The organism is Neoroseomonas marina (assembly GCF_012927745.1).
Lineage (GTDB): Bacteria > Pseudomonadota > Alphaproteobacteria > Acetobacterales > Acetobacteraceae > Neoroseomonas > Neoroseomonas marina.
Genome location: NZ_JABBKX010000002.1, coordinates 639,495 through 751,022 on the forward strand (window position 1 = coordinate 639,495; position 111,528 = coordinate 751,022).

The window sequence follows — 111,528 nt, forward strand, 5'->3', positions numbered from 1 at the left end:
CGGCGGACGTTCCAGGGATAGGGGGAGGAGCCCTCCAGGATCCCCGTGATGTCGCGGCGGAAGGCCGTGCGGATGCGGAACTGCCCGAGCGGGACGAAGGACACGTCCTCGAGCGCGAGATGCCCGAGTTCCGTCGCCAGCGCCTTCTGCCGGTCCGCATCGGTGGCGAACAACCATGCCTCAGCGAGTTCCTCGGCACGGTCGTTGCGCCACCAGCCGAACCAGCCGCGCAGCCCCTGTCCGCGGACCAGGAAGGACAGCGCGGGATTGGCCCAGGCCGTGGCGCCGCCGGTCGTGTGCAGCATCGACCAGCCGCCCTTGTCGATCGTCTCGCGGTTGTTCCGCCGCTGCACCACGGTGCCCCAGTCGGTCTCGGCGAGTTCGATGTTCATGCCGATGCGCTTCAGCCGGTCGGCGGAGACCTGGCCGAGCGGGCCGATGTCGGGGAAGTCGGTCGGGTTGATGATGACCGCCTTCTGGTCGGCATACCCGGCCTCCCGCAGCGCGGCGCGCGCACGGTCGAGGTCGCCCGGCATCATCGCCGCGCCCTCGTCCCGGTAATAGGGCGTGCCCCGCGGCCAGAGGCTGCGGCAGAGATCCCAATCCTCCCGCGCATCGCCGCGGGAGGCGCGCATGTATTCCTCCTGCGCGACCGACAGACGCACCGCCTTCCTGACGCGCGGATCGTCGAAGGGCGGATGCAGGCAGTTCATGCGCATCACCGCGAGGCGCCCGAGGGGGTCCTTCACCTCCCGCCGCACGTCGCGCGACCGGGCGAGCAGCGGGCCGAGGTCGGGGTGCGGGCGCTCCCACCAGTCCATCTCGCCGTTCTGCAGCGCGGCGGCGGCGGTCGCGGCATCGGGCAGGATGTGCCACTCGATGCGCTGGAAGTTCGCGACCTTGGCACCCGAGGTCCAGGACGGCGCCTCCTGCCGCGGCACGTAGCCGGCGAACTTCTCGTAGACCACCTTGCTGCCGGAATTGTACTCGCCGGCGAGGAAGCGGAAGGGGCCGGAGCCGATCATCTCGGTCACTGCGCGGCCCGGATCGGTGTTGGCCAGGCGCTCGGGCATGATGAAGAGCGTCGAGGAATCGGGCTTGGCGAGCGCGTCGAGCATCAGCGGGAAGCTGCGCTTCAGCCTCACCTGGAAGGTGCGATCGTCGGCGGCGCTCCATTCCTCGGTCACGCGGGCGAGGAGCTGCCCGAAGGGCTCCCGCGCGCACCAGCGCTTGATCGAGGCGATGCAGTCCGCCGAGCGGACCGGCGTGTCGTCATGGAAGCGCAACCCGGGGCGCAGGCGGAACTTCCAGGTGAGCCCGTCGGAGGAGGTCTCGTGCGCCTCGATCATCTGGGGCTTGGGCGCCAGGTGTTCATCCACGCCGTAGAGCGTGTCGTAGACGTAGTAGCCGTGATTGCCGGTGACGGTCGCCGTGGTGAAGATCGGGTCGAGGACGCTGAGATTGGCCTGCGGAATGAAGCGCAGCGTGCTGGCGCGGCTGTTCTGGCCGAGCGCGGGCGCGGCGAGCATCCCCGCGGCGCCGGCAGCGAACAGGGTACGGCGACGGATCATGGGCTTCCTCCTCGGGCGTCGTGGCGCGCCCCTCTCGGGGCAGGCTAGGCCGCGGGGGGAGGAAGGGGAACCCGCGCGTCAGGCGGCGTTGGACGGGTCCGTCATGTCGAAGGTCAGCTCCACCCGCAGGCCGAACGGGTCGGTGAGGAAGAGCTGATGCAACGGGAAGCCGGGCAGGGGCGCCTCGGCATAGGCGATCTTGCGCTCCGCCAGCGTCGCCCGCACCCCGGGCAGGTCCTTCGCGCGGAAGGCGATGTGCTCGAAGGAGGCGCCGTCGGCCGGGCCTTCGGGCGGGCCGACCGTGTCGCGGGAGGCGAGGTGCAGGATCGGTCGCCCGCCGGCGTAGAGCCAATGCCCCGGGAAATCGAAGTTCGGCCGCGGCCCTTCCTGCAGGCCCAGCAGGTCGCGATAGAAGGCCAGAGCGGCCGGCAGGTCCTGCGGACGGCACCGCAGGTTCGCGTGGTCGAGCCCTTCGAGCTGCATCTCGCCCTCCCTCATCGCCGCTTTCCGGTCTAGAGCCAGGGCATGTCAGCCCCGTCGCCCCTCGAGAGCAAGCCGATTCCACCCGCCGAAGGCGCGACCCCCGCGCTCGCACAGTGGTTCGTCGCCAAGGCCGCGCATCCCGACGCGCTGATCTTCTTCCGCATGGGCGACTTCTTCGAGATGCTGTTCGGCGATGCCGAGATCGCGGCCGGCGCGCTCGACATCGCGCTGTCCTACCGGGGCGAGCACCGCGGGGAGAAGGTCGCGCTGTGCGGCGTGCCGGCCCATGCGGTGGAATCCTACCTCGCCAAGCTGATCCGCCAGGGCTTCCGCGTCGCCATCTGCGACCAGACCGAGACGCCCGAGGAGCAGAAGCGCCGCAAGGCGCCGACCATCCGGCGCGAGGTGGTGCGGATCGTCACGCCCGGCACGGTCACCGAGGACTCGCTGCTCGAGGCCTCGCGCCCCGCCTGGCTGCTGGCCCTCGCGCCGGCGGAGGATCGCCTGGGGGCCGCCTGGCTCGACGTCACCACCGGGGCCTTCGGCACCGAGGGCCTGGCCGCGGCGGACCTGCCGGCGCTGCTGGCGCGGCTCGAACCCGCGGAGATCCTCGCGCCCGAGGACCTCGCCCGCAGCCCGGCGCTGCTGATGCTCGCCGAGCGCACCGCCCACGTCTCGCCCCCGCGCGACGGGACACGGCGGCTCGCGGAGGCCTATGGCGTCTCGACGCTGGAAGGCTTCGGCGCCTTCACGCCGGAGGAAGTCGCCGCCGCCGCCATGGCGGTGGACTACGTGCGGCTGACCCAGGCGGGCGCGCTGCCCCGGCTCGCGCCACCGGTGCCATCGGGCGGGCGCGGGGCGCTGCAGATGGACGGCGCGACGCGCCGCAGCCTCGAGATCCTGCGCAGCGAGCGCGGCGACCCGCGCCATTCCCTGCTCGGCGCCGTCAACCGCACCGTGACGGCGGCAGGCGCGCGCGAACTCGCCGCGCGGCTGGCTGCGCCGCTCGCGGAGGCGGCGCCGATCGCGGCGCGGCACGACGCGGTGGACTTCCTGCTGGCGGTGCAAGGCGTGCGCAGCACGTTGCGGGACACGCTGAAAGGCGCGCCGGACATGGCGCGCGCGCTGGCGCGGTTGTCGCTGGACCGCTTCGCCCCGCGCGATCTCGGCGCCATCCGGGACGGCCTGGCGCGGGCGGAGGGGATGGCGGCCGCGCTCGATGCCGTCGTGGCCGCGCCGCCGGTTCCGCCGTTGGTCGCCGCCGCGCGCGCCGCGCTGGTGCCTGCGGACGGTCCGCGCGCCGAACTGGCCCGCGCCCTGGCCGATCCGCTGCCGGCGCGGCTCGAGGACGGCGGCCTGGTGGCCGCAGGGTATGACGGCGAACTCGATGCGTTGCGCCGCCTGCGCGACGGCGCGCGCGAGGCCATCGCCGCGCTGCAGATGGACCTGGCCCAGGCCTGGGGCGTCGCGAGCCTCAAGATCCGCCATCACCAGCAGTTCGGTTTCCTGGCCGAGGTGCCGGCCGCGGCCGGGGAGAAGCTGCTGCGCGAGGGTGCGAAGGACGGCCCCCACGCGCCGGTGCACCGCCAGACCATGGCCAATGCCATGCGCTTCACCTGCACCGCGCTCGCCGAACTGGATCGCCGTGTGGCCGAGGCCGGCGAGCAGGCGGCGAAGCGGGAGCGCATGGTCGCGCAGCATCTGCGCCGGCTGTGCCTTGCGGCTGCGCCGGCGATCGCGGCGGCGGCGGCGGCGATGGCGGAGCTCGACGTCCATGCCGCGGCGGCCGAACTGGCCGCGGACGGCACCTGGTGCCGCCCGGATGTGACCGACCGGGCGGATTTCGCCGTGGTGGCGGGGCGTCATCCGGTGGTGGAGGCGGCGCTCGCCCGGGCGCGGGGACCGGCCTTCGTGCCGAACGACTGCGACCTCTCGGCCGGGCGGCGGCTCTGCCTGCTCACCGGCCCGAACATGGCCGGCAAGTCGACCTTCCTGCGGCAGAACGCGCTGCTGGTGATCCTTGCCCAGGCCGGGCTGTTCGTGCCCGCCGAACGCGCCCGGCTGGGGCTGACCGACCGGCTGTTCTCCCGCGTCGGTGCGGCGGACGACATCGCCGGCGGCCGGTCCACCTTCATGGTCGAGATGGCCGAGACCGCCGCGATCCTGAACCAGGCGACGTCGCGCTCCCTCGTCGTGCTGGACGAGGTCGGGCGCGGCACCGCGACCTGGGACGGGCTCGCGATCGCGTGGTCGGTGCTGGAGGCGCTGCACGACCGGATCCGCTGCCGCACCATCTTCGCCACCCATTTCCACGAGTTGACCGCCCTGGCCGGCAAGCTCCCGGACCTCGCCCCCGCTCACATGCAGGTGCGCGAATGGCGCGGCGAGGTGGTCTTCGAACATCGGGTCGGCCCCGGGGCGGCCGAGAAATCCTGGGGCGTGCACGTCGCCCGCCTGGCCGGCGTGCCAAGGCCCGTGCTCACCCGCGCGCAGGAGGTGCTGAAGGCGCTGGAAGCCCGGGCGCGCGGACTCGATCCGCTGTCGGACGAATTGCCCCTGTTCGCGCGGCCCGCGGCCCCGCCGCCGGCCGAGGCGCCCGCCGCCAACCCGGCGCTTGCCGCGCTGGCGGAGATCGACGCGGACTCGCTCAGCCCGCGAGAGGCCCTGGATGCGATCTACCGGCTGAAATCGTTGCTGGGGCCTGTCCCTCCCGGCGCGGAATAGATAGTCTACGGATCGATGACATCCCTGGACGACGCCGGCCCGAACGCTGGATCCGCCGAGGGTCCGGCCCCCCGGCCGGGTCCCGTGGCGGGGGAACCCCCTGTCGTCTTCGCCTCGCTGATCGCCGACCTGATGCCCGACGGCCGGCCGGTGCCGCGCGACGAAGCCGTGACGCTGCTGCGCCGCCATCTCGGCCGCATCCAGAACCGCGTCCAGCAGGCCTTCGAGGCGCACGACATCTCGGGCCTCGCCGCCGCGCGCTGGCTCGCCGCCATGACCGACACGGTGATGGTCGGCATCCACGCCTACACCGAGGCCACCATCCCGCCCGCCCCGGGCGACAAGCCCTGGGCGCTGGTCGCGACCGGCGGCTACGGGCGCGGCGTGCTCGCCCCCTTTTCGGACATCGACCTGCTGTTCCTGACCGATGCGGCGATGAGCCCGCGCGGCAAGCAGTCGGTCGAGTTCATGCTCTACCTGCTGTGGGACCTCGGGCTGAAGGTCGGGCACGCGACGCGGTCGCGCCACGATTGCCTGGTGGACGCCAGGGGCGACGCGACGGTGCTGACCGCGCTGCTCGATGCGCGGCACATCGCGGGCGAGGCCGGCATCTTCGAACGCTTCGCCGAGGCCTTCCGCAAGGCGCGCGCCGAATGGGGGCTCAAGCCCTTCCTCGCCGCCAAGCGCGCGGAACGCCACCAGCGCCACCTGCGCTACGGCGAGAGCCCCTTCCTCGTCGAACCGCATGTGAAGGAAGGCCGCGGCGGGCTGCGCGACCTGCAGACGCTCTACTGGCTGGCGCGCTACGCCTTCAACGTGCAGCGCATGCCCGAGCTGGTCGGCGCGCACACGCCGGGCGGCGGCCTGCTGCTGCCCGAGGAAGCGCGCGCCATCAAGCGCGCCTGGGACTTCTTCTGGACCGTCCGCTTCCACCTGCACCTGGTGACCGGCCGCGCCGAGGAACGCCTGACCTTCGACCTGCAGCCCGTCGTCGGCGCCCGCATGGGCTACACGCGCCACGGCCTGCAGGACGGGGTCGAGCGCTTCATGAAGCACTTCTTCCTCAACGTCCGGGAAGTCGCGCGCTTCACCCGCATCCTGGAACCGGCGATCGAGCGCGCCTCGCTCGGTCCGCCCGCGGTGGTGCCGGCCTCGGACAAGGCGCTGACGGAAGCAGGCTTCGCGCTTGCCGACGGCAAGATCATCGCGGCCCCGGGCCACGACTTCACCATCGACCCGGTGCTGATGTTGCGGATCTTCCGCATGGCGCGGGACCGCGGGCTCGACATCCATCCGCTCGCCTTCCGCGCCATCGTCCGCCATGCGCGCCACGTCGCAAGGCTGCGCGGGGAGAAAGAGGCGAGCGCCGAGTTCCTCGACCTGCTCTCGGGCCGCGATCCGGCCACCTGGCTCAGATTGCTGAACGAGGCGGGGCTGATCTCCCGCCTGCTGCCGGACTGGCAGCGCATCGTCGGGCTGATGCAGTTCGACACCTACCACGTCTACACGGTCGACGAGCACACGATCGAGGCGGTGGGCGTGCTCGCGGCGCTCGAGCGCAACGAGCTCGGCGAGGTCGCCCCGGTCGCCTCGGAACTGATCGGGCAGCTGCAATCCCGCCGCGCGCTCTATGTCGCGGTGCTGCTGCACGACATCGCCAAGGGACGCGGCGGCGACCATTCCGAGATCGGCGCGCAGCTCGCCCAGCAGATCTGCCCGCTGCTCGGCCTGACGCCGGAGGAGACCGAGACCGTCTCCTGGCTCGTGCTGCATCACCTGCTGATCAGCCAGACCGCCTTCAAGCGCGACATCGAGGACCCCAAGACCATCCTCGACATCGCCGAGGTGGTGCAGTCGCCCGAACGGCTCCGCCTGCTGCTGGTGCTGACGGTTGCCGACATGCGCGCCGTCGGGCCGAAGGTGTGGAACAACTGGAAGGCGACGCTGCTGCGCGAGCTCTACTGGCGCGTGGCCGAAGTGCTCGCCGGTGGGCTCTCGGTGCCCGAGCGCGACGTGCGCGTCGCCCGCGCCAAGGAAGCCGCGGCACTGCTGCTCGCCGACCGGCCCAAGGCCGAGGTCGATGCCTTCCTCGAGCTCGGATACCCCGGCTACTGGCTGTCCTTCGACCCCGAGACCCATGCCCGCCACGCGGCCATGATCCAGGAGGCGAAGGAGGAGAAGGCGCCGCTCACCGTCCGCACGCGCGTCCTCGACAGCCGGGCGGTGACCGAGGTGACGGTCTACTGCACCGACCATCCGGGGCTGTTCAGCAAGATCGCGGGCGCGCTCGCGGTCGCCGGCGCGTCGATCGTCGATGCGCGCATCCACACCATGACCGACGGCATGGCGCTCGACACCTTCTGGGTGCAGGACGCGCAGGGCGGGGCCTTCGAGGCGCCGCACCGCCTCGCGCGGCTGTCCGTGCTGATCGAGCAGGCCCTGTCGGGCCGGCTGCGCCTGCGCGATGAGATCCGCAAGCTGAAGCGCGAACCCGCGCGGCTGCGCGCCGTGACCGTCCCGCCGCGCGTCGTGATCGACAACCACGCCTCCAACACCCACACCGTCATCGAGGTGAACGGGCGCGACCGGCCGGGCCTGCTGCACGACGTCACCGCGGCGATCAGCGACCAGGGGCTGCAGATCGCCTCGGCGCACATCACCACCTATGGCGTGCGCGCGGTCGACGTCTTCTACGTGAAGGACGTCTTCGGCCTGAAGGTGGAGAACGAGCGCAAGCTGTCCGGGCTGCGCAAGGCGCTGGAAAAGGCCCTGGAGACGGCGGAAGCCCAGGGCGGCGGCGGGGCCGGCGGCCGGATCGTGGCGGCCGACAAGGCCTAGCCCAGCAGCCGCCCGATCACCCGCGCGGTGTAGTCCACCACCGGGATCACCTTGCCGTAGTTGATGCGAGTCGGGCCGATCACCCCGATCGCGCCGACGATGCGTTCCTGCGCGTTGCGGAAGGGGGCGACCACCATCGACAGGCCGGCGCTGTCGAACAGCCCGCTCTCGGCGCCGATGAAGATCTGCACGCCCTCGCCGCGCTGCGCGAGGTCGAGCAGCCGCAGCATCGTCTCCTGCTGCTCAAGCCGTTCGAACAGGCGCTTGATCTCACCGACCCGCGCGGCCTGGTCGATGGTCTCGAGCAGCCGGGCCTGGCCGCGCACGATCAGCGACCCGCCCTGGGCGCCCGACCAGGTGGCGAGCCCTGCCTCGATCACTTGCTGTGTCAGGGCATCGAGTGCCGTGCGGTTCGCCGCGATCTCCCCGGCGATGATGCCGCGCGCATCCTCGATCGTGCGGCCCGCGAGCCGCGCATTGAGGTAGTTCGACGCCTGTTGCAGCGCCGATGGCGGCAGGCCGGCGGGGACCTCGATGACGCGGTTCTCGACCTGGCCGTCGTCATGGACCAGCACCACCAGCGCCCGGCCGGGGCCGAGCGCGACGAACTCGATATGCCGCAGTGCGCCTTCGGCGGTGGGGGCCACCACGAGGCCCGCCGCCCCCGCGAGGCCCGAGAGCATCTGCCCCGCCTCGCCGAGCGTTTCCTGCAACGAACGGCCGGAGGCGGCGCAGCGGGCGGAGATCGCGTCCCGCTCCTCCTCCCCCAGCGCGCCGAATTCCAGCAGGCCGTCGACGAACAGCCGCAGCCCGCGTTCCGTCGGCAGCCGCCCGGCCGAGGTGTGCGGGGCGTAGAGCAGCCCGGCATCCTCGAGGTCGGCCATGGCGTTGCGGATGGTCGCCGGCGAGAGCCCCAGCGGCAGCCGCCGCGACAGGGTGCGCGACCCGACCGGTTCGCCCGTCTCGACATAGGTTTCCACCAGCTCGCGCAGGATCACCGCGCTGCGGTTGTCGAGACCCGAGAGACTGAGGCCAGGCAGCAGCCCCTCGGACTTTGCGGTGGGACCCATCTTCATTGCCTGGGATGAAGGTATGGACGCCCCCGGCCCGGGTCAACGGCGGGGTGCATGGCGGGCCCCGCCGGTGTAGACACCGGCCCTCCCAGGCTTCCAGGACCCTGCCCATGCGCCCCTCCGGCCGCGCCGCCGACGCCCTCCGCACCGTCAGCCTCGAACCGGGCTTCGCCCGCCATGCCGAGGGCTCCTGCCTCATCCGCATGGGCCAGACCGAGGTGCTCTGCACCGCCTCGGTCGAAGGCAAGGTGCCGCCCTTCCTGCGCGGCCAGGGCCAGGGCTGGGTCACGGCCGAGTACGGCATGCTGCCGCGCGCCACCCACACCCGCGGCGACCGTGAGGCCGCGCGCGGCAAGCAGTCGGGCCGCACCCAGGAAATCCAGCGCCTGATCGGCCGGTCGCTGCGCGCCGTCACCGACATGAAGGCGATGGGCGAGATGTCCGTGCTGATCGACTGCGACGTGCTGACGGCGGATGGCGGTACGCGCTGCGCCTCGATCACCGGCGCCTGGGTCGCCCTGCATCTGGCGTTCGAGCATTGCCGGCGGATGAACATCCTCACCTGCAATCCCCTGAAGGACCAGGTCGCGGCGGTGTCCTGTGGGGTTTGGCAGGGCACGCCGGTGCTCGACCTCGACTACGCGGAGGACAGCAAGGCCGACGCGGACGCGAACTTCGTGCTGACCGGGGCGGGCGGGATCGTCGAGGTGCAGGGCACCGCCGAGGGCGCGCCGTTCACGGAAGCCGACCTCAACGCGCTGCTGGGGCTCGCGAAGACCGGGACGGCCGCGCTGTTCCAGAAGCAGCGGGACGCGGTGGGGTTGTGATGTCGGGGGGAGAAGGGAACGTCTCCCCCGAAACCCCCCTCAACCTTCTTCGGGACATGGGACGAGCCGCATGACGCAAGGGCACCGCAAACTGGCGCGCGGGGAACGCATCGTCATCGCGACCCACAACAAGGGGAAGCTGCGGGAAGTGGCGGCGCTGCTCGCGCCCTTCGGCATCGAGACGGTGAGCGCGGGCGAACTCGGCCTGCCCGAACCCGACGAGACCGACGACTCCTTCATCGGCAACGCCACCATCAAGGCGACCGCCGCGGCGCGCGCGACGAAGCTGCCGGCGCTCGCCGACGATTCCGGCTTCTCGGTCGCCGCGCTGGCCGGCGCGCCGGGCGTGCGCACCGCCGACTGGGCGATGCAGCCGGACGGGTCGCGCGACTACGCCGACGCCATGCGCAAGGTGATGGAAGCCGCGCAGGATTTCGAGGACCGCACGGCCTGGTTCTCCTGCGCCCTGGTCCTCGCCTGGCCCGACGGGCATGTGGAGGCCTTCGAGGGCCGCGCCCCGGGCCATTGGGTCTGGCCGCCGCGCGGCACGCATGGGTTCGGCTACGATCCGATGTTCGTCCCCGACCGCCGCGAGGACACCTTCGGCGAGATGGACCCCGCGGAGAAGCACCGCATCAGCCACCGTGCGAAGGCGTTCGGGTTGCTGTCGGCGGCGTGCCTGCCCGCGCTCGGCTGAGGTCACGGTTCCCAAAGGCCTTTCGGCCGATGGGCGCCCACGGAGGTTGCAACGCAACCTCCGTGGGATCCCGTGGTGGGGTGGTCCGGAGGGGCGACGCCCCTCCGCCCCGTCACGGCCCCGGCTTCTTCATCCGCTCCTCCTCCGGCTTCCGCCGCCGCGCCCGCGGCGCGAGCGGTGCGGCCGGGATGACCGGGGGCGGTGCGGCCTGCAGCCCGCGCCGCACCAGGCTGGCCCAGGCTTCCTCCGGCGTGTCGACGATCTCGAACAGCGAGAGGTCCTTCGCGTCGATCATCCCTTCCTCGACGAGGAAGGGGAAGTTCACCGCGTTCTCCCAGTAGCGCCGGCCGAACAGGACGATCGGCCGCGGCGTCGCCTTGCTGGTCTGCACCAGGGTCAGCAGCTCGAACAGCTCGTCGAAGGTGCCGAAGCCGCCGGGGAAGACCGCCAGCGCGTTGGCGCGCATCGCCAGGTGCATCTTGCGCATCGCGAAGTAGTGGAAGCGGAAGGTCAGCGCGGGCGTGGACCAGGCGTTGGGGTTCTGCTCGTGCGGCAGGGTGATGTTGAAGCCGATCGACGGCGCGCCGGATTCCGCCGCGCCGCGGTTCGCGGCTTCCATCACGCCAGGCCCGCCGCCGGTCGCGATGACGTTGTCGCGCGGCGCGCCGGTGACGGCGAGAGCGCCCCCGCGCAGCGAGACGATGCGCGCGAAGGCGCGCGCGTCCTCGTACATCCGGGTGCGTTCCACGGCCTGCTTCGCCGCGCGCTTCTCGGCGGCGGTCTTCGCCGCGGCGGTCATCGCCTCGGCCTGCTCGGGGCTCGGCACGCGTGCGGACCCGAAGACGACGACCGTCGAGCGCACGCCCCAGTCGCGCAGCGCATATTCGGCCTTCGCGTATTCCATGCCGAAGCGGAAGGGCCGCATCTCGTCGCGCAGCAGGAAGTCCGGGTCCTCGACGGCGAGGAGGTAGGAGCGGGAGCGCTTCTGGGCGCCGTTGTCGGGCATGGCGTTCTCGTTTCGTGTGACGGACGATTCCGGCTTGTGGGGCTGCCGGGCGGTGGCCCATCGTATCCGAAGGTCGCCGTCGCGATGAACGGCGCCGGGGAAGGAATCATCCATGAAGCGAATCGCTGCGGCGCTTGGCGCCGCACTGCTCCTGGCCGCGCCTGCGGCGATGGCCCAGGGGCGCGGCGATCCGAACGCGCTGCGCATCAAGACCTTCGGGGATCTGCGGTCGATCGACCCCTTCATCAGCCCCGAATACATGGCCCGCAACCACGGCTACATGGTCTACGACACGCTCTTCGCGCTGGATTCCCGGTTGCAGGTGCGCCCGCAGATGGTGGAACGCTTCACCACCAGCGAGGACGGCCGCACCTGGACCTTCACGCTGCGCGAGGGCCTGAACTTCCACGACGGCGCGCCCGTGACGACCGAGGACGTGATCGCCTCGCTGCGCCGCTGGGCGGTGCGCGACGGGCTTGGGCAGCAACTCGTCGGGCTCGCCACCGCGATGGAGCCGGTCGATGCCAGGACCTTCCGCATCGCGCTGCGCGAACCTTTCGGGATGATGCTGCAGGCGTTGTCGAAGCCCTCGGGCCAGCCGCCCTTCATCATGCCCGCGCGCGTCGCGGCGACGCCGCCGGCGACGCCGATTTCGGATCCCACCGGGTCCGGCCCCTTCACCCTGCGGCGGGAGGATTGGCGCGTCGGCGACCGCGTCACCTATCGCCGCAACGCCGCCTATGTGCCCCGCAACGAGGCACCGGACGGCCTGGCCGGCGGCAAGCGTGCCGGCATCGAGCGCGTCGAGTGGGTCTACCTGCCGGATGCGCAGACCGCGCTGAACGCGCTCGTCACCGGCGAGCTCGACATTTTCGAGGAACTGCCGCCCGACCTGTTTCCGGTCGTCCAGCGGAACCGCGCGCTGCGGATCGGGCCGCAGGACAGCGTCGGCGTGCAGGCGATCTTCCGCATGAACCAGGCGGTGCCCCCCTTCGACAATCCGCGCCTGCGCCAGGCGATGCGGCTGCTCGTCGACCCCGCGCACGCCATGCCGGCCTACATGACCGACCCGGCGCTGTGGCGCGACTGCCGGTCCTTCTACACCTGCACCTCGCCCTACCGGACCGAGACCGGCTGGGTCACCCCGAACCTGGATGCGGCGCGGCGCGCGGTGGCCGAGAGCGGGTATGACGGCACGCCGGTCGTCATCCTCGACGCGCAGGATTCCACGATCAGCCACACCTTCGCGCTGGTCTCGGCGGACCTGCTGCGGCGGGTGGGCATGACCGTGGACGTGCAGGCCATGGACTGGGCGACGCTGATCCAGCGGCGCCTGTCCCGCAACCCGGCGAACCAGGGCGGCTGGGGGCTGTTCGTCTCGGCGCCCACCGGCCTCGATGGCATGGACCCGTCGGGCCACAACGCCATGCGGTCGGCCTGCGAACGCACCGCGCTGCCCGGCTGGCCCTGCGATGCGGAGATGGAACGCCTGCGCGACGCCTTCATCGCCGCGCGCAACGATGCCCAGCGGATGGAAGCGGCGGAGGCCTATCACCGCCGCGCCACCGAGACGGTGCCCTATGTGCCGCTCGGCCAGTTCGCGCTGGTGCGCGGCTATTCGGCGCGGCTGCGGGGGATTCTCGATGCGCCCGTGCCGGTCTACTGGAACATCTCCAAGGCTGCGGAGTAGGGACGCCATGAAGGATTCATCGCGGGCGAAGCTCGCCCAGGTTTCGACCGCCACGCTCACGACGGTGCTGTTCAAGCGGGGCTTCCGCAACGTCTTCCTTTCGCTGCAGCCGCTCGACCCGGATGCGCCCACCATGGTCGGCCCGGCCTATACGCTGCGCACGATCCCGGCGCGCGAGGACCTCGATCACCTCGAGGTCTTCAAGGATCCCGAGCATCCGCAGCGCAAGGGCGTGGAGGAATGCCCGCCCGGCGCCGTCTTCGTCATCGACAGCCGCGGCGACGCGCGCGCGGCGAGCGCGGGCGGCATCCTCATCACCCGGCTGAAGGCGCGCGGTGTGGCGGGCGCGGTCACCGACGGCGGCTTCCGCGACAGCCCCGAGATCGCGCAGATGGGCTGGCCGGCCTATCACGCGCAGCCCTCGGCGCCGACCAACCTGATCCACCACCATTGCGTGGACCTCAACGTGCCCGTGGCCTGCGCCGGCGTCGGCGTGCATCCCGGTGACATCATGGTGGGCGACGGAGAGGGGGTGGTCTGCATCCCCGCCCATATCGCCGACGATGTCGCCGACGAGGCCTTCGAGCAGACGGTCTTCGAGGATTTCGTCCAGGAGCGCGTCGCCGCCGGGCACACGATCCGGGGCCTGTACCCCATGACCGACCCCGCCAACCGGCCGCTGTTCGAGGCCTGGCGGAAGGAAAAGGGGCGCTGAACGGGGCGCGGCATGCCCGCCCCCGCACGCCAGCGCGCGCGGGACGCTCAACGCGGCGGATGCGTCCGCGCGGGCGCGGGATCGCTCCGCCCGGTTCCCGCGTCGGCATGATCGCGCGCCACGAGCTCGCCGCGATCCCGGCGCTGGCCCAGCAGCCCGGCGCCGCCGTGGCGGACCGGGTGGACACCCTGCTCCGCCTCCCCGCGACGCCTTGATCTCAGGCGAGGGCGAGCGTCAGGAAACGGTTCTCGGCGCTTGCCGCGTAGTCGCCGAAGGGGCCGCAGGGCGTGAAGCCTTCGGCCAGGTACATCGCGACCGCGGGCTGGAAATAGGCGCTGGTCCCGGTCTCGAGGCTGACCCGCGTCATGCCCGCCCTGCGCGCCTCCTCGACCAGGTGCCGCAGCATCGCGCGCCCCACGCCGCGCCGGCGCGCCGCCTCGGCCGTGTGCATCGACTTCACCTCGCCATGGTCGGGCGCCATGCGCTTCAGCGCGCCGGTCGCCAGCACCTCGTCGCCGTCCCAGGCGGTGAAGAAGCGGATCCCCGGCACCCGCAGGCCCGACAGGTCGAGCGCGAAGGCGAAGCCCTCCGCCGTCGCCGCCCGGGCCTTGGCGAGGTGGATGCCGAGCAGCGCCTGCACGCGCGGATCGTCGAGCCCGCCCTCGGTGATCGTCACCGTCACAGGTGGCGTCCCCGTTCGAGGATCTCGAGCGTGTATTCGCGGTAGGTCATGCCGAGTTCCTCGGCGCGTTCAAGGCGGCGCAGCGCAATTTCCGGCGGGGCCTTCCAGGCCTTCCTGCGTGCGCGGCGCCAGCACCAGAGCCGCCAGCCGGCGGGGTCGTCGTCCTCGTCCTCGAGGGGCGGGCCACCATTGTGGCCGGGCGGGGCGGGCATGGTCATGGGCGGCAGTATCCACTATCTTGGATGCATGTCCATTATGATGGATGACCACGCGACCGCGCCGCTCGACCTGCTGATCGCCCGGCGCCTGCGCCGGGAGCGGGAGGCCCGCGGCTGGTCGATCGCGGACCTCGCCGCCGCCTCGGGCGTCTCGCGCGCCATGATCAGCAAGATCGAGCGGGCCGAGGCAAGCCCGACCGCGGCCCTGCTGGGGCGTCTGTCCGGCGCGCTGCGGATGACGATCTCGACCCTGCTCGCCCGTGCCGAGGCCGATGCGGGTCCGCAGCGCATCGCCCGCACCGCGGACCAGGCGCTATGGACCGACCCGGCGACGGGCTACCTCCGCCGCGCCGTCTCGCCCCCCGGCGCCGAGCCGGAACTGGTCGAGGTGGAACTGCCGCCCGGCGCGCGCGTCGCCTATCCCGGCACCTCCTTCGCCTTCCTGCGGGGGCAGGTGGTGCGCGTGCTCGCGGGCCGGCTGGCGGTGGAGGAAGGGACCGAGGAAGCGCTGCTCGAACCCGGCGACTGCCTCGCTTTCGACCTGGAGGCACCGAAGGGCCATGCCTTCCGCAACCCCTCGGCGGACGAGCCCTGCCGCTACCTGGTGGCGCTGTCGCGGCGCTGATTCCGTGGCGCCGCGGCAGCGCCGATGGCAGGCTTCCCGGCAAGAATCAGGGAGGACACCATGCCATTCGTGACCGGCCGCCGGGCGCTGCCCGCGCTCGGCCTCGCCGCCGCCGGCATCGCCCGCGCCCAGCAAGCCTGGAACCCGACGCGCCCCGTGACCATCGTCGTGCCCTTCCCGCCGGGCGGATCGACCGACGTCACGGCGCGGCTGGTCGCCGAACGCATGGCGCCGCTGCTCGGTCAGAACGTGGTGATCGACAACAAGCCCGGCGCGCAGACGGTGATCGGCGCCGAAGCGGTCGCCCGCGCCGCGCCGGACGGGCACACGCTGCTGATGTCGTCCGGCACCACGCTGACCATCAACCCGCTGATCGGGCGCAACCTGCCCTACCGGCCATCCGACTTCGCGCCGGTCGTGCATGTCGCGACGCTACCCTTCTGCATCGCGGTGAAGCCCGGCATCCCCGACACGCTCGAAGGCTTCGTCGCCCATGTGCGCGCCAATCCCGGCAAGGTGACCTGGGGACACAACGGGCGGGGGTCGTTCAACCACATCGCCGGCGCGCTGATCCAGGAGAGGCTGCAGCTCGACTGGCAGGATGTCGGCTACCGCGGCGACGCCAACCAGATGAACGACCTGCTGGCCGGCACCATCGATTCCATCCTGGTGGGCGGGGCGACGGGGCTGCAGGTGGAACGCTCGGGCCGTGCGAAGATCATCGGCTGGACCGGGGAGACACGGCTGCCGAACCTGCCGAACCAGCCGACCTTCAACGAACGCTGGCCGGGCCTGGTGGCGGTGACCTGGTTCGGGCTGCTGGCCCCGGCGCACACGCCGCCCGCGGCGATCGCGCGGCTGAACGCGGCCGGTGCCGCGGCAAGTGCGGACGCGACGGTGCGCGAACGGCTGCTGAACGAGGGGATCGTCGCCACGAGCGGCAGCCCGGCCGATTTCCAGGCCTTCCTGAACCGGGAGGCGGAGCGCTGGGGCCCGCTGCTGCGGCGGCTGAACATCGAGTTGTGACAGCCCAGAAACGGCAACGCCGCCCGGCGCCAGCATCCTGGCGGGGCGGCGATCCGTGCGAGGGCTGGCGGGGCGACGCGCGCCGCCCCGGTTGCCGTCAGCGGCGCAGGTTGAGGCGCCCGATCAGCGTCTCGTAACGCTTCTGGCTCTTGCGCTTCAGGTAGTCCAGCAGGCCACGGCGCTGGCCGACCAGCACGAGCAGGCCACGGCGCGAATGGAAGTCCTTCGCGTGGGTCTTGAGGTGCTCGGTCAGGTTGGAGATGCGTTCGGAGAGGATCGCGACCTGGACCTCGGGGCTGCCCGTGTCGTTCGGGCCGGTCGCATAGTCCTTGATGAGCGCCTGGCGGCGCTCCGCAGTGATCGACATCGTCCTATTCCTTGTGGGTAGAGGTTCAGGAACCGCCCTGGCCCAGCCACCGCTCCGGCTTCAGCAAGCCGTCCTCGAAGCGGGCGAGACCCATCAGGCGCCCCCCCGCCATCGCCCTGGCCAGGCCCCCATCGGGGTTGGCCTCGCGCGGAACCCGGCCCATCAGCTCGACCAGCGGGATGGGCTGGCCGAAGGACAGGCGGGCGGTCTCGGCCTCGGTGAGGGCCAGCGCCGGGATGTCGGCCAGCGCGGTCGTCACCGGAAGCAGAAGATCCGGGGAAGGGGGCGGGGTATCGCCGGAAACCGCGATCCTGTCCAGCGGAACCGCATCCTTCTCGAGGAAGGGGCCGACCCGCATCCGGCGCAGGGCTGCGATATGCCCCACCGTGCCACAGGCCTTGGCGATATCCCGGGCGAGCGAGCGCATGTAGACGCCCTTGCCGCTCTCGACGAAGAAGATGGCGGTATCGGCGTCCGGGCGCTCGATCAGCTCGAAGCGGTCGACGCGGGCCGGGCGGGCGGCGAGTTCCACCTGTTCCCCCGCGCGGGCGAGGTCATAGGCGCGCTCGCCGGCCACCTTGATGGCCGAGAAGATCGGCGGCACCTGCATGATGTCGCCGATGAAGGCCGGAAGGGCAGCGCGGATCTGCTCGTCGGTCGGGCGTGCGTCGCTGGTGGCGATGACGTTGCCGTCGGCGTCGTCGGAATCGCGTGCCTCACCCATCTTGAGCGTGAAGCGGTACTGCTTCGTGCCGTCCATGACATAGGGCACGGTCTTGGTCGCGGCGCCGAAGGCGATGGGCAGCACCCCGGTCGCCAGCGGGTCGAGCGTGCCGCCATGCCCGCATTTCTGCGCCTGGAAGGCGCGCTTGCAGATGGCGACGACGTCGGTCGACCCGATGCCCGTCGGCTTGTCGATGATCAGCCAGCCGTCGATCGGCCGGCCTTTCGGCTTGCGGTGGCGTTGGCGCTGCTGGGCCATGAAGCGTTCCGTAGTCTGGTCGGTGCCGGCGGCGAGAGGATCGCCCGGTCAGCGAAGGAGGCTGCAGGTGGAGGAGGAGGATCCGGAATACCCGCTCTGGGGCCGCATCCTGATCGCCGCGACGGTGCTGGGGCTGGGCGCCATGGCCGGCGGGCTGATCGCGGAAAGCTGGATGGGCGCGCTGTGGGGCACGATCCTCGCCGCGCCCGTCGCGCTGCTGGGGTTTGCCGCCCCCGCTGCCCTGGGCTGGGTCATGGCCGTGATCCAGGTGTTCAGCTGCGCCTCCTGATCATTGCGGCACGGGGCGCGGACGGCCGGTCTCGTCCAGGGCGACGAAGGTGAAGGTCGCCTCGGTCACGCGGGCGTCGTCCTCGGCGGTGCGGTCGCGGCGCCAGGCCTCGACATGCACGCGGATCGAGCTGCGGCCGACCGAGAGCAGCGTGCCGTAGAGGCTGACCTCGTCGCCCACGCGCACCGGCAGGTGGAAGGTCATCGCCTCGACCGCGACGGTCGCGACGCGGCCACGCGCGCGGCGCAGCGCGACCGAGGCGCCGGCCTGATCCATATGCGCCATCAGCCAGCCGCCGAAGATGTCCCCGGCGGGATTGGCGTCGGCCGGCATGGCGATGACGCGGATCTGCGGCGCGCCTTCGGGCAGGGTCGCGCTCACTCCTCGCCGTCCTTCTTCGGCGCGAGGTCGCGCTGCACCTCGGGACGATGCATCACCTCGTTGATGTGCATGGCGTAGTTCAGCGCGGTGTCGGGCTGGAAATGCAGGTCCGGGGCGAATTTCAGCCGCACGGCATGCGCCACTTCCCGCCGCAGGAACGGCGAGACGCGCTTGAGCGCGGCGAGCTGTTCCTTCGTCAGGTCCTTGCCCAGTGCCGAGACGAAGGCCGTCATATGCTTGAGGTCGGGGGAGGCGCGGACCTCGGTGACCGTGACGTGCACGCCGTGCAGGTCGGGGTCGCGGAATTCCTCGCGCGTGAAGACCGCGGACAGCGCGTGGCGTACTTCCTCGGCGACGCGGAGCTGCCGCTGGGAGGGGCCTTCGGCCTGGCCGCGGTGGTGTTGCTTGCTCATCGGGAACCTACCCGTTCAACTCGGGCGCAACCTGCGGCGCGGCGGAGCCGCGACGGGAGCGCAAAGCGCGACCGCGCCCAGACCGCCCCTGCGGCAGTGCACGGCGCGCAAGTCGAGGCCGCGGATGCGGCCCGCCCGGCGCCGGAGGCGAACGAAACCGTCCCGGCGGCTTACGCCGCCGCGACGGTTTCAACCTCGTAGCACTCGATCTGGTCACCCACGCGGATGTCGTCGTAGTTCGCGAAGGACATGCCGCATTCGAGGCCGTTGTTGACCTCGCGCACATCGTCCTTGAAGCGGCGCAGGGTCGACAGCTCGCCCTGGTGGATGACGACGCCGTCGCGCAGCAGGCGCACGCCCGCGCCGCGCTTGACCACGCCTTCCGTCACGCGGCAGCCCGCCACCTTGCCGATCTTCTTGACCTCGAAGACCTGCAGGATCTGCGCGTAGCCGAGGAACTTCTCGCGCTGCACCGGGGCAAGCTTGCCCTTGTAGAGCTTCTCGATGTCGTCGGCGACTTCGTAGATGATCGAGTAGTAGCGGATGTCCACGCCTTCCTTCGCCGCCAGGTCGCGCGCCTGGGACGTCGCGCGGACGTTGAAGGCGACGATGACGGCATCCGAGGCCTTGGCGAGCTGGATGTCGGATTCGGTGATCTGACCCACCGCGCTGTGCAGCACGCGGACCTTCACCTCGTCGTTGCCGAGCTTGCCGAGGGTGACGCCGATCGCCTCGGCGGAGCCCTGCACGTCGGCCTTCACGACGACGGCGACTTCCTTCTGCTCGCCCGCCTGGATGCGGGCCAGCATGTCGGTCAGGTTGCCGCGGCCGGCGCCGGCCGCCGCCGCCGCCTTGTCGCGCGCCCGGCGCTGGCGGAACTCGGAGACCTCGCGGGCGCGGGCCTCGTTCTCGACGGCGATGAAGTTGTCGCCGGCCGCCGGCACGCCGGACAGGCCGAGGATCTCGACCGGCAGCGAGGGCGGGGCGTCCTTCAGCTGGCGGCCCTTGTCGTCGAGCATGGCGCGCACGCGGCCCCATTCGGCGCCGGCCACCACGATGTCGCCCTGCCGCAGCGTGCCCTTCTGGACCAGCACGGTGGCCACGGGGCCCCGGCCGCGATCGAGCTTGGACTCGATGACGGTGCCTTCCGCCGCGCGGTTGGGGTTCGCCTTGAGGTCGAGCACTTCCGCCTGCAGCGAGATCGCCTCGAGCAGCTTGTCGAGGTTGATGCGCTGCGTCGCGGAGACCTCGATCTCCTGCGTGTCGCCGCCAAGGGATTCCACCACGATCTCGTGCTGCAGCAGTTCCTGCTTCACGCGCTCGGGCTTCACGCCGGGCTTGTCGATCTTGTTCACCGCGACGATCAGCGGCACGCCGGCCGCCTTGGCGTGGCGGATGGCCTCGATCGTCTGGGGCATGACGCCGTCATCGGCCGCGACCACCAGCACGACCATGTCCGTCACGGACGCGCCGCGGGCGCGCATGGCGGTGAACGCCTCGTGGCCCGGCGTGTCGATGAAGGTCACCTTGGACCCGTCGGGCACGGTGATCTGGTAGGCGCCGATGTGCTGCGTGATGCCGCCGGCCTCGTGGGCCGCGACATCGGTCTTGCGCAGGGCGTCGAGCAGGCTGGTCTTGCCGTGGTCGACATGGCCCATGATGGTCACGACCGGCGGGCGCGGCTGCAGGTCGGTGTCGGTATCCTCCGCACCTTCCAGGCCGATCTCGACGTCGGACTCGCTCACGCGCTTCACGCGGTGACCGAATTCCTGGACCACCAGCTCGGCGGTATCGGCGTCGATCGACTGCGTCAGGGTCGCCATCACGCCCATGCGGAACAGCGCCTTCACCACCTCGCCGCCACGGGCGGCCATGCGGTTGGCGAGTTCCTGGACGGTGATCGCTTCCGGCACCACGACGTCGCGCACGACGCGCTCGGCACCCGAACGCAGGCGCGCGAGCTCCTGCTGCCGCCGCTCGCGGTCACGCGCGCGGCGCAGCGAGGCGATGGAGCGGCTGCGCTCGTCCTCGCCCTCGATCGCGGCCTGGACGTCGATGCGGCCTTCGCGGCGACGGTCCGGCGACGGGGTCGCCTTCTTGACCGGCACCGGCATCGGCCGGCGGCCAGGCGCGCCGGGCGGGCCGCCGGGGCGGCGGACCATCGGGCGACGCGCGCCGTCTTCCTCTTCCTCCGCCGGGCGGGCCTTGAGCGTCAGGCGCTCGGCCGGGGCGGTGGCATCGGGCTTGCGGGCGGCCGGCGCGGCGGCCGCACCCGCGGGGCGACCGCCCTGCTTCGCGGCGGCGGCGGTCACGACCGATGCCGCCTCGGCGGATTTGCGGGCCTCGGCCTCGACCTTGGCGCGCGCGGCGGCCTCGGCGGCGTTGCGGGCCTCCTCCTCGGCGCGGCGGGCAGCCTCCTCGGCGGCGCGGCGTTCCTCTTCCGCCTTGCGGGCGGCTTCCTCGGCGGCGGAACGCACCATCAGGGCCTGGCGCTCGCGCTCCTCGCGCTGGCGCTGGGCCTCGAGGCGGCGGTTCTCTTCCAGCACGCGCTGGCGGACCGCGATCTCGGCCTGGGTCAGCGGACGGCCCGCGACAGGTCCGCGCGCGGCGGGCCCCTGGGCCTGGCCCGAGGGGCGCGGCTGCTGGCCGGACGGCGCGTTGCCGCCCGAAGTCGCGCCCGGGGCCGGGCGCGCGCCGGTGGCGGGCCCGCCGGGTTTCGCCGGGGGGGCGACGACGCGCTTCTTCACCACCTCGACCTGCACGGTCTTGGTGCGGCCGTGGCTGAACGACTGGCGCACGCTGCCAGCATCCACGGTCTTGCCGAGTTCGAGTCGTCCGCCGGGCCGAAGGCTCAGCCTGCTCTTGCCCGCGTCCTGCTCGTTCTGGTCGCTCATTCGCCGATCCGAACCCGATCCCAAACAACACAACGACAGGGCCGTGCCCAGCGCACGACCCTCAAATCCCACGCTCCGGCCGAGTGACGGCGATGCCCGCCAGCCTCTCCGCCTCGACCCGGATGGCTTCCGCCAGCCGGCCGGGCGCCACCACCACATGCACCGCGTGGTCGCGCCCGAAGACCACGCCGAGTTCCGCCGCGGTCAGGGGCGAAACCGCCGGAAGGTGCCGCCCGCCGAAGCGTTCGCGCTCCGCCGGGCTCCCATCCGAAGCCTGAACCAACAGTCCAGCGCGACCGGCCTGCAGCCATTCGCGCGCGGCCTGCCACCCCGAAACCGCCTGGCCCGCCCGCCGGGCCAAGCCCAGAAGGTCGCGGATGCGGGCGCGAAGACCGTCCTCGATCCGCGCACGAAGGTCGGAGGGAAGCGTCACGGGCCCGCGCGCGGCCCGATTGAAGGCCCCGCGGCTCACCGCGCCTTCTAGCACATCGCCCCGCGCGCTCAACCACATTCCCCGGCCCGGCAGTTTCCCTGCCAGATCCGGCACCAGCACCCGCTCCGGCCCGAGGACGAAACGGATCATCCGTTCCTTCGGGCCGACCTCGCGGGTGGCGATGCAGCGACGGAGGGGGCCGGTCTCCGGCGCCTCCTCCTCATCCGCCGGGTCGTGATCAGGCGTTGCCGTCACCCGTGCCCTCTTCCTCGTCGCCGAACCAGCCGGCGCGACGACGCGCCTCCATGACGATGGCGTTGGCGGTTTCCTCGTCCACCACCTCGGCGCCGAGGATCTCCATCAGCTCGTCGCCGGCGAGGTCGGCCAGGTCCTCGAGCGTCTTCACGCCCTTCTCGCCCAGCGCGACCATCATGGCGGGGCTGAAGCCGCCGATCTCGGCGAGTTCGTCCACCACGCCCATCTCGCGGCGCTTCTCGTCCAGCTCGCCGTCCCGCTTCTCGAGGAAGGTCTGGGCGCGACGCTTGAGCTCGGCGGCGACGCTCTCGTCGAAGCCCTCGATCCCGGCGAGTTCCTCGTCCTCGACCTGGACGACGTCCTCGATGGTGCCGAAGCCTTCCTGCACCAGCAGGCCGGCGATGACGTCGTCGACGTCCAGCGCTTCGACGAACAGGCCCGTGCGCTTGCGGAATTCCTCCTGCCGGCGCTCGGATTCCTCGGCCTCGGTGAGGATGTCGATGTCGTAGCGGGTCAGCTGCGATGCGAGGCGCACGTTCTGGCCGCGGCGGCCGATCGCCAGCGACAGCTGGTCATCGGGGACCACCACCTCGCAGCGCTTGCCGTCCTCGTCGAGCACGACCTTGGAGACTTCCGCCGGCGCCAGCGCATTCACGATGAAGGTCGCGAAGTCGGGGGACCAGGGGATGATGTCGATCTTCTCGCCCTGCAGTTCGGCGACCACCGCCTGCACGCGCGACCCGCGCATGCCGACGCAGGCGCCGACCGGGTCGATGGAGCTGTCGCGGCTGATCACGGCCATCTTGGCGCGCGAACCCGGGTCGCGGGCGACCGCCTTGATCTCGATGATGCCGTCGTAGATCTCGGGCACTTCCTGGGCGAACAGCTTCGCGAGGAAGCCGGGATGCGTGCGGGAGAGGAAGATCTGCGGCCCGCGCGGCTCCTCGCGCACGTCGTAGATGTAGGCGCGGACGCGGTCGCCGTTGCGGAAGGCCTCGCGCGGGATGGTCTCGTCGCGGCGCAGCAAGGCCTCGGCGCGGCCGAGGTCGACCATCAGGTTGCCGTACTCGGTGCGCTTGACGATGCCGTTGATGATCTCGCCCACGCGGTCCTTGTATTCGTGGAACTGCTTGGACCGTTCGACCTCGCGCACGCGCTGGACGATCACCTGCTTGGCGGTCTGCGCGGCGATGCGGCCGAAGTCGATCGGCGGCAGCGGGTCGACGATGAACTCGCCCACCTGGATGCCGGGCTTGATCTTCTGGGCGATGCGGACCGGGATCTGCGTCGCCTCGTTCTCGACCGGCTCGGCCTCGACCACCTCGGTCCAGCGGGAGAGCTTCACCTCGCCGTTCTTGCGGTCGATGACGGCGCGGATGTCCTTCTCATGGCCGTACTTGGCGCGGCCGGCCTTCTGGATGGCCTGCTCCATCGCCTCGAGCACCTCGTCGCGCTCGATCATCTTCTCGCGCGCGACGGCGTCGGCGACCTGGAGCAATTCGGGGCGGGCGATGGCGACGTCGATGGCCATGGTGCCTATCCTCTCAGTTGGGCGTCTGGGGTGCCGCGGTGGCGGCGATCAGTTCGTCGGTCAGGACCAGCTTGGCCTTGCGGATGTTGTCGCGGCGGAAGGCCACCTCGGTCCCGTCGTCGAGGCGCATCCGCGCGACCTCGGCATCCGCGCCGAGCGCGATGCCCCGATAGCGCTTGCGGCCGTCCTGCGGGATGGCGAGTTCGAGCGTCGCGACATGCCCGGCGAAGCGGTTCCAGTCCTTGGCGCGCGTCAGCGGCCGGTCGATGCCGGCCGAGGAGACCTCGAGCGTCCATTCGGACTTGATCGGGTCGGCCACGTCCAGCACGGCGCCGACCGCGTGGCTGATCGCCTCGCAATCGTCGACGGTGAAGATGGCCCCGTCGGCGCGGTCGGCCATGATCTGCACGGTCGGGGTCTCCTTGCCCGAGACCTGTACGCGCACGAGCTCGTAGCCCAGATGCGTCAGGGTGGGCAGGATGGCCTCGGCGATGCGGGCTTCGAGCCCGTCATGCCGCGGCAGGTCGGCGGTGTCGTCCAAGCAACAAAAAAGGCGGCCCCTTGCAAGGCCACCCCCCGTTCGGTCCGGATGAGATGTTGTCCGGTACATGACATTTCGGACTGGAACATGCAAGCGGCCTTGCGCTGTCGTATCGGCGCCCGAAATGATCCGCGCCCGAGGAGGCGTGCCATGGTTCAGAACCCGATGCGTCGGACCCTGGTGGCGGGGGCGCTCGGCACCCTGCCGTTCATCCGGACGGCCGTGGCCCGGACCCGATACGTCTTCGACCAGAATGTCGGCCGGCTCGAATTCATCGCCCGGCATCTCGGCGTCCTCAGCTCCACCGGACATTTCGAGGACTTCGCCGGCGAGTTGCTGATCGACCCGGACCGGCCGCTCACGACCCATGTCGAGGTGACGGTGAAGACCGCGGCGGTCGTGCTGGCCTATCCGGGGGCGGTCGACCTGCTGCGCTCCCCCGCCTTCTTCGACGTGGAGAAGTACCCCGAGGCGACCTTCGACGGGGCGGCGACGGGCGAGGGCACGCTGGCGCGCTTCTTCCTCGCGGGGAACCTGACGATCCGTGGCGTCACCCGGCCGCACCGGATGGAGGCACGGCTGATCGACCGGAAGGTGGATCCGGCGTTGGGGCGGGAGGTCGCGACGTTCTCGGCCGCGGGCGACATGAAGCGCTCCGAGTTCGGCATGACGAGCGACCAGACGGCGATCTCCGACACCATCCGCCTGGCCGTGCGTGTCCGCCTCCTCGTCTGACGGCTGGACCAGGGCGCAGCGCTGGCTGCACTGGATCGTCGCCGCACTCGTCGTCGCCGCCTTCGCGATCGGGCTGGTGATGGTCGCGCTGCCGCTGACCCGGCTGCTCGAGAAGATCATCGCCTACCAGGTGCACAAGACGCTGGGGCTGCTGGTGCCGCCGCTGGTGCTGTGGCGGCTCTGGCTGCGGGCGCGGCGCGGGCGCCCGGCCGAGGATCCCGCGATCGCGCCCTGGCAGCATCGCCTGGCGGCCGCCGGGCACATCGTGCTGTACCTGCTGCTGATCGCGGTGCCGGTGCTCGGCTACCTGTCCGCCAGCACGGCGCCGGGGGAGATCGAGACGACGCTCTTCCTGCTCATCCCCGTGCCGCACCTGCTGCCGGCCGACGAGGCGCTCTACAAGACGATCCGCCCGGTGCACGAGGTCGCGGCGTGGTCGCTCGTGCTGCTCGCCGCGGGGCATGCGGCGGCGGCCCTGCACCATCACCTGAAGGGGCGGCGGGTGCTGCGGGCCATGCTCGGGCGCTAAGCCTCAGGGCGGCAGGCGCAGCGCGGAATCGAAGCGCAGCGTGGTGCCGTTCAGCAGCGGATTGGCGCAGATCGCCAGTACCATTGCGGCGAATTCCTCGGGCTTGCCGAGCCGCGCGGGGAAGGGCGGCAGGGCGCGGATCGCGGCCTGCGCGGCCTCGGGCAGGCCGGCGAGCATCGGCGTCTCGAACAGCCCCGGCGCGATGGTCACGACGCGGATGCCGGACTTCGCGAGCTCGCGGGCCGCCGGCAGCGTCAGCCCCATCACCCCGGCCTTGGAGGCGGCATAGGCGCATTGCCCGACCTGGCCGTCCTCGGCGGCGATGGAGGCGGTGTTGACGATCACCCCGCGCTCATGATCCGGCGCGGTCGGGTCGAGCGCCTGCATCCGCTGCGCGGCGAGGCGCAGCACGTTGAAGGTGCCGACCAGGTTCACCCGCAGCGTCTTCTCGAACAGCGCGAGGTCGTGCGCGCCGCCGCGACCGACGACGCGCGCGGCCGGCGCGATGCCCGCGCAGTTCACCGCGAGGCGCAGCGGGCCGAGGCCCTTCGCGGCTTCCAGCGCGGCCGAGACATCCGTCTCGCTCGTCACGTCGCCGACCACGGGCGTCGCGTCGCAGCGCGCGGCGAGCGCGGCGAGGCCCCCCGCGTTCAGGTCCATCGCGACCACCTGCGCGCCGGCGACGACGAGCGCCTCGGCCGTCGCGGCGCCGAGGCCCGATCCCGCGCCGGTGACCAGCGCGACCGCACCGTTCAGCTGCATGGCACCTCGCTCCTGACGAAGGTCCAGTAATGCGGCGTGCGGCCCTCGCGGATCGCCTTCGCCTCGTAGCGCGTCGGGTGCCAGCCCGCGGGCCGCGTGCCGGTGGCGAGGTCGCGGCGCAGGAAGAAGGTCTGGTCCGCCAGGACCTCCTCCACCCAGCCCTGGTAGGTCGGATCGTCGCTCGCGATGCGCCATTCGGCGCCGGGGCGCAGCGCGCGGGCGACGACCGGCAGCATGGCGGGATGCACGAAGCGCCGCTTGGCGTGCCGTGCCTTCGGCCAGGGGTCGGGGAACATCAGATAGAGCCGGCCGAGCGCGCCCTCGGGCAGCGCCGTCAGCAGGTGGCGGGCATCCTCGGGCCAGAGGCGCAGGCGCTCGGGCACCGGGGCGATGGCTTCCTCGCCCTCCGGCACGATCCGCGTGAGCAGGGAGCAGAGCCCGTTCTCGAACACCTCGGAGGCGATGAGCGCGACGGCGGGATTCGCCTCCGCCAGCGCGAGGGCGTGTTCGCCGCCGCCGAAGCCGACCTCGAGCCACAGATCGGCGGCGCCGGGGAACAGGTTGCGGCACGCTACGGCCTCCGCGACCGTCAGGCGGAAGCGGGGCAGCGCCTCGTTCAGCAGGCGTTCCTGGCGCGGGCGCAGCGGGTGGCCGCGCCGGCGGCCATAGAGGCGGTCGGGGACGCCCTCGGCGAGGGGCGGGCGATCGGGGCCGGTGGCGGTTCCGTGCATCAGGCGCGCTTCACCATCATGAATTTCGGCCAGGCGGTCTGCAGCATGTAGCGGTGGTCGGCCGCGAACCGGTTCACCGCGGACACGACGCCGGGCCAGGAGGAATCGTAGTCGTCGCCGAACAGGATGCCACCCGGCCGCAGCAGGTCATGATAGAGGCGCAGGTCGAGGGAGACCTCCTCCTCCTCATGCCCCGCATCGACATAGATCGCATCCGCGACGATGCCGAGCCGCTTGAGCAGGTGGGCCGCGCCCGTCGTCGTCATCGGCAGCGGGAAGACGTCGTCGATGATGCCGGCGGCCGTCATGTTGCGCAGGAACTGCGGGAACATGTCCGGGTAGCCGTGGCGCAGGTTCAGGCTCTTCCGCAATTCCGGTTCGAGCCAGTGCTCGACATTCGACCCCAGCCAGGTGTCGATGCAGATGAAGCGCGTCGCGAGGCCGAGGCGGCGGGAGACCTGGTGCATGTGCCGCACCGAGGCGCCCTTCCAGGTGCCGACCTCGATGACGAGGCCGGCCCGGGTCTGGTCGAGCACGGTGCGGAAGATGCCGTGCTCGGAGTTCCAGCCCTGCCAGTCGACCGGCAGGGCGGACAGGTCGAAGCCGCCGTAGTCCTTCGTGATCCCGATGGAACGGAAGGCCTCGGCGACGTCCATGGGCTCAGCGGCCGAAGGCGCGCTTGAGCTCCTCCACCAGGTCGGTCTTCTCCCAGGTGAAGGTGCCCTTCTCGGCATCCGGCGTGCGGCCGAAATGGCCGTAGGCGGAGGTCGGGACGTAGATCGGGCGGTTGAGGTGCAGGTGCTCCCGGATGCCGCGCGGGGAGAGGTTCACCAGGCCGTCCACGACCTTGGCGAGCTTCGCCTCGTCGATGTCCTTGCCCGTGCCGTGCAGGTCGAAATAGACCGACAGCGGCTTGGACACGCCGATCGCGTAGGACACCTGGATGGTGCACTTGTCGGCCAGGCCCGCGGCGACGACGTTCTTCGCGACGTAGCGCGCGGCGTAGGCGGCCGAGCGGTCCACCTTCGTCGGGTCCTTGCCCGAGAAGGCGCCGCCGCCGTGCGGGGCCGCGCCGCCATAGGTGTCGACGATGATCTTGCGCCCGGTCAGGCCGCAATCGCCGTCCGGGCCGCCGATCACGAACTGGCCGGTCGGGTTCACGTAGAACTCGTTGTCGGCGCACATCCAGCCCGTGGGCAGGGTGCTCTCGACGATCGGGCGCAGCAGGCGCTTGATCTCCGCCTGCTCCATGCCGTCGACATGCTGCGTCGAGACGACGACCGAGGTCGCGGCGACCGGCTTGCCGTCGATGTACTTGAGCGTGACCTGGGACTTGGCGTCGGGCAGCAGGCCCTTCACCGCGACGTCGCCGTTGCGGCGCATCTCGCTGATCCGGCGCAGGATCATGTGCGCGTAGTACAGCGGCGCGGGCATGAGGTCCGGCGTCTCGGTGCAGGCGTAGCCGAACATGATGCCCTGGTCGCCGGCGCCTTCGTCCTTGTTGCCGGCGGCGTCCACGCCCTGCGCGATGTGCGCGGACTGGGCGTGCAGGTGGCAGGCGATGTCGGCGTGCTGCCAGTGGAAGCCGTCCTGCTCGTAGCCGATGTCATGGATCGCCATGCGGGCGAGATGCATCAGGTACTCGGGCGTGACGGAGCCGGGGCCGCGGACCTCGCCGGCGAGGACGACGCGGTTGGTCGTCACCAGCGTCTCGCAGGCCACGCGCGAATAGGGGTCGGCCGTGAGGAAGGCATCGAGGACCGTATCCGAGATGCGGTCCGCCACCTTGTCGGGGTGGCCTTCCGAGACGGACTCGGAGGTGAACAGGTACTCGCCGGTATCGCGCATGGCTTGGTTCGGCCTCTTGTCGCGGGGAAACGCCGGCGGGGAGCCCCGGCAGGCTGGGCCCGGGGAATCCGGGACGGGGGCGTATCGCAAGGGGGTGTGGCGGGGTCAAGGCGGGGGTTCGGCGGGAGGGCTCTGCCCTCCCGGACCCACCCGCCGAGGGCCGAAAGGCCCTCGGAACCCGTTACCGGGCGCCGGCCCCGAAGGAGAACGCCCTTCCCCGGATGGGCGGAGAATTGGGTTCCGAGGGCCTTTCGGCCCTCGGCGGGGGTTTGGGGGCGGAGCCCCCATTCGGCTACACGCCCCGCGTGATCGCCCCCGACCTTCCTGTCTCCGAGGCCCTGCCGGCCCTGACCGCCGCCCTGCGCGAGGGCTCCAACGCCGTCCTTGTCGCCCCGCCCGGCGCCGGCAAGACGACGCTCGTTCCGCTGGTGCTGAAGGACGAGCCCTGGGCCGAGGGCGGCCGCATCCTGGTGCTGGAACCCCGCCGCGTCGCCGCCCGCGCCGCCGCGCGCCGCATGGCCGAGATGGTCGGCGAGCCGCAGCCCGGCGGCACGGTGGGCCTGGCGACGCGGCTCGACCGCATGGTGTCGGACCGCACGCGGGTCGAGGTGGTGACGGAAGGCCTGCTGGTCCGTCGCCTGCAATCCGATCCGGGCCTCGATGGCGTCGCCGCGGTGCTGTTCGACGAGGCGCATGAGCGCAACCTCGACACCGATCTCGCGCTGGCGCTTTGCCTCGACTTGCAGGCCAATTTGCGCCCGGAACTGCGGCTGCTGGCGATGTCCGCGACGCTGGACGGCGCGGCCTTCGCGGGGCTGCTCGGCGGCTGCCCGGTGATCGAGAGCCTCGGCCGCGCATACCCGGTCGAACTGAAATATCGTGCCCGCGACCTCAAGGAGAGCCGGGAACTGCCCGAGGCCATGGCCGGGGCGATCCGCGAGGCGCTGCGCGAGCATCCCGGCGACGTGCTCGCCTTCCTGCCCGGCTGGGGGGAGATCCGCCGCACCCAGGAAAGACTGTCGGGTGTCGACGCGCTGGTGGTGCCCCTGCATGGCGAACTGCCGCCGGCCGAACAGGACGTCGCGCTGAACCCGGCCCCCGGCGGGCGACGGAAGGTGGTGCTGGCGACCTCGATCGCCGAGACCTCGCTGACCGTGCCCGGGGTGCGGATCGTGGTGGATGGCGGTTTCCGGCGCGCGCCGCGGCTGGACCCGGCGAGCGGATTGTCGCGCCTGATGACGCTGCGCATCGGCAAGGCGGCCGCGGAACAGCGGGCCGGGCGCGCGGGGCGCCAGGCGCCGGGTGTCGCGATCCGGTTGTGGACCGAGGCGCTGCACCGCGGCCTGCCGCTGGCCGACCGGCCGGAGATGCTGGAGGCGGAACTGTCGTCCCTGGTGCTGGACTGCGCGGCCTGGGGGGCGGAGCCGGGGACGCTCGCCTTCCTCGACCCGCCGCCGGCCGGGACGGTGAAGGCGGCGCGCGCCCTGCTGCGGGACCTCGATGCGCTGGACGGCGAGGGGCGGATCACCGAGACGGGGCGGCGCATGGCGCGGCTCGGCACCCATCCGCGGCTGGCGCGGATGCTGATCGCGGCGGGCGATGACGGGGAACGGGCGATGGCCGCCGACCTCGCCGCGCTGCTCGAGGAACGCGACCCGATCCGGGGGCGGGAGGCGCCGTCCGACGTGCACCTGCGGCTCGACCTGCTGCATGGGCGGGACCGGGCGGATGCCGACCACGGGACGATCCACCGCATCCGCCGCGCGGCGGCGCTGCATCGGCGGCGGCTGCGGGTGCATGGGTCGGTGACGCCGGACGGCGATGCGGGCGCCCTGTTGGCCGCAGGCTTCCCCGACCGGATCGCGGCTAAGCGCGGCGCGATGGACGGCGCCTTCCGGCTGGCCTCGGGCCAGGGCGCACGGCTACCGGCGACCGATCCGCTGGCGAAGAAGCCGCTGCTGGCGGTCGCCGACCTCGAATTGCAAGGCATCGAGACCCGCATCCGCATGGCCGCGCCGATCGAGCGCGCCGTGCTGGAGCAGCGCTTCCCCGAGCGCCTGCGCCGCGAGGAGGGCGCGGCCTTCGACGCGCGGGCGGGCGCGGTGGTCGCCCGGCGGCGGCTGATGTTCGGCCCGCTGGTGCTCGAGGAAGCGCCGCTCGCCCATGCCGACCCGGCGGCTGTCGCGGCCGCGCTGGCGGAAGCGGCGGCGGAACGGTCCCTGCGCGACCTGAACTGGACCGACGCCGCCCGCCAGGCCCAGGCGCGCATTGGCTGGATGCGCAAGGTCGAGGGCGAGGCCTGGCCGGACGTTTCGGATGCCACCCTGGCCGCCACCGCCGTAGCATGGCTCGCCCCGCACCTGCACGGCCGGTCGCGGCTGACGGAGCTCGGCGGGCTCGACGTGACGGGACTGCTGCTCGACGCCCTGCCCTGGGAGAAGCGCCGCGCCCTGGACGCCGCCCTGCCCGCGCGGCTCGCCCTGCCCGCCGGCCGGTCGGCGGCGATCGACTATGCGCGGGAGGTCCCGACCCTCGAGGCCCGCGCCCAGCACCTGTTCGGCCTCGCGGGGCTGCCGCCGCTCGCCGGCGGGAAGGTGCCCCTGCAGGTGGCGCTGCTCTCGCCCGCCGGGCGGCCCATCGCGGTCACCGGGGACCTGGCCGGCTTCTGGAAGGGCGCCTGGTCCGAGGTGCGCAAGGAGATGCGCGGCCGTTACCCCCGGCACCCCTGGCCGGAGGACCCGGCCGCGGCTTCCGGTTGAACCCCGCCCCGCGCCATCGCAGATTGCCCGACGTGACCACATTTCGCCCCGACTCGCCCCGCCTGCCCCGCCGCCTGGCCCTGCTCCTGCCGGCCGCCCTCGGCGCCTGCTCCGGCCCGGCCCGCGCGCAGCGGGGGCTGCCCGACTTCGCCGACCTGGCCGAGCGGGTGCTGCCCGCCGTCGTCAGCATCCAGGTGACGAGCCGGGAACAGGCCGCACCGACCGAGCTGCGCGGCACGCCGCTGGACCGCGGCCGGCGCGGCCAACTGGTGCAGGGGGCGGGATCGGGCTTCATCATCGAACCCTCGGGCATCATCGTCACCAACGGCCATGTCGTCGGCAACGCGACGCGCGTGACGGTCACGACGCAGGACGGCACCGAATACCCGGCCCGTGTCGTCGGCGTGGACGAACTCACCGACATCGCGCTGCTGAAGATCACGCCGCGCGGGACCCTGTCGGCCGTCTCGCTGGGGGTCTCGGCCCATCTGCGGGTCGGGCAGTGGGTGCTCGCGGCCGGCAATCCCTTCGGCCTCGGCGGGTCCGTCACCAGCGGGATCATCTCGGCGCGCGGGCGCGACATCGGCGCCGGGCCCTTCGACGACTTCATCCAGACCGATGCGCCGATCAACCCGGGCAATTCCGGCGGGCCGCTGTTCAACATGGCGGGCGAGGTGATCGGCATCAACACGGCGATCTACTCGCCCTCCGGCGCCTCGGCCGGCATCGGCTTCGCGGTGCCCTCCGACCTCGCCAGGCCGGTGGTGGAATCGCTGATCCGGGACGGGCGCGTCGACCGCGGCTGGCTTGGCGTGTCGGTGGCGGATGCCGAGGAACAGGGCCGGCGGCAGCGCGGCGCGCTCATCATGGGCGTCGAGCGCGGCAGCCCCGCCGCCCGTGCCGGGCTGCGCCAGGGCGACCTGGTCACCGCCCTGAACGGACAGCCGATCGCGACGTCCCGCGCGCTGGTGCGCGGGGTGGCGGGCCTGCCGCCGGGGGAAACCGTCCGACTCACGCTCACGCGCGGCGGACGCCAGCAGGACATCGCGGTGCAGATCGGGCGCCGCCCCAACGACAATCAAGGCTGAAACGTCATGCGCATCCTGCTGGTCGAGGACGATGCGGAGGTCGCGCGGTTCGTGCGCAAGGGCCTCCAGGAAGCCGGCCACAATGTCGAGCACGCGGCGAATGGGCGCGACGGGCTGTTCCTCGCGGCGTCGGAGCAGTTCGACATCCTCGTGCTCGACCGCATGCTGCCCGGCGGCGTGGACGGGGTCAGGCTGGTGGAAACCCTGCGCGGCCAGGGCAACCGAACGCCGGTGCTGTTCCTCTCGGCGCTGAGCGCGGTCGACGAACGCGTGAAGGGCCTCAAGGCCGGCGGCGATGACTACCTGGTCAAGCCCTTCGCCTTCGCGGAACTGCTCGCGCGGGTCGAGGCGCTGGGCCGCCGCCCGACGGTGGAAGCGCCGGCGACGAAGCTCAAGATCGCCGACCTCGAGATGGACCTGCTGTCGCGCACCGTCACGCGCGGGGGCAAGCGGCTCGAGATCCAGCCGCGCGAGTTCCGCCTGCTCGAGCACCTGATGCGCCACGCGGGCCAGGTGGTGACGCGCACCATGCTGCTCGAGAAGGTGTGGGACTACCATTTCGACCCGCAGACCAACGTCATCGACGTCCATGTGAGCCGCCTGCGGCAGAAGGTGGACAAGGGCTTCGACAAGCCGCTGATCCACACGGTGCGCAACGCGGGCTACATGATCCGCGCCGAGGGCTGAGGGGGGCGCCATTATCGCCGCGCCCTTTCCCGCGCCGGGCGAACCGGGGACCCTCGAAGCCCTGCTGCGCTTCCTGCGCAGCGCGGGCTTCCGCTTCGCGCTCCGCTTCGCGCTGATCTTCATCGGGGCGACCGCGGTCTTCGCGCTCGTCTTCTGGTACGCGACCGCCGGTTCGCTCGACCGCCAGACCGACGCGGCGCTGCGCACCGATGCGCTCAGCCTCGTGGAGCGTTGGCGCGAGGCCGGTTCGGCGGCCGTCGCCGAAGCCATCGCCGAACGCCTGGCCTCCGACGTGGAAGGCAATTCGATCTACCTGCTGATGAACCCCGAGGGCCGGCGCCTCGCGGGGAACCTCGATCGCTGGCCGCAGGGCGTGCCGGCGGGCACCGACTGGGCGTTCGACACGGTCCAGCGCGACGGCCTCACGACCGAGGCGCGGCTCAACGTCATGGAACTCGGCAACGGCTACCGCCTGGCCGTCGGTCGCGACGTGACGGAAAAGCAGCGCCTGCGCGACCTGCTGGCGGAAGGCATCGCCTGGTCGGCCTTCGCGGCGCTGATCTTCGCGGTCACCGGCGCGGCGGTGCTGCGCCGCGCGCTGGAACAGCGCCTGCTGCCCGCGGCGCAGACGGCGGAGGCGATTGCCGCGGGCGACCTGTCGCACCGCGTCCCGTTATCAGCGCGCAACGATGAGTTCGACCGGCTCGGGCGCAGCATGAACACCATGCTGGATCGCATCGACCGCCTGATGGAGGGGATCCGCGGCGTCTCGGATTCCATTGCCCACGATCTGCGCACCCCGATCGCCCGCGCCCGCGCGAAGCTCGAGGAGGCGGTGGTCGGCCCGGACGACCCCGAGACCCTGCGCGCGGCGATGGAGCGGGGGATCACCGACCTCGACAACATCACCCGCGTCTTCGAGGCCCTGCTGCGCATTGCGGAGGCCGAGGCCGGCGCCCGGCGCGCCGCCTTCGCCCAGACCGACCTCACGCCCGTGCTGGCCGACGTCGCCGAATTCTACGGCGCCGTGGCGGAATCGCGGGGCCAGGTGCTGGAGACGGACCTGCCGCCCGTGCTCGAGACCGTCGGCGACCGCGACCTGCTGGCCCAGGCGGCCGGCAACCTGATCGACAACGCGCTGAAGTTCACGCCGGAGGGCGGCCATGTCCGCCTGACGGCCCGCGCGCTGCCGCGCGAGCGCATCGAGATCGTGGTCGAGGACAGCGGTCCGGGCCTGGCGCCCGAGGACCGTGCGCGTGCCGGGACCCGCTTCTTCCGCGCCGATTCCTCCCGGGCGACGCCGGGATCGGGGCTCGGCCTGTCGCTGGTCCGTGCGGTGGCCCGGCTGCATGGCGGGGATCTGCTGCTCGAGGATGCGCCGCAGGAGCTGCGCGGCTCGCCGGGATTGCGCGCGACGATCCGCCTGGGCTCCGCATGAACGCAAGGTCATGGCTACGCCACCCGGCGGCAGGACGCGCTATGGCAGTCCAGGATCGATGCGCATCCTGTTTGCAGGCCTCGTCATGCTCGGTACGCCGGCCGCGCTGGGCGGGGTCGAACCTCCCGCCCGCATGACGTCGGACAGCAAGGAGTACTGCTCCGAGCTGGCCGTTCGGCTCGCCACGCTGCCGGGATCGCGGGACGAGCCCGCCCGCAGCCTTGCGGCGGACGGCATGCGCCTGTGCGAGACCGGCCATACCCGCACCGGCGTCGCGAAGCTGCGGCGTGCCATCCGGGCGGCGCGCGGCGGGGATTGATCCGCCGGATTGCCCCCTGGCCCGCCCGGGTCTATGCGCCGGCCCCATGAGCGACATCCTCCCCATCCGCCGTGCCCTGCTGTCCGTCTCGGACAAGACGGGACTGATCGACTTCGGCCGTTTCCTGGCAGGCCGGGGAGTCGAGATCCTGTCCACCGGCGGGACCGCCCGCGCCCTGCGGGAGGCCGGCGTGCCGGTGAAGGACGTCTCGGACCACACCGGCTTCCCCGAGATCCTGGACGGGCGGGTGAAGACGCTGGTGCCGCAGGTCCATGGCGGCATCCTCGGCCGGCGCGACCTGGCCGAGCACCTCGCGCAGATGGACAAGCACGCCATCGCGCCGATCGACCTGGTGGCGGTGAACCTCTACCCGTTCGAGGCGACGGTCGCGAAGGGTGCCTCCTTCGAGGATTGCATCGAGAACATCGACATCGGCGGCCCGGCGATGATCCGCTCCGCCGCGAAGAACCACGACGGCGTCGCCGTGCTGACGGAACCGCAGCACTTCGCCGAGGTGCAGGCGGAGATCGAGGCGCAGGGGGGCACGACGCTCGCGACGCGCCGGCGCCTCGCGGCCGCGGCCTATGCGCGTACAGCGGCCTATGACGCGGCGATCTCGGCCTGGTTCGCACGGCAGGAGGGCCAGGACTTCCCGCCGCGGCTGTCGCTGCCGGGCGTGCTGCGCCAGGGCCTGCGCTATGGCGAGAACCCGCACCAGTCCGCCGCCTTCTACGTGGACGCGACCAGCCGGCCCGGCATCGCCACGGCGATGCAGGTGCAGGGCAAGGAGCTGTCCTACAACAACATCAACGACACCGACGCGGCCTTCGAATGCGTGGCGGAGTTCGACCGCCCGGCCATCGCCATCATCAAGCACGCCACCCCCTGCGGCGTCGCGGTGGCCGAGGACCTGGTGACCGCCTGGGACCGCGCCTTCCTGTGCGACCCGGTCTCGCCCTTCGGCGGCATCGTCGCGGCGAACCGCGTGCTGGACGCCGCGGCGGCGGAGAAGATCGCCGCCATCTTCACCGAGGTGGTGATCGCCCCTGACGCGGACGAAGCCGCCCGCGCCATCTTCGCGCGGAAGAAGAACCTGCGCCTGCTGCTGACCGGCGCCATGCCGGACCCGGCGGCGCCGGGGATGACCTTCAAGTCGGTCTCGGGCGGGTTCCTCGCGCAGTCGCGCGATGCCGGCCATGTCGCGGCATCGGATCTGAAGGTGGTGACGCAGCGCGCGCCCTCGGCCGCCGAGCTGCGCGATTTGCTCTTCGCCTTCCGCGTCTGCAAGCACGTGAAGTCGAACGCCATCGTCTATGCGAAGGGCGAGGCGACGGTCGGCATCGGCGGCGGCCAGCCCAACCGCGTCGACAGCGCGCGCATCGCCGGATGGAAGAGCGAGGAGGCGGCCAAGGCCGCGGGCCTGGCGGAACCGCTCGCGCGCGGCAGCGTGGTGGCGTCGGACGCCTTCTTCCCCTTCGCCGACGGCCTCGAGGCCGCGGTGGCCGCGGGCGCGACGGCGGTGATCCAGCCCGGCGGGTCGATGCGCGACGCGGAGGTTATCGCGGCGGCGGACAAGGCGGGGCTGGCAATGGTGTTCACCGGGATGCGGCACTTCCGGCATTGATGGACGGGAGGGGCGCCGCCCCTCCCGCACCCACCCCGCCAAAGGCCGAAAGGCCTTTGGGAACCATCACTTGGTGCCTCCCCGAAGGGGGGCGCGGCAACGGTGGCCAGGGCCCCTCCGGTCGAGGAACGCAGATCATGGACGAACTCGTCGCCGGCTACCGTCGCTTCCGACAGGAAACCTGGCCGCAGCAGCGCGCGCGCTTCGAGGAACTGGCCGCCCGGGGGCAGCGCCCGCACACCATGGTCGTCGCCTGTTCGGACAGCCGCGTCGATCCGCAGATGATCTTCTCCGCCGGCCCCGGCGAGCTGTTCGTCGTGCGCAACGTCGCGAACCTAGTGCCGCCCTACATGCCGGACGCGCTGTTCCACGGCACCAGCGCGGCGGTGGAATTCGCCGTCCGCGTGCTGCAGGTGAAGCGCATCGTGGTGATGGGCCATGCGCTGTGCGGCGGCATCCGCGCGCTGATCGAGGGCACGCCGCCCGAGGCGCGCGACTTCGTCCAGGGCTGGATCAGCATCGCGCAGCGCGCGCGCGAAGTGGCGCTGCGCTGCGATGTTCCCGAGGACCGCCAGGAAGCCGGGGAGCACGAGGCGGTGCGGATCTCGCTCGCGAACCTCATGACCTTCCCCTGGGTGGCCGAGGCGGTGGCCGCAGGGCGGCTTACCCTGCACGGCGCCCATTTCGGCGTCGCGACCGGGCGGCTGGTCCTGGTGCCGGCCGAAGGGCCGGCGAGCGCCGCGGGCTGATCCACGGCGGGCCTCGCCAGCGCGCGGGGCGGGGTGCGAGACTCGGGGCCTCGATTCGGGGGGCCTCATGGCGACGGAAAGCTTCGCGCTGCTCGGCGGCATCGCATTCGTGGCGGTGCTGGTGCTCGTGCTGCTGCTGCGCCGGCCGGCGACGGACCCGGTGCTGGCGCAGCGGCTGACCGACCTGCAATCGGTCCTCGACCGTCAGGGCGAACGCATCGCCGCCCTGCCGGCGGAATTCGAGCGAGGCCTGGCGCGGGAGGCCGCGGCGATCGGGGAGCGCGTCGCAGCCGGCGCCATCGATCAGACGCGGGCGCTGGGCGAGGGCATGACGCGCATCGCCGACCGGCTCGGCGCGCTGGAGACGGCCTTGCTCGAACGGCTGGCGGCTGATGCCCAGGCTGCGCGCGACGCGATGGCGGAGCAGCGCGCGAGCGTCGTGAAGGCGCTGACCGAGCACAAGGACGACACGGCGCTGCTGCGCCGCGACGTCACGCAGGGCATCGCGGAGATCCGCCTCGCCTTCGCCGAGGGGCTGGCGAAGCTGCAGGAGGTGCTGGCCGCCGAGAACACGCGCGCGCGCGACCTTCTGGACGCCCGGCTGAAGGAGCTGCGGGAGGGCAACGAGGCGCGCCTCGCCGAGATCCAGAAGACGGTGAACGAGCAGCTGCAATCGGCCGTCGAGAAGCAGATGAACGAGAGCTTCGCCCGCGTCATCGACCAGTTCGCCGCGGTGCAGAAGGCGATGGGCGACGTGCAGGCGGTCACCACCCAGATCGTCGACATCAAGCGGCTCTTCTCGAATGTGAAGACTCGCGGGGGCTGGGGCGAGGCGCAGGTGCGCGCGCTGCTCGACGACATCCTCCCGCCCGGCTCCTACGAGACGAACAAGAAGCTGTCCGAGGACAGCGCCGAGGCGGTGGAATTCGCCATCCGCATGCCGAACGAGAAGGGGCGCGAGGTCTTCCTCGCCGTCGACGCGAAGTTCCCGACCGAGGACTGGGACCGCCTGGTGATCGCGTCCGACGCCGGCGATGCCGAGGCCGAGAAGGCCGCGCGGCGCGCGCTGGAGCAGCGGGTGCGCGCGGAAGCGGCGAAGATCGCCGCGAAATACATCCGCCCGCCGCTGACGGTGGAATTCGCGGTGCTCTATTTGCCGACCGAGGGACTCTATGCCGAGATCGCGCGCATCCCCGGCGCGATCGAGGAGATCGGCCGGGTGAACCGCGTGATGGTGCTCGGCCCGTCCCTCCTGCCGGCCATGCTGCGGACCATCCAGATGGGCCATGTGACCATCGCGCTCGGCGAGAAGGCGGATCTGGTCCGCGAATTGCTCGGCGCCACCAAGGCCGAGATGGGCAGGATGGACGAGGTGCTGGCCAGGCTCCGCAAGCAGGTGACGGCGGTGGGCAATACCATCGACGCGGCGCAGGTCCGCACGCGGGCGGTGGCGCGCAAGCTGCGCACGGTGGATGCGGTGGACGGATCGCGCGCCGCGGCATTGCTCGAGCTCGAGGCCGAAGCCGAGGAACCGCCCGGCGAAGGGGATGAATCGTGAGCCTGCTCCAGCTCCAATCGGCCGCGGGGCTGCTGCTGCTCTGCGCCCTCGCCTGGGCGCTGGGCGGGTTCCGCCCGGGCGTTAAGGCGCGCGTCATCGTCGCGGGGCTCGGGCTGCAATTGCTGCTCGCCGCCGTGCTGCTCAACGTGCCGCCGGTGCGGGCGAGCTTCTTCCTCCTTGGCGATGCGGTGGATGCCCTGGCGACGGCGACGCGGGCGGGGACATCGCTGGTCTTCGGCTATCTCGGCGGCGGCCCGCTGCCCTTCACCGAGAACCGCCCCGGTTCCTCCTTCATCCTGTTCTTCCAGGCGCTGCCGCTGGTGCTCGTGGTCGGCGCGCTCTCGGCCGTGCTGTTCCACTGGGGCGTGCTGCCGTGGGTGGTTCGGAAGATGGCGGGCGTGCTGACGCGGTTGTTCGGCATCGGCGGCGCCACCGGATTCAGCGTGGCGGCCAACGTCTTCGTCGGCATGGTGGAGGCGCCGCTGATGATCCGCGCCTGGCTCGCGCGCCTCACGCGGTCCGAGATGTTCGTGGTGATGACCGCGGGCCTCGCGACCATCAGCGGCAATACGCTGGTGGTCTACGCGCTGATCATCTCGCCCGTCGTGCCCGATGCGGCGGGGCAACTGCTGACGGCGAGCCTGATCGCAGCTCCCGCCTCGATCCTCGCCGCCGTGCTGATGATGCCGCCGGCGGATGGCGAGGTCGCGACCGACGGCACCACGGGAATCCCCGAGAAGCTCTACGACAGCACCATGGACGCGCTGGTCCAGGGCACCAAGGACGGGCTCGACCTGTTGCTCGGCATCATGGCGGCGCTGATCGTCTTCGTCTCGCTGGTGGCGCTGGTGAACCTGGCGCTGGAGCCGCTCACGGGGCTGACGCTGCAGAAGATCGCGGGCTGGCTGCTCTGGCCGGTCGCCTGGTCGATGGGCGTGCCGGCCAGCGAAGCGGCGACCGTCGCCTCCTCGCTCGGCGTGAAGATGATCATCAACGAGTTCGTGTCCTACCTGGAACTTGCCGCCTCGGGCGGGGCGGGGCTGTCGGAACGCTCGCGGCTGGTGCTGACCTATGCGCTGTGCGGCTTCACCAATCTCGGCTCGGTCGGGATCATGGTGGGCGGCATGACCGCGATGTGCCCGGAACGACGGGCGGACATCGTGAAGCTCGGCCTGCCCTCGCTGATTTCCGGGACCATCGCCTGCTGCATGACCGGGGCGGTGGTCGGGGTGCTGACTCCACCCTGAACGCGGGGCAGGATGCGGGGCCGAAGGAGCCCCGACCCATGACCCACATCGTCCACCGCAACCTCCGCGAAGCCCCGCCGATCGCCGCCTCCGGGCGGGGGATCTGGCTACGCGACGCCTCGGGGCATGAGGTGATCGACGGTTCCGGGGGCGCCGCGGTGGCCTGTCTCGGCCATGGCCACCCGCATGTCGTCGCCGCGATGAAGGCGCAGATCGACCGGCTCTGCTACGCGCACACCGCGCTGTTCACCGCGGAAAGCGCCGAACGGCTGGCCGACATGCTGGTCGGCCACGCGCCGGGTGGGCTGACCCATGCCTATTTCGTGTCGTCCGGATCGGAAGGCATGGAAGCGGCGCTGAAGATCGCCCGGCAATGGGTGATCGAGGCCGGCCAGCCGCAGCGCACGAAGTTCATCGCGCGGCGGCAATCCTACCACGGCAACACGCTCGGCGCGCTGGCGGCCGGCGGCAACGCCATGCGCCGCGCGCCCTATGCGCCGATCCTGTCCGACGCCTTCAGCCACGTCTCGCCCTGCTACCCCTACCGCGACCGGCACGACGGGGAATCCGACGCGGACTACGTTGCGCGCCTCGCGGCGGAACTGGAGGCGGAGTTCCAGCGCCTCGGCCCGCAGAACGTCATCGCCTTCTGCGCCGAGACCATCGTCGGCGCGACGCTCGGCTGCGCGACCGCCCTGCCCGGCTACTTCCCGGCCATGAAGGCGGTGTGCGAGCGCCACGGCGCGCTGCTCATCCTCGATGAGGTGATGTCCGGCATGGGCCGCTCCGGCACGCTGCACGCCTGGGAACAGGAAGGCGTGACGCCGGACATCCAGGTGATCGCGAAGGGTCTGGGCGGCGGCTACCAGCCGATCGGCGGCATCCTGGTCCATGGCCGCGTGATCGAGGCGCTGACGAAGGGATCGGGCACCTTCAAGCACGGCCACACCTACCAGGCGCATCCGGTCGCCTGCGCCGCGGCGCTGGCGGTGCAGGAGGTGATCCGCGACGAGAACCTGCTCGACAACGTGAAGGCCATGGGCGCGCTGCTGGAACAGGGGCTGACCGAGCGCCTCGGCAACCACGCGAAGGTCGGCGACATCCGTGGCCGCGGCCTGTTCTGGGCCGTGGAACTGGTGAAGGACCGCGCCAGCAAGGCGGTCTTCGACCCCGCCCTCGCGGTGAATGAGTGCGTGAAGAAGGAAGCCTTCCAGCGCGGCCTCGCCTGCTACCCGATGGGCGGGACCATCGACGGCAAGCATGGCGACCACGTCATCCTCGCCCCGCCCTATGTCTGCACCGGCGAGGAGATCGGCATGATCGTGGAGCGCTTCGGGGACGCGGTGGACGCCGCCGTGGCCGGTCTGTGAGACACGCCGTGCCGCAATCCTGCCGCCCGCCGGGCGGCATGCTGCCCCTTCCGATCCCCAGCGCCTGACGGGAAGACACACCGTGCCGATCATCAACCGCATCGCCGAATTCCAGCCTGAGCTGACGGCCACGCGCCGCGACATCCACGCCCATCCGGAACTCGGCTTCGAGGAGCACCGGACCTCGGACCTCGTCGCGAAGGCGCTCGAATCCTGGGGGATCGAGGTCCATCGCGGCATCGCCGGCACGGGCCTCGTGGGCGTGCTGCGCAACGGCACCTCCAAGCGGTCCATCGGCTTCCGCGCCGACATGGATTGCCTGCCGATGACCGAGACCAACGATTTCGGCCATCGGTCCACCACCCCGGGGAAGATGCACGCCTGTGGCCATGACGGGCACACCACCATGCTGCTCGGCGCCGCGCGCTACCTGGCGGAGACGAAGAATTTCGACGGCACGGTGAACTTCATCTTCCAGCCGGCCGAGGAAGGCGGCGGCGGCGGCCGCGTGATGGTCGAGGAAGGCCTGTTCGACCGCTTCCCCTGCGATGCCGTCTACGGGATGCACAACTCGCCGGAACTGCCGCTGGGCGAGGCGCGGATCTTCGCCGGACCCGCGCTCGCGGCCGCGGACCGCATCACCATCACCGTGCACGGCAAGGGCGGCCATGCCTCGCGTCCGCAGCAATGCGTCGACCCGGTGCTGGTGGCGTCGCACATCGTCGTTGCGACGCAATCCATCGTCGCGCGGTCGATGGACCCGATCGACACCGCTGTCGTCAGCATCTGCCAGTTCCATGCCGGGGAGGCGTCCAACGTCATCCCCGAGACCGCGGAACTGCGCGGCACCGTCCGCACCTTCAAGCCTGAGGTGCAGGACATGATCGAGCGCCGCCTCGGCGACATCGTCCGTGCCACCGCGGAAGCGCATGGCGCCAAGGCGGAACTGTCGTTCCAGCGCGGCTATCCGCCCACCGTGAACCACGCCGAGCAGGCGGAACGCGCGGCGCTGGCGGCGGTGGCCGTGCTCGGGGAGGCCAAGGTCCACCGCAAGCCGGTGCCGCGGATGGGCGCGGAGGATTTCTCCTACATGCTGCAGGCGCGCCCCGGCTGCTTCATCGGCATCGGCCAGGGCGACGGCGGCCGCCACTCGGTGTCGCTGCACAACCCGCGCTACGACTTCAACGACGAGCTCATTCCCCTCGGCTCGTCGCTCTTCGCCCGGTTGGCGGAACAGGAGATGCCCAAGGGCTGAGGCGATGGAGGGGCATCGCCCCTCCGGTCAGCTTTCGGGGCAGCCCACCACGACCCGCTGCAGGGTGCGCACGCCTTCCAGCGTCTGCGCCCAGCGCGGGTCGGACTGCGGCGGGGTGAGCAGCCGCGCCGCCTCCGCCAGATCGGGGCAGCGCTGGTCATCCGAGCCGCAGGAGACCGAGACGCCGTACATCCGGGCGCTCGCGGCGTAGAAGCGGGCATTGGCGTTGCCGGGCATGTCGCGGCGCAGCGTGTCCGCTTCGGCGCGCAGCAGGTCGTTGCCGGGGCAGGAATTGGCCCGCGGCGTGATGGCGCGGCGGTCGAAGGCGGCGTTCAGCAGTTCCTCGCGCCAGGCGTTGCGCTCGGCCGCCGTGTTGGCGCCGCCGGCGGCGAGCGCCGCCTGGCCGGCCGTCACCGCGCAATCGAGCAGCGTCATCTTGCGGTCCGCGCCGGCCGAGGCCGCTTGGCGGCGGCAGGCGCGGGCGCGCAGCGCCTGGGTTTCGGCGCACGTCTTGTCGGCATCGCCCGTGCAGGTCGGCGCGGGGGCTTCGGTGATCCGGTCCCAGGCGCCCTGGGCGGCGGCCGCGGTCATCTGGGCGAGTTGCTGCGCGGCGGGCGTGGCGGCGGCCTGGGCGGCCTGCCCGGCGGCACCGGCGACCGGCGCTGCGGCCGGCCCTGCCGCCGCGGCGGCGGCTCCGGCGGCTCGACCTGCGGCGGCTCCGGCGACCGAACCGGCGGCGGTGGTCGCCTGCTGGCAGCCGGCGAGGACGGTGAGCGGGAGAAGAAGGGCGGCAATCCGCCAGGGCGTCATGGTGACCGGCACGGGGCGTCTCCTGGTTCGGGTCGCAGGCTAGACCATGCAACCGGGGCGGGAAAACCGGTCACGCACCGGGATCGACGGCAAAGAGCCGATAGCCGCCGAGGGAATCGGGCAACGGGATGGCGCGGAGCCAGGGCGGCGCCTCGCCGCGGCGCAGGCGGGTGACGAAGTCCGCCGCGTTGTCCGTCGGCAGATCCGTGGTGCAGACCGCGATCAGGTCGGCCTGGCGCCGGCGGAGAATGGCGCGGGCCGCGCCGTCATCGGTCGCGGTGAAGGCCCGCAGCACGTCGACGAAGGCGTCGCCGCCGCGATGATAGGGGCCCGAGACGCCGCGGATGCCCGATCGCCAGGCGATTTCGGGGCCGGCGTTCATGTCTTCCATGACCAGGATCGGCGCGTGGTCGGCTGGCGCGACGTGCTGGCGCGCGCCGGCGAGCCAGGCCGCCAGCGCGGTGGCGTCGCAGGCCGACCCGATCGCGGCCGTGCCGCCCGCGCTGCCGATCCGTTCGGCTTCGGCGCGGTCGCGCGTCAGGCGCGGCACCGCGAGGCAGCCGAGGACGAGCACCAGCCCGAGCACCAGGCGCAATGCCGGTTCCCGCGGCCAGGACCGCGCGAGAACCTGCCCCATCACCCCGGCCGCAGCGATCGCCGCCGGCGCGGCGAGGTCGAGCGCGAAGCGCACCGCGGCGAAGGCGGCCGCAATGCCGGCGAGGAGCGTCATGCCCAGCACCAGCCCCGCCGGCCAGGACCCGTCGCGCCGCCAGCCGCGCATGGCCAGCGCGATGGCGAGCAGCCCCAGCACGGGAACGCCGCCCATCAGAAACCCGGCCGTCGCTACGCCGCCGGGTCCGAAGGGCGGCAGGGGCTGCATTTCCGCAATCAGGTCGTGATGCAGCCGCAGCATCTGCGCGATGGCGGCATCCGCATCCTCTGCCACGCGCTGCGGCAGCACCGGGAACACCGCGACGAAGGCGCCGACAGCGGCGGCGCCCGCCGCCACGCCGACCAGCCAGCGCCGCAGCCGCGGTCCGGACGCGACCGGGCGCAGCACCATGAAGGCGCCACTGCACAGCAGCGCGAGGGCGAGGTGCTCGACCGAGACGCGATCGGTCTCCACCGCGAGCCATCCCGACGGCGGACGCTCGACGAGTATGGCGACCAGAAGCATCGCGGCCATGCCCGCGGTCATGCGGACGCCCTGCGTGGCGGCCGGGCGTCCGTCCTCGGCCAGCAGCGCCGCGAGGCCGATCGCGAGCAGCACTGGCAGTGCGACGATCAGCGCCTCCGGGCCCACCCAGACGCCGAAGCCGAAGGCGGCCCCGGCAACCATCGCGACGCCGCCCCGCGCGCCCGGCCGCAGCGCGTGGATCGCCGCCGCGAGGCCGAGCGTCACCGCGAAGAGGATCAACGCGTGATGGTCCGCGCGCCCCGGCGCCGAATAGTTCGCCGCCGCCGGCGACGCCGCCATCATCAGGACCGCATAGAGCGGCGCGCGTTGCCGGTCCCACAGCCCCGCCGCGCCCCAGGCGGCGGCCAGCGTCGCGGCAAGGTGCAGCGGCGGCGACACCAGCCCGCCCGCGAGGAAGATCGCCTGCCGCGGGTCGAGTCCGCCGAGTTGCTCGAGCGCGAGCGCCGGCAGCAGGATCAGGATGTCGAGCGGCCGCGTCCAATGCAGCGACAGCCCCTCGGGTGCCGCGAGCGCCGGCGTGATGGTGTCGAACCAGGCCGCGCCCTGGCGCAGTTCGAGCACGCGCACCACGCGCATATAGGCATCGGGATCGGCGAGGTGCCCCTGCAGGAAGCCCGGGTCCATCGTGACCAGCAGCCCGACATGCACCGCGACCATGACGACGACGGCGAAGATCACGACGGGCAGCACAGAGCCCGGCTCCGGCGCGCGATGATCAGGCTGCATCCATCCCCCGCGGCGCATCCCCGTGCCGGCTTTGGAGTCCGCGCCGTGACCGTGTCAAGCGCGCGGTCTTGCGCCGCCGCGCGGCGGGCGCGAGGGTCGCGACGACACAGCCGCGGAGCGCCCCATGCCACGCCACCAGCTCTTCGTCCGCCTGGGCGAGACCCGCTATCGCGTCGAGCGCCCCTGGGGCGAGGTGCCGAAGGGCCAGGGCGTGCCCTCCGACGTCGCCTGCGACGCGGAAGGGCGCGTCTACGTGCAACTGCGCCAGGACCCGATGGCGGATCCGGAAGCGCCGGCGGTGGTGGTCCTCGCGCCGGATGGCCGGCGCATCGATGCCTGGGGCGGCGCGGAGGTCGCGGACGGGCACATGCTCTCGGTCCATCCCGATGGCCGCGTCTTCGTCGTCGACCGCGACGCGCAGGAGATCATCGTCTTCTCGCGCGACGGCAAGCGCCTGGGCGGGATCGGACGACGCCATTGTCCGGGCGAGCCGTTCAACGCGCCCTGCGACGTCGCCTTCGCGTCGGACGGGACGATCTACGTCGCCGATGGCTACGCCGCGTCCGTCGTGCACCGCTTCAGCGCCCAGGGCACGCCGATGGGCCGCTGGGGACGCGAGGGCAGCGGCCCCGGCGAATTCACCACGCCGCATTCCGTCTGGGTCCTGCCGGACGGGCGCGTGACGGTCGCCGACCGCGAGAACAACCGCGTCCAGGTCTTCACCGCGGACGGGATGTGGCTCGCGGATTGGCGCGGCAACCACAAGCCGATGAGCGTGCATGGCGCGCCGGGTGGCGGGCTCTATGTCACGGACCAGGTGCCGCAACTGTCGCTGCTGGCGCCCGACGGGACGATCGTCGGGCGGTGCCGGCCTGTGCTGAACGGCGCGCACGGCATGTGGCGAGCGCCGGACGGGCGGATCTTCCTCAGCGAGCAGAATCCGTCGCGCCTGACCTGCCTGGTGCCGGTCGAGGGCTGAGCGGGACCGGTGCCGGACTCCGGAAGGGGCACCGCGAAGCGCCTTCCGGAACCGACGCCCGGCGGGCCCGTCAGCGCCCGTCGCCGCCCACCTCGCCCTCATTGGGCCAGAGCGTGCGGCTCACGATCCCGGCGATGACCGCTCCCGCGATCGGCGCCACCCAGAACAGCCAGAGCTGCTCCAGCGCCCAGCCGCCGACGAAGAGCGCGGGCCCCGTGCTGCGCGCGGGGTTCACCGAGGTCTGCGTCACCGGGATGCTGATCAGGTGGATCAGCGTCAGGCACAGGCCGATGGCGATCGGCGCGAAGCCGGCCGGTGCCTTGCCGTGCGTCGCGCCGAGGATGACGATCAGGAAGAAGAAGGTCATCACGACTTCGCAGACGAGCCCGGCCTGCAGCGAGTACCTGCCGATCGAGTGGTCGCCATAGCCGTTGGAGGCGAAGCCGCCGAGCTCGAAGCCCGGCTTGCCCGTCGCGATCAGGTACAGGATTCCCGCCCCGGCGATCGCACCCAGCACCTGCACGACGATGTAGGGCACCGCCTCGCCCGCCTTGAACCGGCCGGCCGCGACGAGGCCGCAGGTCACCGCGGGATTGAGATGGCAGCCCGATACGTGGCCGATCGCATAGGCCATGGTCAGGACGGTCAGGCCGAAGGCGAAGGAGACGCCGAGAAGGCCGATGCCGACGCCGGGAAAGCTGGCGGCGAGGATCGCCGAGCCGCACCCCCCGAGGACAAGCCAGAGCGTGCCGAAGAATTCGGCCGCGAGCCGTGGTGCCATGCGCGGTTCTCCCCTTGTGATGTTCCGCAAAGGGAATCGTTACACCCGGCGCGGGGCGCCCGTCAGAAGAATGTTCTGTGCGCGGGAGCGGTGCTATCGCGCCCGGGGCAGGAAGGGTTCGTCACGGCCCGCCGCGATGGCGTCCCAAGCCCCGCGGACCGGCGCGACGCCGTAGGTCCGTTCCAGGCGGCGCAAGGTGAAATGACCTCGCGCGACGGAGCGGAAATGTTCGAGAAAGGCGAGGTTCACCGTCGCGCCCGCCGCGGCGCCCAGGATCGGCGCCGCCTGGGCGGTGAGCTTGAGCCCGACCGGCCCGATGAAGCGCGATGCCACGGCGGCGACGAAGCCCGGCATGATGGTGCGCCCGACGGCACCCTTCAGCGCCTCGGCCAACGCGAGTCGGACTGCGAAATAGCCGCTCTCCACCGCGTCATCCGAGGGCGAGGTCCCGCCGATCGCGAAGACCTTCATGCATTCCGCCCCCGCCTGCGGTGCGTCGAGATCCTCGCCCTGGTCGGCGGCGACGGCGGCGATCTGGCGCAGCAGGATGGTGGTCGAGACCGGCAGTTCCATCAGCGTGCCGGGCAGGCCGAAGGCCCCGCCCATCGCGCCGGAGGCGGCGGCCAGGCCGCGGTGGAACCAGGATGACGGCACCGGCAGGGGCACGAGGTTCGGCGCCGAGCGCAGCGCCGCCGACATCGCCACGGCGAGCGCGGTGCGCACGGCCCCGTCCACGCTGCCCTGCACGCCCGCCGGCAGGCGCGATCGCAGCGCCTCGACCGGCATTCCGGCCACGGCGGCCAGCCGCGCGGCAAGGGACGGGTTCTCCAGCGCCCGATAGGCCGCCTGAAGGTCGGTCATCGCCTCGGGCGGCAGGGCAGGGGGAAGGGTTGTGAGGCTCATCGGGCCCCCGGCACATGGCGTGCCGCAGGCGCCGGGTCCAGGGCAGCGATCTCTCGTTCCGAGGCGGCGGTGAACCGCGCCAGGCGCTCGGTCACCACCCGCGCGACCGATTCCACCGCGGCGCGGCGCGGGAAGGCGGCGCGCCAGGCGATCCGAATGGTGCGCGAGGCCGGCGCGACGAGCGGCCGGAGAGCGATGCCCGAATCCTGCGCGGCGCCGGCCGCGAGGCCCGGCACCAGCGTCGTGCCGTAGCCCGCGGCGACCATGTTGATCAGGGTGGCAAGGCTCGAGGCACGCAGCGCCCCGCTGACCGGCCCGGCCAGGCCACAGGCGCTGAGCGCCTGATCGCGGAGGCAGTGCCCGTCCGCCAGCACCAGCACGTCGGGCACCAGGTCGGATTCGCGGATCCGGTCCTGTTTCGCCAGCGGATGCTCCGGCGGCAGGGCGGCGAGGAAGGGTTCGGTGAAGAGCGGCCGGGACAGCAGGTCCGTGCCCTCGGGCTCGGTCGCGAGCACCGCCGCGTCCAGTTCATGTGCCCGGAGCTTTTCGAGCAGGGTCGCCGTGATGTCCTCCCAGGGCTCGATCTCGAGTTGCGGCAACGCCTCCCGCAGCGGCGCGAAGACCAGCGGCAGCAGATAGGGGCCGAGGGTGGGGATGATGCCGATGCGCAGCGGGCCGCGCAGCGGGTCCGCCGAGGCCTGGGCGAGCGCCGTCATCGCCTCGGTCTCGGCGACCGCGATGCGGGCGTGCGTCAGCAGCAATTCGCAGATCGGCGTCGGCACCACCTGTTTGCTCGATCGTTCGAAGAGCATGACGCCGAGCGCTTCCTCGAGTTTCCGCAACTGCACCGACAGCGTCGGCTGGCTGACGCGGCAGGCTTCGGCGGCGCGGCCGAAATGGCGGTGCTCGGCGACGGCGAGCATGTAGCGGAGGTCGCGGATGTTCATGGCAGGATCGTCTGGGTTGCTGCGGTGCGGCAGATCCCTGTCGCGGCGCAAGATGGGTCGCCGCATCCGAGGGCAATCGCGAACGATTGGCAATGCCTATCGATGCTTTCGGAACTTGGGTCTTCCGCAATCGTTGAAGGCCTGCCTACGCTTCCGTCCAAGACCGGCCGGGGACGGAAGGGAACGCATGACCAGGCGCTTGGCGACCGTCGGATCAGTGCGCTCGCGGGCCCATCCCCGGGCCGCTTGAGGCAACGCAGTCACGATCGGAGACAGACATGGACGGACAGGGTGGTCAGGGCGCGGGCGTCTGCCCGGTGATGCACGGCAGGCCGACGGCGGCGCGCTTCTCGGTGCGCGCCAACAAGGATTGGTGGCCGAATGCGCTCAACCTGCGGATGCTCAGCCAGCAATCCGCCAAGTCGAACCCGATGGGCGCCGCGTTCAGCTACGCCGCGGCGGTGAAGACGCTCGACGTCGCCGCGCTGAAGAAGGACCTCATCGCGCTGATGACGGTCAGCCAGGATTGGTGGCCGGCGGATTACGGGCATTACGGCCCACTCTTCATCCGCATGTCGTGGCATTCCGCGGGCACCTACCGCACGGCTGACGGCCGCGGCGGCGCCTCGAACGGCGCGCACCGCTTCGCGCCGGAGAATTCCTGGCCCGACAATGCGAACCTCGACAAGGCGCGCCGCCTGCTGTGGCCGATCAAGCAGAAGTACGGCAACGCGATCTCCTGGGCCGACCTGATGGTCCTCGCGGGCACCGTCGCGATGGAATCGATGGGCCTCAAGACCTTCGGCTTCGCCTTCGGCCGCGAGGACATCTGGGAGCCCGAGGAGGACATCTACTGGGGTGCCGAGGACACCTGGCTCGGCGACAAGCGCTACTCGGGCGATCGCCAGCTCGAGAACCCGCTCGCGGCCGTGCAGATGGGCCTCATCTACGTCAATCCGGAAGGGCCGAACGGCAATCCGGACCCGGTCGCCTCGGGCCGCGACATCCGCGAGACCTTCGCGCGCATGGCGATGAACGATGAGGAGACCGTGGCGCTGACCGCCGGCGGCCACACCTTCGGCAAGTGCCATGGCGCCGGCGACGCTTCGCTGGTCGGTCGCGAGCCGGAAGCGGCCCCGATGGAGCAGATGGGCCTCGGCTGGAAGAGCAGCTTCCGCAGCGGCAAGGGCGTGGATGCCATCACGTCGGGCATCGAGGGCGCCTGGACGCCGACGCCGACCACCTGGGACGTCAGCTACTTCGACATGCTGCTGGGCTTCGACTGGGAGCTGACCAAGAGCCCGGCCGGCGCGCATCAGTGGAAGCCGAAGGATCCGGCGGCGCAGACGCTGGTGCCGGACGCCCACGATCCGACGAAGCGCCATCCGCCGATGATGACCACGGCCGACATGGCGATGAAGATGGATCCCGAGTACCGCAAGATCTCGGAGCGCTTCCACAAGAACCCCGACCAGTTCGCCGACGCCTTCGCCCGCGCCTGGTTCAAGCTGACCCATCGCGACATGGGGCCGAAGTCCCGCTACCTCGGTCCGCTCGTGCCGAAGGAGGACCTGATCTGGCAGGACCCGGTTCCGCCGGTGACGCACAAGCTGATCGGCAAGGCGGATGCTAAGGCGCTGAAGGCGCAGATCCTCGCCTCCGGCCTGTCGATCCCGCAGCTCGTGCAGACGGCCTGGGCCTCGGCATCGACCTTCCGCGGCTCGGACCGCCGTGGCGGGGCGAACGGCGCGCGCATCCGCCTCGCGCCGATGAAGGACTGGGCGGTGAACCAGCCCGAGCAGCTGTCGAAGGTGCTCGCGAAGCTCGAGAAGGTGCGCAAGGCGTTCAACGCGTCCCTGGCGGGCGGCAAGCAGGTCTCCCTCGCGGACGTCATCGTCCTGGGCGGCTGCGCGGCGATCGAGGCGGCGGCCAGGGCTGCCGGCCACAAGGTCGAGGTTCCGTTCACGCCGGGCCGCACCGACGCCACCGCGAGCCAGACCGACGCGGCCTCCTTCGCCGTGCTGGAGCCGGAGGCGGACGGTTTCCGCAACTACCGGAAGGCGCGCTACACGGTCTCGGCCGAGGAGCAGCTGGTGGACAAGGCGCAGCTGCTGACGCTGACGGCGCCCGAGATGACGGCGCTGGTCGGCGGCCTGCGCGTGCTGGGCGCCAACCACGCCGGGTCGCCGCACGGCGTCTTCACGCGCCGCCCGGGTCAGCTGACGAACGACTTCTTCGTCAACCTGCTCGACATGGGCACCGACTGGGCGCCGACCGACGAGACGGCGGAGGAATTCCAGGGTCGTGACCACGCGAGCGGTGCCGTGAAGTGGACGGCGACGCGCGTGGACCTGGTGTTCGGGTCGAACTCCCAGCTGCGCGCGCTGGCCGAGGTCTACGGCCAGGCCGACAACCAGGCGAAGTTCGTCGAGGATTTCGTGGCCGCCTGGAACAAGGTCATGATGCTCGACCGCTTCGACGTGAAGTGAGGCGGACGGCCGGGGGAGGGGATCCTCCCCCGGACCGGGACATCGACCCGTCCTTCCTTGGGGGGCTTGCTGCCAGGGAAGGTCGGGGGAGCCTCGGGGGGAGATCTCGCTTCTCCCTTCGCGTTTCGGATGGGGCACAAGACCCCGCCTGGGAGGAACGATGGCCGGCACCGCGGACACCGCGGCGCGAGACGAGCTGCGCCGGGCAGGCCTGGCCGCCGATGGCTGGCTGCCGCGCCTGCTGACGCTCCTCCGCGCTGCCGAGGACACCCACATCGACGCCGCCGGGGCCCGGCGCCTGGCGGCTGACGGCGGCCTGGCGCTCAACCGTGCCGAGATCGCCGACATGCTCGAGGCGCTGGCCGGCGCGGGGCTGCTCGGCCGCGTGCCGAGCCGGATCGGCGGACCGATCTACGACACGGTGCCGCAGCCCCATTCCCACCTGGTGGACGAGGCGACGGAGACCGTGGTGGACCTCGATGTCTCCCCCGAAACGCTGGCCGCGATCGTTGCGCAGGCGATTGCCGACCAGCCCGGCCGGGTGGAGGTGCTGCTGCGAATCCGCGCGCCGGAGGGCGACGATTCCGGCCTGCCACGGCCCCGGCGCGGCCCCGGACGGCCCCGCCTGGCGCCACCGGTGGCGAAGCGGTAGCCGCCGCGCCGGCCGCCCTATATAAGGCGGCGCGCTACGGCGCGCCGAGGCCGCGAATGCGACCCGCGCCAGACCAACCGTCGCCGCCAGTGCGCCGCTGGCAGCGCGAAAGCCTAGCGGCCCGCACGGGCCGCGCCCGGCGTTTGAGGGCAGACAGAGACTCATGAACTGGATTTCCGACTGGGCCCTTCCGAAGATCTCGGGCCTGTTCAAGCGGGAGGTGCCGGAGAACCTCTGGCACAAATGCCCTGCCTGCGAGCAGATGATCTTCCGGCGCGACCTGGAAGCTGCCCTGCATGTCTGCCCCCATTGCGGCCACCACATGCGCATCTCGGCGGTGCGGCGGCTGGAATGCACGCTGGATCCGGGCTTCTCGCGCATCGAGCTGCCCAGGGCGCCGGCCGACCCGCTGCGCTTCCGCGACCAGCGCCGCTACACGGAGCGGCTGAAGGAAGCGCAGGCGAAGTCCGCGATGGACGACGCGGTCGCCGTCGCGCACGGGACCATCGAGGGCCAGCGCGCCGTCGTCGCCGCGATGGAATTCGCCTTCATGGGCGGGTCGATGGGCGCGGGCGTGGGCGAGGCGATCGTCACCGCGGCGAAGCTCGCCGTGCTGCAGGACGCGCCGCTGATCGTCTTCACCGCCTCCGGCGGGGCGCGCATGCAGGAAGGCGCGATCAGCCTGATGCAGATGCCGCGCACCGTCATCGCGACCCGGCTGGTCAAGGAAGCCGGGCTGCCCTTCATCGTCGTGATGTGCGACCCGACCACGGGCGGCGTCACGGCCTCCTTCGCGATGCTCGGCGACATCCATATCGCGGAGCCCGGCGCCCTGATCGGCTTCGCCGGCGCGCGCGTGATCGAGCAGACGGTGCGCGAGAAGCTGCCCGAGGGCTTCCAGCGCGCGGAATACCTGCTGGAGCACGGCATCCTCGACCTGGTGGTCAAGCGCAGCGAGATGCGCGCGACGCTCGCGCGCGTCATCGGCCTGCTGCGCGTGCCGCTGGTCGAGGCCGCGACGGCGCCCGCCGCCGAGGTGCCCGCCCTGCCGGCGCCCGAGGAACCGACGGAACAGCCTGCCCAGGCCTGACGTCGTGTCCCGCGCCGAGGCCATCGTCGAGCGCCTGCACGCGCTCCATCCGAAGCTGATCGATCTCAGCCTCGGGCGTCTGCATCGCGCGCTGGACGCGCTGGGCAACCCCGAGAAGCATCTGCCGCCCGTCGTGCATGTGGCGGGCACCAACGGGAAGGGCTCGACCTGCGCCTTCCTGCGCGGCATCGCCGAAGCGGCGGGGCAGCGCGTGCATGTCTACACCTCCCCGCATCTCGTGCGCTTCCATGAGCGCGTCCGCCTCGCCGGCACGCTGGTGACGGACGAGGCGCTGACCGCGGCGCTCGAGGAAGCGGAGGTCGCGAACAAGGGCGAACCCATCACCGTCTTCGAGATCACCACCGCGGCCGCGCTGCTGTTGTTCAGCCGCGTCCCGGCGGATGTGCTGGTGCTCGAGGTCGGGCTCGGCGGGCGGCTCGACGCGACGAACGTCGTGGATCGCCCGGCGGCCACGGCGATCGCCTCCATCTCGATGGACCACATGGATTTCCTCGGCGACAGCCTGGCCGGCATCGCCGCGGAGAAGGCCGGCATCATCAAGCCGGGCGTGCCCTGCGCGACGGGCGCGCAGGATCCGGTGGCGCTCGAGGCCATCGCCCGCATCGCGGCCGAACGCGGGGCGCCGCTGTTGGTCCGTGGACGGGATTGGACGGCGGAGCTGACGACCGAAGGCCTGCGCTACGGCGACGCGCGCGGCACGCTCGACCTGCCGCCGCCCGGCCTGCCCGGACCGCATCAGGCCGACAACGCCGGCATCGCCATCGCCGCGCTGCGGTCCTGGAATCCGTCCTGGCTGACCGATGTCGCGATCGCCCGCGGCGTCGCGGCCGCGGAATGGCCGGCGCGGCTGCAGCGGCTGAAGGGTGCGTTGGCGAGGGCGCTGCCCGGCGGCTTCGACCTCTGGCTCGACGGCGGGCACAACGCCGGTGCCGGCGTGGCGCTGGCGCAGCACCTTGCGACCTGGCGCGATCGGCCACTGCACCTGGTGGTCGGGATGAAGAAGGGCAAGGCGAGCGAGGAGTTCCTCCGCCCGCTGATCCCCTTCGCGACGACGCTGACCGCGGTTGCGGAGCCGGGGCAGCACCTGGCGATGCCGGTCGAGGACATCGTCGCGGCAAGCGGCGGCGTGGCGCGGCTGGGCCCGACGGTGGCGGCGGCGCTGGCGCGGATCGCAGCGGACGGCGTCCCGGGGCGGGTGCTGATCTGCGGGAGCCTGTACCTCGCGGGCGAGGTCCTGAAGGCAGACGGCGGCTGAGCGTCGGAGGGGGAAGAGAACTTCTCTCCCCCCAACCGGGACCCCCCTCAACCTTCTTTGACGCCTGGGAACTGGCCGTCGCGGCCGGCGCCAAGTATCCAAGGAAGGGAGGGGGCTCGGGGGAGGTTCTCCTCCCCCGCCCTTTCCGCCGTGTTTCCGCATATTGCGTTGCACAAGGACACCAAGGGTGATTTCGCGCGACGCGGCCTCCGGGTCTAAGACGCTGCCGCAATCGCCGCAGCACCCCGAGGACTCATGACCGCTCCCATCGCGCTCTTCGACGTCAAGGCGCAGCAGGCCCTGATCCGCGCCGAGCTCGACCGGCGCATCGCCGCCGTCCTCGATTCCGGCCGTTTCATCAATGGGCCGGAGGTGACGGAGCTCGAGGAGAAGCTCGCCGCCTTCGCCGGCGTCGCGCATGCCGTCGGCGTCTCCTCCGGCACCGACGCGCTGCAGATCGCGATGATGGCCGAAGGCATCGGCCGCGGCGACGCGGTCTTCCTGCCCGCCTTCACCTACACCGCGACGGCCGAGGTCCCGCTCGTGCTCGGCGCGACGCCGGTCTTCGTCGACGTGGATGCCGAGACCTTCAACATCGACATCGCCGACCTCGAGAAGCGGATCGCCGCGGTGAAGAAGGACGGCCGCCTGAAGCCGCGCGCGGTGGTGGGCGTGGACCTGTTCGGCCTGCCCGCCGACTGGCCGGCGATCGAGGCGATCTGCGCGCGGGAGGGGATGTTCGCCCTGGACGACGCGGCGCAGGCCTTCGGCGCGCGGCTGGGCAATCGCCGGCTCGGCGGCTGGGGCGGGGCGGCGGCGCTGTCCTTCTACCCGACCAAGACGCTCGGCGCGTATGGCGACGGCGGCGCGCTGCTGACCAACGATGCGGATCGCGCGGACCTCTTCCGCTCGCTGCGCACGCATGGCGAAGGCAAGACGCGCTACGAGGTCGAGCGCACCGGCATGAATGGCCGGCTCGACACGCTGCAGGCGACGATCCTCTGCGCCAAGATGGGCATCTTCGAGCAGGAGCTCGGGCAGCGCCGCCGCATCGGCGCGGCGTATGACGCGGCTTTCGCCGGCAAGGTCGGCGTGCAGGTGGCGCAGGACGGCGCGGAGAACTGCTACGGGCTCTACACGATCCGCCTGCCGGATGCGGCGGTGCGGGCGCGCGTGCAGCAGGCGCTCTCGGCGCAGCAGATCGGCTCGGGCATCTACTATCCGAAGCCGCTGCACCATCAGCCCGCCTACGCGGCGCACCATGCGGCTGCCGTCGCCGGCGGCCCGGCGCCGCTGCCGGTCAGCGAGGCGCTGTGCCATCAGGTCCTGTCGCTGCCGATGCATCCCTACATGTCGGAAGCCGACGCCGCGCGCGTGGCCGGCGTGGTTCTCGGCGCGCTCTGAGCGGTTTCCAGCACCAGGCATAGGTTTCCACAGGCCTTTCGGCCTGGGACCGGGGGAGCCCGGGAGGGGCGGCGCCCCTCCCGGATCCACCGCACGTTTGAGTTGAATCCCCCCGGGGACGCGCGCAACCTTCCGAATCGTCACGAGGAGGTACCGATGCGTCGCAGGATCCTTCTCGCTGCCGCGGGCGTTGCCGCGGTCCCGGCCATCCGGCCCGCCCGGGCCCAGGATGCGGTGGATGTTTCCCTGGTTCTGGCCGTGGACGTGTCGCGCTCGATCGACGAGGACGAGGCGCGGCTCCAGCGGGAAGGCTATCGGCTTGCCGTCGCCGATCCCGTGGTCGTCGCGGCCATCCGTGGCGGCATGACGGGCTCGATCGGCATCGCCTATGTCGAATGGGCCGGCATCGAGTACCAGCGCACCGTCATCCCCTGGCGGCGCATCGCGAACCAGGCCGATGCCGATGGCTGGGCCGCGGAACTCGCGAGCGCGCCGCGCGTCGCGCTGTCCTGGACCTCGATCTCGGGTGCCATCCGCCACGCCCGCCAGGTCCTGGCCGATTGCCCGTGGGAGGCGACGCGCAAGGTGATCGACGTCTCGGGCGACGGCGTGAACAATTCGGGTCCGCCCGCGGATCGCGAACGCGACGCGGCGGTGGCCGAGGGCATCGTCATCAACGGCCTGCCCATCGTGAACGACCGTCCGACCTTCGGACGCCTGCCGCCGGTGCCGCTCGACGACTACTACCGGGAGAACGTCATCGGCGGCGACGGCTCCTTCATGATCGTCGCCGAGGATTTCGAGAGCTTCGGCGTCGCCGTGAAGCGCAAGCTGATCCGCGAGATCGCGAACCTGCCCGCGGGCCCTATTCCGGCCTGACGGCGCCCTGCTCGACGAGCCGAAGGCAGCCCTGCACCACCGGGGCGCAGGCGGAATTCTGCGACATCGGCAGGTCCGAGGCCGCCGAATACCCGATCCGCGTCACCTTGCCGTCCACCAGCTGGAAGGTGACGCGGCAGGTCGACCCGGCCGACACCGACAGCGACCCGCCGATCACCGGCACCGGCGCGGACACGCCCGAGGCCGGCGGGGAGCGGTCATAGGTCCAGAACTCCCCGCCCGCGGAATTCGCCGTCAGGTTCGGCACGCCGGCGCACAGGCGCAGATCGTCCGCGCGCAGGCCGACCAGGCGTTCCCGCCCGTCCTCGGCCACGGCGGAATCCCGCGCCGAGCATCCGGGCAGCAGCAGGATCGGCAGCAGCAGGACGAGACGGCGGAGCGTCACCCTCACTCCTCGTCCTCGAGCGACAGGCCCAGTTCGTCCAGGCCTTCCTCCAGCATGTCGCCGAGCATGTCGATGCCGAGCAGGTAGTCCGCGGGGTCGCGCACGTTGCGCTCGCGCGCCAGGGTGCGGGCCTCTTCCCAGTCCTCGGCCGAGTAGTCGCCGCGCCCGATCCAGGCGAGCGCGATCAGGGAGGCCTGCTCGTCCTCGTTCAGATCGTTGATGAAGGCGCGCAGCGCGTCCTCATCCATGTTCTCGTCGTCCTCGGCGTCGAGGCCTTCCTCGTCCTCCTCCTCGCGCGCGAGGGCGCCGCTTTCCTCGCCCTCCTGCACTGCGCGGGCGGCGTCCACGATGGCGGCGACGGACTCGAGGCTGATGCCGAGATCGAAGTCCTCGTCCTCGTCCTCGGGTGCGGCCATGGTCTTCACTCCTGGTCTGGTCGGGCGGCAATCAAGCATGGGCGGGCGGGGGCTTGCCACCCCCGGGGCGCCCGATGGGCCGCGGCGCTCCATCTGTTTGAAAAGTCGGGTCCCTCCGCGCCCAAACGGTCCCGATCCGGGGCTGGGACAATCGCGCGGGTGCGATGCTGCCCGTCGGGCGGCGCGGCGAGAGCTTCCTGCGACCGACCGTCAGGCGTCCCAATCGGGGGCAAAGGAGGGATTCACCAGGCGGCGGTCCTTCGGCAGCCGGGCGATGGCCGCGAGGTCCTCGGCATCGAGCCGGATCGCGGCCGCGGCGAGGTTCTCCCGCTGCCCCTCCGGCCGGCCCGATTTCGGGATGGCGACGACCCCGTCCTGCGCCAGCAACCAGGCGAGGGCGATCTGCACCGGGCTGGCCCCGTATTTCGTGGCGATGGCGCGCATCACCGGGTCGTCATTCACCTGCGCCTTCGCGATGGGCGCGTAGGCCGTCAGGGCGAGGCCGTGCCGGCGGCAGAGCGCGGCGAGGCGGTCCTGCCAGAGATAGACATGCGCCTCGACCTGCAGCGCCGCGAGGGGTGCGATGCCGAGTGCGATCGCCCGTTCCAGCAGCCCGGGCGGGAAGTTCGACACGCCGACGGCGCGCGCCAGCCCGTCCTGCTGCAGCTTCGCCAGCGCGCCGAGGGCCGCCGGCAGATCCATGTCGACCGCCGGCCAGTGGATCAGGATCAGGTCCGCATAGCGCATGCCGAGCCGCTTCAGCGATGCCTCGGCCGAGGCGCGCAGCGCTTCGGGGGCGAGTTCCGTCCACCACACCTTGGTGGTGAGGAAGATCTCCCCCCGCCGCACGCCCGAGGCCGCGATGCCGGCGCCGACCGCATCCTCGTTGCCATACATCGCCGCGGTGTCGATGTGCCGGTAGCCGAGGCCGATGGCGGTCTCGACGGCCTGTTGCGCCTCCGCCCCGCGCAGCGTCCAGGTGCCCAGCCCGATGCGCGGGACGCGCAGGCGCGGCGTCTCGAGGATCGGCGCGCTCATCGCTTCGACAGGTCCACCAGGCCCGCGCCGCCGGCCTCGGTGCCGAAGGCGAGGTGCGTGCCGGCATCGTTCCAGGCGAGGGCCGAAACCGCCGAACCGCCCGGCGGGGCAACCGGCACGACGCGGCCCGAGGCGACCTCGGCGATCAGCACCAGCCCGTCGCCGAAGCCCGCGGCCACGACCTCCTGCTGCGGGTGGCAGGCGACCATCGTGCAGAGCACGCCGTCCCCGCCCGCGAGCTCGGTCGGCGCCTTGCCCATCGGCCCGCCGCCGAAGAAGGGCCAGAGCACGACGCAATCCGCCCCGGCGGTCGCGAGCCAGCGCCCCTTGGCGGTGAAGCCCATCGACTTCGTCTTCGACGGATAGCCGGCCATCCGCATGTGCTGGCCATCCGCCAGGCGCCAGCCATGCAGCGTGTTCTCCTGCATGGAGGTCACGACATGCGTCCCGTCCGGGCTGATGAGGACGCCCGTGTGGCTGCCCTTCCATTCGAGCAGCCGGGGCGAACTTTCCTTCGCCGCGACGAACCACAGCGAGGCGCCGTTGTAGTGGGAGGCGGCGAGGCGCTTGCCCTTCGGGTCGAAGGCGATGCCGGTGACCGTGGACGGGTGCGCGAGGGACTTCAACGCCGCCCCCTTGCCGTCGAGCAGGTGCACCGCCTTGCCCACCGCCGCGGCGCGCAGGCCGGATTCATGGCTCGCGACCTGGTCGACCCAGCGGCTGCCGTATGTCGCGACCTCGGTCGCGGTGGCGTCGGGGGCGATGCGCATCAGCCGCCCGTCGTCGCCGCCGGTGATCACCCCGTCCTTGCAGTCCGGCGCGATGGCGAGGCAGGCGCCGTCATGCGCGGCGACACCGGCCCAGTCGCCCTCGATGGCCGCGAGGCGCACGGTGCCGTCGCCCAGCGCGAAGGCGCAGGACCGGCCGCCGCGCCCGAAGGCGGCGCCCACGACCCAGGCGCCAAGATCCTCGGCCCGGCCGCGATGGGAGATGAGGTAGTCGGCGGTTAGGGACGTGCTCATGGGGGCCTGTATGCCGCCATCCGGGACGCGATGCGAGGGGGAGCCTCAGCCCACCGGCAGGCGCACCACGAAGCGCGCGCCCGCCACGCTGCCATCGGCCCGCCGCCGGTTCTCCGCCGTGATGGTCCCGCGCAGCCCCTCGACGATCTGCTTGCTGATGGACAGGCCGAGGCCGGAATGCTGGCCGAAGCGCTCGCCGCGGGGGCGTTCGGAGTAGAAGCGCTCGAAGATGCTCTCGAGCTTCTGCTCGGGGATGCCGGGGCCTTCGTCCTCGATCGCGACCTCGGCGAGGGCGCCCGTCAGGCGCGCCTTCACCCAGACATGGCCCTTCTCCGGGCTGAAGGAGATCGCGTTGCCCAGCAGGTTGCGGAAGACCTGCACGATGCGGCCTTCGACGCCGCGCACCACCATCGGGCCCGGCGGGGCTTCGAGGACGACGATGGCGTCGTCCTCCTTGCGCGTCGCCTGGTGCAGTTCGGATAGCGCCGAGAGGATCGGCGCGATGTCGACCGGGGTGGAGACGGTGCGCGACAGTTCCGCGTCGACGCGGGAGGAGTCGCTGATGTCGCCGATCAGCCGGTCCATCCGCACCGCATCCTCGGCGATGATGTCGAGCAGCCGGTTGCGGCTGTTCGGGTTCTCGACGCGGCGCAGCGTCTCGAGCGCGCTGCGCACGCTGGTCAGCGGGTTGCGCAGTTCATGCGCGACATCGGCGGCGAAGCGTTCGTTGGCATCGATGCGCGCCCAGAGCGCGCGGGCGGAATTCTGCAGGTCGCGCGCCAGCACGCCGATCTCGTCGTCGCGTGCCATCAGGGGCTCGGGCACCGATTCCTCGCGGCCCTCGCCTTCGCGCATGCGTTGCGTGGCGCGCGCGAGGTCGAGCATCGGCGTCGCGATGGTGCGCGCGAGGTAGAAGGACAGCATCACCGTCAGCACCAGCGCGGTGGCGAAGAGCATCAGGACGGAGACGCGGATCTCGAACAGCCGCGTATCCACCTCGCGCGCATCGCGCGTCAGCAGCACGATGCCGATGCTCTGCCCGCCGCGCCGCGCCGGCTCGGCGACCGAGACCAGCAGCCGCCCATCCCCGGTCCGCCGGATGTAGGGCCGCACGCCGCCTTCGAGGGCGAGCCGCAGCTCCTCGCGCCGGTCGGGGCCGAGGTCGGGCTGCCAGTCGAAATCCGGCGCATTCGGGCCGACATCGACCGACACGCCGCTGCCCACCCCGGTGCTGCGCAGCCCCGAGGGCAGCACACCGGAGAGCCGGTCATAGACCTCGCCCACGGTGGTCGAGAGCGCGCCGCGCGGTTCGGGCGGCGGCAGGGGCTCGGTCACGACGGCGCCGCCGGGACCCTCGCGCACGCGGCTGTCGGCGACCATCAGGCCGGTATTGTCGAACAGGCGCGCCTGGGTGTTCGGGGACGGTTCGACCAGGCGGCGCAGCAGCGGCCTGGCGGCCTCCGGCACCAGGATGGCGCGGTCGCCGTCGACCCGCACCGCGGCCTCGGCGATCGCGCCGGCGTAGATCCGCGCCTGGGTCCGCAGCGCCTCGACCTCCGCTGCGAGCAGGCCGTTCTGGTACTGGTCGAGGTAGAGCAGCGCCGCGGCGAGCAGCGCCGGAGGCACCGCGTTGACCAGGAGGATGCGACGCAGCAGCGGCGAGAAGCGCCGCGGGCGCGGTTCGGCCGGCGCCTCCGCGCGCAGCGGCGCGGGACGGCGTGCCGAGCCGTCAGGCATCCGCGCGGGCCGCTGCTGCCGCCGTCATCGTTTCCTCCTGCACCGCCGATCAGGCTTCCTTGTAGCGGTAGCCGATGCCGTAGAGCGTCTCGATCTGGTCGAACTCGCCATCCACCTGGCGGAACTTCTTGCGGATGCGCTTCACGTGGCTGTCGATGGTGCGGTCGTCGACGTAAATGTTCTCGCCATAGGCGGCGTCGATCAGCTGGTCGCGGTTCTTGACCATGCCGGGGCGGATGGCGAGCGCCTTGACCAGCAGGAATTCGGTGACCGTCAGCTGCACCTGGCCGCCCTTCCAGACGCAGGTGTGCTTGGTCTCGTCCAGCACCAGGTCGCCGCGGGAGATGACGCCGCCCGGGGGCGCGCCCGAGCCTTCGGCGCGCGAGGCCTCGTTGCGGCGGAGCAGGGCGCGGATGCGCTCGAGCAGCAGGCGCTGGCTGAAGGGCTTGGTGATGTAGTCGTCGGCGCCGAGGCGCAGGCCCATCAGCTCGTCCACCTCCTCGTCCTTCGACGTCAGGAAGACCACCGGCATGTTGGACCGCTGGCGCAGGCGCTGCAGCAGTTCCATCCCGTCCATGCGCGGCATCTTGATGTCGAGCACGGCGAGGTCCGCCGGGCGCGCCATCAGGCCCTGCAGGGCGCTCTCGCCATCCGTGTAGGTGCGCACGGTGTAGCCCTCCTGCTCGAGCGTCATCTGCACGCTGGTCAGGATGTTGCGGTCGTCATCCACGAGGGCGATGGTCTGGGGCATGTCGGGTTCGGGTTTCCGGGTCCTGGGGATCGCGGTTGCGCCGCGACCGATGTCGTCACAATTTCGCGGCCGATTGTGGCACGAGACGGGCCGAGGGCAGAGATGGCGTCGGAACAGGGGATCCGGGAGGCCCGCGGACTGATTCGCGGCGCGATATCGGCGACGCTGGCCACCGGCGCGGGCGGGCAGCCCTTCGCAAGCCTCGTCACCCCGGCCCCGGCGCCGGACCTGTCCCCGCTGCTGTGGCTGTCGACGCTGTCCGAGCATACGCGCCACCTCGCGGCCGAACCACGTTGCGCCCTGCTGTTCTCCGGCGTCGCCGAGGGGCCCAATCCGCAGACGGCGCCTCGCGTCACTGTGACCGGCCTCGCCGAACGGGTGCCGGAGGGGGACGTCGCGCCGCTCAAGGCCCGGTGGCTGGCCCGCCATCCCTATGCGGCGCTGTATGCGGATTTCGCCGATTTCGGCCTGTGGCGGGTCCGGCTCGGCGGGGCCTTGCACGTCGGCGGTTTTGCCCGCGCGGAACGCATCAAGGCCGCGGAACTGGCCCCCGACTCCGCCGCGGTCGCGGCCATCGCCGCCGCCGAGGCCGACATCGTTGCGCATGTGAATGCGGACCACGCGGATGCGGTCGAGGCGATCGCGAACGGGCTGCTCGGTGCCGGGCCGGGCTCCTGGCGGCTGGTGGCGGTGGATGTGGATGGCTGCGACCTGTCCGAAGGTAACCGAACAGTTCGTCTTGCCTTCTTAGCGCCGTTAAGCGATGCGGACGGTGTGCGTACGGCGCTGATCCGTGCGGCGCGGGAGGGAAGGGCGCGGTTGGCGCCGCCCGGCTAGGGGCGGCCCTGCCGCAATTCTGCCGCCCATGTCGCGGAAATGGCGTTGGTGCACGCCGCCTTGTGACGCTCAGGAGAGCCGTTCCGCATGACTTCCCCTACCACCGCGCTTGCCGGTACCGGCGTTTCCGCCAGCGGCGAGGTCCATGCCAACCTGACCGCCCCCGCCCTGGTCGCGAACGCCCTGCGCCGCGGGGAAGGCCGGCTGTCGGCGGACGGCGCCTTCATCGCGGTGACCGGCCAGCACACCGGCCGGTCCGTCCAGGACAAGTTCGTGGTGGACGAGCCCGCGACGCGCGAGGCCGTCTGGTGGGGCAAGGTCAACCAGCCCCTGCCGGCCGACAAGTTCTCGGGCCTGCTGACGAAGGTCCGCGCCTGGCTCGGCCAGAAGGCGGAACTGTTCACCCAGGACCTGCATGCCGGCGCTGACCCCGCGCACCGCATCCGCGTGCGCCTGGTCACGACGAACGCCTGGCACGCGCTGTTCGCGCGCAACATGTTCATCCGCCCGGCGAAGGCCGACCTTCCGGATTTCGCGGCGGACTGGACCATCCTGCACGCCCCGGAATTCGAGGCCGATCCCGGCGACGACGGCTGCCGCACCGGCACGGTGATCGCGCTGTCGCTCGCGACCCGCACCATCGTCATCGCCGGCACCTCCTACGCGGGCGAGATCAAGAAGAGCATCTTCACCGTCATGAACTGGCTGCTGCCGGAACGTGGCGTGCTGCCGATGCATTGCAGCGCCAATGTCGGTGGCAAGGGCGATGTCGCGCTGTTCTTCGGCCTGTCGGGCACCGGCAAGACGACGCTGTCCTCCGACCCCGAGCGCGCGCTGATCGGCGATGACGAGCATGGCTGGTCGGACACCGGCGTCTTCAACTTCGAAGGCGGCTGCTACGCCAAGGTCATCAAGCTGTCGCAGGACGCCGAGCCGCAGATCTGGGCCGCCTCCCACCGCTTCGGCACCGTGCTCGAGAACGTGGTGGCCGATGCCGACGGCCATCTCGACCTCGATGACAATGCGCTGACCGAGAACACGCGGTCCTGCTACCCGATCCACTACATCCCGAACGTGGTGGAGAAGGGCACGGCCGGCCTGCCGAAGAACGTGGTCATGCTGACGGCCGATGCCTTCGGCGTGCTGCCGCCGATCAGCAAGCTCTCGGCCGCGCAGGCGATGTACCACTTCCTGTCCGGCTACACGGCGCGCGTCGCGGGCACCGAGAAGGGCCTCGGCAAGGAACCGCAGGCGACTTTCTCCACCTGCTTCGGTGCGCCTTTCCTGCCGCGCCATCCGGAGGTCTACGGGCGGATGCTCGCGGACCTGATCGCGAAGCACGGTGCGGATTGCTGGCTGGTCAACACCGGCTGGTCGGGCGGCGCCTACGGCACGGGCTCGCGCATGCCGATCAAGGTGACGCGCGGGCTGCTGCGCGCCGCGCTCGACGGCTCGCTCGCGAAGGTCGAGTTCGTCCAGGATCCCTTCTTCGGCCTGATGATGCCCAAGGCCGTGCCGGGCATTCCGTCCGAACTGCTGAACCCGCGCGAGGCCTGGGCCGACAAGGCCGCCTACGACCGCACCGCCGCGCGGCTCGTCGGGCTGTTCGAGAAGAACTTCGCGACCTTCGCCGGCGCGGTCGGCGATGACGTGAAGGCCGCGGCGATCCGCGCGGCGGCCTGACCATGGCGCGGCACGGGGGGCGCTTCGTCCCCCCGTCCGTCCCGCGCCGCGCGGCGCTGGTCCTGCCGCTCGCGGCGCAGGCGCCCGATCCGGTCGCCGCGGTGATGGCGCGCCTCGCCGCGGTGCGGGAAGTGCGGGCCAGCTTCGTCGAGGACAAGGACCTCCCGGAGCTCGACCGCCCGCTGACCTCGCGGGGCCTCCTGTCCTGGCGGGCACCCGACCGGCTCGAGAAGCGGACGCTCGAACCCGCCCCCGAATTGTTTCTCGTCGAGGGTGACACGCTGACCCTCGAACGCCCCGAGCGCGGCATCCGCGAGACGCTCTCCCTCGATACCGCCCCCGAGATCCGTCCGCTGGTCGAGGCCCTCCGCGCCACGCTGGCGGGCGACCTCGCCACGCTGCGCCGCTACCATGAGGTGACGTTCAGCGGCACGCCACAGCGCTGGCGCCTGCTGCTCGTGCCGCTGTCGGTCCGCGCGCGGGCGGCGGTGCAGCGTATCGTGCTGGAGGGCGAAGAGGGCTTCATGAGCACGGTCGAGACGCAGGGCAGCGACGGCCGCAGCCGCCTGGTGGCGACGCGCCTGCCGTGATGCCCGCGACGGCCGCAAGGGCATGGCCGCGACAGGCCGGCCGGGTGGCGGCCCGAGGGCGCGGCGACGCCGCCCGGGCCGGATGAAGCGCGTCGCGGCCCTGCTGCTCGTCCTCGCTGCGCTGGCCGGCGCCTTCGCGCTGGCCATGCGGGTCGTGGAGGTGCGCGCCGACATCGCCGACTTCCTCCCCGAACCCGCGACGCCCGAGGCCGCCTTCCTGCTGCAGGAACTGCGCAGCGGCGCCGCGACGACGCTGCTGCTCGCGGGCATCGAGGGGGCACCCGCGGCCGACCTCGCCCGCATCTCCCGATCCGTGGCGCGCGCGATGGTGGAATCGGGGGCCTTCAGCCTGGTGGCGAATGGCAGCGCCGTGGTCGGCGACGAGGAAGCCGCCGTGCTCTTCGCCCATCGCTACGCCCTGTCCCCCGCCGCGACGCCGGAGGCCTTCGCCGAGCCGGCGCTGCGCGGTGCGCTCGAGGGTGTCCTGGACGGGCTCCGGTCCTCCGCGGCGCCGCTGGTGCGCCGCTTCGCCTTCGCCGACCCGACCGGCGCCTTCCTCGCCATGCTGCGCGCCTGGGCCGGAGAGGCGCGCGTCGCGACCGAGAACGGCGTCTGGATGGTCGATGGCCGCGCCCTGCTAGTTGCCCAGACCCGCGCCTCGGGCCTCGATACGGAATCCCAGGCCCAGGCGGTCGCGACCATCCGCCAGGCCTATGACGCTGCCGCACCGCCCCCGGGAACCCGGCTCCTGGTCTCCGGCCCCGGCGTCTTCGCGGCCGAGGCGGCCGCGACGGTGCGTGCCGATGTCGCGCTGGTGTCGAAACTATCCCTCGTGCTGGTGGGGGCGTTCCTGCTGTGGCGCTACCGGTCGCCGATGATGCTGGCGGTGGTGGCGCTGCCGCTCTCGGTGGGCACGCTGGCGGCGCTCCTCGTCGTCGGCGCGGTGTTCGGCCATGTGCACGCCGCGGCGATCGGCTTCGGCATCACCATGCTCGGCGTCTGCGACGACTACCCGCTGCTGCTGGTGACCAACCGCGCGCCGGGGGAGTCCCCGCGCGAGACGGCGCGTCGGATCTGGCCGACGCTGCGCCTTGCGGCGGCGGCGGCCGTGGCGGGGCTGACGCCGATGCTGGCCTCCGGCTTCCCGGGCCTGGCGCAGCTGGGCCTGTTCGCCGCGACCGGGTTGGTCGGCGCCGCGCTCGCCACCCGGTTCCTGCTGCCACCCTTGCTGCCGCCGGAAGGCCTGTTCGTGCGGCCGCTACCCGAGCGTCTCGCCCATCTGCTCCTGCGCCTGCCGGCCCGGCGCGGTCCGGTGCTGGTGCTCCTGGCCGGCGTGGCGGTCGCGCTGGCGCTGGCGGGCGGTCCGCGCATGGAACGCGACCTCGCCGCGCTCAGCCCCGTGCCCGAGCCGGTGCGGGCGCTGGACGAACAACTGCGCGGCCAGGTCGGCGCCCCCGATGTCCGTGTCGTGCTGGCCTTGCGCGCCCCTGATGCCGAGGGTGCGCTGCGGGCGGCCGAGGCCACCGCCGCGCGGCTGATGGCGTCCGGCACCGTCGCGGCGATCGATCACCCCGCGCGCTTCCTGCCGAGCGTTGCGACCCAGCGGATCCGTATCGCGGCCCTGCCGGATGCCGCGACGGTGGCCCAGCGGCTCGAGGCCGCACGCAACGGGCTGCCGTTCCGCGCCGCCGCGTTCCAGCCCTTCCTCGACGGGATCGAGGACGCCCGCCGCCTGCCGCCGCTGACGCCCGCGGATCTCGGGGCGCTGCCGACGCTGGCCGCGCGCCTGTCCCCTCTGCTGCGGCAGGAGGGGCAGGGCTGGCGCGCCCTGCTGCTGCCCAGCGGCATCCGCGACATGGATGCGCTGCGCGCGGCCGCGGCGGCGGTCCCGGGGCTGCTGCTGGTCGATTTCAAGGCTGAGACCGGGGCGCTGCTCGATCAGGGGATCAAGGAGGCGCTGAAATGGGGCGGGGTCGGCGCGCTGCTGGTGCTGGTCCTGCTCGGCGCCGGCCGCGGCCTGACCGGCGGGCTGCGCATCGCGCTGTCCCTGGCGGGGGCGCTGCTGCTGACCTTCGCCATCCTTGCTGCGCTGGGGGAACGGATCGGGGTCTTTCACCTCACGGCGGCGCTCTTGTTGGCCGGCGTGGGGATGGACTATGCGTTGTTCATGTCACGTTCCGGCGAGGAGAGCACCGAGGACGCCGCACGTGCCCTGGGTTCGGTCATCAGCTGCATGGTCACGACGCTGCTCACCTTCGGCCTGCTCGCGCTCTGCGCCACGCCGGTGCTGCACGCCACAGGGCTGACCGTGACGGTGGGCGTCGCCTCGGCCTTCCTGCTCGCCTGCGCCCTGGCGCCGCGCCGGGCCGGGACCAGGTGAGGTCCATGCTGCCGCTGCGCCTCTCCGCGATCACCGCGACCAGCGCCATGGGCGTGGGCCTGGTGGCCACGCGCCAGGCGCTGCAGGCGCGCGCCGGCGGCCTGACGCGCTGCGACCTGCCCGGCATGCCCGAGGGCATCTGGATCGGCCGCGTGCGGGACGCCGAGGCGATCGAACCCCCTGCGCCCTTGGCCGCCTTCGCCTGCCGCAACACACGGCTTGCGGAACTCGCGCTGCGGCAGGACGGGTTCGATGCCGCCGTCGCCGACGCCGCCGCGCGCCATGGCGCGGACCGCATCGCCGTGGTGCTCGGCACCTCGACCTCCGGCATCGAGGAGACGGAGCAGGCCTGGTCGCGCCGTGGCGCGGATGGCGCGCTGCCGCCCTACGACTTCGCCCGCACCCACGATCTGCACGCGCTGCCGCGCTACGTCCGGGCGCGGCTCGGCCTGAAGGGGCCCTGCGTGTCGATCTCGACGGCCTGCACCTCGGGCGCGCGGGCCTTCCTCGATGCGGCGATGCTGATCGCGGCGGGGCTGGCCGACGCCGCGGTGGTGGGCGGGGCGGACACGCTGTGCCGGCTGACGTTGCACGGCTTCGGCTCGCTCGAATTGCTGGCCAAGGGGCCGACGCGGCCCTGCGCCGAGGACCGCGACGGCATCAGCATCGGGGAGGCCGCGGCCTTCGCCCTGCTGGAACGCGCGGGGCCGGGCGACCAGGGCGCGCTCGGCCTGCTCGGCGCGGGGGCGTCGTCGGATGGGCACCACATGTCCTCCCCGCATCCGGAAGGCCATGGCGCGGTCGCCGCCATGCGCGCCGCGCTCGACAGCGCCGGCATCGGACCGGAGGCGATCGATTACGTGAACATGCACGGCACCGGCACGCGCACCAATGACGCCATGGAGGACCGCGCGATCGCGCGTATCTTCGGCGATGCGGTGCCCTGCTCCTCGACCAAGGGCTGGACCGGGCACACGCTTGGAGCCTCGGGTGCGCTGGAAGCCGCGATCGCGGCCATCTGCGTCGAGGACGGGCTGGTGCCCGGCTGCCTCGGCATCGCAGCGCCCGACCCCGCCTTCACCGCGCGCATCGCGGTCGACAACGCCGTCGCGCCGGTGGCGCGCGTGCTGTCCAATTCCTTCGGCTTCGGCGGCAGCAATTGCGCGCTGGTGATCGGGCGGCTCGCATGACGCTCGCCGTCGGCATCGCCGGGATCGGCCTGCTCGGCCCCGGGCTCATGGGCTGGGCGCCCTCCGCGGCCGTGCTGGCGGGTGCCGTGCCCTACGAGCCCGCGCCGCTGACGCCGCCCGCCCCGACCCTGCTGCCCGCCACCGAGCGCCGCCGCACCGGCCCCTCCGTGCGCCTCGCCCTCGCCGTGGCGACCGAGGCGGTGCAGGACAGCGGCCTGCCGCCTGAGGAACTCGACACCGTCTTCGCCAGCTCGAACGGCGAGGGCCATGTCATCACCTCGATCCTCGAGGCGCTGCACACGCCGGATGGCGCGATCTCCCCGACGCAGTTCCACAATTCCGTGCACAACGCGGCGGCGGGCTATTGGGGCATCGCGGTGGGGTCGGCGCGGCCCTCCGTCAGCCTCGGCGGCCATGACGGCGTGCTGGGGACGGGATTGCTGCACGCCGCGGCGCAGGCGGTGGTGGCGCGGCGCCCGGTGCTGTTCGTCGCGCATGACGTGCCGCTGCCCGCGCCGCTCGATGCGCTGCGGCCGACCGCGGCGTCCTTCGCCCTCGCGCTGGTGCTGGTGCCCGAGGGCGGCACGCATGGGCGGATCACCCTGGCGCAGGAGGACAGTGCCGCGGAGGCGTCGGACCTGCCCGATGGCCTCGCGGCGCTGCACGACGCCAACCCGGTCGCGCGCGCCCTGCCGCTGCTCGCGGTGCTTGCCGGCGGCAGGGGCGGGACGGTCCGGCTGCCGATGCTCGAGGATACGCGCCTCGCAGTGGCGGTGGCGGCGTGAGCCTGCCCGCGACGCGCGCGGCGATCGCGCGCCTCGTTCCGCACCAGGGCGGCATGTGCCTGCTCGACCGCGTCACGGCCTGCGACGCGGATGGCATCGCCTGCCTGTCCGCCACGCATCGCGATGCATCGAACCCACTGCGCCGCGACGGCGTGCTGCCGGCGGTCTGCGGCCTGGAATACGCGCTGCAGGCGATGGCGCTGCATGGTGCGCTGACCGATGGCGGGCCGCAGGGCGTGGGCTTCCTCGCCGCGCTGGCGGGTGTCGAGGTCGGCGCCGAACGGCTCGACGACATCCAAGGCGACCTCGCCGTCAGCGCCACGGCGCTGGCGCGCGAAAGCCGCGGCTTCATCTACGGCTTCGCGGTCGAGGGCGGTGGGCGCCGCCTGCTCGCCGGCCGCGCCACGGTGGTCCTCGCATGATCCGTGCCCTCGTCACCGGCGGCAGCAGCCCGATCGGGGAGGCGATCTGCCGCGCCCTCGCCCGCGACGGGCTGCGCGTCATCGTCCATGCCCATGCCAATGTCGCGCGCGCCGAGGCGCTGGCGGCGGAGCTCGGCGGCGAGAGCGTCGCCTTCGACATCGCCGACCACGCGGCGAGCCTCGCCGCCTGCGAGCGCCTGCTGGAACCCGGCCCCATCCAGGTGCTGGTCCACAATGCCGGCGCGCATGAGGACGTGCCGATGGCCGCGATGACGGAAGCGCAGTGGCGCCGCGTCATGGCGGTCTCGCTCGACGGATTCTTCCACGTCGCGCGGCCGCTGCTGCTGCCGATGATGGGCACGCGCCGGGGGCGGATCGTCGCGATGTCGTCGGTCTCGGCCATCATGGGCAATCGCGGCCAGGCGAACTACGCGGCGGCCAAGGCGGGGCTGATCGGGGCGGTGCGCGCGCTGTCGCTGGAATGCGCGCCGCGCGGCGTGACGGTGAATGCGGTCGCGCCCGGGCTGATCGACAGCCCCGCCATCGCCGCCGCCGTGCCGCCCGAGACGGTGAAGCAGATCGTCCCCGCGCGGCGGCTGGGGCGCGCGGAGGAAGTGGCCGACCTCGTCGCCTTCCTGTGTTCGGATCGCGCCGCCTACATCACGGGGCAGACCATCTCGATCAACGGCGGGATGGCCTGATCACTACTCCTGGCTGACCACGCCGCCCGAGACCGGCACCGCGTCGCTGCCGCCGCGCCCGCCGCTGCTCGAGATCGGGCCGCCCGGTGCGCCACTGTACTGGATGATCGCCCGTTCCAGCCCCCGCACGCGGTCGTTGTACGCCTGGTGGATGCGCGCCCCGTCGTAGTCGAGGTTCACGCTGTTCACGTAGGAGATCGTGAAGGTGCGGATGTCGAAGGCGATGTCGACCGTCATCTGGTGGCTGCGCCAGGAATTGCTGGCGCGCACCAGGCCCGGGCGCATCGACTGCACGGACCAGCCGGACTGGGACGCGGCGGCACGGCGGATCTGCGCCTCGCGTTCCTGCAGGCTCGCGCGGCCCTGGAACTGCCCGTTGGTGCTCTCGTAGATCGGCTGCTCCCGGCAGGCGCCGAGGCCGATGCCGCCGCCGACCGCGATCAGGGCCGGCAGGCAGCCGCGCAGCGCATCACGGCGAAACATCATTCCGTCCCTCCTCCTCGAGCCGCCGGAGCCCTGCGAGGGCGCGACGCAGCCCCGCCGGGTCCATCCCGCGCGCCAGCAGCTTCCCGGCCACCATCATCACGATGCGTGAAATATCCGCAACGGGTCGGAAATGACTGGGGCGCTTCAGAGTGCCGGCATAGAGCGCCGGGATGTCGGCCGCGACGGTGGTAATCCCGGCCCGCGCGGCGTCGATCAGGATCTCGCTTTCGAAGGAGAAGCGCCGCGCCCGGCCCTCGTAGCGATCGAGCGCCGTCAGCGCCGCGGCGGGATATATCCGGAAGCCCGACTGGCTGTCCGCCACCGCATGGCCCGCCGCCCAGGAGATCCAGAAATCCGCCACCCGGTTGGCCCGCCGCCGGGCCGCGGGCTGGCCGGTTGCCCGCCGGCGGGATCCGATCACGATGCGGTCCGGCCGGGCCAGCGCCAGCAGGCGCGGCAGGTCCTCCGGCCGGTGCTGCCCGTCCCCGTCCAGCGTCGCGACGTAGTCGGCGCCGCCCGCGAGCGCCGCCCGCATCCCCTGGCGGAGCGCCGCCCCCTTCCCCTGGTTGCTCGGCAGGGCGAGGACCTCGGCGCCGGCCGCGCGGGCCTCAGCGGCCGTCCCGTCGGTCGATCCGTCGTCGACGACCAGGGGCGGGACCTCCGGCACCACGGCGCGCATGCGCGCGACCAGGCCGGCGATGGTCGCCCCTTCCTGGTAGGCCGGGATCACGATCGCGAGCGCCAGGGGCGGCAGGGCCGTGCCGAGGGGCAGGGGCGGCGGCGCTGCGGTTGCTTCGGTCACGGGAATCCGGCTGGAATGCAGGCAGCACCTTACCTCCGAACCTCAGCGGGACCTAGGCACCATGCCGCTCGACGCCGCCGCCCTCGCCGGCGAGACCCTTTGCGACGTGCTGATCGTCGGCGGCGGGCCGGCCGGGTCCACCGCCGCGACGCTGCTCGCCGAGAAGGGCCGCCGCGTCGTGCTGCTGGAGAAGGACCACCATCCCCGCTTCCACATCGGGGAGAGCCTGCTGCCGCTGAACCTGCGGATCTTCGAACGCCTGGGGCTGCAGGAGGAGATCGCGGCGATCGGCATGTACAAGCCGGGCGCGCGCTTCGTCTCGGACGAACACGGCGGGCACACCGCCTTCTCCTTCGCCGCGGGGCTCAACCAGGACTACACCTACGCCTACCAGGTCCGCCGCAGCGAGTTCGACCAGGTGCTGTTCGCCCGCGCGCGCGCCGCCGGTGCGGATGCGCGCGAAGGCATGCGCGTGCTCGACGTCGCGCTCGACGCGCAGGAAGGGCACCGCATTACGGCGCGGGCGGAGGACGGCACCATGCACGCCTTCCGCGCGCGCTACGTCATCGACGCCTCGGGCCGCGACACCTTCCTCGCGAGCACCATGGGCACCAAGGCGCGCAACCCGCACAACAACACCGCCGCGCTCTACGGCCATTTCCAAGGCGTCGCGCCCTTCGCGGGCGAGGAGGACGGCAACATCACCGTCCACCTCTTCGACGAGGGATGGTTCTGGATGATCCCGCTGACCGGCGGGGTGATGAGCATCGGCGTCGTCAGCAATCCGGCCTTCTTCAAGCGCCGCCGCGGCAGCGCCGAGGAGTTCTTCCTCGCGACGCTGCGCGCCGTACCGTCGGTCGCCCGCCGGATCGAGGGCGCGCGGCTCGTCTCCGAGGTGACGACGACGGGCAACTACTCCTACGCCTCGAAGGTCATGCAGGGCGATGGCTGGCTGATGGCCGGCGATTCCTATGCCTTCATCGACCCGGTCTTCTCCTCGGGCGTGCTGCTCGCCATGGCGAGTGCCGAGATGGGCGCCGATGTCGCGCACACCTGGCTCGACGACCGGGCGCGCGGCGCGGCCATGGCACGCGCCTTCGAACGCAAGGTGAAGCGCGCGATCGGGTCGCTGTCCTGGCTGATCTACCGCATCAACACCCCGGTGCTGCGCGACATGTTCATGACGCCGAGCAACCGCTTCCGGATGCGCGAGGGCCTGATCAGCCTGCTCGCCGGCGACGTGCACGCCAATTCGAACCGCCAGATGCCGGTGATCGCCTTCAAGGCGGCCTACCGCATGCTCTCGCTCGCGCATCGCTTCGGCTACCGGCTGCGGCCGGGCGGACTGACCAGGGTCCCCCCGGCGGCGCCTTCCGTCACGCCGTCGGCTGCACGCTGATCGCGCGTTCCAGGTTCTGGATCCAGCCGTTGTAGTTCTTGTGGATGCTGGTCCCGTCGTAGTCCAGGTTCGTGCTGTCGACGTAGATGATCGAGAAGACCTGCTCGTTGTAGGTGATCTCGGTGACCGCGACATGGGTACGCAGGTGCAGCGTCGCGCGGATCACGCCGGGGCGGACCACCTGCGTCTCCCACCCCAGCCCGGCGGCGGCCTGCTGGATCTGCGCCGTCCGGTTCGCGATCGTGCCGGGCTGCATGAAGGGATGCTGGCTGACATTGTAGATGGGCCGCGTGCAGCCCGCGAGGCCGAGCGCCGCGAGCGCGACGGCCGCCGGCCCCATGCCGAGCAGTGAGCGCCGTTTCATGTTTCCTCCGCTTCCCGTTGCGTCATCGCCGCGACGCGCTGCGCCCGCGCGGCGCGCGCATCCTGGCCGCGGCATCATGCACCGGACTTGCGGTGCATCAACCGATGCGCGCGAGCCAGGCGCGACGGCGCAGCAGGCGCGCCAGGGCGCGGCCGGTCAGGTACCAATGCACCATGAAGCCCTCGCCGAGCAGGCGCGGCAGGTCGGGCTGCAGCGACGCCTCCGCCGCGACCGGCATCGGCGCGAGGCCGAGATTGCGTGCCATCAGCAGCGCGCGATGCAGGTGCAGGCGGCTTGTGACCAGGGCCTCGCTGCCGGAATCGTGACCGGCTTCGCGATGGTTGCGCAGGTTCTCGAGCGTATGGCGTGACTGTGTCTCGAGCCCGATGCGGGCCGGGTCGAGGCCCTGGGCGACCAGCCAGGCCCGGCCGATCTCGGCCTCGGTCGGCGCGCCCGGGCTGGTGGCGCCGCCCAGCACGAACACGCGCAGGCCCGGCCAGCGTCGCGCAAGTCCCAGCGCCCGCGACAGCCGCGCGACGAATTCACGGGACGCCTGGCCCGCTTCCAGCCGGTGCCCCAGCACGAGGATGCGGGCCGGCTCGCGGTCGGGCAGCACGGGCGCGCCGAGCGCGGTGCGCCGTACCGCCAGGACCGCCAGTCCCGGCGCGATCCCGAGCGTCAGCGCGGCCAGCAGCAGCGCGGCGACGAGCGTGATGGCGCCGTCGTGCCCGAGGAAGGGCGGCGGCCTGTCGTTCACGCCGCAAGCCAGAGCCGCGCGGCGTCCTCCGCGCCGGACGGGAGCGGGGCGGTGCGGTCGCACGCCCAGGCGGTGATGTCGCCGGCCACGTTCTGCCCCTGGGTATCCCGCAGCAGCATGTGCCAGCCCTCGGGGTAGTAGCCGACCCGCTGCACGGAGCGGTCGGGCAGGGAGGCGAGCAGGTGCCGGGTCGGCCGCGCCGGCACCAGCCGGTCGCGCCCGCCGTAAAGCAGCAGCGCCGGGGCATGGAAATCGGGCGCCGCCCTCACCGCCGCTTCCATCAGGTCCACCAGCCCGGCCAGGGCGTCGACGCGGGTGTGGCGGATCAGCAGCGGATCGCGCGACCAGCGCTGCCAGGCGGCCATGTTGTCCGTCGGCTGGAAGCCGGGGGCCGAATTCTGGAACCCCATCATCGGCACTAGCGAGACCAGCACGTCGAGCATGCCCGCGGCGAACCACCCCAGCGCCGCCCGGCCCACCACCGCCGGCGCAAGCAGCACATACCCGTCGACCGGCGGCCGCCGCGCGGAGGTGCCGGCGACGAGCAGCACCGCGCCGCCCATGCTTTCCCCCATCAGGACGACCGGAACGCCGGGATGGCGGGCGCGGATGATGCGCGCGGCCTCGGAGGCATCGGCCGCCATCGTTTCATGCCCGGCCCAGATGCCGCGATTCGGGGACCCGCCGAAGCCTCGCTGGTCGTAGGCGTACAGCGCCACGCCCGCGGCGGTGAACCAGCCCGCCGCGTCCTCCGCGAAGGCGCGGGCATGTTCGTTCATGCCGTGCAGCCCGACCACCACGGCCTTGGGCCGGCTTGGCGGGAGCCATCCATAGCAGGGCAGGCGGACGCCGTCGGACATCACCAGCGCGTCATCGGCGAAGGCTGGGGCGACCACCGATGGGCCCATCGGCGCCCGGGCCGGAGCGCAGGCGGCCAGCGCCAGCGAGGCGAGGAGCGCGCGCCGCCGGATCCATGCGCCGCCGGCGGACCTCAAGGCCGATGCCTCCGCGGTGGGCGGCAGCCCGGGCGCCGGCCCGATCGCCGGGGGGAAGACGGGCGACGCGGTGCGCGGCGAGGCGCAGCGGAGCGCCACGCTCTGCGGGCCGTCGCCCGTCCGGTGCTGATCCGTGCTGTCCATGCGCACCCGAGATGGTATCGGCCCCCAGGCTGGTCCACCACGCCCGCGACGACTATGGTGCGCCCTGAGGATACGAGGTTTGTCATGCGTGACCCCCTGATGACCGGCTATGCCCCGAAGCCCGTGCACGGCGTAACGCCCGAGCAGCGCGTCGAGGTGCATGCCCGCAAGGTGGCCTGCGACGGCGAGGCCCCGGGCGCGCTCGGCCATCCGCGCATCTGGATGACCATCGAGGACCGCGAGGTCACGTGCCCCTACTGCTCCATCACCTACGTCCTCGCCGAGGGCGCAGGCGAGGACCATGGACACTGACGACGCGAAGGCCCCCGAGGCCGGCCGGCCGAGGGGCACTGTCATGGCGGAGGCCGCCGCCGCTTCGGAGGCCCTGCCCGAGGTGAAGCCCGGGGAGCGCCACCTCATCCTGGTGGACGGCTCCGGCTACATCTTCCGCGCCTATCACGCGCTGCCGCCGATGACGAACCCGGAGGGCGTGCCGGTGAATGCCGTCTACGGCTTCACCTCCATGCTGTCCCAGTTCCTCACCCGGCATGCCGCCTCCCACATGGCGGTGGTGTTCGACGCCGCGCGGCTGAATTTCCGCAACGAGATCTATGCCGACTACAAGGCCCACCGGCCCGACCCGCCCGAGGACCTGATCCCCCAGTTCGCGCTGATCCGCGATGCCACGGATGCGCTGGGCGTGGCCAAGGTGCAGCAGGAAGGCTTCGAGGCCGACGACCTGATCGCCGCCTATGCCAAGGCCTTCCTGGCCGAAGGGCCCGGCCAGGTCACCATCGTCTCCTCCGACAAGGACCTGATGCAGCTGGTCCGGCCGGGCGTGCAGCTGCTCGACCCGATCAAGCAGAAGCCGATCCGCGAGCCCGAGGTGCTGGAGAAGTTCGGCGTCACGCCGGACAAGGTGGTCGAAGTCCAGGCGCTGGCGGGCGATTCCACCGACAATGTCCCGGGCGTGCCGGGCATCGGCATCAAGACCGCCGCGCAGCTCATCAACGAATACGGCGACCTGGAATCGCTGCTGGCGAATGCGGAGAAGATCAAGCAGCCGAAGCGGCGCGAGGCGCTGATCGGCAACGCGGAGATGGCGCGCATCTCGAAGCGGCTGGTTGCCCTCGATGCCGATGCGCCGCTGCCCGAACCGATCGCCGCCTTCGTGGCGCGGCCACCGGTCGATCATCGGCTCGAGACCTTCCTGCGTGCGATGGGCTTCCGTTCGCTGCTCGCCAGGCTGGGCAAGCTCGGCGAGGGCAACGAGGCCCCGCGCCGGGGCGCGCCGCCCTCCGCGCTGCGCCATGCGCCGGCCCCGGGGCCGGTGGCACCCGATCTGTCGGCGCCCTTCGGCCCCTACGAGACTGTCACGACCGAGGAGGCCCTCGCCCGGTGGGTGGCGGAGGCACAGGCGGCCGGCGTCATCGGCATCGATACCGAGACCGACAGCCTCGATGCCCGGCGCGCGAAGATGGTGGGCTTCTCGATCGCCACGGCCCCCGGCAAGGCCTGCTACGTCCCCATTCGCCACGGCGATTCCGGCGACATGCTGTCCGGTCCGGCCCCGGTGCAGATCGCGCCCGAGCGCGCCTTCGCGATCCTCCGCCCGCTGCTCGAGGATCCGACCGTGCTGAAGGCCTTCCAGAACGCGAAGTACGATCTGGAGGTCTTCGCCCGCGAGGAGAATGGCGGCTTCGGCGCGATCGCGCCGATCGACGACACGATGATGATCTCCTACGCCATGGCCGCCGGAAAGCACGGCCAGGGCATGGATGAGCTCAGCGTGCTCCATCTCAATCACGCGCCGATCAAGTTCGACGAGGTGACGGGCACGGGGAAGGCGCGCATTCCCTTCTCCCTGGTTCCGCTCGACCGGGCGACCGCCTATGCGGCCGAGGATGCGGACGTCACGCTGCGCCTGTGGCTGCTGCTGAAGCCGCGGCTGCGGGAGGAGGGCGCACTGGCGCTGTACGAGCAGGTCGAGCGCCGCATGGTGACCGTGCTGCGGGGCATGGAAGCCGCCGGAATCCGGGTGGACGGCGCGGAGCTCGCCCGTATCGGGGAGGATTTCGCCTCCCGCCTCGTCGTGCTCGAGCGCGAGATCCATCGCCTCGCCGGCCGCGAGTTCAACGTGGGATCGCCGAAGCAACTCGGGGAGATCCTGTTCGACGAGATGAAGCTGTCCGGGGGCCGCAAGGGCAAGACCGGCGCCTATTCGACCGATGCCTCGGTGCTCGAGGACCTCTCGGCGCAGGGCGTGGAGCTCGCCGCGCGGGTGCTCGACTGGCGGCAGCTCGCGAAGCTGAAGTCCACCTACGTCGAGGCGCTGGCGGCACAGATCGATCCCGCCGACCGGCGCGTTCACACCTCCTACGGCATGGCGGGAACCTCCACCGGGCGGCTTTCGTCCAACGACCCGAACCTGCAGAACATCCCGGTCCGGTCGGAGGAAGGCCTGCGCATCCGGCGCGCCTTCGTCGCGGAGCCCGGCAACGTGTTGCTGTCGGCCGACTACTCGCAGATCGAATTGCGCCTGCTCGCCCACCTCGCGGACGTGCCGACGCTGCGCGAAGCCTTCGCGCATGGCGAGGACATCCATGCCCGGACCGCCGCGGAGATCTTCCACCTCGACCCCGGGAAGGTGGACAAGGAAGCCCGCCGCCGCGCCAAGACGATCAACTTCGGCATCATCTACGGCATGTCGGCCTTCGGCCTCGCGGCCCGGCTCGGCATTCCTCCGGCCGAGGGGCGCGCGATCATCGAGGCCTATTTCGCCCAGTATCCCGGCATCCGGCAGGAAATGGAACGCTGCAAGGAGGAAGCCCGCACCCACGGCTTCGTCCGCACGCCCTTCGGCCGGAAGCTCTGGATCCCGGAGATCGCGACCAAGGATCCGGTCCGTCGCGCCGGCGCCGAGCGGGCGGCGATCAACGCCCCGTTCCAGGGCGGCGCCGCGGAGATCATCAAGCGCGCCATGGTGCGCCTGCCGCGCGCCTTGACCGAGGCCGGACTGAAGGCGCGCATGCTGCTGCAGGTGCATGACGAGCTGGTCTTCGAGGTGCCGAAGGCGGAGGTGGAGGCCACCTCCGCGCTCGTGAAGGACATCATGGAGAACGTCGCGACGCTGCGCGTGCCCCTCGCGGTCGAGGTCGGCACCGGCCATTCCTGGGCGGAGGCGCACTGACATGGCCGCCGGCTGGACGCCGCAGGAAAGGCGGACGCTCGCGCAGATCTGCGCCGCCCATTTCGTCAGCCATGTCCATTACCTGGTGTTGCCGCCGCTGTTTCCGCTGCTGAAGGACAGCCTCGGCGTCTCCTACGTCGAACTCGGCCTGGCGCTGACGGTGTTCAACGTCGTCTCCTTCTTCACCCAGGCGCCGATGGGCTTCGTGGTCGACCGGCTGGGGCCGCGCCGGATGCTGGCCTGCGCCCTGGTGCTCGGCGGTGCGGCCTTCATCATGCTGGGGCTGACCGGCGGCTATGCCTGGCTGATCGCGGCGGGGGCCATGGCCGGGCTCGCCAACAGCGTCTACCACCCGGCGGACTACGCCATCCTCGGGTCCTCGATCGGCGAGGCGCGGGTGGGCCGCGCCTTTTCCATCCACACCTTCGCCGGCTTCCTGGGCGGGGCGATCGCGCCGGCCTTCGTGCTCGGCATCGCAGCGGGCTTCGGCATGCCGGCGGCGCTGATCGCCGCGGGCGCGATCGGGCCACTGGCCGCCATTCCGCTGGTCTTCGGCCGTGCGCCGGACGCCGCGCCGAAGCCGGCCGCGGCCAAGGCGGCGGGCGGGGCACCGACGCGCGTGCTCTCCCCGGCCGTGCTGGCGATGACGGCCTTCTTCGTCACCCTCGCCCTGTCCAATGGCGGGCTGCAGAACTTTTCGGTCGCCGCCTGGGTGGACGGGCAGGGGCTGTCGCTGACGCTCGCGAATGCGGCGTTGACCGGCTTCCTGTTCGCCTCGGCGGGCGGGGTGCTGTTCGGCGGCGTCGTTGCCGACCGCACCAGGCATCACGGCCTGGTCGCGGCCTTCGGCTTCGGCTCCGCGGCCTCGCTGGTGCTGCTGGTCGGCACCGGTGCGGTCGGTGGCATCCCGCTGGTGCCGGTGATGGCGGCGGCCGGATTCCTGTCGGGCATGATCATGCCCTCCCGCGACATGCTGGTGCGCGCCGCCGCCCCGCCGGGCCAGGCGGGCGCCGTGTTCGGCATCGTGTCGACCGGCTTCAACCTGGGCGGCATGGTCGGCCCGCCACTGTTCGGCTGGCTGCTCGATTCCGGCTCGCCGCGCCTGATCTTCGTGGCGGCGGCCGCCTTCATGCTGGTCACGTCGATCATGGCCCTGGCGCAGGAATGGCGGCTCAGCCGCCGGCGCCGGCTGGCCGAGGCCCCGGCCGCGGAATGATCCCGCTTGCAAGGGCTTGATCGCGCGACTGCGATTGAGGCAATCCTTCGTGAAAGGCGAGTCGCGGATCGGCGCGGCGGCGGAGGCGGGGTAGCCACCGGCTGAGGGCGATAGGCGTGTACGATCGGTCCAGGACCAACCGTCTGGCTGCGCGACCACCCCTCGTCACGACGTTGATCTTCGCGGCGGCGGTACTGCTGCCGGCGCTGGTCTTCCTGATCCTCACGCTTCATGACCGGTCCCATCGGCGGGAGGCGAGCCACCAGGACGCCCTGATGGCGAGCCTGCGGGCGGCCGAGCAGACGATCGTCGCCGTGCAGGGCGCCCTGCTGGCGGTGGAACGGGTGGACGATGCCACCGGGGGGCTGAACTGGGGCCAGATCCAGGGCCGCCGCAGCGCCCTGCAGGGCGAGATCCGGCGGTTCGAGCAGGGCGTGCCGCACCTCGCCGGTTTCGTGGTGATGCGCCCGGATGGCCGGGTCGCCCTCGCCACGGGGGTCGAGGTCGCGGCGAATGCGGATCTGTCGACCCTCGATACCGTCCGCCGCCTGCGCGAGACGCCCCGCGTCCCGCTGTTCGACCTGGCGCCGCGCGAGGCCTTCGGCCTGTCGCCGATCCTCCTGGTCGGTCGCAGCCGCGGCGCGGAAGGCCGCCCGCCCGACGGCGCTATCTTCGCCGAGCTGAAGGTCGAGAGCCTTTTGGCCGCCTGGCAGGGTTTCGGCTCGGAGGGCGGCCGCTTCGCCCTGATCCGGGACGATGGCGTGGCCCTGGTGCGCAGCGACGCGATGGACGGCCGCGGCTTCGCGCCCGACGACCCCATCCGCCCCGCCATTGCCGCCGGCCGCACCGCGCCGATGCTGGCCGACCCCTTCGCGACCGGCGCTCCCCAGGTGGTCGCCTGGCAGCGCGTCGGGACCTACCCGCTCGTGGTCGTCTATGCCACCCCGCCGCCCGGCGTCGGCCGTTGGCTTCAGGACAACCTGCTCAACATCGGCATCAGCATCTCGCTCGGCCTGGCCTTCATCCTCTTCGCGATGCGGGTGCGGACCACCGACCGGACCGATGCCGCCACGCTGGAGCGGCTGGAAGCCAATGCCGCGGAACTGCGCGCCGAGATCACCCGGCGCGAGGCGGCCGAGGAGGGCCTGCGGAATGCCCAGCGGCTCGAGGGCCTGGGCCGCCTGACCGGCGGCGTGGCGCATGACTTCAACAACCTCCTGACCGCCATCCTGGGGACCGCCCGGTCGCTCGAGCGTCATCTCGGCCCCAGCGCGGATGAACGGACCAAGCGGCTGATCGCCGCGACGGTCGCCGCGGTCGACCGTGGCGCGCGGCTGAACGCGAGTCTGCTCGCCTTCGCGCGCCGGCAGCCGCTGACGCTCGCGACGGTCGACGCGAATGCGCTCGTGCAGAACTTCCTGCCGCTGCTGCGTCGCGCGCTGGACGAGACGATGTCGGTCGACCTCTCGCTCGACCCCAGCCTGCCCACCTGCAACGCCGATGCGGCGCAGCTCGAGGCCGCACTGCTCAACCTGACCATCAACGCGCGCGACGCGATGCCCAAGGGCGGGTCGCTGCGCATCACGACGCGGCGCGCCTGGCTGCAGGAACAGGCGCTGGCGGGCAATGCGGATGCGCAGCCCGGGCCCTATGTGGCCATCGAGATCCGCGACAGCGGCCAGGGCATGTCGGCGGAGGTGCGCGAACGGGCCTTCGAACCCTTCTTCACCACCAAGGCGCCGGGGCAGGGCACGGGGCTCGGCCTGTCGCAGGTCTTCGGCTTCATCCGCCAGATCGGGGGGCATGTCTCCATCCAGTCGGCCGCGGGGCGCGGCACGGCGGTCACGCTGTACCTGCCGCTCGGATCGGCGATGGACCAGCCGACCGGCGGCACCGCGGCGGCGGCGAAGCCCGACCCGCATTCGGGCGTCGGCTGCACCGTCATGGTGGTGGAGGACGAACCCGCGGTGCGGGCCGTCGCCGTGGACATGCTGCAGGATGCGGGCTTCGCCGTGCTCGCGGCACCCGATGGGCCGAGCGCCCTCGCGCTGCTGCGCGAAGGGGCCCATGTCGACATCCTGTTCAGCGACGTGGTGATGCCGGGCGGCATGACCGGCGTGGACCTGGCGCGCGAGGCACGGCGGCTGCGCCCGTCGCTCGGCGTGCTGCTCGCCTCCGGCTACGCCGCCGAGGCGCTGGCCCAGCACGGCGGCGCCGGCGACTTCGAGCTGATCGGCAAGCCCTACGACTCGGATACGGTGCTCACGCGCCTCGCCGCGCAGCGGCAGCGGCAGGCGGAAAAGGCGTAGCGGTCACGCGGCGTCGATGGCGTGGGCGAGCAGATGCTCGCGCGTCGTCACCTGCAGCGCGGCTTCGTGCGTGGCCTCGAGCAGCACGAGCGGCGCGACGCCCGCACGCCGCGCCTCCTCCCACCGCGCGGCGCAGAGGCACCAGCGGTCGCCCGGTTTCAGCCCCGCGAATCCGTATGCCGGCAGCGGCGTCGAAAGGTCGTTGCCGACGCTGCGGCTGAAGGCGAGGAATTCCTCGGTCATCTCCGCGCAGACCACGTGCAGTCCGACATCGCCCGGGCCCGTGTTGCAGCAGCCGTCGCGGAAGAAGCCGGTCAGCGGCGCGACGGAACAGGGCATCAGCGGCCCGCCGATCACGTTGCGCGGCCGCGGGCGATCGTCGCGGCGATCGAAGATGTCGTCCATGCGCTACCGTTCCTCCTCCCGCCAGAAATCGTAGAAGTTGAACCAGTTGTGCGGGTGGGCCCGGCACATCTCCGCCAGCCGCGCAGCATAGCGCGCGATCCAGCCCCGCAGCGCCTCCTCCCGCGTTTCCCGCGGCAGGACGAGGGCGGGGGAGAACTCCTCGAAGTGCAGCGCATAGCGGCGCGGGCCGACCCACAGCCCGAAGCCGAGCACCACCGGCGCGCGCAGCACCGCCGCCAGCGTCATCGGGCCGCTCGGGAAGGGCGCGGGGTCGCCGAGGAAGTCCACCGGCACCATGCGTTCCCCGCGCGGCGCCCGGTCGGCCAGGAGTCCGACGACGCCGCCGCGCTCGATCACCTCCCGTGCCGCGAGCATGGCCTCGGGCCGGCCGAGTTCGATCACCGCCGCGCGCCGGGTCGGGTCCAGGCTGTCGAACAGCGCATCTGCCGGGCCGGCATTGGCGGTGTGCATCAGCATCCGCACTTCGACCGGCGCGCCGGCGCCGCCGACGGCGCGCAGCGCCTCGAAGGACCCCATATGCGCGCCGAGCAGCACCAGTCCCTGCCCGCGTTCGGCGGCGGCGTGCAGCGTCTCGAGCCCGGTGATGTCCACCCGGTAGCCGGCGCTGCGCCCCGTGAGCAGGTAGACGCGATCGAGCAGGGTGGAGGCGAAGCAGAAATAGAGCCGCCAGAGGTCGCCCCAGCGTGCCTCCCGCCCCAGCGCGCGCGTCAGGTAGCGCCGCGCCGCGCGCTTCTGCGCCGCCGGCGAGGTCGCGAGGTAGAAGGCGGTGATCGGATGCAGCAGCGCCTGCGCGACCGGCCAGCCGAGGCCGAGCGCGATCCGCGCCATCAGCCGCAGCGCCGCGCCGGAGCCGCGTTCCGGCGTGGCGGCCCAGCCCCCGGTCATGAGGCGAAGGCCATGTCCCCGGAGGCGACGACGCGCTCCCCGACGGTCAGCGTGAAGGCGATGCGCGCCTCGCCGCGGCGGTCGAGGGCGATGCGGACTTCCTCGCCCGGCAGCACGGGGGCGGCGAACTTCGCGCGGGGCAGCCCCGCAGGCGGGCCGAGGCCGAAGGCGGCGCGCGCGGCCTGCGCGACCTGATCGAGCAAGAGCACGCCGGGCACGATCGGGCGGCCGGGGAAATGGCCGGCAAGCGATGGGTGATCCGGCGGGATCACGAAGGAAACGGTCATGGCGGGCTGAAGGCCGGGGGAGGGTGAACCTCCCCCGGACCCCCTCCCTTTTCTGGTTCCTTGGTTCCAAGGAAGGTTGAGGGGGGCTCGGGGGGGAGAAGTGCCCCGCCTCACGACCTGCGCCACGCGAGCCCCGCCAGGGCCTTGTGCCGGACCTTCCCCACCTCGTCCCGCGGCAGTTCGTCGAGCATCACCACCGGCCGCGGCAGGAAGGCGGGCTCGACCCTCCCGCGCAGGGCGGCGACGACCGATGCCGCACTCATCCCCGGCGCCACCACGAAGGCGGCGAGCCGCGCCCGCGGATTGTGGTCGAGGTCCTCGGGCGCGAGGAACAACGCCTCCCGCACGCCCTCGACGTCCGAGAGGATCTTCCCCAGCCCGGCGAGCGAGGCGCGCTTGCCCGCGAGCTTCACCATGTCCCCCTGCCGGCCCACCAGGCGGAAGCGGTCGCCGCCCGCCGGTTCCAGCACGTCGGACAGCGGCACCGGCGCGGGCAGGCCGGGCACCGTCACCTCGGCGCGGTTGTCCCCGATCGCGAAGGCGACGCCCGGATAGGGCGACCAGGCATCACCGTCGAGCGTGCGGCGGGAGGCGACCGAGCCGGCCTCGGTGGCGCCGTAGATCTCGAGCACCGGCGCGCCGAAGGCGGCCTCGGCCTGGGCGGCCAGGCTGTCGGCGAGCGGCGCGGTCGCGGAGATGATGGCCGAGACCGCCGGCAGCGCGATGCCGGAGCCGAGCAGCGCGCGGAGTTGCAGCGGCGTCGTCACCAGAAGGCGTGGCGCGGGGACGGCGGCAAGCGCCTCCGCCACGTCCGAGGGATAGAACACCGCACCCGCATGCCCCGCGCCGGCGCCCTGCAGCGGCAGCAGCAACGTCGTCTCGAAGCCGTACATGTGCTGCGCCGGGACCGTGCCGACGATGCTCGTCCCGGGTGTGACGGCGAAGCGTTCGGCCGCCGCCCGCGCCCCGGCGACGAGCGCGCCCCAGGGCTTGGCATGGGGGCGCGGCTCCCCCGTGCTGCCGGAGGTGAAGGCGATCGCCGCGACCATCGCGGCGGGAATGGCGGGGTTGGGCGCGGCGGCGCCGGCCCCGGCGCCGGGCGCCAGCACGGGCAGCGGCAGCGCGACCTCGGTGTCCGACAGGGCGTAGCGGGCGCCGTGCAGCCGCGCGATGTCGGCAAGCCGCAGCGGCGTCCGATCGGCCGAGAGCAGCGTGACATGCCCGCGCGACAGCGCCGCCGCGAAGGACAGCAGCGCGAGATACCGGTCGGCGCAGAAGTTCAGCACCGGGCCTTCGTCGGGCAGCCGCGCGGCGAGCGCCGCGACCTCGGCGAGGAACTGCCGGACCGTCACGGGCACGGGCCCGCGGTGGAAGATCACCTCCTCCGGCCCACGCGACGTCAGGGGCAGCATGGCGTCATCCCGCATGGCGCTGCACATCCGCACGCCAGATCGCCCGCAGCGTCCGCCCCAGACCCACCGGGCCCAGGCGCGGGAAGACCAGCGCGCGGACCGCGTGCTCGCCGAGGAAGAAGGCGAGCGAGAGCAGCAGGTTCAGCGCCGCCACCGGTCCCGGCGCCGGCCCGTGGCCCGCGAGCGTCGCGAGGTTCACCGCCGCGAAGCCTAGGAAGAACAGCGTCCACAGCAGCGTCAGCCACCGCGTATAGACCGCGAGGGCGGCGGAGACCTCGCCATGGTCGGCGCGCGTGTAGCGTGTGATCAGCGGCTCGCCGCCCGGCCGCAGGGTGCGCCCGAAATGCCAGGCGAGCACCAGGTTGCCCACCAGCGGCAGCGCGGCGAACACCATGGCGGGGCCGCCCGGGCCGCTCGCCCAGGCGGCGGCACCCGCGGCGGCGATGGCCGCGGTCGCCGCGATGCCCGCGACGCTGCCCGCCGGCGCGACCATGGCCCCGATCAGCCCGGCCGCCAGCGCGGCGGAGGCGAGATCCATCCCGCCCGCCCGCGCGGCCAGCAACAGTCCCGAGAGCGGCAGCGAGATCGCGAGCCGCGGCGCCAGGCGCATGCGCCTCAGCCCGTCCGGTTCTTCTCGATATGGGCGGCGAGCGCGCGCAGCGAGGCGAAGATGCGGTGGTTCCGCTCGTCGTCCGAGCGCAGCTGGAAGCCGTAGCGCTTGGACACCGCCAGCGCGATCTCGAGCGCATCGATCGAATCGAGGCCAAGGCCTTCCCCGAACAGCGGCGCCGCCGGATCGATCTCCTCCGGCGCCGTTTCGAGGTGAAGGGCCTCGACGATCAGCTTGGCGACCTCCGCTTCCAAGGAGAGGGTCGTCGTCAAAATCGGTCTCCCGCAGCTTTCCGTTACGGTTCCGGTCCCGTGCCACCGATGGCCCTGCGGCGCGCCCTTGACGGAACGCGCCCGACCAGCGACCTCCGCTTCGATGCCGCCTACCCTCGGATACCGAAATTACCAACGCGAAAGTGGCCTCACAAGGGCGACGGCGCGTGCGGCCCGGCGTCTGGCAGCACTTCCGGCGCTGTTCACCTTCACCGTGGACGTCGAGGACCATGCCGGAGGCCAGCGCGCGGCCGCCCAGACCGGCCGGCTGCTCGACCTGCTGGAGGCGGCCGGCGCCCAGGGCACCTTCTTCGTGGAGGACGCGGTGGTCGCCGCCGACCCCGCCCTGGTGCGGGTCATCGCCGCGCGGGGGCACGAGGTCGCCTCCCATGGCCACCGCCACTGCCCGATCGCCGAGGAGGCGCCCGCGAGCTTCCGCGCCGGCATGGCGACCGCTCGCGACCGCCTGGCGGACGTCACCGGCCAGGCGCCGATGGGCTACCGCGCGCCCTATTTCTCCCTCACGCCGCAGGCGGCCTGGGCCAGCGACGTCCTGGCCGGGCTGGGCTTTTCCTATTCCTCCTCGGTGCTGCCGGCCTGGAACCCGCTGGCGGGCTGGCCCGGCGCGCCGCGGCGGCCCTTCCTGTGGGCGTCCGGGCTGCTCGAACTGCCAGTGCCGGTGGCGCGCGTCGGGCCCCTGCGGCTGCCCTTCCTGGGCGGGATGTACCTGCGCTGGCTGCCGCCCTGGCGGCTGCGCTGGATGGCCGGGCGCTGGGCGGCGGAGGAGGTCGACGGTGCGCTCTGGTCCTATTGCCATCCGTATGACCTCGACCGCGAGCAGGCCCTGGTCCATCGCCGGGACGCCGGTGCCTTCGGCAGCCTGATGCTCTGGCTCAACCGGGGCCCGACCCTGCCGCGGCTGCAGGGGCTGCTGGAAGGCCGCCGGTCCGTGACCTTCGCCGAGCGGCTGCCCGCGCTGCGGCGCGGGGCCGTGACCTGGCTGCCGGCCGGTGCGCTGCAGCCCGCCCCGGCGGAATAGGCGTCAGGCGCGCCGGCAGAGTCGTTCCTCCAGCATCCGGACCCCGGCGACGAAATCGGCACGGCTGAGGTCCGGCAACTCCGGCGCGCTTCGCTCCCGAGCCCGGTTCGCGATGCAGAGGCAGAGCGACGCCACGCGCGGCAGCGGCCAATCCGCCTGCTCGGCCAGCTTCTGTCGCAGCGTCCAGGTGCACCAGGCGCGGAAGGACGCATCGCCCAGCGGTGTTTCGACCGAGGTCGCGATCTGCGCCATCGACCGACGCGGCGTGGCCGGCTGTGCATCCGCCGGCACCACGGGCGCCTGCGCGCGCGGGGCTGTCGCCGGCAGGTGGTTGACGGCCGCGACCGCCGCGCCGAAGACGATGCCGCCGAGCAGCAGGATGCGCAGGAGCGTGCCGATCACGCGGCCGAGCCTGGACCGCGGGTGCGGCCCGGTCCAGCCAGTGCGCCCCGCTTCGACGTTTCCTTCCGGGTGCAAATGGTTCTAGCCTTCGCCCATGCGGCGCATCCTGATCCTGACCGGTCTTGGACTGGCCTTCTGGCTGGCGCCTGTGCCGGCGCCGCTGTCCGGCGCGGGGGCGCAGACCCAGACGCCGGATCAGCCGCCGAGTTCGCCGGTGCCGCGCCCGCCGCGGTCCTGCCATCCGCCGCCGGCGCCGCCCACCACCTGATGGCCAGGCCCATCGTCGTGCCGGCCGGGCGGTGATGCTGCGCGCCGCCATTCTCGCGCTGCTGCTCGCCGGTCCTGCGATGGCGCAGCCGGTCCCGGGCCTCGGCAGCGTTGATACGCGCCGTCCGGTCCCGGCCGACCGCGTCCCCTGGAACGCCGTGGGCGAGGTCGAGACCACCGCCGGCAATCGCTGCACCGGCACGCTGGTCGGCGCGCGCACCATGGTCACCGCGGCGCATTGCCTGGTGACCGAGGATGCCGGCGCGCTGGTGCCGGCCGCTTCCATCACCTTCCGCGTCGGCGGGCGCAGCGCGCGCGGCGTGTCGCTGCGCAGCGGCCCGAACTTCGACACCCGGCAGGAGGCCCCCTGGCGGGCCGACTGGGCCGTGGTGACGCTCGACGCGCCGCTCGGTACCGGCCGGGCCATCCGCATGGGCCAGGAACCCCCGCGCGAGGGCCTCGCCCTGGCCCTGCCCGCCTGGCAGCACGACCGGCCGGGCGAATTGCTGGCCGACCTCGCCTGCCGCGTCGTCGTCTTCGGCACCTTCGGCAGCCAGGGCGTGATGGTCGGGCACAATTGCGCCGGGACCAGCGGATCCTCCGGCGCGCCGCTGATCGCGCGGGGCGAGGACGGGTCCTACGTCGTGGTCGGCATCCAGACCAAGGCGGCGCTGGGCCGGCCGCTCGGTGTCGCGGTGCCGGCCTTCACGATCCCCTTGCGCTGAGGGCGGTCAGGATCCGGTCCGGCGTCGCCGGCAGGTCGATCCGATCGAGCCCCGTCGCGTCCAGGATCGCGTTCCACACCGCGGTCGCGAGCATCAGCGGCGGTTCGCCCACCGCCTTGGATCGGAAGATCGTGTCCTGCCGCGCCGGGGCATCCTGCAGCAGCCGCACGTTGAAGACGGGCGGCACGTCGCGCGAGCCGGGGATCTTGTAGGTCGACGGCCCGAGCGTGCGCTGCCGTCCCTCGGCATCCCAGTACAACTCCTCGCAGGTCAGCCAGCCCATGCCCTGCACGAAGGCGCCCTCGATCTGGCCGCGGTCGATGGCGGGGTTCAGCGACCGCCCGCAATCCTGCACCAGGTCGGCGCGCAGCACGCGGTGCTCGCCGGTCAGCAGGTCCACCGCCACCTCGGCCACCGAGGCGCCGTAGGAGAAATAGAAGAACGGCTCGCCCGTCATCGTCGCCGGGTCCCAGTGGATGTCCGGCGTGCGGTAGAAGCCCGTCGCCGAGAGCGACACGCGCTCCATCCAGCAGCGATGCGCGAGATCCGCGAAGCCCATCGCGCGGTTGTCGCCCGGCCGCGCGACGAAGACGCGGCCCTCCGCGAAGCGCACCTCCTCCGCCGGCACCTCCCACAGCGCGCCGGCGACCTCGGCCATGCGGCCGCGGATCGTCGTCGCGGCGCGATGCGCCGCCCAGCCGTTGAGGTCCGACCCCGTGCTCGCCGCCGTCGGCGCGGTGTTGGGCACTTCCGCCGTGCTCGTCGCCGTGATGCGCACGCGGTCGAGCGGCACGCCGAAACTCTCCGCCACCACCTGCGCGACCTTGACGTTGAGCCCCTGGCCCATCTCCGTCCCGCCATGGTTCAGGCGGATCGAGCCGTCCGTGTAGACATGCACCAGCGCCCCCGCCTGGTTCAGGTGGCGAACGCCGAAGGAGATCCCGAAGGCGAGCGCGAAGGACCCCAGCCCGCGCCGGATGAAGGGATGCGTCGCGTTGAAGGCGGCGATCTCCGCGCGGCGACGGTCCCACTCCGCATCCTGCCTGCACTCGGCCCAGACGCGGCGGATGAGGTCGCCTTCCAGCGCCTGGCCGTAGGGCGTGAGCGTATCGTTCGGTCCACCCGCGAAGTTGCGTTCCCGCACGGTCTCGGGCGCCAGGCCCGTCCCGCGCGCGACGCCTCGGATCACGTCCTCCATCAGCAGCACGCCCTGCGGCCCGCCGAAGCCGCGGAAGGCGGTGTGCGACACCGTGTTCGTCCGCAGCGCCATCGCGGTGATCCGCACCGCCGGCACGTCGTAGCAGTTCAGCGCATGGGTGATGGCGCGGAACACCACGCCGGGCGTCAGGTCGAGGCTGTGCCCCCCGTCCGCGGCGAGCGTCGCCTCCAGCCCGAGCACGCGGCCCGACGCATCGAACCCCGCGCGCCAGCGGAACAGGAAGGGATGGCGCTTGCCCGTCGCCGCCATATCCGCCTTGCGCGCCAGCCGCAGCTTCACCGGCCGCCCCGTGCGCCACGCGCCGAGTGCGGCCGCCGCCGCGATCCAGGATGCGTTGCTCTCCTTCCCGCCGAAGCCGCCGCCCATCCGCCGGCACGTCACCGGCAGCCGGGTGTAGTCGATCCCCAGCACCCGCCCCGCGATGTGCTGCACCTCCGTCGGATGCTGCGTCGAGGAAGTGATCGCGATCTCCCCGTCCTCCCCCGGCACCGCGATCGCGACCTGGGATTCGAGGTAGAAATGCTCCTGCCCGCCGGCGCGGAACGTGCCCTCCGCGCGCAGCGGCGCCGTCCCGATCGCCGACGCCGCATCGCCGCGCGCGACCACCTGCGGCGGCATCAGGAAGGACTCCCGCGCGATCGCCTCCTCCATGTCGAGCAGCGCCGGCAGCGGCGAGATCGCGCAGCGCACCGCCGCCGCCGCCCGCAGCGCGGCATCGCGCGTTTCCGCCAGCACCATCGCGATGGGTTGGCCGTGATGCTGCACGGATGCCTCCGCGAACAGCGGCTCGCCGCCCTTGCCGGACGCCGAGATGTCATTCGTCCCGGGCACGTCGCGCGCGGTCAGCACGATGACGCCCGGCGGCGCGTCGATGGCGCCGAGCACGCCATGCGCGACGGGACTCAACACCAGCGCGGCATGCAGCAGGCCAGGCGGCTCGGGCAGGTCGTCGGCGAAGCGCGCGGCGCCGGTGCAATGGGCGAGGGCGTTGTCATGGGGAACCGGGACGCCGGTGGTCATGGGGATAGGTCGGGGGAGGGGAACCTCCCCCGAACCCCCTCCCTTCCTTGGATACTCGAACCGCGACGATCCATCATGCGACGACACCCGGGGCATCGAGCGCCATCACCTCGGGCGGCACGCCGACGCGCCGCAGCGCCATGCGACGCAGCAGATTGCCCACGGCACGGCGGCGATAAGCCGCGCTGCCGCGGAGGTCCGACATCGGCGTCACCTCCCTCTCCAGCGCCCGCGCGGCGCGTTCCGCCGCAGCGACATCGAAGGGCGCCCCGATCAGCGCCGCCTCCGCCCCCGGCGCCCGCGCCGCCCGCGGCCCGCAGCCGCCATGCGCGACCCGCGCCGCGGCCAGCACGCCATCGGCAAACGTCAGCAGCACCGAAAGCCCCACCGTCGCGATGTCCTGGTCATGCCGCTTCGACAGCTTCTCGCAGGTCAGCAGCGCCCCCTTCGGCGGCCGCGGCAGCAGCACGCGCGTGACGATCTCGTCCGCCGCCAGCGCAGTCGCGCGATAGCCGGTGAGGAAATCCTCCACCGCCATCTCGCGCTCCCCGCGCACCGAGGCCAGCGTCACCCGCGCCCCCAGCGCGATCAGCGGCGGCAGCGCATCCCCGATCGGACTCGCCGTCCCGAGATTGCCGCCCAGCGTCCCCATCCCCCGGATCTGCCGCGACCCCAGCCGCCGCAGCAGCGCCGCCACCGGCGCGAAATCGGCATCCCCCGCGCACGCGTCGAGCAATCGCGCATAGGAGGCGGCCGCCCCTGCGAGGATCCCATCCGCCGTCACCTCGATCCGCCGCCAGCGCGGCACGCCGAGCAGGCAGATCACCGTCTCCGGCGCCTCGCGATGCTCCGACACGCGCAAGCCGAGGTCGGTCCCGCCCGCCAGCAGCCAGGCCCCGGGATGCGCCGCGCGCAGCGCCAGCGCCTCCTCCGGCGCCTGCGGCAGGAAGAAGCGCTGCGACCCCGCGACGATCGCCCGTGGCGCGTCTGGCGCGAGTGGCGGCGGCGCGCCGTCATCCTCCATCGCTGCCATGGCATCGAGGATCGGCCGGTATCCCGTGCAGCGACACAGATTGCCCGCCAGCGCCTCGTGCGGATCGCCGCCGCCGCGCGTCCAGGCCCAGGCCGACATCACGATGCCCGGCGTGCAGAAGCCGCATTGCGTGCCGTCATGCGCGGCGAGCGCCTGCTGCACTGGATGCGCCCCGCCATCCTCGCCGCGCAGCCCTTCCACCGTGCGGATCGCCCGTCCCGTCGCCTGACCGAGCAGCATCAGGCAGGCATTGACCGGTGTGCGCGTGCCGTCCGGGTTCTCGAGCACCACGGTGCAGGCGCCGCAATCGCCCTCGGCGCAGCCTTCCTTGGTGCCCGGCAGCCGGCCTGGCCCACGCAGCCAGTCGAGCAGCGTCATCGTCGGGGAGGTCCCCGCGGGAAGCGTCAGCGCATCCCCGTTGAGCGTGAAGCGGATCGGGCCGGCCATGACCGAACCCTAGCAATCCCCGCGCCGGAGGTATCGGTTTCTCGATGCCGGACGGGCCAGGCCCGCCCCGCGGCGGTCCTAATCGATCTGGATCCGGGCTTCGCGCACCACGCGGCCCCACTTCGCGTGCTCGGCGGCGAGGAAGTCCCGGAACGCCGCCGGCGTGGAGCCCACCGCCTCGCTGCCCTCGGTCGCCAGGCGCGCCACCGTCTCCGGCTGGGCCAATGCCTTGCGCGTTTCCTCGGACAGCCGCGCGATGATCGGTTCCGGCGTGCGCGCGGGGGCGACCAGGCCGGTCCAGTTCATCGCCTCGAAGCCGGCCAGGCCGAGCTCGGCGACCGTCGGCACATCGGGGAAGGCGCGCGCGCGTGTCGGCGACGTGACGGCGATGGCGCGCACATCCCCCGATTCCAGCACGCCCTTCACCGCCAGCGGGTTGGCGAAGAAGATGTCGACGCGCCCGGCCAGTAGGTCCGTCACCACGGGCGCCGCGCCGCGATAGGGCACATGGACGATGTCGATCTGCGCGGCGCGGGCGAACAGCGCGCCGGCGAGATGCCCCGTCGTCCCGTTGCCGGCATTGCCCGCCGTCAGCGTGCCGGGCCGCGCCCGCGCCGCGGCAATGATGTCGGCCAGCGTGCGCAGCGGCGAATCGCGCGCGACCACCAGCACGTTGGGCTGCGATGCGACGATCGAGATCAGCGCGAAATCCGTCAGCGAGTCGAAGGGCATGCGTGGATAGAGCGCCGGATTGATGGCGAGGTTCGACGCCTGGCCCATGCCGATCGTGTAGCCATCGGCCGGCGCCTTCGCGACGGCGTCGAGTCCGATGTTCCCGCCCGCGCCGGGGCGGTTGTCGATGACGAGGTTCCACCCGGTGGCCGCGGCGATGCGCGCGCCGACCTCGCGGGAGATCACGTCCGTCCCGCCGGCGGGCGGGAACGGCACGATCAGCCGGATGGGGCGGTCGGGCCAGTTCGCCTGCGCCCGCGCCAGATGCGGCGCCGTGGTGCCGAGCACCGCGGCCGCCAGGAGATTCCGTCGGTTCATGCTGTCATTCCTCCCGGCCGGCGGTCAGTCCGCGGCGTCGGATCGTTGTGCGCGCAGCGGGCCGAGGATCTCCGCGTCATGCTCGCCGGGCTTCGGCAGGTCGAGCCGCACGCCGAGCCTCTCCGCGCCGAACTGCATCGGCAGGGCCGGGACGCTGGCCGCGCGCCCATCGGGCAGCGTCACCGGCAGCAGGCTGCCATTCGCGAGCAGGTGCGGATCCTCGAACAGGTCCCAGGGCCTGGCGATGCGGGAGAAGGGCAGGCCGGCCGCCTCGCACATCGTCTCCAGCGCCGCGACGTCGTGCTTCGCCAGCAGCGACTGCACCAGCGGGATCAGCGTGTCGCGCCGCTTCGCGCGTTCGGTGTTGGTCGCGTAGTCGGGGTTGTCGAGCGCCGGCTCGTTCAGCTCGCGGCGGAAGATCTCCCACTGCCGCTCGGTGACGACACCGATGAAGATCTGCTCGCCATCCTTCGTGTCGAACACGTCGTAGACGCCCCAGGCGCGGCGCCCGGCCGGCATCGGCGTGGGGTCCTGCCCGGTCATGCGCTGCTGCAGCATGGCGGTGGAGACCAGGAAGGCCGCGTTCTCGAACAGCCCGGACTGCAGGTGCTGGCCCTTGCCGGTCGCATCGCGCTGGCGCAGCGCGGCGAGGATCGCGATGGCGCCGAACATCCCGCCCATCATGTCGTTCACCGGCGCGCCGGCGCGCAGCGGCCGCCCCGGCGGGCCGGTCATGTAGGCGAGGCCCGACTGCATCTGCACCACTTCGTCCAGCGCGGTGCGGTTCTCGTACGGCCCCGGCAGGTACCCCTTGAGCGAGAGGTAGATCAGACGCGGATTGCGCGCCGACAGCGCCTCGTAGCCCAGGCCCTTCGTCTCGAGCCCGCCAGGGCGGAAATTCTCGAGCACCACGTCGGCGGTGTCGATCAGCCGCTTCAGCGTTTCGAGGTCCGCTTCGCTCTCGGTGTCGAGCTGCACCGACTTCTTGTTGCGGCTGAAGGCGGGGAAGAAGCCGGTGCCGGAGGCCACCAGATAGCGCGTGCGATCGCCCTTGCCGGGGGGCTCGACCTTGATGACCTCGGCGCCGAGATCGGCCAGCACCAGGCCGCAGGTCGGGCCCATGACCATGTGGGAGAACTCGACGACGCGGATGCCGGCGAGGGGGAGGGAGGCGGTCGTCATGCGGTGCGTCCTTCGGGATTGGAGGGGCCTTGCCCCTCCAAGCCACCCCACCAAAGGCCGAAAGGCCTTTGGAAACCGATATCGGGGTGGCGCAAAATCATGGTTTGCAAAAGCCCTTCGGCCTTCGCCGCGTCCAGGGCGGAGCCCTGGCTGGGAAGTCCGGAGGGGCGGAGCCCCTCCGTCACGCCGCCCGTGCCTTCGCCCGGAAGGCGGTCAGCGACCCACCCCGCAGCAGCGCCGAGGGCAGCGTCCTGCCCAGCACCCGTTCCGCGAGGTGTCCCGCCGCGATCAGCGCATCGATGTCGATGCCCGTCGCGATGCCCATCTCCTCGCAGAGCATCACGAGCTCCTCGGTCGCGATGTTCCCCGGCGCCCCCGGATGCCCAGCGAAGGGACATCCGCCGGCGCCGCCCACCGCCGCGTCGAAATCCGCGACCCCCATCCGCAGCCCCGCGAGCGCATTCGCGATGCCGAGCCCGCGCGTGTCGTGCAGGTGCAGCGACACCTTCTGCTCCGGCCAGCGCGACCGCACCGCGCCGACCACGCGCTCGATCAGCAGCGGGTTGGCCCAGCCCATGGTGTCGGCCAGGGAGATGCGCTCGATCGCGCAGCCGGTCTCCTGCGCCAGCCCCATGGCGTCGGCCACCGCGGCGATTGCCTGCGCCGGCGCGATGTCGCCCGCGAAGTTGCATCCGAAGGCCGCCTGGACGGACACGCGCGAGACCGGGACGCCGGCGGCCAGGTGCTCCGCCACGTTCTCGCGCTGCGCGGCGATCTGTCCCGCGCGGTCGCGATTGAGGTTCTTGAGCGAGAAGGCCTCGGAGGCCGCGACGGTGATGGACCCGTAGACGGCCAGCCGGTCCTTGAAGGCCAGCGCCCGCTGCAGCCCCTGCGGGTTGAACCACAGGGCGGTGTAGGTGACGCCCGGCTTCGGGGCGAAGCCCGCGACCACGGCATCCGCATCCGCCCACCCCGGCACGCGCTTGGGGCTGACGAAGGACGCGACCTGGATGCGCGGCGCCCCGGTCGCCGACAGCGCGTCGATCAGCGCGATCTTGTCCGCGGTCGGCACCGGCGTGGTCGCGATCTGGAAGCCCTCGCGCGGGCCTTCCTCCGTGATGCGGACCGATGCTGGCAGGTCGCTCATCGCCGTCTCCTCCTGCCGGACGCTTGCCGGCATTAATTCTGCTTGACAGAATTAAATTCTGTCAGAAAGAATTATGCTGATGAGCGGCACCCAGGTCAACCCGAAACCGGCCCGTCGCCGCGGCCGGCCCGCGGCCGACGCGCCGCCGGCCGCCGCACAGCGCGTGGAGGCTGTCGAGCGTGCGCTCTCGCTGCTCGAAGCCTTCGCCGACGGATCGCGGACGCTGAGTCTCGCCGAACTCGCCGCGCGCACCGGGCTGTATCCAAGCACGGCACTGCGCCTGGCCGGGTCGTTGCAACGCTTCGGCTATCTCACGCGCAGCGCCGACGGCGCCTGGCGGCTCGGTCCGACGCCGCTGCGCCTCGGCGCGCTCTACCGCGCCGGCTTCGACCTGGCGACCCAGGTGCGCCCCGCGATCGCGCGGCTTGTGGCCCGTACCGGCGAGACCGCCGGCTTCTACGTGCGTGAGGGCGATCGGCGCATCTGCCTCTTTCGCGAGGCGTCGCCCCGGCCGATCCGCCTGCATGTCGAGGAAGGGGCGACGATGCCGCTCGACCGCGGCGCCGGCGGCCATGTGCTGATGGCCTATACCGGCGGCACGCTGCCGGTGCATGGGCAGGTCCGCACGGTGGGTTATGCGATCTCGGTCGGCGAGCGCGACCCCGAGACGGCGGCCGTCGCCGCGCCGGTCTTCGGCGAGGGCGGGCGCCTGCTCGGCGCGCTTGCGGTTTCCGGCCCCGTGATCCGGCTGGATCGCCCGGCCGCGGAAGCGATGGTGCCGGTCGTGATGGAAGAAGCGCGCGCCCTGTCCCGCGCGCTGGGCGGTTAGCCTCCGGGCGCCAACACCTGGCGCCGGAAGACGACCGTCAGGTTGTTGGCCGGCATCTCCGCCACCCCGGGCGGCCCGAAGCCGTTCGCCGCCGCGAGTGCAGCGACCGCCTCGAGGTCCCGCACGCCCCAGGCGGCATTGCGCGTGCGCAGGTCGGCGTCGAACGCGGCGTTGGATGGCGCCGTATGCGCGCCCTCGCGCTTGTAGGGGCCGTAGAGCACCAGCGGCGCGCCTTCCGGCAGCAGCGCCGAAGCGCCGCGCATCAGCCCCTCCGTCGAGGCCCAGGGCGAGATGTGGATCATGTTGATGCACACCACGGCATCCGCCGCCGTGATCGGCCAATCCGGCGCCGCGGCATCGAGCGCGAGGGCAGGCCGGATGTTCGGCGCGTCGGCGGCCCAGGCATCGATGCTCGCCCGCGCATCGGCGTCGGGATCGCTCGGCTGGAAGGTCAGCGCGGGCATGGCGGCGGCGAAGTGGATGGCGTGCTCGCCGCTGCCGCTCGCGACCTCCAGCACCACGCCGCGCGCGGGCAGGACGCCGCGCAACACCGCCAGGATCGGGTCGCGGTTGCGCGCCGCGGCGGGCGCGAAGCGGCGCGGGTCCGTCATGCGATGAGCCTTTCCGGCGCCAGCGCTGCATAGACGTCGCCGCTGTTCGCCGCATGCGGCAGGGCATCGATCCAGTCCGCCATCGCGGCGGCGCCGACCGGACCGCGATGCGCGAATGCCATGCTCTCGCCCAGGCAGGCATTGAAGGCGCGGTAGCCCAGCGCATCGAGCAGCCCGAGGCACTCCCGTGCCACCCCGCGCTGGATGGTGGTGAACTCGAAGGACAGGGCGCGCGGCGGGCGCGTCAGGCCGCGCAGCACGGCAGCCTCGAAGCCCTCCACGTCGATCTTCACGAAGGCGGGCAGGCCGTGGCGCATGGCGAGCTCGTCGAGCGTCGTCACCGGCCGGACGATCTCGGCATCCCAGCGCTGCCCTTCCCATCCGGCGGCGCCGTCCGCGGCGGCGATGAAGTCCGCCGATGCCGTCGCGACCGTCGGGTTCGCCGTGTTCAACCGCAGCACCGCCTCGCCCGGCGCCGCGCCGACCAGCGCCGCCACCAGCGTCACGCCGGGGTCACGGCGGAACATCAGCCTTAGCGCGCGCGCCAGGCGCGGCTGCGGTTCCACCGCCACCACCCGCGCCCCGAGCCGCCGGAAGGACGCCGTGCGGTCCCCCACATGGGTGCCGATATCGAAGGCGAGGTCGCCCGCCTTCAGGAAGCGCGCATGGAAGGCATCGAGCAGCGCCGCCCGCCCCGGCGCGTAGTAGGTGCGCAGCGAGGCGCCGATGGCGGCCGCGAATCCCGTCACGCCGTCCGCGCCGGCTTGAGGTCGACCAGCGGCGTGCCGTCCACGCAGTCGAGCCCCCGCACCGTCACCCCGGCCTCGTCCACCGCGACGACGTCGACGATCGAGGTCGCGATCGGATTCGGTCGGTTGGGCGATCGCAGCGCGAAGGTGCCCGTCGCCGCGCGCCCCTTCGGCACCTGCACCAGCAGGTCGCGCCGCGCGAGATGCATCCAGTAGAGCACCTCGAGCCGATCCCCCGCCGCGATGCCGCGCAGCGCGGGCCGCCAGGGCGCGTCGACCTCGATGCGACAATCCGGGCCGTCCGTCCGGCCGCGATGCGGGCACTCCGTGCGCGTCGCGAAGGGCGTGCGGATGCGCCCGATGAAGGCCAGCGACGCATCGGCACGGGCGGGGTCGCCGCCCTCGACCTCGCCGGGGCGCGTCGCGTGCCAGTCGGCTTCGCTCACGCGAAGACGCCCGCCGCGCCGGCGGCGTAGGCGGGCGGGACCATCACGCCCTGCGGCGCCTCGATCACCGGGATGCCCTGCAGCAGCTGGCGCGCGGCGGCGCCGCCATCCTCGGTCCGCACCACGATCCCGGCCATGAAGGGAGAGGCAGGCGGGCTCACGCCGGGCAGCACGGCCGGCAGCGCCTCCTCGGTCAGGATGCGCACGCGGGTTTCCATCACCGGGGCGAAGGGCCCAGCCGCACGGGCCGCGCCCGGCAGGCGGAGCAGGAAGCCGCCCGCCGGGTCGGGTTCCACCGGCAGGCCCGAGGTGCGCGACAGCCGCGCCGCCGTCTCCGCCGGGGCCTTGGCGCAGAGGATCGCTTCCTCCAGCGCCACGGCCTTGTTGGCGTGGTCCATCCACTTCTCCTGCCACACCAGTTCGGGCGTCAGGTGGCGGATGAGCTGGACGCGCCCCTCCGGCGGGTCGGGGAAGGGCAGGCGGGCGAATTTCGCGATCGGCCCGCCGGCCTCGACCGGGCGTTCGAGCCAGGCGATGCCCGGGATGTCGATCCCGGCCGCGCGCATCCGCGCGAGGTTGCCCTCCGCATCCTCCATCGCCAGGGCGAGGATGTGCATCCCCGGATAGCGCGCGAGGAAGGCGTTGAGCGTGTTGTCGTACAGCGCCGGGTCGAGGATCGCGATCAGCTCGATGTAGCCGTGCCTGAGGAAGGCGCAGCGATTGCCGGACCCGAACTTCTCCACCGGCAGGTCCGGCCGCCGGCGCCCGCTCTGCTGCGCGATGGGCGACAGCGCGAAGCCGAGCCTCTCATAGGCCGCGCAGATCGGGCCGAGATCCCGCGCGGCGATGCCGACATGGTCGAGGGCGACGGCGGTGCTCATGCGGGGTTCTCGTACTTCTCGATCTGCCAGGAGGCGGGCTCGGCCGCGGCCTCGTCGTACCAGCGTTCCATCAGCGGGTGGGAGCGCACCGCGGCGACGTAGCCGCGCGAGGTCTCCGACAGCTCCGGCCCCCAGGTCAGGAAGCGGGTGACGACCGGGGCGTACATCACGTCGGCCAGGCCGAAGCGTTCCCCGAACAGGAAGGGGCCGCCATGGGCGGCGAGCGCCCCGGCCCAGATCGCCTCGATCCGCGCGATGTCCTCCAGCGCCTCGGGCGTGCGGCGCTGGCCGGGGAAGGTGCGGCCGAGATTCATCGGCATCGCCATGCGCAGCCCGCGGAAGCCGGCATGCATCTCGGACGCGATGGAGCGCGCATGGGCGCGGGTCGCCCGGTCCGCCGGCCAGAGCTCCGGGGCGATCTCCGCGCAATATTCCGCGATGGCGAGGCTCTCCCAGATCCGCGCCCCGTCATGCTCGAGGTAGGGCACGGTGCCGGAGGGCGTCGCCTCCCGCACCGCGGGCGTCACGCCGCCGGCCAGCGGGATCACCACCTCCTCGACATCGAGGCCGGCCAGGCGGACGGCGAGCCAGCCGCGGAGCGACCAGGAGGAGTACCGCTTGCTGCCGATGACGAGGCGACCTTGGGCCATGCGCGCGCCCTCCTTCCGGCGCGGGCGGACCATGCCACGGGCTGCGCCCGGGCCAAAGGGCAGGGGCCGGCGCGGCGGAATTCCATGACCGGCCGGGAGAGTGCTTGCCCCGCGGGCCGCCCGGGTGTTCCTTGCGCCCCTGCCGAGCCTGGAGAGTGCCCCGGAATGAACGAGATCAGCGTGCCGCGTCCCAATTCGCTGGACGCCTACTGGATGCCCTTTTCGGACAACAAGTACTTCAAGGGCGACACGTCGCGCATGATCGCCCGCGCCGAGGGCATGTCCTACTACACGCCCGAGGGGCGCGAGATCCTGGACGGCACCGCCGGCCTGTGGTGCTGCAACGCCGGCCATGGCCGCGTCGAGATCAAGGAGGCGATCCAGAAGCAGGCCGCCATCCTGGACTACGCGCCGACCTTCCAGCTCGGCCACCCCATCGCCTTCGAGGCCGCGTCCCGCATCGCGGAGATGACGCCCGAGGGGATGGACCGCGTCTTCTTCACGAATTCCGGATCCGAGAGTGCGGACACCGCGCTCAAGATCGCGCTCGCCTATCACAAGGCGCGCGGGGAGAGCAGCCGCGTGCGCCTGATCGGGCGCGAGCGCGGCTATCACGGCGTCGGCTTCGGCGGCATGTCGGTCGGCGGCATCGGCGCCAACCGCAAGCAGTTCGGGGCGCTGCTGCCCTATGTCGACCACCTGCCGCACACCCATGGCCTCAAGGAGAACCTGTTCGCGAAGGGCGAGCCGCCGGCCGGCGCGCATCTCGCGGATGTGCTCGAGAACCTGGTCGCGCTGCATGGCGCCGAGACCATCGCCGCCGTGATGGTCGAGCCCGTCGCGGGGTCGACCGGCGTGCTGGTGCCGCCCGCGGGCTACCTGAAGCGCCTGCGCGAGCTGTGCGACAAGCACGGCATCCTGCTGATCTTCGACGAGGTGATCACCGGCTTCGGCCGCCTCGGCACCAATTTCGGCGCCGAGCGGCTGGGCGTGGTGCCCGACATCATGACCATGGCGAAGGGCCTGACCAACGCCGCCGTGCCGATGGGCGCCGTGGCGGTGAAGAACGGCGTCTACGACACGGTGGTCAACGGCGTCGCGGGGGGGATCGAGTTCTTCCACGGCTACACCTATTCGGGCCATCCGCTCGCCGCCGCCGCGGCCATCGCGACGATGCAGCTTCACCAGTCCGAGGACCTGCCCGGCCGCGCCCGCGCGATCGAGCCCTACTGGCAGGACGCGATGCATTCGATGCGCGACGCGCCGAACGTCATCGACATCCGCGACATCGGCCTGATCGGCGGCATCGAGCTCGCCCCGCGCCCCGGCAAGCCGGGCGCCCGCGCGATGGACGTGTTCCGCCGCTGCTTCGACGCCGGCGTGCTGGTGCGCGTGACGGGGGACATCGTCGCCCTCTCCCCGCCGCTGATCGTCGAGAAGCCGCATGTCGACCGGATCGTCGGCACGCTGACCGACGCCATCCGCGCGGAAGCCGCCTGAGGCGCCATGGCTGCCGAGCCGGGTCCGCCCCTCAGCATCCTGCTGATCGATCCGCGCGCCGGCGCCTCGGCCGTCGTGCGGACGATGCTCGAGGCGTCGGGCCATCGCGTCACCTTCGTGCATGACTGGGCCACAGCCGAGCTGCGGCTGACGCTGCAGCCCTACGAGGCGGTGGTGATGAGCGTCGTGACGCCCGGCACCCGCCGCAAGAGCGCCGCCGCGCTGCTGCGCGCCTGCAGCGGGCGCAACGGCGCCCTGCCGTTGCTGGGCCTTGCGACCGGCGCCGATCACCTGGCGCGGGAGAAGGCGCTGGCCGAGGGCTTCGATGCCGTGCTGGTGCAGCCCTACGCCGCCGAGGTGCTGGAGGCCGCGCTGCGGCAGGTGGTGCTGGACCGCGAGCCGCCGCTGCTGCTCGATGCCGAGCGACGGACGGCGCTGCGCGGCAGGCACGGCCCCTCCGCGCTCGCCGCGCTGGACGAGGTGCCGATGGCGCTCGCCGCGCGGCTCCTGCCGCCGATCATCGAGCAGGGCGCCGCGGCGGAGGAGATCCTCGCCGCCGGCGAAGCGCTGGCGGAGGCGCTGGAGGCGGTCGGCGCGGTCCATGCCACCGCCATGGCACGCGAGATGGCGTCCGGCGCGGCGCAGGGCCGGCGCGCCGCCTACCCCATGGCGGCGGCCCTCACGGCGACGCGGGGCGCGCTCCGCCACGACCGGCTGACGGCCGCCCGCCGCGACCCCATATGGGCCGCAAGCGATTCCCCTTCTGGAGACACCCCGTGAGCGAAACGACCGCCCGCGCGCCCGTGCCCGTCACCGTGCTGACCGGCTACCTCGGCGCCGGCAAGACCACGCTGCTCAACCGCATCCTCACCGAGAACCACGGCCGCAAATTCGCCGTGGTGATCAACGAGTTCGGCGAACTCGGCGTGGACAACGACCTTGTCGTCGATGCCGACGAGGAAGTGTTCGAGATGAACAACGGCTGCATCTGCTGCACCGTGCGCGGGGATTTGATCCGCATCCTCGGCGGGCTGATGCGCCGGCGCGACAGGTTCGACGGCATCATCGTCGAGACGACGGGCCTCGCCGATCCGGCCCCCGTCGCGCAGACCTTCTTCGTGGACGAGGACGTCAAGCGCGCGACGAAGCTCGACGCGATCGTGACGGTGGTGGATGCGAAGCACCTGCCCGCGCGGCTGTCCGACAGCAGCGAGGCGCAGGAGCAGATCGCCTTCGCCGACATCATCGTGCTCAACAAGATGGACCTGGTGAGCGCCGAGGAGGCCGCCGAGGTCGAGCGCCGCATCCGCGCCATCAACCCCTATGCCGAGATCCGCCGCGCGACCAAGTCCGACGTGCCGATCGACGCCGTGGTCGGCCGCGACGCGTTCAACCTCAACCGCATCCTCGAGCGCGAGCCGGAATTCCTCTCCGGCGAGGACGATCACGAGCATGATTCCGAGGTGAACAGCGTCTCCTTCGAGGTCGAGAAGCCGATCGACCCGGAGCGCTTCAATGCCTGGATCACCCAGGTGCTGGCGTCGAAGGGCCAGGACCTGCTGCGCACCAAGGGCATCCTCTACTACGAGGGTGACAGCCGCCGCTTCGCCTTCCAGGCCGTGCACATGATCGCCGACGGCGACTTCATCGGCGAGGTGAAGGAAGGCGATCCGAAGCGTTCCAAGATCGTCTTCATCGGCCGCGACCTGAACCGCCCCTGGCTGCGCCGGGGCTTCGAGGCCTGCCAGGCCGGCGAGGACGAGGCGAAGATCCAGGCCGAGATCGCGCGCTGGAGCCCGCCGCCGGCGTAAGGACGGCCGTCCGGAGCTTCGGTCCGAGGCCGCGCCGGCCCGCAACGTCGCCCGACGAGTGTCGTCGGGTGGCGGGATCGCCGCCGTCGCGTCGGACAGCGGCTAGACCGGCACCAGCGCCGCCCGGAACTGCGCCGCGCAGGCCTCCCAGGACCACGCCTCGGCGTGCGTCCGGCAGGCCGCGCGGTCGCAGGACAGCGCCTCGAGGCAGGCGGCACGCAGATCCTCGCTCAGCGCGCCGACCAGCGGGTCCGTCACCACGTCGCGCGGCCCGGTCACCGGAAAGGCCGCGATCGGCGTGCCGGAGGCCAGCGCCTCAAGCAGCACCAGCCCGAAGGTGTCGGTGCGCGAGGGAAACACGAACACATCCGCCCCGGCATAGGATCGCGCCAGCAGCCCGTTGTCGCGATAGCCGGTGAAATGCACCTCCGGGAACCGCTTCTGCAGCCCCTCCCGCGCCGGCCCGTCGCCGACCACCACCTTGCTGCCCGGCAGGTCGAGCGCGAGGAAGGCCGCGATGTTCTTCTCCACCGCGACGCGCCCCGCATAGAGGAAGACCGGCCGGGGCAGACCGTCCCAGGCCTCGCGCGGCTCGGGCCGGAAGCGGGCGAGGTCCACCCCACGCGTCCAGGCCCGCAGCTTGGTGAAGCCGCGCGCGGCGAGGTCCTCGCGCAGGGATCGCGTCGCCGCGAAGGTGCCGGCCCCCGCCTCGTGGAAGCGCCGCATCACCGCCCATGACCAGGACAGCGGGATGCGCGTGCGCGCGTGCAGGTATTCGGGGAAGCGCGTGTGGAAGGCGGTGGTGAAGGGCCAGCCGCGCTTGCGGCAGATCGCGCGCATCGCCCAGCCGAGCGGGCCTTCCGTCGCGATGTGCACCACCTCGGGCCGGAAGGCGTCGACCAGCCGCGCGAGCTTCCGCCGCGGCGCGACGGCGAGGCGGATCTCGGCATAGCCCGGCATCGGGAGGTTGAGGAACCGATCGGGCCCGATCACCTCGACCGTGTCGCCGCCGGCGCGCAGATGGTCCACCACGATCGACAGGGTGCGCACCACGCCGTTCACCTGGGGGAACCAGGCATCGGAGACGATCAGGATGCGGAGCGGCGCGCCGCGCGCGCCGATGCAGTCGGCGGCGGGCGCCGTTGCGGAATCGTCCATCGCGGTCAGGCGGGGACGGCGGCGCGGCGCGGCGTGCGCGCAAAGGACAGCCGGTTCTCCTGCACCCAGTCGATCAGTTCGAAGCGACCGTCCGCGTGCTCGACCAGCGCCGTGCAGGATTCCACCCAGTCGCCGTCGTTCATGTAGAGCACGCCCTGCACGGTGCGCATCTCGGCATGGTGGATGTGGCCGCAGATCACGCCGTCGAGCCCCCGCCGCTTCGCCTCGGTGGCGAGCGCGCTCTCGAAGCGGTCGATCGCCTTCACCGCTTCCTTCACCTGGCGCTTCAGCCACTGCGACAGCGACCAGTAGGGATAGCCGAGCCGCCGTCGCGCGGCGTTGAACCAGCGGTTCAGCGTCAGCGCCCAGTCATAGGCCCAGTCGCCGAGATGGGCGATCACCTTGGCGTAGCGGATCACGCCGTCGAACTCGTCGCCGTGGATGACGAGGAAGCGGCGGCCGTCGGCCGCGGTGTGCTCCGCCTCCCGCACCAGCTTCACGCCCGCGACCTCGAGGCCCAGCCAGTCGCGGAACAGCTCGTCGTGGTTGCCGGGGATGTAGACGACCTCGGTGCCGTGGCGGGCCATGCGCAGCACCAGGCGGATCGCCTCGTCGTGGTCGGCATCCCAGTACCAGGATTTCCGCAGCCGCCACCCGTCGACGATGTCGCCCACCAGGTAGAGACGCTCGCATTCCACGCGGCGGAGGAAGTCCACCAGGAAGTCGCTGCGGCAGCCGCGCGTGCCGAGATGCACGTCCGAGAGGAAGATGCTGCGGTATCGGCGCCGCGGATTCGAATCGTGCATCGGGCCCATGCTCCGTCGGGCGCCGGCGTCGCGCGTGCGATTCGGCGCCGTGCTGCGATGTCGCAGCGCCGATAGCCCGCGCCCCGTGCCCCGCGCGTGAATCTTGGATGAAGCATGCGGCGTGCACGTTCCATGTCATGCTGCCGTCGCGGGACCGTCCCCGAATCGTCACGCCGGCACGCGAGAAGCCCCGCCTCATGGCGACGCGCATGCTCATCGTCTTCAATCCCGCTGCGGGCGCGCGTCGCCGGCGCCGGCTGCTCGCGGCCCTCGACCTGCTGCGCGGCCTGGGCCTGCGGCCGGAGATCGCCGAGACCCTGCGGCGCGGCCATGCGACGGACCTCGCGCGCGCGGCGGCGCTGGACGGCGTGCGCACCGTCGTCGCGGCGGGCGGCGACGGCACCATCGCCGAGGTCGCGGCCGGTCTTGCCGGGTCGGACAGCGCGCTCGGCGTGCTGCCGCTGGGCACCGCGAATGTGCTGGCGCTGGAACTCGGGCTGCCGCGCGCGCCCGACCGCGCGGCGGAGGTGCTGGCCATGGGCCGCACGGCGCTGCTGCATCCGGGCCTCGCGCGCTATGCGGACGGGCGGGAACTGCTGTTCGTCCAGATGCTCGGCGCCGGTTTCGACGCGGCGGTGGTGCACGCGCTGGCGCCGGGGCTGAAGCGCGCGATCGGCAAGGGCGCCTATGTCTGGCAGACGATGCGGGAGATGCCGCGCTACCCCTTCGCGCCCGTCGCCGTCACCCTCGATGGGCGGGAGGACAGGGCGGCGAGCGTCATCGTCACCAAGGGGCGGCTCTATGCCGGGCGGTTCCTGCTCGCGCCGGGTGCCGACCCGCGGGCGGAGGGCTTCCACGTCGCGCTGTTCCGCGACGCCGGGGCGCTCGCCGCCCTGCGCTACGCCGCGGCGCTGCCGCTCGGCCTGATCTCGCACCTGTCGAGCGTCGAGATTCGCCGCGCCGAGAGAGTGCGGCTGGCAGGCGAGGGTGTCCCCATCCAGGCCGATGGCGACGCGGTGGGGCACCTGCCGGTCGACATCGCCGCGGCGCCCCGAGCGATGCGCATCGTGGTGCCGTAGGTCGTGCGGATGCGGGGCATCCGCGGTGGATCGATGGCAGCCTGACGGACGCCCTGGAGTCGTGCCGGCAGCAAGACATTCCAGATGATCATCGAATCCTGGCGCCACGGGCTGCCGCGCACTAACCTGAAAGTTGAACGGACCGAGGGGATCGGTCCCATGGCGGTTTATCGGGAACGGAGGCTGCGATGACCGAGGAGGAACTGCGTAGAGCCAATCAACTCTGTGCGAATAATCCCATCACCATCACCTTGTATACTGGAACAAGCAATGGGATGTTTTCGAGCAACCTTTTGAACCGGCACCAGTTCGACACGATCGACAAGTTCCGAGATACCTACGTCATCCAGAAGCTTGGAAGCAAAAATCAGAAGTTCAACGCAAACTATGGCCCGGGAATCTACCTGACGGACAATGTCGAGGAAGCAAGGCAATACGGTACGACATTGATAAAGTTCGTCTGTGTCGCGACACCGTTCGCCAATCTGTCGGGAAACTTCGGAACGCAGTTTCGCAAGGATGCCAACATAAAGGGTGGCGGTCCGCAGGGGGTTCTGGCCGAGCCAAGGCTCGCCGCACTGCTTCTGGTCGTTGCCGGCGGCACGAACTATTACACGTTGCGAACTCCGGCCGGCGTGACACCTGGCTTGTATCCATAGCTCGCATGGGGCGGTAAGCCGCGGGACGAAGCCCGCGGCAGGCCGGTCGCCCAGGCCAGCGACAGCGCGGCGCCGCCGGCCGGCCGTCCCGCGCGCCCCAGGTCACGCAACCAGCCGCGCGGCCCGATCGGCTGACGCGGTGCGGGCCGCGCGCCGGCGTGTCCGCGCCAACTGGCGGCGCCTCCGCACCCGTGCTGGATTGCGCGCCTTCCGCTTCGAAGGACTGTCCAGAATGCCCATCGGCTTCCGCATCGCCCCCGTCACCGAGCGCGTCGACCCCGCGCTGATCGCCCGCGCGGCAAAGCTGCCGGCCGCGAACATCGGCGACGTGATGAGCCGCATCCAGACCATGCGCGGCGGCTTCCGCCCCTTCGGCGGCAAGAAGGTCATCGCCGGCCCGGCCTTCACGGTGAAGGCGCGCGCGGGCGACAATCTGATGCTCCATCGCGCCTGCGACATGGCTGCACCCGGCGACATCATCGTCGGCGACGGCGGCGGGGACCTGTCCATCGCGCTGATGGGCGAACTGATGATCGGCCACGCGCAGAAGCGCGGCGTGCAGGGCATCGTGCTCGACGGCGCGGTGCGGGACGTGGATGCGCTCGCCACGCTCGACATCGGCGTCTGGGCCTGCGGCGCGACGCCCTCGGGCCCCTACAAGGACGGGCCGGGCGAGATCGGCTACCCGATCTCCTGCGGCGGCCAGGTGGTCATGCCGGGTGACCTGATCGTGGCCGATGCGGATGGCGTCGTGGTGGTGCCGCGCGCCCATGCGGCGGAGGTCATCGCGCTGGCCGAGGCGCACAACGCCAAGGAACAGAAGGCGCAGGCAGCGATCGACGCCGGCACCTATGACCGGGCCTGGGTGCTCGAGAGCCTGCGCGCGAAGGGGTGCGAGGGGGCCTGAGGGCTGCCGGAGAGGGGCCTTGCCCCTCTCCACCGACGGTCGTTACGCCGGCTGCGTCTGCTGGATGCCCGACAGCATCCACTTCCCGCCCGGGCCCTTGCGCACGAAGGTCCAGAGCTCCGTCGCCTCGGTCCGCTGCGTGGTGCTGCCTTCCACGACCTTGTTGGTCGCGTTGTCGAAGGTTGCATCCAGCATCGAGAAGCGCATCGCGACCGTGGCGTAGTCCTCGCCCTCCTCGCTCCAGGCCTCGGCGAGGTCGCCCTGCTCCAGGCGCACATCGCGCGTCTCGTTGCGCCAGTTGCGCGCCTCGAGGTCGCGCAGGTCCTGCGCGAAGTAGGACACCATCTCCGGCGTCGCGACCGCGCGTAGCCCCTGCAGGTCGCGACGCGACCAGGCGGCGTTGATGTCCTTCAGCGTCTGCTCGAAGGCCTGGTAGTCGGACGGGCCGATCGCGAGCGGCGCATCCACCGGCGCCGCCGCCTTCATCCCGCCGGTGCCGCCGAAGGCCTTGGGCTCGGGCTGCGGCTGGAAGGCGTAGCCCTGCGGGCCGCTCGCCACCGCCGGCGCCTGGCGGCGACGGAAGAAGCGGACGACGAGCATCACCAGCAGGCCGATCAGCGCGACCTGCAGCAGCATGCCGAGCACGGCCCCGAAGCCGGCCCCGCCGCCGAACAACCCATAGCCGAGCAGCGCGCCGATCAGCCCGCCGGCCAGCAGCGCGCCACCGAAGGACCCGAAGAAGCCGCGGCTCGGCTGCGCGCCGGGCGCCATGCCCGGCCGCGCCGTCGCGGGGGAGGAAGGCTGCGTCGCCGTACGGTCGAAGCGCTGCGCGCCCGACGGCGCGGTCTGCGTCGAGGGCGGCGCGGAATAGGTGCGGCTCCCGCGGCTGCCCGAGGAACTGCCCCCGCCCGGGCGCGCCTCGGCCAACACGGGCACGAGGACCAGGGCGAGCGCGGCGAGCGCGGTGAGGAAGCGGCCAGTGCGGCGCATGGGTCTTGGCGTCTCCGGACGTGAACTTTCCGCAATATAGCAAGTCGCGCGGCGGTTTTCGATGGGGATCCGTCACATACGGTTCCTTCACCCGCGACCTGCAGCATGGGGTGGCGCGCCGGCGGTTCCGGCGTGCCTCCGCAGGATGCAGGGGATGCCGCCGCAGGATGTCTCGCCGGCCGTCGATGCGACGGTCCTTCCCCCCGGGCCGGGGGCGGAGGCTATCCGCCGCGCCCTGCGCGGCCCGCCCGGTCGCATCGCCCTGCGCGTCGCCGCCCCCGCGGATGCCGCCCGCCGCCGCGTCGCCGTTGCCCTTCTGGCCGAGGCCGGGGCCAGCCGGGGTGGCGCCGTGCTGCACGCCGCCACCGGCGAATTGCTGCTGACCGAGGCCGACCCGCCCGCCGCCGAGCGCGCCGCGACGCTGCTCGCCCGCCTGCTCGGCGCCGCGCCCGGCCGGCTCGCCGTGCCGGAGGAACTGGCGCCGCTCGCCGCGCTGCCGGGCCTCGGGCCCGTGCCGCCGTCCGGGCCGGTGGCGCCCACCGCCGCAGGGATCGAGGCGGCCGCGGACGCCGCGCCGCTGCCCGCGCTGCTGCGTCGCGACGGCGTGCTGCACGTCGCGGCCGGGCAGCCGCGGCGCCTTGCCCTGCTGCGCCTCCGGCTGTCGCGGGCGGCATTGGCGCCGCATCTCGGCGCCGCGGCGGAGGATCGCGACCTCGCCCGCCACGCGCGCGACCGGCTGCGGGCGCGGCTGCTCGCCTGGCTGGCCGATCCGGCGCAGCGTGCCGGGCTGCTCGGCGCCGCGCCGCCGGTGCCGCTGCTGGTCGACCTGCCCGCCGCGCTGTTGCCCGACGCCCCTCCCGCCGAGGAGGACGACCCGCCCTCGCCGGCTGCCCTGATCGCCGTGCTCTCCGCGCCCGAGGCGCTGGCCGAAGGTCTCGCCGCGCGCCGTCCCGGACTCGCGCGCGCCGGCTGGGGCCTTGCCGTGCGCGGTCTCGACGCCGCCACGCTCGGCCTGCTGGCGCCCGAGTCCCTGCCGGCCGACCTGCTGCTGCTGCGCTGGTCGCCCGCCTTTCCCGGTCGCGCCACCGCCGCCGCGCTGCGCCGCACCGACCCCGCGCGCCTGGTGCTGACCGGCTGCGACGGGCCCGAGGCGCTGGAGTGGGGCCTCGGCATGGGTATCGCCCGCTATGCCGGGCCCTGGATCGCCGCGCTGATGGCCGCGACGCGGATGGCCGATTGCCCGCACGCCGGCGGCTGCACCCGCGCGCTCTGCGCCGCGCGCGGCGCCGCCGCGGCGCCCGAGGGGCGCGACGGCTGCGGCGACCTGCCGCGCCTCGGCGGGCTGGTGCCGCCATGATGCTGGCCGAGGTGCCGGTGCTGGGCGCCCTCGGCGCCCCGCCGGGCGCGGCCGGGGCGGTGGCGCTCGCGGCCCTGGTGCGCGAGACGATGGCCGCCGGCGCCGAACGCCGCGTGCTGATCCTGCGGCCCGAGCGGCTCGCTCCCGCGCGACGGCGCCCCGCGCATCTCGCCCTGCTGCGCGAAGCCTGGGCGGGGTTGCGCCGGTCCTCCCGCGTACGGTCCTTCGAATTGCCCCGCGCCGGGATGGCTGCGGTGGAAGCGCCGCCGGGCCATGGCCTCGCCGCCGCCCATGCCGCCCTCGCCGCCATGCTCGAACCGGCGGAAGCCGAGGCCGCGCTCGCCCTGCTCCGCCTGCCCGACCAGGCGGCGGCGGTGCTGGCGGCGGTGGAGGAGGCGCTCGGCCTCGCCGCCGCGGCGCGCGCCGCGCGGCCGCCGGGCGGGCGCGCCCCGGACGGTACGGCCATCGCCCAGGCCGAGCGCGCCCTGCTCACCGCCGACATGACCGCCTTCCTGCGCCGGCGGAAGGTCTGCCGCCTGACGCCCGTCGGCGGCGCGCCCGATCCGTTGTGGGAGGATCGCCGCATCGCGACCGGGGACGTCGCGGCCACGTTGCTGCCCGGCTGCGACCTTGCCGCCGTGCCCGCCCTCGCGCGCCGTTTCCGCCGCGCCATCGACCGCCGGCTGCTCGCCGGCCTCGCCCGCGCGGACGAGCTTCGCGAGACGGGCCCGCTCTGCCTCGCCCTCGGCATCGAGGCGGTGACCTCGGCCGAGTGCCTCCGCCTCGACGCACTCTGGCCGGCGGCGCTGCGCGGCGCGCTGACCGTCGCCATCGCCGCCGAGGAGATCGCCGCCGACCCCGCGGGCTTCGCCTTCGCGCGCGATGTCCTCGTCGCGCGCGGGCACCGCGTGATGCTGGATGCGGCGGGCCCGGCGGCGTTGCTCGGTCTGCCGCCGGC

Annotated in this window: 108 protein-coding genes (2 of these 108 running past the window's edge); 54 read left to right on the forward strand and 54 right to left on the reverse strand. The window is 72.3% G+C overall.

What is annotated here, in order from left to right; all coding sequences use genetic code 11:
- Positions 1-1,571 carry the 5' portion of an ABC transporter substrate-binding protein gene (locus GWK16_RS08360; protein WP_170053474.1) on the reverse strand. It extends 7 nt beyond the left edge of the window, so only the first 1,571 of its 1,578 coding nucleotides appear in the window; the start codon lies at positions 1,569-1,571; its stop codon lies beyond the left edge, outside the window.
- Positions 1,572-1,649: 78 nt separating this feature from the next.
- Positions 1,650-2,069, reverse strand: a complete 420-nt coding sequence (locus tag GWK16_RS08365) for a VOC family protein (RefSeq protein WP_170053475.1) — start codon at positions 2,067-2,069, stop codon at positions 1,650-1,652.
- A 27-nt stretch (positions 2,070-2,096) separates the two neighbouring features.
- Between GWK16_RS08365 and mutS the strand changes: the two genes are divergently transcribed.
- Together mutS and GWK16_RS08375 are read left to right on the forward strand one after the other, a co-directional pair.
- A complete protein-coding gene (mutS, locus tag GWK16_RS08370) occupies positions 2,097-4,778 on the forward strand; it encodes a DNA mismatch repair protein MutS (protein WP_170053476.1) in 2,682 nt (893 codons plus the stop codon).
- Between the two features lie 15 nt (positions 4,779-4,793).
- On the forward strand, positions 4,794-7,616 hold the full coding sequence (locus tag GWK16_RS08375) for a [protein-PII] uridylyltransferase (RefSeq protein WP_170053477.1): 2,823 nt from the start codon (positions 4,794-4,796) through the stop codon (positions 7,614-7,616).
- Here GWK16_RS08375 and hrcA read toward each other — a convergent pair.
- Positions 7,613-8,686, reverse strand: coding sequence for a heat-inducible transcriptional repressor HrcA (gene hrcA, locus GWK16_RS08380; protein WP_248291216.1), 1,074 nt, complete (start codon positions 8,684-8,686; stop codon positions 7,613-7,615). The two genes, GWK16_RS08375 and hrcA, sit on opposite strands and share 4 nt — an antisense overlap.
- A 113-nt stretch (positions 8,687-8,799) precedes the next feature.
- Between hrcA and rph the strand changes: the two genes are divergently transcribed.
- A complete protein-coding gene (gene rph, locus GWK16_RS08385; RefSeq protein WP_170053479.1) occupies positions 8,800-9,516 on the forward strand; it encodes a ribonuclease PH in 717 nt (238 codons plus the stop codon).
- 70 nt (positions 9,517-9,586) lie between these two features.
- The gene (rdgB, locus tag GWK16_RS08390; RefSeq protein WP_170053480.1) at positions 9,587-10,213 is read left to right on the forward strand and encodes an RdgB/HAM1 family non-canonical purine NTP pyrophosphatase; all 627 of its coding nucleotides are present in this window, start codon (positions 9,587-9,589) and stop codon (positions 10,211-10,213) included.
- Positions 10,214-10,325: 112 nt separating this feature from the next.
- On the opposite strand, the gene GWK16_RS08395 is transcribed toward rdgB, so the two are convergent.
- Positions 10,326-11,219: an LOG family protein gene (locus GWK16_RS08395; protein ID WP_170053481.1), complete on the reverse strand. Its 894-nt coding sequence runs from the start codon at positions 11,217-11,219 to the stop codon at positions 10,326-10,328.
- Positions 11,220-11,331: 112 nt separating this feature from the next.
- Between GWK16_RS08395 and GWK16_RS08400 the strand changes: the two genes are divergently transcribed.
- Positions 11,332-12,909: an ABC transporter substrate-binding protein gene (locus tag GWK16_RS08400; protein WP_170053482.1), complete on the forward strand. Its 1,578-nt coding sequence runs from the start codon at positions 11,332-11,334 to the stop codon at positions 12,907-12,909.
- A gap of 7 nt (positions 12,910-12,916) precedes the next feature.
- The gene (locus tag GWK16_RS08405) at positions 12,917-13,624 is read left to right on the forward strand and encodes a ribonuclease activity regulator RraA (RefSeq protein ID WP_170053483.1); all 708 of its coding nucleotides are present in this window, start codon (positions 12,917-12,919) and stop codon (positions 13,622-13,624) included.
- A gap of 217 nt (positions 13,625-13,841) precedes the next feature.
- Here GWK16_RS08405 and GWK16_RS25195 read toward each other — a convergent pair whose 3' ends face one another.
- Both GWK16_RS25195 and GWK16_RS08415 read right to left on the reverse strand, forming a co-directional pair.
- Positions 13,842-14,306, reverse strand: a complete 465-nt coding sequence (locus GWK16_RS25195; RefSeq protein ID WP_211187196.1) for a GNAT family N-acetyltransferase — start codon at positions 14,304-14,306, stop codon at positions 13,842-13,844.
- Entirely contained in the window at positions 14,303-14,524 is a 222-nt protein-coding gene (locus GWK16_RS08415; RefSeq protein ID WP_170053484.1) for a hypothetical protein, read from the reverse strand. The genes GWK16_RS25195 and GWK16_RS08415 overlap by 4 nt, the downstream gene beginning before the upstream one ends.
- Positions 14,525-14,561: 37 nt before the next feature.
- Here GWK16_RS08415 and GWK16_RS08420 point away from each other — a divergent pair, with 37 nt between their 5' ends.
- Both GWK16_RS08420 and GWK16_RS08425 read left to right on the forward strand, forming a co-directional pair.
- A complete protein-coding gene (locus GWK16_RS08420; RefSeq protein WP_248291217.1) occupies positions 14,562-15,149 on the forward strand; it encodes a helix-turn-helix domain-containing protein in 588 nt (195 codons plus the stop codon).
- Between the two features lie 60 nt (positions 15,150-15,209).
- Positions 15,210-16,175 carry a Bug family tripartite tricarboxylate transporter substrate binding protein gene (locus GWK16_RS08425; protein ID WP_170053486.1) on the forward strand — a complete coding sequence of 322 codons (966 nt, stop codon included), beginning with the start codon at positions 15,210-15,212 and terminating at the stop codon, positions 16,173-16,175.
- 97 nt (positions 16,176-16,272) lie between these two features.
- On the opposite strand, the gene rpsO is transcribed toward GWK16_RS08425, so the two are convergent.
- Positions 16,273-16,542, reverse strand: a complete 270-nt coding sequence (gene rpsO / locus GWK16_RS08430; RefSeq protein ID WP_168041992.1) for a 30S ribosomal protein S15 — start codon at positions 16,540-16,542, stop codon at positions 16,273-16,275.
- A gap of 25 nt (positions 16,543-16,567) precedes the next feature.
- Positions 16,568-17,524: a tRNA pseudouridine(55) synthase TruB gene (gene truB, locus GWK16_RS08435; RefSeq protein ID WP_170053487.1), complete on the reverse strand. Its 957-nt coding sequence runs from the start codon at positions 17,522-17,524 to the stop codon at positions 16,568-16,570.
- A 67-nt stretch (positions 17,525-17,591) separates the two neighbouring features.
- On the opposite strand from truB, the gene GWK16_RS08440 reads away from it, so the two are divergent.
- Positions 17,592-17,813: a hypothetical protein gene (locus GWK16_RS08440; protein ID WP_168041990.1), complete on the forward strand. Its 222-nt coding sequence runs from the start codon at positions 17,592-17,594 to the stop codon at positions 17,811-17,813.
- On the opposite strand, the gene GWK16_RS08445 is transcribed toward GWK16_RS08440, so the two are convergent.
- From GWK16_RS08445 to rimP, 6 genes are all read right to left on the reverse strand, one after another.
- Positions 17,814-18,146, reverse strand: a complete 333-nt coding sequence (locus GWK16_RS08445) for an acyl-CoA thioesterase (RefSeq protein ID WP_170053802.1) — start codon at positions 18,144-18,146, stop codon at positions 17,814-17,816. It lies immediately after the preceding gene.
- Positions 18,147-18,190: 44 nt separating this feature from the next.
- Positions 18,191-18,607, reverse strand: coding sequence for a 30S ribosome-binding factor RbfA (gene rbfA / locus GWK16_RS08450; protein ID WP_170053488.1), 417 nt, complete (start codon positions 18,605-18,607; stop codon positions 18,191-18,193).
- 170 nt (positions 18,608-18,777) lie between these two features.
- Positions 18,778-21,501, reverse strand: a complete 2,724-nt coding sequence (gene infB, locus GWK16_RS08455) for a translation initiation factor IF-2 (protein WP_170053489.1) — start codon at positions 21,499-21,501, stop codon at positions 18,778-18,780.
- Positions 21,502-21,562: 61 nt separating this feature from the next.
- Positions 21,563-22,189, reverse strand: a complete 627-nt coding sequence (locus tag GWK16_RS08460; protein ID WP_170053490.1) for an RNA-binding protein — start codon at positions 22,187-22,189, stop codon at positions 21,563-21,565.
- Positions 22,173-23,720 (reverse strand): transcription termination factor NusA, encoded by a 1,548-nt coding sequence (nusA, locus tag GWK16_RS08465; protein ID WP_170053491.1) that lies wholly within the window; start codon positions 23,718-23,720, stop codon positions 22,173-22,175. Before nusA ends, GWK16_RS08460 begins: the two co-directional genes overlap by 17 nt.
- Positions 23,721-23,733: 13 nt before the next feature.
- Complete coding sequence (rimP, locus tag GWK16_RS08470) at positions 23,734-24,330, reverse strand: ribosome maturation factor RimP (RefSeq protein ID WP_170053492.1); 597 nt, start codon at positions 24,328-24,330, stop codon at positions 23,734-23,736.
- Between the two features lie 81 nt (positions 24,331-24,411).
- On the opposite strand from rimP, the gene GWK16_RS08475 reads away from it, so the two are divergent.
- A complete protein-coding gene (locus GWK16_RS08475) occupies positions 24,412-24,996 on the forward strand; it encodes a YceI family protein (RefSeq protein WP_170053493.1) in 585 nt (194 codons plus the stop codon).
- Complete coding sequence (locus tag GWK16_RS08480; RefSeq protein ID WP_170053494.1) at positions 24,977-25,525, forward strand: cytochrome b/b6 domain-containing protein; 549 nt, start codon at positions 24,977-24,979, stop codon at positions 25,523-25,525. Before GWK16_RS08475 ends, GWK16_RS08480 begins: the two co-directional genes overlap by 20 nt.
- Positions 25,526-25,528: 3 nt before the next feature.
- Here GWK16_RS08480 and GWK16_RS08485 read toward each other — a convergent pair whose 3' ends face one another.
- The 4 genes from GWK16_RS08485 to metK are packed head-to-tail and all read right to left on the reverse strand — an operon-like array spanning position 25,529 to position 28,866.
- Positions 25,529-26,287 (reverse strand): SDR family NAD(P)-dependent oxidoreductase, encoded by a 759-nt coding sequence (locus tag GWK16_RS08485; RefSeq protein ID WP_170053495.1) that lies wholly within the window; start codon positions 26,285-26,287, stop codon positions 25,529-25,531.
- On the reverse strand, positions 26,278-27,018 hold the full coding sequence (trmB, locus tag GWK16_RS08490; RefSeq protein ID WP_170053496.1) for a tRNA (guanine(46)-N(7))-methyltransferase TrmB: 741 nt from the start codon (positions 27,016-27,018) through the stop codon (positions 26,278-26,280). The genes GWK16_RS08485 and trmB overlap by 10 nt, the downstream gene beginning before the upstream one ends.
- Positions 27,018-27,674: a class I SAM-dependent methyltransferase gene (locus GWK16_RS08495; RefSeq protein ID WP_170053497.1), complete on the reverse strand. Its 657-nt coding sequence runs from the start codon at positions 27,672-27,674 to the stop codon at positions 27,018-27,020. Before GWK16_RS08495 ends, trmB begins: the two co-directional genes overlap by 1 nt.
- 4 nt (positions 27,675-27,678) lie before the next feature.
- Positions 27,679-28,866, reverse strand: a complete 1,188-nt coding sequence (gene metK, locus GWK16_RS08500) for a methionine adenosyltransferase (RefSeq protein ID WP_170053498.1) — start codon at positions 28,864-28,866, stop codon at positions 27,679-27,681.
- A gap of 308 nt (positions 28,867-29,174) precedes the next feature.
- Here metK and hrpB point away from each other — a divergent pair, with 308 nt between their 5' ends.
- The 11 genes from hrpB (at position 29,175) to GWK16_RS08555 (ending at position 42,960) form a co-directional block, all read left to right on the forward strand.
- The gene (hrpB, locus tag GWK16_RS08505; RefSeq protein WP_338144448.1) at positions 29,175-31,625 is read left to right on the forward strand and encodes an ATP-dependent helicase HrpB; all 2,451 of its coding nucleotides are present in this window, start codon (positions 29,175-29,177) and stop codon (positions 31,623-31,625) included.
- A gap of 32 nt (positions 31,626-31,657) precedes the next feature.
- Positions 31,658-32,713: a trypsin-like peptidase domain-containing protein gene (locus GWK16_RS08510; RefSeq protein ID WP_170053500.1), complete on the forward strand. Its 1,056-nt coding sequence runs from the start codon at positions 31,658-31,660 to the stop codon at positions 32,711-32,713.
- A 6-nt stretch (positions 32,714-32,719) separates the two neighbouring features.
- Positions 32,720-33,400 carry a winged helix-turn-helix domain-containing protein gene (locus GWK16_RS08515; RefSeq protein WP_170053501.1) on the forward strand — a complete coding sequence of 227 codons (681 nt, stop codon included), beginning with the start codon at positions 32,720-32,722 and terminating at the stop codon, positions 33,398-33,400.
- A gap of 223 nt (positions 33,401-33,623) precedes the next feature.
- Entirely contained in the window at positions 33,624-34,838 is a 1,215-nt protein-coding gene (locus tag GWK16_RS08520; protein WP_338144435.1) for a sensor histidine kinase, read from the forward strand.
- Positions 34,839-34,848: 10 nt separating this feature from the next.
- Positions 34,849-35,157 carry a hypothetical protein gene (locus GWK16_RS08525; protein WP_170053502.1) on the forward strand — a complete coding sequence of 103 codons (309 nt, stop codon included), beginning with the start codon at positions 34,849-34,851 and terminating at the stop codon, positions 35,155-35,157.
- A 46-nt stretch (positions 35,158-35,203) separates the two neighbouring features.
- Complete coding sequence (purH, locus tag GWK16_RS08530; RefSeq protein WP_170053503.1) at positions 35,204-36,781, forward strand: bifunctional phosphoribosylaminoimidazolecarboxamide formyltransferase/IMP cyclohydrolase; 1,578 nt, start codon at positions 35,204-35,206, stop codon at positions 36,779-36,781.
- 137 nt (positions 36,782-36,918) lie between these two features.
- The gene (locus GWK16_RS08535; protein WP_170053504.1) at positions 36,919-37,530 is read left to right on the forward strand and encodes a carbonic anhydrase; all 612 of its coding nucleotides are present in this window, start codon (positions 36,919-36,921) and stop codon (positions 37,528-37,530) included.
- Between the two features lie 67 nt (positions 37,531-37,597).
- Complete coding sequence (gene rmuC / locus GWK16_RS08540; protein ID WP_248291219.1) at positions 37,598-39,088, forward strand: DNA recombination protein RmuC; 1,491 nt, start codon at positions 37,598-37,600, stop codon at positions 39,086-39,088.
- On the forward strand, positions 39,085-40,335 hold the full coding sequence (locus GWK16_RS08545; protein WP_338144436.1) for a NupC/NupG family nucleoside CNT transporter: 1,251 nt from the start codon (positions 39,085-39,087) through the stop codon (positions 40,333-40,335). The genes rmuC and GWK16_RS08545 overlap by 4 nt, the downstream gene beginning before the upstream one ends.
- A gap of 38 nt (positions 40,336-40,373) precedes the next feature.
- The gene (locus GWK16_RS08550) at positions 40,374-41,705 is read left to right on the forward strand and encodes an aspartate aminotransferase family protein (RefSeq protein WP_170053505.1); all 1,332 of its coding nucleotides are present in this window, start codon (positions 40,374-40,376) and stop codon (positions 41,703-41,705) included.
- A gap of 82 nt (positions 41,706-41,787) precedes the next feature.
- Positions 41,788-42,960 carry an amidohydrolase gene (locus GWK16_RS08555; RefSeq protein ID WP_170053506.1) on the forward strand — a complete coding sequence of 391 codons (1,173 nt, stop codon included), beginning with the start codon at positions 41,788-41,790 and terminating at the stop codon, positions 42,958-42,960.
- A gap of 27 nt (positions 42,961-42,987) precedes the next feature.
- Here GWK16_RS08555 and GWK16_RS24990 read toward each other — a convergent pair whose 3' ends face one another.
- On the reverse strand, positions 42,988-43,782 hold the full coding sequence (locus GWK16_RS24990; protein ID WP_211187198.1) for a hypothetical protein: 795 nt from the start codon (positions 43,780-43,782) through the stop codon (positions 42,988-42,990).
- A 58-nt stretch (positions 43,783-43,840) separates the two neighbouring features.
- Positions 43,841-45,658: a hypothetical protein gene (locus GWK16_RS08565; RefSeq protein WP_170053507.1), complete on the reverse strand. Its 1,818-nt coding sequence runs from the start codon at positions 45,656-45,658 to the stop codon at positions 43,841-43,843.
- A gap of 160 nt (positions 45,659-45,818) precedes the next feature.
- On the opposite strand from GWK16_RS08565, the gene GWK16_RS08570 reads away from it, so the two are divergent.
- Complete coding sequence (locus tag GWK16_RS08570; RefSeq protein WP_170053508.1) at positions 45,819-46,673, forward strand: NHL repeat-containing protein; 855 nt, start codon at positions 45,819-45,821, stop codon at positions 46,671-46,673.
- Positions 46,674-46,743: 70 nt separating this feature from the next.
- On the opposite strand, the gene aqpZ is transcribed toward GWK16_RS08570, so the two are convergent.
- From aqpZ to GWK16_RS08585, 3 genes are all read right to left on the reverse strand, one after another.
- Positions 46,744-47,454, reverse strand: a complete 711-nt coding sequence (gene aqpZ, locus GWK16_RS08575) for an aquaporin Z (protein ID WP_170053509.1) — start codon at positions 47,452-47,454, stop codon at positions 46,744-46,746.
- A 93-nt stretch (positions 47,455-47,547) separates the two neighbouring features.
- A complete protein-coding gene (locus GWK16_RS08580) occupies positions 47,548-48,357 on the reverse strand; it encodes an EcsC family protein (protein ID WP_170053510.1) in 810 nt (269 codons plus the stop codon).
- Positions 48,354-49,304 carry a LysR substrate-binding domain-containing protein gene (locus GWK16_RS08585; RefSeq protein WP_170053511.1) on the reverse strand — a complete coding sequence of 317 codons (951 nt, stop codon included), beginning with the start codon at positions 49,302-49,304 and terminating at the stop codon, positions 48,354-48,356. Before GWK16_RS08585 ends, GWK16_RS08580 begins: the two co-directional genes overlap by 4 nt.
- A 278-nt stretch (positions 49,305-49,582) precedes the next feature.
- Here GWK16_RS08585 and katG point away from each other — a divergent pair, with 278 nt between their 5' ends.
- The 6 genes from katG to GWK16_RS08615 all read left to right on the forward strand — a co-directional run bounded on the left by katG (position 49,583) and on the right by GWK16_RS08615 (position 57,094).
- Complete coding sequence (katG, locus tag GWK16_RS08590; protein ID WP_170053512.1) at positions 49,583-51,793, forward strand: catalase/peroxidase HPI; 2,211 nt, start codon at positions 49,583-49,585, stop codon at positions 51,791-51,793.
- Between the two features lie 160 nt (positions 51,794-51,953).
- A complete protein-coding gene (locus GWK16_RS08595) occupies positions 51,954-52,445 on the forward strand; it encodes a hypothetical protein (protein ID WP_211187200.1) in 492 nt (163 codons plus the stop codon).
- Between the two features lie 163 nt (positions 52,446-52,608).
- Positions 52,609-53,535 (forward strand): acetyl-CoA carboxylase, carboxyltransferase subunit beta, encoded by a 927-nt coding sequence (gene accD, locus GWK16_RS08600; RefSeq protein WP_170053513.1) that lies wholly within the window; start codon positions 52,609-52,611, stop codon positions 53,533-53,535.
- 4 nt (positions 53,536-53,539) lie between these two features.
- On the forward strand, positions 53,540-54,811 hold the full coding sequence (locus tag GWK16_RS08605; protein WP_170053514.1) for a Mur ligase family protein: 1,272 nt from the start codon (positions 53,540-53,542) through the stop codon (positions 54,809-54,811).
- A gap of 255 nt (positions 54,812-55,066) precedes the next feature.
- Positions 55,067-56,215, forward strand: coding sequence for a DegT/DnrJ/EryC1/StrS family aminotransferase (locus GWK16_RS08610; RefSeq protein ID WP_170053515.1), 1,149 nt, complete (start codon positions 55,067-55,069; stop codon positions 56,213-56,215).
- 156 nt (positions 56,216-56,371) lie between these two features.
- Positions 56,372-57,094, forward strand: coding sequence for a DUF1194 domain-containing protein (locus GWK16_RS08615; protein WP_170053516.1), 723 nt, complete (start codon positions 56,372-56,374; stop codon positions 57,092-57,094).
- Here GWK16_RS08615 and GWK16_RS08620 read toward each other — a convergent pair.
- From GWK16_RS08620 to GWK16_RS08645, 6 genes are all read right to left on the reverse strand, one after another.
- The gene (locus GWK16_RS08620; protein ID WP_170053517.1) at positions 57,081-57,500 is read right to left on the reverse strand and encodes a hypothetical protein; all 420 of its coding nucleotides are present in this window, start codon (positions 57,498-57,500) and stop codon (positions 57,081-57,083) included. The two genes, GWK16_RS08615 and GWK16_RS08620, sit on opposite strands and share 14 nt — an antisense overlap.
- Positions 57,501-57,502: 2 nt before the next feature.
- Complete coding sequence (locus GWK16_RS08625; protein ID WP_170053518.1) at positions 57,503-57,916, reverse strand: DUF3775 domain-containing protein; 414 nt, start codon at positions 57,914-57,916, stop codon at positions 57,503-57,505.
- Positions 57,917-58,126: 210 nt separating this feature from the next.
- Complete coding sequence (locus GWK16_RS08630; protein ID WP_170053519.1) at positions 58,127-58,954, reverse strand: aldo/keto reductase; 828 nt, start codon at positions 58,952-58,954, stop codon at positions 58,127-58,129.
- Positions 58,951-59,976 (reverse strand): WD40 repeat domain-containing protein, encoded by a 1,026-nt coding sequence (locus tag GWK16_RS08635; protein WP_170053520.1) that lies wholly within the window; start codon positions 59,974-59,976, stop codon positions 58,951-58,953. The genes GWK16_RS08630 and GWK16_RS08635 overlap by 4 nt, the downstream gene beginning before the upstream one ends.
- Positions 59,977-60,021: 45 nt before the next feature.
- A complete protein-coding gene (locus GWK16_RS08640) occupies positions 60,022-61,713 on the reverse strand; it encodes a stimulus-sensing domain-containing protein (protein WP_170053521.1) in 1,692 nt (563 codons plus the stop codon).
- A 49-nt stretch (positions 61,714-61,762) separates the two neighbouring features.
- Positions 61,763-62,464 carry a response regulator transcription factor gene (locus GWK16_RS08645; RefSeq protein ID WP_168042050.1) on the reverse strand — a complete coding sequence of 234 codons (702 nt, stop codon included), beginning with the start codon at positions 62,462-62,464 and terminating at the stop codon, positions 61,763-61,765.
- A gap of 102 nt (positions 62,465-62,566) precedes the next feature.
- Here GWK16_RS08645 and GWK16_RS08650 point away from each other — a divergent pair, with 102 nt between their 5' ends.
- The 8 genes from GWK16_RS08650 (at position 62,567) to fabG (ending at position 71,052) form a co-directional block, all read left to right on the forward strand.
- On the forward strand, positions 62,567-63,301 hold the full coding sequence (locus GWK16_RS08650; RefSeq protein WP_170053522.1) for a HugZ family pyridoxamine 5'-phosphate oxidase: 735 nt from the start codon (positions 62,567-62,569) through the stop codon (positions 63,299-63,301).
- Positions 63,302-63,388: 87 nt separating this feature from the next.
- On the forward strand, positions 63,389-64,984 hold the full coding sequence (locus GWK16_RS08655) for a phosphoenolpyruvate carboxykinase (RefSeq protein ID WP_170053523.1): 1,596 nt from the start codon (positions 63,389-63,391) through the stop codon (positions 64,982-64,984).
- 2 nt (positions 64,985-64,986) lie between these two features.
- On the forward strand, positions 64,987-65,574 hold the full coding sequence (locus GWK16_RS08660; protein ID WP_170053524.1) for a LolA family protein: 588 nt from the start codon (positions 64,987-64,989) through the stop codon (positions 65,572-65,574).
- An 82-nt stretch (positions 65,575-65,656) separates the two neighbouring features.
- Positions 65,657-67,954, forward strand: a complete 2,298-nt coding sequence (locus tag GWK16_RS08665; RefSeq protein ID WP_170053525.1) for an MMPL family transporter — start codon at positions 65,657-65,659, stop codon at positions 67,952-67,954.
- A gap of 5 nt (positions 67,955-67,959) precedes the next feature.
- On the forward strand, positions 67,960-69,144 hold the full coding sequence (locus tag GWK16_RS08670; protein WP_170053526.1) for a beta-ketoacyl-ACP synthase: 1,185 nt from the start codon (positions 67,960-67,962) through the stop codon (positions 69,142-69,144).
- Positions 69,141-69,929, forward strand: coding sequence for a beta-ketoacyl synthase chain length factor (locus GWK16_RS08675; RefSeq protein WP_170053527.1), 789 nt, complete (start codon positions 69,141-69,143; stop codon positions 69,927-69,929). The genes GWK16_RS08670 and GWK16_RS08675 overlap by 4 nt, the downstream gene beginning before the upstream one ends.
- Positions 69,926-70,351, forward strand: a complete 426-nt coding sequence (locus GWK16_RS08680) for a phosphotransferase (RefSeq protein WP_211187201.1) — start codon at positions 69,926-69,928, stop codon at positions 70,349-70,351. Before GWK16_RS08675 ends, GWK16_RS08680 begins: the two co-directional genes overlap by 4 nt.
- Positions 70,348-71,052: a 3-oxoacyl-ACP reductase FabG gene (gene fabG, locus GWK16_RS08685; RefSeq protein WP_168042057.1), complete on the forward strand. Its 705-nt coding sequence runs from the start codon at positions 70,348-70,350 to the stop codon at positions 71,050-71,052. Before GWK16_RS08680 ends, fabG begins: the two co-directional genes overlap by 4 nt.
- Positions 71,053-71,055: 3 nt before the next feature.
- On the opposite strand, the gene GWK16_RS08690 is transcribed toward fabG, so the two are convergent.
- Positions 71,056-71,538: a hypothetical protein gene (locus GWK16_RS08690; RefSeq protein WP_170053528.1), complete on the reverse strand. Its 483-nt coding sequence runs from the start codon at positions 71,536-71,538 to the stop codon at positions 71,056-71,058.
- The gene (locus tag GWK16_RS08695) at positions 71,522-72,340 is read right to left on the reverse strand and encodes a glycosyltransferase family 2 protein (RefSeq protein ID WP_211187202.1); all 819 of its coding nucleotides are present in this window, start codon (positions 72,338-72,340) and stop codon (positions 71,522-71,524) included. The genes GWK16_RS08690 and GWK16_RS08695 overlap by 17 nt, the downstream gene beginning before the upstream one ends.
- A 61-nt stretch (positions 72,341-72,401) precedes the next feature.
- Here GWK16_RS08695 and GWK16_RS08700 point away from each other — a divergent pair, with 61 nt between their 5' ends.
- Positions 72,402-73,739, forward strand: coding sequence for an NAD(P)/FAD-dependent oxidoreductase (locus GWK16_RS08700; protein ID WP_170053529.1), 1,338 nt, complete (start codon positions 72,402-72,404; stop codon positions 73,737-73,739).
- Here the strand turns inward: GWK16_RS08700 and GWK16_RS08705 are convergent.
- The 3 genes from GWK16_RS08705 to GWK16_RS08715 form a co-directional block, all read right to left on the reverse strand.
- Positions 73,717-74,103: a hypothetical protein gene (locus tag GWK16_RS08705; protein WP_170053530.1), complete on the reverse strand. Its 387-nt coding sequence runs from the start codon at positions 74,101-74,103 to the stop codon at positions 73,717-73,719. The genes GWK16_RS08700 and GWK16_RS08705 overlap by 23 nt on opposite strands.
- 97 nt (positions 74,104-74,200) lie before the next feature.
- Positions 74,201-74,860, reverse strand: coding sequence for a YdcF family protein (locus GWK16_RS08710; protein WP_211187203.1), 660 nt, complete (start codon positions 74,858-74,860; stop codon positions 74,201-74,203).
- Positions 74,857-75,999, reverse strand: a complete 1,143-nt coding sequence (locus tag GWK16_RS08715) for an alpha/beta hydrolase (protein WP_170053531.1) — start codon at positions 75,997-75,999, stop codon at positions 74,857-74,859. The genes GWK16_RS08710 and GWK16_RS08715 overlap by 4 nt, the downstream gene beginning before the upstream one ends.
- 84 nt (positions 76,000-76,083) lie before the next feature.
- Between GWK16_RS08715 and GWK16_RS08720 the strand changes: the two genes are divergently transcribed.
- The 4 genes from GWK16_RS08720 to GWK16_RS25695 all read left to right on the forward strand — a co-directional run bounded on the left by GWK16_RS08720 (position 76,084) and on the right by GWK16_RS25695 (position 82,714).
- Positions 76,084-76,311 (forward strand): zinc-finger domain-containing protein, encoded by a 228-nt coding sequence (locus GWK16_RS08720; protein ID WP_170053532.1) that lies wholly within the window; start codon positions 76,084-76,086, stop codon positions 76,309-76,311.
- A gap of 43 nt (positions 76,312-76,354) precedes the next feature.
- The gene (gene polA / locus GWK16_RS08725; protein ID WP_170053809.1) at positions 76,355-79,189 is read left to right on the forward strand and encodes a DNA polymerase I; all 2,835 of its coding nucleotides are present in this window, start codon (positions 76,355-76,357) and stop codon (positions 79,187-79,189) included.
- A gap of 1 nt (position 79,190) precedes the next feature.
- Positions 79,191-80,405: an MFS transporter gene (locus GWK16_RS08730; protein ID WP_170053533.1), complete on the forward strand. Its 1,215-nt coding sequence runs from the start codon at positions 79,191-79,193 to the stop codon at positions 80,403-80,405.
- Between the two features lie 116 nt (positions 80,406-80,521).
- Positions 80,522-82,714, forward strand: coding sequence for an ATP-binding protein (locus GWK16_RS25695; RefSeq protein WP_170053534.1), 2,193 nt, complete (start codon positions 80,522-80,524; stop codon positions 82,712-82,714).
- Positions 82,715-82,717: 3 nt separating this feature from the next.
- Here GWK16_RS25695 and GWK16_RS08740 read toward each other — a convergent pair whose 3' ends face one another.
- From GWK16_RS08740 to GWK16_RS08765, 6 genes are all read right to left on the reverse strand, one after another.
- On the reverse strand, positions 82,718-83,119 hold the full coding sequence (locus GWK16_RS08740) for a DUF2237 family protein (protein WP_170053535.1): 402 nt from the start codon (positions 83,117-83,119) through the stop codon (positions 82,718-82,720).
- Positions 83,120-83,122: 3 nt separating this feature from the next.
- Positions 83,123-84,025 carry an LpxL/LpxP family acyltransferase gene (locus tag GWK16_RS08745; RefSeq protein WP_170053536.1) on the reverse strand — a complete coding sequence of 301 codons (903 nt, stop codon included), beginning with the start codon at positions 84,023-84,025 and terminating at the stop codon, positions 83,123-83,125.
- A complete protein-coding gene (locus tag GWK16_RS08750) occupies positions 84,022-84,312 on the reverse strand; it encodes a 3-hydroxyacyl-ACP dehydratase FabZ family protein (RefSeq protein WP_170053537.1) in 291 nt (96 codons plus the stop codon). Before GWK16_RS08750 ends, GWK16_RS08745 begins: the two co-directional genes overlap by 4 nt.
- A 110-nt stretch (positions 84,313-84,422) precedes the next feature.
- Positions 84,423-85,724, reverse strand: coding sequence for an AMP-binding protein (locus GWK16_RS08755; RefSeq protein ID WP_170053538.1), 1,302 nt, complete (start codon positions 85,722-85,724; stop codon positions 84,423-84,425).
- Between the two features lie 4 nt (positions 85,725-85,728).
- Complete coding sequence (locus GWK16_RS08760) at positions 85,729-86,334, reverse strand: hypothetical protein (RefSeq protein WP_170053539.1); 606 nt, start codon at positions 86,332-86,334, stop codon at positions 85,729-85,731.
- A gap of 5 nt (positions 86,335-86,339) precedes the next feature.
- Positions 86,340-86,606 (reverse strand): phosphopantetheine-binding protein, encoded by a 267-nt coding sequence (locus GWK16_RS08765; RefSeq protein ID WP_170053540.1) that lies wholly within the window; start codon positions 86,604-86,606, stop codon positions 86,340-86,342.
- Positions 86,607-86,820: 214 nt separating this feature from the next.
- Between GWK16_RS08765 and GWK16_RS08770 the strand changes: the two genes are divergently transcribed.
- Positions 86,821-87,645 (forward strand): DUF3473 domain-containing protein, encoded by an 825-nt coding sequence (locus GWK16_RS08770; RefSeq protein WP_170053541.1) that lies wholly within the window; start codon positions 86,821-86,823, stop codon positions 87,643-87,645.
- 3 nt (positions 87,646-87,648) lie between these two features.
- Here the strand turns inward: GWK16_RS08770 and GWK16_RS08775 are convergent, their stop codons facing one another.
- Positions 87,649-88,047: a hypothetical protein gene (locus GWK16_RS08775; protein ID WP_170053542.1), complete on the reverse strand. Its 399-nt coding sequence runs from the start codon at positions 88,045-88,047 to the stop codon at positions 87,649-87,651.
- Between the two features lie 94 nt (positions 88,048-88,141).
- Here GWK16_RS08775 and GWK16_RS08780 point away from each other — a divergent pair, with 94 nt between their 5' ends.
- Positions 88,142-88,315, forward strand: a complete 174-nt coding sequence (locus GWK16_RS08780; protein ID WP_170053543.1) for a hypothetical protein — start codon at positions 88,142-88,144, stop codon at positions 88,313-88,315.
- Between the two features lie 34 nt (positions 88,316-88,349).
- Entirely contained in the window at positions 88,350-89,039 is a 690-nt protein-coding gene (locus tag GWK16_RS08785; protein WP_170053544.1) for a trypsin-like serine peptidase, read from the forward strand.
- Here the strand turns inward: GWK16_RS08785 and xdhB are convergent.
- From xdhB to GWK16_RS08810, 5 genes are all read right to left on the reverse strand, one after another.
- Entirely contained in the window at positions 89,020-91,278 is a 2,259-nt protein-coding gene (gene xdhB, locus GWK16_RS08790; RefSeq protein ID WP_170053545.1) for a xanthine dehydrogenase molybdopterin binding subunit, read from the reverse strand. The genes GWK16_RS08785 and xdhB overlap by 20 nt on opposite strands.
- A 73-nt stretch (positions 91,279-91,351) precedes the next feature.
- Positions 91,352-92,758, reverse strand: a complete 1,407-nt coding sequence (locus tag GWK16_RS08795; protein WP_170053546.1) for a xanthine dehydrogenase small subunit — start codon at positions 92,756-92,758, stop codon at positions 91,352-91,354.
- A gap of 78 nt (positions 92,759-92,836) precedes the next feature.
- On the reverse strand, positions 92,837-93,808 hold the full coding sequence (locus tag GWK16_RS08800; RefSeq protein WP_170053547.1) for a Bug family tripartite tricarboxylate transporter substrate binding protein: 972 nt from the start codon (positions 93,806-93,808) through the stop codon (positions 92,837-92,839).
- Positions 93,809-93,832: 24 nt separating this feature from the next.
- Entirely contained in the window at positions 93,833-94,990 is a 1,158-nt protein-coding gene (locus tag GWK16_RS08805) for a CaiB/BaiF CoA transferase family protein (protein ID WP_170053548.1), read from the reverse strand.
- 181 nt (positions 94,991-95,171) lie between these two features.
- Positions 95,172-96,137 carry a hydroxymethylglutaryl-CoA lyase gene (locus tag GWK16_RS08810; protein ID WP_170053549.1) on the reverse strand — a complete coding sequence of 322 codons (966 nt, stop codon included), beginning with the start codon at positions 96,135-96,137 and terminating at the stop codon, positions 95,172-95,174.
- A 79-nt stretch (positions 96,138-96,216) separates the two neighbouring features.
- Here GWK16_RS08810 and GWK16_RS08815 point away from each other — a divergent pair, with 79 nt between their 5' ends.
- Entirely contained in the window at positions 96,217-96,966 is a 750-nt protein-coding gene (locus GWK16_RS08815) for an IclR family transcriptional regulator (RefSeq protein ID WP_170053550.1), read from the forward strand.
- Here the strand turns inward: GWK16_RS08815 and GWK16_RS08820 are convergent.
- Genes GWK16_RS08820 through GWK16_RS08840 form a run of 5 tightly spaced genes read right to left on the reverse strand, consistent with a single transcriptional unit; the run spans position 96,963 to position 100,303 of the window.
- Positions 96,963-97,577, reverse strand: coding sequence for a DUF938 domain-containing protein (locus tag GWK16_RS08820; protein ID WP_170053551.1), 615 nt, complete (start codon positions 97,575-97,577; stop codon positions 96,963-96,965). The two genes, GWK16_RS08815 and GWK16_RS08820, sit on opposite strands and share 4 nt — an antisense overlap.
- Positions 97,574-98,326, reverse strand: a complete 753-nt coding sequence (locus GWK16_RS08825) for an FkbM family methyltransferase (RefSeq protein WP_170053552.1) — start codon at positions 98,324-98,326, stop codon at positions 97,574-97,576. The genes GWK16_RS08820 and GWK16_RS08825 overlap by 4 nt, the downstream gene beginning before the upstream one ends.
- Positions 98,323-98,772, reverse strand: coding sequence for a TrmO family methyltransferase domain-containing protein (locus GWK16_RS08830; protein WP_170053553.1), 450 nt, complete (start codon positions 98,770-98,772; stop codon positions 98,323-98,325). The genes GWK16_RS08825 and GWK16_RS08830 overlap by 4 nt, the downstream gene beginning before the upstream one ends.
- Positions 98,769-99,653 (reverse strand): VOC family protein, encoded by an 885-nt coding sequence (locus GWK16_RS08835; RefSeq protein ID WP_170053554.1) that lies wholly within the window; start codon positions 99,651-99,653, stop codon positions 98,769-98,771. The genes GWK16_RS08830 and GWK16_RS08835 overlap by 4 nt, the downstream gene beginning before the upstream one ends.
- Positions 99,650-100,303: a glutathione S-transferase family protein gene (locus GWK16_RS08840; RefSeq protein ID WP_170053555.1), complete on the reverse strand. Its 654-nt coding sequence runs from the start codon at positions 100,301-100,303 to the stop codon at positions 99,650-99,652. Before GWK16_RS08840 ends, GWK16_RS08835 begins: the two co-directional genes overlap by 4 nt.
- A gap of 165 nt (positions 100,304-100,468) precedes the next feature.
- Between GWK16_RS08840 and GWK16_RS08845 the strand changes: the two genes are divergently transcribed.
- Genes GWK16_RS08845 through GWK16_RS08855 form a run of 3 tightly spaced genes read left to right on the forward strand, consistent with a single transcriptional unit; the run spans position 100,469 to position 103,614 of the window.
- Entirely contained in the window at positions 100,469-101,803 is a 1,335-nt protein-coding gene (locus tag GWK16_RS08845; RefSeq protein WP_168042085.1) for an aspartate aminotransferase family protein, read from the forward strand.
- A 6-nt stretch (positions 101,804-101,809) separates the two neighbouring features.
- Entirely contained in the window at positions 101,810-102,583 is a 774-nt protein-coding gene (locus GWK16_RS08850) for a response regulator (protein ID WP_170053556.1), read from the forward strand.
- Complete coding sequence (locus tag GWK16_RS08855) at positions 102,580-103,614, forward strand: CobW family GTP-binding protein (RefSeq protein ID WP_338144437.1); 1,035 nt, start codon at positions 102,580-102,582, stop codon at positions 103,612-103,614. The genes GWK16_RS08850 and GWK16_RS08855 overlap by 4 nt, the downstream gene beginning before the upstream one ends.
- A gap of 102 nt (positions 103,615-103,716) precedes the next feature.
- Here the strand turns inward: GWK16_RS08855 and GWK16_RS08860 are convergent, their stop codons facing one another.
- Together GWK16_RS08860 and GWK16_RS08865 are read right to left on the reverse strand one after the other, a co-directional pair.
- Positions 103,717-104,772, reverse strand: coding sequence for a glycosyltransferase family 4 protein (locus GWK16_RS08860; RefSeq protein ID WP_211187204.1), 1,056 nt, complete (start codon positions 104,770-104,772; stop codon positions 103,717-103,719).
- Between the two features lie 5 nt (positions 104,773-104,777).
- The gene (locus GWK16_RS08865) at positions 104,778-105,578 is read right to left on the reverse strand and encodes a UDP-2,3-diacylglucosamine diphosphatase (RefSeq protein WP_170053558.1); all 801 of its coding nucleotides are present in this window, start codon (positions 105,576-105,578) and stop codon (positions 104,778-104,780) included.
- 197 nt (positions 105,579-105,775) lie between these two features.
- Between GWK16_RS08865 and GWK16_RS08870 the strand changes: the two genes are divergently transcribed.
- The 3 genes from GWK16_RS08870 (at position 105,776) to GWK16_RS08880 (ending at position 108,223) form a co-directional block, all read left to right on the forward strand.
- Entirely contained in the window at positions 105,776-106,657 is an 882-nt protein-coding gene (locus GWK16_RS08870) for a diacylglycerol/lipid kinase family protein (protein WP_248291221.1), read from the forward strand.
- 188 nt (positions 106,658-106,845) lie between these two features.
- Positions 106,846-107,316 carry a hypothetical protein gene (locus GWK16_RS08875; protein WP_170053559.1) on the forward strand — a complete coding sequence of 157 codons (471 nt, stop codon included), beginning with the start codon at positions 106,846-106,848 and terminating at the stop codon, positions 107,314-107,316.
- 232 nt (positions 107,317-107,548) lie between these two features.
- Complete coding sequence (locus GWK16_RS08880) at positions 107,549-108,223, forward strand: RraA family protein (RefSeq protein WP_170053560.1); 675 nt, start codon at positions 107,549-107,551, stop codon at positions 108,221-108,223.
- Between the two features lie 42 nt (positions 108,224-108,265).
- On the opposite strand, the gene GWK16_RS08885 is transcribed toward GWK16_RS08880, so the two are convergent.
- Positions 108,266-109,213 (reverse strand): Tim44 domain-containing protein, encoded by a 948-nt coding sequence (locus GWK16_RS08885; RefSeq protein ID WP_170053561.1) that lies wholly within the window; start codon positions 109,211-109,213, stop codon positions 108,266-108,268.
- A gap of 154 nt (positions 109,214-109,367) precedes the next feature.
- Between GWK16_RS08885 and GWK16_RS08890 the strand changes: the two genes are divergently transcribed.
- On the forward strand, positions 109,368-110,570 hold the full coding sequence (locus GWK16_RS08890) for a hypothetical protein (RefSeq protein WP_170053562.1): 1,203 nt from the start codon (positions 109,368-109,370) through the stop codon (positions 110,568-110,570).
- A protein-coding gene (locus GWK16_RS08895) for a hypothetical protein (RefSeq protein ID WP_170053563.1) crosses the window boundary here: on the forward strand, positions 110,567-111,528 show its 5' portion. Its footprint extends 217 nt past the window's final position; only the first 962 of its 1,179 coding nucleotides appear in the window; it begins with the start codon at positions 110,567-110,569; its stop codon lies beyond the right edge, outside the window. Before GWK16_RS08890 ends, GWK16_RS08895 begins: the two co-directional genes overlap by 4 nt.

Coding starts and splice junctions, on each gene's coding strand:
- GWK16_RS08570 (WP_170053508.1), top strand. CDS start 45,819: ATGCCACGCCACCAGCTCTTCGTCCGCCTGGGCGAGACCCGCTATCGC.
- GWK16_RS08475 (WP_170053493.1), top strand. CDS start 24,412: ATGGTTCAGAACCCGATGCGTCGGACCCTGGTGGCGGGGGCGCTCGGC.
- GWK16_RS08715 (WP_170053531.1), bottom strand. CDS start 75,999: ATGGACAGCACGGATCAGCACCGGACGGGCGACGGCCCGCAGAGCGTG.
- GWK16_RS08845 (WP_168042085.1), top strand. CDS start 100,469: ATGAACGAGATCAGCGTGCCGCGTCCCAATTCGCTGGACGCCTACTGG.
- GWK16_RS08625 (WP_170053518.1), bottom strand. CDS start 57,916: ATGGCCGCACCCGAGGACGAGGACGAGGACTTCGATCTCGGCATCAGC.
- GWK16_RS08630 (WP_170053519.1), bottom strand. CDS start 58,954: ATGAGCGCGCCGATCCTCGAGACGCCGCGCCTGCGCGTCCCGCGCATC.
- GWK16_RS08840 (WP_170053555.1), bottom strand. CDS start 100,303: ATGGCCCAAGGTCGCCTCGTCATCGGCAGCAAGCGGTACTCCTCCTGG.
- GWK16_RS08805 (WP_170053548.1), bottom strand. CDS start 94,990: ATGACGACCGCCTCCCTCCCCCTCGCCGGCATCCGCGTCGTCGAGTTC.
- GWK16_RS08655 (WP_170053523.1), top strand. CDS start 63,389: ATGACTTCCCCTACCACCGCGCTTGCCGGTACCGGCGTTTCCGCCAGC.
- GWK16_RS08785 (WP_170053544.1), top strand. CDS start 88,350: ATGCTGCGCGCCGCCATTCTCGCGCTGCTGCTCGCCGGTCCTGCGATG.
- GWK16_RS08645 (WP_168042050.1), bottom strand. CDS start 62,464: ATGCCCCAGACCATCGCCCTCGTGGATGACGACCGCAACATCCTGACC.
- GWK16_RS08885 (WP_170053561.1), bottom strand. CDS start 109,213: ATGCGCCGCACTGGCCGCTTCCTCACCGCGCTCGCCGCGCTCGCCCTG.
- GWK16_RS08720 (WP_170053532.1), top strand. CDS start 76,084: ATGCGTGACCCCCTGATGACCGGCTATGCCCCGAAGCCCGTGCACGGC.
- GWK16_RS08660 (WP_170053524.1), top strand. CDS start 64,987: ATGGCGCGGCACGGGGGGCGCTTCGTCCCCCCGTCCGTCCCGCGCCGC.
- GWK16_RS08700 (WP_170053529.1), top strand. CDS start 72,402: ATGCCGCTCGACGCCGCCGCCCTCGCCGGCGAGACCCTTTGCGACGTG.
- trmB (WP_170053496.1), bottom strand. CDS start 27,018: ATGCACGGAACCGCCACCGGCCCCGATCGCCCGCCCCTCGCCGAGGGC.
- GWK16_RS08610 (WP_170053515.1), top strand. CDS start 55,067: ATGACCGCTCCCATCGCGCTCTTCGACGTCAAGGCGCAGCAGGCCCTG.
- GWK16_RS08580 (WP_170053510.1), bottom strand. CDS start 48,357: ATGAGCCTCACAACCCTTCCCCCTGCCCTGCCGCCCGAGGCGATGACC.
- GWK16_RS08405 (WP_170053483.1), top strand. CDS start 12,917: ATGAAGGATTCATCGCGGGCGAAGCTCGCCCAGGTTTCGACCGCCACG.
- rbfA (WP_170053488.1), bottom strand. CDS start 18,607: ATGAGCAAGCAACACCACCGCGGCCAGGCCGAAGGCCCCTCCCAGCGG.
- GWK16_RS08815 (WP_170053550.1), top strand. CDS start 96,217: ATGAGCGGCACCCAGGTCAACCCGAAACCGGCCCGTCGCCGCGGCCGG.
- GWK16_RS08800 (WP_170053547.1), bottom strand. CDS start 93,808: ATGAACCGACGGAATCTCCTGGCGGCCGCGGTGCTCGGCACCACGGCG.
- GWK16_RS08880 (WP_170053560.1), top strand. CDS start 107,549: ATGCCCATCGGCTTCCGCATCGCCCCCGTCACCGAGCGCGTCGACCCC.
- rdgB (WP_170053480.1), top strand. CDS start 9,587: ATGACGCAAGGGCACCGCAAACTGGCGCGCGGGGAACGCATCGTCATC.
- GWK16_RS08665 (WP_170053525.1), top strand. CDS start 65,657: ATGAAGCGCGTCGCGGCCCTGCTGCTCGTCCTCGCTGCGCTGGCCGGC.
- GWK16_RS08690 (WP_170053528.1), bottom strand. CDS start 71,538: ATGATGTTTCGCCGTGATGCGCTGCGCGGCTGCCTGCCGGCCCTGATC.
- GWK16_RS08485 (WP_170053495.1), bottom strand. CDS start 26,287: ATGCAGCTGAACGGTGCGGTCGCGCTGGTCACCGGCGCGGGATCGGGC.
- GWK16_RS08550 (WP_170053505.1), top strand. CDS start 40,374: ATGACCCACATCGTCCACCGCAACCTCCGCGAAGCCCCGCCGATCGCC.
- GWK16_RS08675 (WP_170053527.1), top strand. CDS start 69,141: ATGACGCTCGCCGTCGGCATCGCCGGGATCGGCCTGCTCGGCCCCGGG.
- GWK16_RS08865 (WP_170053558.1), bottom strand. CDS start 105,578: ATGCACGATTCGAATCCGCGGCGCCGATACCGCAGCATCTTCCTCTCG.
- katG (WP_170053512.1), top strand. CDS start 49,583: ATGGACGGACAGGGTGGTCAGGGCGCGGGCGTCTGCCCGGTGATGCAC.
- infB (WP_170053489.1), bottom strand. CDS start 21,501: ATGAGCGACCAGAACGAGCAGGACGCGGGCAAGAGCAGGCTGAGCCTT.
- GWK16_RS08750 (WP_170053537.1), bottom strand. CDS start 84,312: ATGACCGTTTCCTTCGTGATCCCGCCGGATCACCCATCGCTTGCCGGC.
- GWK16_RS08810 (WP_170053549.1), bottom strand. CDS start 96,137: ATGAGCGACCTGCCAGCATCGGTCCGCATCACGGAGGAAGGCCCGCGC.
- GWK16_RS08585 (WP_170053511.1), bottom strand. CDS start 49,304: ATGAACATCCGCGACCTCCGCTACATGCTCGCCGTCGCCGAGCACCGC.
- GWK16_RS08795 (WP_170053546.1), bottom strand. CDS start 92,758: ATGGCCGGCCCGATCCGCTTCACGCTCAACGGGGATGCGCTGACGCTT.
- aqpZ (WP_170053509.1), bottom strand. CDS start 47,454: ATGGCACCACGGCTCGCGGCCGAATTCTTCGGCACGCTCTGGCTTGTC.
- GWK16_RS08395 (WP_170053481.1), bottom strand. CDS start 11,219: ATGCCCGACAACGGCGCCCAGAAGCGCTCCCGCTCCTACCTCCTCGCC.
- GWK16_RS08595 (WP_211187200.1), top strand. CDS start 51,954: ATGGCCGGCACCGCGGACACCGCGGCGCGAGACGAGCTGCGCCGGGCA.
- GWK16_RS08640 (WP_170053521.1), bottom strand. CDS start 61,713: ATGCCTGACGGCTCGGCACGCCGTCCCGCGCCGCTGCGCGCGGAGGCG.
- rimP (WP_170053492.1), bottom strand. CDS start 24,330: ATGTACCGGACAACATCTCATCCGGACCGAACGGGGGGTGGCCTTGCA.
- accD (WP_170053513.1), top strand. CDS start 52,609: ATGAACTGGATTTCCGACTGGGCCCTTCCGAAGATCTCGGGCCTGTTC.
- rph (WP_170053479.1), top strand. CDS start 8,800: ATGCGCCCCTCCGGCCGCGCCGCCGACGCCCTCCGCACCGTCAGCCTC.
- GWK16_RS08535 (WP_170053504.1), top strand. CDS start 36,919: ATGGACGAACTCGTCGCCGGCTACCGTCGCTTCCGACAGGAAACCTGG.
- xdhB (WP_170053545.1), bottom strand. CDS start 91,278: ATGACCACCGGCGTCCCGGTTCCCCATGACAACGCCCTCGCCCATTGC.
- rmuC (WP_248291219.1), top strand. CDS start 37,598: ATGGCGACGGAAAGCTTCGCGCTGCTCGGCGGCATCGCATTCGTGGCG.
- GWK16_RS08670 (WP_170053526.1), top strand. CDS start 67,960: ATGCTGCCGCTGCGCCTCTCCGCGATCACCGCGACCAGCGCCATGGGC.
- GWK16_RS08635 (WP_170053520.1), bottom strand. CDS start 59,976: ATGAGCACGTCCCTAACCGCCGACTACCTCATCTCCCATCGCGGCCGG.
- GWK16_RS08495 (WP_170053497.1), bottom strand. CDS start 27,674: ATGGACGTCGCCGAGGCCTTCCGTTCCATCGGGATCACGAAGGACTAC.
- GWK16_RS08415 (WP_170053484.1), bottom strand. CDS start 14,524: ATGACCATGCCCGCCCCGCCCGGCCACAATGGTGGCCCGCCCCTCGAG.
- GWK16_RS08615 (WP_170053516.1), top strand. CDS start 56,372: ATGCGTCGCAGGATCCTTCTCGCTGCCGCGGGCGTTGCCGCGGTCCCG.
- nusA (WP_170053491.1), bottom strand. CDS start 23,720: ATGGCCATCGACGTCGCCATCGCCCGCCCCGAATTGCTCCAGGTCGCC.
- GWK16_RS08445 (WP_170053802.1), bottom strand. CDS start 18,146: ATGCCGGCCGACGCCAATCCCGCCGGGGACATCTTCGGCGGCTGGCTG.
- GWK16_RS08745 (WP_170053536.1), bottom strand. CDS start 84,025: ATGACCGGGGGCTGGGCCGCCACGCCGGAACGCGGCTCCGGCGCGGCG.
- GWK16_RS08420 (WP_248291217.1), top strand. CDS start 14,562: ATGATGGATGACCACGCGACCGCGCCGCTCGACCTGCTGATCGCCCGG.
- purH (WP_170053503.1), top strand. CDS start 35,204: ATGAGCGACATCCTCCCCATCCGCCGTGCCCTGCTGTCCGTCTCGGAC.
- GWK16_RS08425 (WP_170053486.1), top strand. CDS start 15,210: ATGCCATTCGTGACCGGCCGCCGGGCGCTGCCCGCGCTCGGCCTCGCC.
- fabG (WP_168042057.1), top strand. CDS start 70,348: ATGATCCGTGCCCTCGTCACCGGCGGCAGCAGCCCGATCGGGGAGGCG.
- GWK16_RS08400 (WP_170053482.1), top strand. CDS start 11,332: ATGAAGCGAATCGCTGCGGCGCTTGGCGCCGCACTGCTCCTGGCCGCG.
- rpsO (WP_168041992.1), bottom strand. CDS start 16,542: ATGTCGATCACTGCGGAGCGCCGCCAGGCGCTCATCAAGGACTATGCG.
- hrcA (WP_248291216.1), bottom strand. CDS start 8,686: ATGGGTCCCACCGCAAAGTCCGAGGGGCTGCTGCCTGGCCTCAGTCTC.
- metK (WP_170053498.1), bottom strand. CDS start 28,866: ATGCGCGATACCGGCGAGTACCTGTTCACCTCCGAGTCCGTCTCGGAA.
- GWK16_RS08365 (WP_170053475.1), bottom strand. CDS start 2,069: ATGAGGGAGGGCGAGATGCAGCTCGAAGGGCTCGACCACGCGAACCTG.
- GWK16_RS08870 (WP_248291221.1), top strand. CDS start 105,776: ATGGCGACGCGCATGCTCATCGTCTTCAATCCCGCTGCGGGCGCGCGT.
- GWK16_RS08705 (WP_170053530.1), bottom strand. CDS start 74,103: ATGAAACGGCGCTCACTGCTCGGCATGGGGCCGGCGGCCGTCGCGCTC.
- GWK16_RS08780 (WP_170053543.1), top strand. CDS start 88,142: ATGCGGCGCATCCTGATCCTGACCGGTCTTGGACTGGCCTTCTGGCTG.
- GWK16_RS08890 (WP_170053562.1), top strand. CDS start 109,368: ATGCCGCCGCAGGATGTCTCGCCGGCCGTCGATGCGACGGTCCTTCCC.
- GWK16_RS08835 (WP_170053554.1), bottom strand. CDS start 99,653: ATGAGCACCGCCGTCGCCCTCGACCATGTCGGCATCGCCGCGCGGGAT.
- GWK16_RS08860 (WP_211187204.1), bottom strand. CDS start 104,772: ATGGACGATTCCGCAACGGCGCCCGCCGCCGACTGCATCGGCGCGCGC.
- GWK16_RS08650 (WP_170053522.1), top strand. CDS start 62,567: ATGGCGTCGGAACAGGGGATCCGGGAGGCCCGCGGACTGATTCGCGGC.
- GWK16_RS08850 (WP_170053556.1), top strand. CDS start 101,810: ATGGCTGCCGAGCCGGGTCCGCCCCTCAGCATCCTGCTGATCGATCCG.
- GWK16_RS08875 (WP_170053559.1), top strand. CDS start 106,846: ATGACCGAGGAGGAACTGCGTAGAGCCAATCAACTCTGTGCGAATAAT.
- GWK16_RS08740 (WP_170053535.1), bottom strand. CDS start 83,119: ATGGACGACATCTTCGATCGCCGCGACGATCGCCCGCGGCCGCGCAAC.
- polA (WP_170053809.1), top strand. CDS start 76,355: ATGGCGGAGGCCGCCGCCGCTTCGGAGGCCCTGCCCGAGGTGAAGCCC.
- GWK16_RS08375 (WP_170053477.1), top strand. CDS start 4,794: ATGACATCCCTGGACGACGCCGGCCCGAACGCTGGATCCGCCGAGGGT.
- GWK16_RS08730 (WP_170053533.1), top strand. CDS start 79,191: ATGGCCGCCGGCTGGACGCCGCAGGAAAGGCGGACGCTCGCGCAGATC.
- GWK16_RS08515 (WP_170053501.1), top strand. CDS start 32,720: ATGCGCATCCTGCTGGTCGAGGACGATGCGGAGGTCGCGCGGTTCGTG.
- GWK16_RS08525 (WP_170053502.1), top strand. CDS start 34,849: ATGGCTACGCCACCCGGCGGCAGGACGCGCTATGGCAGTCCAGGATCG.
- truB (WP_170053487.1), bottom strand. CDS start 17,524: ATGGCCCAGCAGCGCCAACGCCACCGCAAGCCGAAAGGCCGGCCGATC.
- GWK16_RS08755 (WP_170053538.1), bottom strand. CDS start 85,724: ATGCTGCCCCTGACGTCGCGTGGGCCGGAGGAGGTGATCTTCCACCGC.
- mutS (WP_170053476.1), top strand. CDS start 2,097: ATGTCAGCCCCGTCGCCCCTCGAGAGCAAGCCGATTCCACCCGCCGAA.
- GWK16_RS08820 (WP_170053551.1), bottom strand. CDS start 97,577: ATGACGGACCCGCGCCGCTTCGCGCCCGCCGCGGCGCGCAACCGCGAC.
- GWK16_RS08760 (WP_170053539.1), bottom strand. CDS start 86,334: ATGCGCCTGGCGCCGCGGCTCGCGATCTCGCTGCCGCTCTCGGGACTG.